Source organism: Dokdonia sp. Asnod3-C12 (genome assembly GCF_045063975.1).
In the GTDB taxonomy this organism is placed as follows: Bacteria; Bacteroidota; Bacteroidia; order Flavobacteriales; family Flavobacteriaceae; genus Dokdonia.
The window spans coordinates 1,977,600-2,092,942 of the sequence record NZ_JBEFNY010000003.1; the positions used below are offsets into that span (position 1 = coordinate 1,977,600).

A 115,343-nucleotide genomic window follows, 5' to 3' on the forward strand; every position below is an offset into this window, starting at 1 on the left:
ATTACAAACTTCTTCTACAATGTTATCTTCAAGACCTAAAACGGCCGCCATAGTAGAAGGTTGTAATTCACATGCCTTTTGCATAGCCTGAGCACGCTTACTTACAAGTTTAAGACCGTCTTCAAAATCCAGCGCACCACTTGCAACGAGTGCAGAGAATTCTCCAAGAGAGTGACCAGCAACCATAGATGGTTTAAAATCTGTCATCACGGTTTTAAGAGCTATAGAATGAATGAATATGGCAGGTTGAGTAACTTGAGTTTGCTTCAAATCCTCTGCAGATCCTTCAAACATTACATCTGTAATATTAAAACCTAATACATCATTTGCCTTTAAAAAAAGACTTTGTGCAAGAGGGTACTTTTCAAAAATATCAAGGCCCATTCCTGAGAATTGAGCTCCTTGTCCTGGAAATATATATGCTTTCATGGGTAATCCTATTTGAGTGCGCTTTCGCGAAAGCGTACTAGATGAAATTTAAAAGGTCAAAAATACAATAACTATTGTATTGATATAAGCAGGGTATTATAGAATCTCTAAAAGACTAGCGGTGTCAATGACTGTAGTAAATTCTTCATGTAAGCTCGCTAGTGCCGTCTGGTGGATAAGCTCAGAAGGATATATTGTGCCATCTATTCCTTTTCTATCAAAGGTTGCTGTAGCGTCAGAAACTAGGTAGGTTTCAAACCCATAATTACCAGCCATACGTGTTGTGGTAGAGATACAGTGATTTGTGGTAAGACCTACAATTACTAGTTGTTTGATTTGCTGGGCGTCTAGTTGTGCTTTGAGATCTGTATCTATAAATGCACTATTTACGTGCTTTATAATGAGAGGTTCATTAGGTTGAGGTACGAGATCATCTAGCATTTGAAAACCAGGTTGTGATTCATGAAGTGGTGATAGTGGATCTCGAGAGCTATGAATGCTATGATATATAGGGAGACCTAATGAGCGCCACATTGTAAGTAATTCTAATGCTTTTTCTTCTGCATTGGGATTGTTACGATTGCCTCCCCAGTGAGATTCTTCAGAAAATCCTTTCTGTAAATCTATTAATAGTAAGGCAGTCTTTTTGTCTCGAAGTTTCATGATGTACTATTTAATGAGGATTACAGCTTTTTCCAGCTTTCGAAAGTAAATCCATTTTTATGTCTATCATCTACGTCGTGAAAAACACTGCTTACTAACTCCCATTGATTTGTATTAATCTCTGGGAAAAAAGCATCTGCTTCAAATTCATTATGAACGCGTGTGAGTTCTATGTGTGTTGCATAGTCCATCCCTAATTTATAAATCTCACCACCTCCTATAATATAAGTATGAGCTTCATCCTTACTGTAAGCCAGTGCATCTTCAAGAGAATGGACTACAACAGCATTTTCTGCCTTGTAACTATGATCGCGTGTTATTACCACATGCGTGCGATTAGGTAGCGGTTTAGGGAAAGTTTCCCACGTCTTACGCCCCATTATGATGTGGTGACCAGTAGTTAATTGTTTGAAGTGTTTGAAATCATCTGGTAAATGCCAGGGGATGTTACCATCCTTTCCTAAGGCATTATTTTCTGCAGCGGCAGCGATCATTGTAATCATAGGAGCGTATTCTGATCTTCTAGTGGTAAGGAAGGATTCCTCATTACTGGACTTTTTTTTTCTGGTAATGGATGTGATAAAGCTACATCTTCTTCAAGTTCTGCGATACGCACTTTCTGTTTTGCAACAAGTCTATCAAGGTGCTTTTGTTCCCACTCCTTATTCATAAACTTGCTCATGAGCAGTACGTTTATAAGATGAATGAGGAAAAAGAATGTCCATATAAGTATTGCCCACACAAACCAAGGTTTCTGAAATGGCTTAAATTCTTCACCTACATGAAGTACTTGGTTAATAACAATAAGTAAGATTGCCCCAGCAAGAAAAGTAACAAAGTGTCTATAGAGATTCTTCTTTTGACGCACGCGTGCTTGCGCGTTTTCAATAAGTTCTTTTTGAACAGGGTCAATAGAAGTAGTAGTTTTCTTTGAAAATAGTGACATAAAATGCGACCTTTAGATGGTTATATAAAATTAGCCTTTTTGAGCGTCAATCGTAAATAGCTTATGAAAAATTTTGCAAAACTCTTTCCTATTTTAAAACAGTACACCTATCTCAATACTGCAGCATCGGGCTTATTATCACTGCCTGTGATGGAGTGGCGTCAGGAGCATGATCTCGATTTTCTTATACAGGGTAGTATTCTTAAAGAAAATCAAGCAAAAGTACTCACTAGCGTACGAGAAAAGGTAGGTAAGCTTTTCTCTTGTAAAGCAAACAGAGTAGCACTTGTACCTAATTTTTCTTATGGATTCAATACGCTTATAGAGGGGATTACTACACATAAAAAAGCACTCCTTTTAGAAGGAGATTATCCTTCGGTAAATTGGCCTTTTGAGAGTCGTGACTTTGACGTGAGTTATATAAAAATTACGGGAACTATTGAGGAGGAGATAGCAACCGCTTTCGCGAAAGCGCAACCAGATATTTTTGCCTTTTCCATGGTACAGTGGTTATCGGGTATAAAAATCAATCATGAATTCCTTAGAGAGTTAAAGTCAAAATATCCCAACACCTTATTTTTTGCTGATGCTACGCAATATCTAGGCACCGAAGTATTTGATTTTGACAATTCTGCCTTTGATGTGATAGGAGGTAGCACGTATAAGTGGATGAATGCTGGATACGGCAATGCGCTATTTTTATTTAAAGAATCTGTAGCAGAACGAGTAGCTCCTAGAACCTCAGGTTTCAATTCTATACAAGGGAAATATAAACCTCAAGAAGGTAGTTTTTTAGGAAGGTTTGAGCCTGGTCATCAAGACACGCTCAATTATGGAAGTTTAGGTGTTGCCATTGATGTAATACGACAGCTAGGTATGACAACCATAGATGAAAAAGTAAAAGTCATCAACAGTAAAGCAAAAGCAGCATTTGCTGAGAAAGGACTTATCTCAAAAGAAATTATAGATCGAGTAGATCATGGATCGTTTTTTAATATTAAAGGAGATGACCAGCTTGTAGCTCGATTAAGGGATGAAGGAATAATAACTATTGCACGAGGTGAAGGTGTGCGAGTAGGGTTTCACTATTTTAATACAGAAGAAGATCTCAATAAATTGCTGGCTCTTGTGTAGCATTAAGCAATGATTGGTTGTAAAATTTATGATTAATACAGCATTAATTTTGTGATGTGCAATAAGCAGTTATGATATTTTTAGGAAGTGCAAACGTTTTCGCTTTGTGGCTTTTTAATTTTAAAGCTCCCAATATTGTTATATCGTAAAAATAAGGTTAAACTATTGATTTAGTGTTTTTTAAGTAAATATCCTGCTATATTTGGGTGTATTTTTAAACCTCTTATTATGGCAGTCACAAAGAAATTTTTAAAAACAAAACCTGTTTGTAAAGTTACATTTGCAATACCTGCAGCACACGCAAGTACTGTAGCTGTTGCTGGTGATTTTAATAACTGGGACACATCTACATCTCTCAAGAAATTAAAGAATGGAACTTTTAAAGGAACTTTTGATATTCCTACAGAGAGCTCTTACGAGTTTCGTTATGTAGTAGATGGTGAGTGGGTAAATGAAGCAGAAGCAGATCGTTTTCAGTATAATGCTTATGCCGCTACAGAAAATAGTGTTCTTGAATTATAATATATAGAAAAAGCCATTTCTTATTAAGAAATGGCTTTTTGTGTATTGTTTCGACAAGTCGTTTTAATCAACTACTTGTATCCCTCGCCAGAAAGCAACGTGGTTTTTAATTCCTTTTGCTAGTTCGCTCACTTCTGGATAAAACCAAGCGGCGTCTTTATTTTCTTTTCCATCTACAGTAACGGTGTAATAAGAAGCGACACCTTTCCATGGGCAGGTGCTCTGCAGTTCACTTGATGTAAAAAATTCTTTCTTTATAGCGTCATGAGGGAAGTAGTGATTGTTTTCAATTACAACGGTATCATTACTTTCTGCTATCACTTGATTATTCCAAATTGCTTTCATAATAATTTTTTTTATAAATGTGAGAAGTTACTTCTGCGCTTATAACATTGTTATTTTTTCTTAAATAAATAGTTTTTATAATAGGCTTTGCTGTCTGAGAATTCATTGATTATCTCAAGTCCAGACTCACTTGCTAGCCACTCTACAATGTTGTCATCATATTTCTGACTAATCTCTGTATGTATGGTTTCCCATGCAGTAAAATCTACCTTAAGGTCGAGTGATTTTATAGTAACAGACTGGTCTTTTGTACTTACAAGATAACTTTTGGCAGTACCAGTTTCTGGGTCGTAAACTTCCCAGTGTTTAAAATTATCAGGATTAAAATCTGCATCCATTTCATTATTAATACGGTGCAGTAAGTTTTTATTAAACGCCTCGGTAACCCCTTCTGGGTCATTATAAGCGTCAAGAATAGTCTGCGGATTTTTCTTTTGATCAAACCCCATATAAAGCAAATCTCCTGGGGTCATTGCTTTCTGGATATTTGTAAGGAAATCTATAGCCTGTGGGTGAAGTAGATTCCCTATGTTTGAACCTAGTACCATGATTACTTTCTTACGTTCATTGTATCCTGCAACATCTTCAAGGACTTCAAAATAAGTTCCCTGCTGAGGTTTTATGATAATGTCTGGTATTTCTTTTTCTACACTTTCTTTAAGTCCATCCAGCACATTCTGGCTAATGTCAATAGGTAAATATGCAAAGGTGTCTCCTCTTTCTATTAAGTGCTTTAAAAGGACTTTAGTTTTCTTGCCATCTCCAGCGCCCAGTTCTATAAGGTCAAAACCTTTGCTATCTGTAAAAGCTTTTGAAATCGCTTCCTTATGCGTTTCAAAAATTTCAAACTCACAGTCCGTGAGGTAATAGGTAGGCATTGCCATAATATCTTGAAAAAGCTTATCGCCTTTTTTATCATAGATATATTTTGAGGAAAGAAACTTTGGGAAGGAGGTGAGTCCTTCTGTTACTTCTTGACTAAATGCAGATGTGATGGTAGTAGTTTTGGTCGTCATAGACGTTTATGTCGTGTGTTTTTATAAATACTTTCAATATTATTTGGCGAGGCGTAAGCCTGTAAATTGCCAGCGTAATCCGGTCTGAAAGAAATTGCGATATGTATGTCTTGTATGTTTAGATGGCGTGGCTACAGAGCCACCTCTCAAGACTTTTTGATTAACCATGAACTTCCCGTTATATTCCCCTAGGGCTCCTTCTTCCTTGGTGTAACCAGGGTAAGGTAAGTATGAACTTTCTGTCCATTCCCAGCGACCACCCCAGTCTAGTTGAGAGCTGGCGACTTCCCACTCAAATTCTGTAGGTAATCTCATTCCTTTCCATTGTGCAAAAGCAAAAGCTTCATAATAGGAGATATGTACAAGGGTCTCATCTGGATTAATTTTTTGTAATCCTTTATCGAGAGTGTATTGATACCATTCGTCACCTACTAGATGCCAGTACATGGGAGCAGTTATCTCATGAGTGTTTACCCAGTCCCAGCCTTCGGCGTGCCATAAGAGTGTTTCTTGATAACCTCCAGCCTCAATAAATGCTATCCACTCGCCATTGGTTACTAGTTTGTTTGATATTTGATAATCGTGCAAGTAGACTTTATGATGACCTAATTCATTATCGTAGCAAAACTCTTCTCCAGTGTGGCCTATCTCATAAACTCCTTCTTTAATGGCGATAAAGCTTGGTTGTGTTCCTTTTTCGCTTTCGCGAAAGCGTAATTCTCCTCCGTAAATAGGCGTGAGGGGATTGTTACCTAGGATATATTTAATATCTGTAACAAGTAATTCTTGATGCTGTTTCTCGTGGTGTATGCCAATAGTAAGCAGCTTTTTTACTGTAGGTGTAATTTCTTCTTCAAGAAGCTCTTGGAGTGCTTGAGTCACGTATTTACGATATGCATACACTTGGTCTACGGTTGGTCTTGATAGGTTGCCGCGATCTGTGCGCACGACTCTTTTTCCTACGCTCTCATAGTAGCTATTAAATACGAATGCAAAGTCTTCACTAAAAAGGGTGTATCCTTTTTTATGATGCTTAAGAATGAATTCTTCAAAAAACCAAGTAGTATGGCCTAGGTGCCATTTTGGGGGAGAGACGTCTGCAATGGGTTGCACAACGTAATCTTCAATTTCTAGTGGTTTACAGATATTCTCTGTGTGTGCTCGAGTTTCAATAAAGAATTCGACAAGGTTTTCTATAGCAATCATACATATGACTTTTATGAGTCATATAAATTTACGGGTTTTTACCATGCCGTGCTTGTGAGAAGCCCGTGACAGAAGGAATAACGTAATAAATGTTTGTTAAATGAGCAAGAAGAGCTACTCAAACAGATAAAACAGGGTCAAATCCTTATTATATATAAGGGTGTAAGAAATTTAATTCTTATCGTCTTCCGTAGCTATGATACCTTCATTTACAACTACAGTAAATGCTGTAGCAAATAAAGCATTTCCTGGTTTGTCTTTGTGGATAGCTCCCTCAAACCGTGGTAGATTTGATAGCGCCTTAATAGCTTCTTTTTCTATAGAAGTATACGGTGTACGCACAGATAACTGGTCGTAAGTACCGTTGTCTAAAATCCTGAATTGCACAAAAACTCTGTGCTTACCTTTAGGAAGAAGCGCCTCAAATTGTTTAAAATCAAAATTATCTGTAATAAGGGCTTCTACTTTGTTGCGAAAACATTCTTTGAGAAAGTTGGCATTTGCACCTTTACACCCTGGATATCTAGGCGGAGTATCTACTATTGTAAATGAGATGTCCTTTTGAATTTGTGCATGCACATTCTGCGAGAGAAATGTACATGCGCAAACTAAGCTTAATAAGAGGTAACGCATATTAAAATTTGAAAGGAAGTTTGAGTTTACTCTCTTTAGGAGTTCCACCTATATTTCCAGGTTTTAATTGTGGTATAGTCATGATAGCTGTTTTTACAGCCTTTTGCATTCCAGGCGTACCGCCAGTTACATTATTTACTACCGGCTTTCCTTCTTTATTGATAACCATATCAACTACAACGCGAGCTCCTTTTTGATAATCACTAGGAAATTTCATATTGCGCACGACATGCGTAGCGAGTTTCTGTCTCAGGCAGTTGTTTTTCTCGCTAATAGATCCTGTGCATCCTGGCCAGGTAGGAGGAACTTCATCTAACCTAAGTGTGGTAGATTTTTTCATGTAAACTCCTTCTTGAGCGTTTATCGTTGTGATTCCGGCTACAAGTGCGAGTACAAATAATAATTTTTTCATTAGATAGGTAGGTTAATTTTGGGGGTTAAATTGCCACTGCTCCTTTAATATGTGGATGCGGATTATAGTTTTCTAATGTAAAGTCATCAAAAGTGAAGCCAAAGATATCTTTTACATCAGGATTAATTTTTAATGTAGGCAAAGTACGGAATTCTCTTGAGAGTTGAAGTTCAACTTGTTCCATGTGGTTTGAGTAAATATGAGCATCTCCAAAGGTGTGTATAAACTCTCCAGCTTCGTAACCACACACTTGTGCCATCATCATTGTAAAAAGTGCATAGCTACCTATATTGAAAGGAACACCTAAGAAGATATCTGCACTGCGCTGGTATAGCTGGCAACTCAACTTTCCATCTGCAACATAAAACTGAAAGAAAGCGTGACATGGTGGAAGCGCGGCTTTACCATTTGCAACATTCTCTGAGAAAGATGCCGAGGTATCTGGCATCACAGAGGGATTCCATGCGCTCACGAGCATTCTACGACTGTTAGGATTAGTTTTAAGAGTTTCTACAATATCTTTTATTTGGTCAATCTCATCACCATTCCAGTTGCGCCATTGGTATCCGTAAACTGGACCAAGATCACCATTCTCATCTGCCCATTCATTCCAAATACGTACACCATTTTCTTGTAAATATTTGATGTTTGTATCTCCTTGTAAGAACCATAACAGTTCGTAAACAATAGATTTGAGATGTAATTTCTTAGTTGTCACCATTGGGAATCCTTCAGAGAGATCAAATCTCATTTGATACCCAAAAACGCTCTTTGTTCCTGTACCTGTGCGGTCACCTTTTTGATTTCCGTTTTCTAGTACATGTTTGATGAGGTCGTGATATTGTTTCATAGATGCAGCTGTAATTTTTCGTAAAAGAGTTGGTGTAATTGAGGTAGGTGCTATGTCCCATAAACGAATTAAGTCTTACTCTCTTATAGAGTATAAAAGTAAATACACCTTGCTAGTTGTACAACGCAAGGTGTATATTCTTATTATGAGTTATTAACGAGGTTTTATTTACCTCCTAGAGAAGCGCGATAATTATCATCTTTTTCTAGGTTTCGTTTTATCTTTTTTATGGCTGCTTCAATAGATCTTTCGGGTTCAATCACATTATATTCTCCCCAAAATTCTGGATCGCCAAATCCTAGATTTTCATCTGCCATGATGATTGATGGTGATATCTCTCCATCTTTACTAAATGCATCGGCAGTAGTAACTTTCCAGTCTGTTATTGCCATCTCACAAGAGAGTGTATAAATTGATTTAAAAAGTCGTCGTCGCTTCTTTACTTCAAAAGACAAGTTTGCTTTTCCATAGCCGTAATACCATTTTCCATTTTTCTCGCGATAATCTACTTCATAAGAGATCTCTCTAGCTTTTACTCGAACGCCATTGGGTTTGCTTTTTACAAACATTTTATTGACTTCAATTTCATTTGTAAGATCTAGTGTAAATGTTGCTTTTTGCAATGCTAGTGATGTAGCACTTACATAGAGTTGGCCGGCATATAAAGGTCCTACAATGTTAGGTTTTGGCTCAAAGCCCACTACTAGTACATCTTTACCGTTGAGCTCTGTAGGGGTTTCAAAACTAAAATTATAAGCTTCCATGGTTTCTGGTGTAAAGATGTATTCTGGATACTTCATCACATCTACGTACAAAGTGCTAAAAGGGCCTCCTTGCAGTTTTAAAGCAATAGTGTCTAGCTTAGCGTAATCTGTGCTTTTTCTTGATTTAAGTAAGCGTATTTGGTCTTCCTTGTTGCTTATGTATCCTTCCTTTTGGATAGAGACAACAGCCTCGGCTAGTGATGCATTTTTGTTTCTTTTCTTGATAGTCTCTCGATAGAATGCTGTCATCTTAAGCGGTTCACCTATGTAGTTTTCTCTCTTTTTATTAAAGACTTTTTTTACAAGCTCTTTAGCAGATTTATATCCCACAACTTGCACCTCGCTTAGGTCTAGGCTCTTTGGAGATAGGCGTATGTCAATATCACTATCAATATCTGTAATATCTTGTATGCTGTTTTTATATCCTAAGGCTTCAATAAGTAGGGAAGGACTAGTTGTGGCTTCCATTATTTTTAAAGCAAAATTCCCTTCGGTATTTGAGATGGTACTTATGTTTGTGCCTACTAGCGTGATGGTTGCTCCGCTTATAGCTTGTTTAGTTTCGCGGTCATTTATAGATCCGGTAATGGTCGTGGTGGCAGTTTGAGCCATTATTAATAATGGGAAGAGTAGTAGTATGCTCGCCCAAGTTAATTTGGTAACGTTGTAAATAGTTTTCATAGCAATGAGTTTAAGTGAATTCTCAAGAAGTCTTTTTAACACTATAAGTTAGTATATTTTCATGGCATATTTAAAATCCCGCTGTTAATTTATTAAAACTAAGAGGCTAAGATTTTAAGAATAAGGCACAATGAATGGGTACGCTTTCGCGAAAGCGGACTTATATAGTCGAAAAGAAAATGAATTATTTACAATGATGGATGTGGTTTCTTAACCAATAATCATCCCTGCAATAGTAGCCGAAATTAAGGAAGCAATAGAACCTCCGATAAGAGCCTTTAGTCCAAAACGAGACAGCTGCGTGCGCTGTCCAGGAGCTAGAGATCCAATACCACCTATCTGAATACCGATAGAAGCAAAGTTTGCAAAGCCACAAAGCATATAAGTCGCCATAATGATAGACTTTTCATTGTTGAGGTGAATTGCATTTGCAGTATTCTTAAGTTCTGCGAGCTGGATATAACCTACAAACTCGCTGGCTGCTAGTTTGATTCCAAGTAGTTGTCCCATCATTGTGGTGTCTTCACTAGCAACACCTATAAGCCACATTAACGGTGCAAAGATGGTTCCTAAGATAGCCTCCAGTGAAAGCTTAGGGTATGTAGAGTTTGCTGCAACCCAATCGTTTATTGTAGTTACTTCTCCTATCCAGCCTAATATGCCGTTTGCCATTGCTATAAAAGCTACAAATACTAGAAGCATCGCGCCTACGTTTACGGCAAGTCTAAGACCTTCTGTAGTACCATTTGCAATAGCGTCAAGAACGTTTGCTCCTATCTTGTCATTAGATACACTCACGTCTGTGTTTACCTCTTCAGTTTGAGGATATAGTATTTTTGATATTACAATTGCGCCAGGTGCAGCCATTACAGAGGCCGCAAGTAGGTGCTTTGCAAATATGAGACGCAAAGCCTCGTCCTCACCGCCTAGAAATCCTATATATGCCGCAAGAACAGCTCCTGCTACTGTTGCCATACCACCTATCATAACAAGCAGAATCTCTGACTTGTTCATTTTTTCTAGGTATGCTTTTATTAAAAGTGGCGCCTCAGTTTGTCCTAAGAATATATTGCCAGCAACACTCAAGCTCTCTGCTCCAGAGATTCCTAATAATTTAGATAATAACCATCCAAAGGCCTTAACCACCTTTTGAATAATCCCGAAATAGTACATTACAGAAGTAAGTGCAGAGAAAAATATGATGGTAGGTAGTACTTGAAAAGCAAATATGTACCCAAAGGTAGAGGTGTCACTTACCAGTCCTTGAAAAAGGAAGTCACTACCCGCGAGTGTAAAGTTGAGTATGGCTACAAATATTCCTCCAATGAAGTCAAAAATCTTTTCTATAAAAGCAACTTTGAGAACTCCAACAGCAATTACAAGCTGGAAGGCGAGGCCTACGGCTACCGTTTTCCAGTTTATCGCTTTGCGATTACTACTAAATAAAAAGGCAATTAATATAAGAGAAAACATCCCTAGTACACCACGTCCAAAGCTCTCAAGAGAAAACCCTTGAGAAGGAACCACATCCATAATGGCTTGAGGTGCTTCTTGCGCAAATGCGGTAAATGAACTTAATAATACCAATAGGGTAAGTAGTAATTTGCGCATATAATAAGTAAGTTAGTTGCGTTTTGAGATTTCATCTCTTAACTGGGCAGCAGTTTCATAGTCTTCACTATTTACTGCTTGATCAAGTTTATCGTGTAAGTCTTGAAGCGACATTTTGTTATAGTCACTATCGCTAGAAGATGTCTCGTCTTCTAATAAGATTTCGTCCATTAGGATTTCGTCATCTTCTGTAAACTCTTCAGGATTTGTATTTCCTTTTAAGAAAATCCCTGCTTTGTCTAAAATGTTTTTGTACGTAAAAATAGGCGCTTGGAAACGTAAGGCTAGCGATATGGCATCACTAGTACGGGCATCTACTATTTCTTCAATGTTATCACGCTCGCAAATAATGCTAGAGTAAAAAACGCCATCTACAAGTTTATGTATAATCACTTGTTTGATAACCACATCGAAGCGATCTGCAAAATTTTTAAATAGGTCGTGAGTAAGAGGGCGAGGTGGTTTAATTTCTTTTTCTAAAGCAATTGCAATAGATTGTGCCTCAAAGGCTCCTATAACTATAGGTAATTTACGATCTCCTCCTTGCTCCGTTAGAATCAAAGCATATGCTCCATTCTGAGTCTGGCTGTAGGAGATTCCTTTTATATTTAAACGCACTAAGCTCATAGGCTGCAAAAATAGGAAAAGTTACTTTAGTTTATAAGTTTAATATAAATGCATTCATTAAAGTCATCGTCCTTTAAATTAAGTAGTTCATTTGAAGGTAGGTTATTTGTGGTTTAACTTTCTGTTTGTGAGTTGTTTGTTTCGATTGATTGCTGCTTTGTCGTTATAAGATAAGCCTTTTTTTAGACAATAAATCGATGGTTTTCTTGATTAATTAGTCGTGTTTTACTTCATAAATACCCGCTTTCTTATTGAAGATACTGCTAGCATTGTCATTAGCACTTTGTTCGTCACGGTCGAGATGCTTACAAATGGCAATTTCTGCTCATTTATGATGGAGGGTGGTACCGCTTTCGCGAAAGCGTAAAAAACTACTATTACCAGCAGAGCTTTTTTAAGAGATTACAACTATATGTTGTTATGCTATTTGCTGAATTGAAATAGTTATTTAAACATTTTAATAGGTAATGATGTTACTGGTTTAGGTTCTGCTTCCAGTTGTAAGCTGCTGAATAGTTTTCTTTAGAAATTTAGATGAGTTTAAGCTTTAATTAGCGTGCTTCATGTCAAGTTGTTGGTTCAAAATTAGGATTCACCAAACGATACGTTTTTAACATCGCAGGTCGTACAGATTATTTTATAGGTCGGAAGTTTAGAAAATAGCGGCAAAAATGCGATTAAGAGTTGTAAATATTCGATAAGGTGCATATTGGTAATCTAATTAGTTTGATGCAATATTGACCCCTTAAAATTTTGTTAAATTGCCTCGCTTAACCTTGTTCTAAATAACATCAAACATTGAAGTACGTATTATCTCTATTATTCATTATACTATTTAGTGGTGTTTACGGTCAAACTGTTGTCTGTGAGGGATCTCCTTGTACATCAAATGACTTTACACTAGATGATTTTTATTTAGCAGGTGAGGATGGAATTCCTTTTGGACCTGGGTATTGTGAACCAGGTAATCCTGTTAATGCAAACCTATGGATCAATTTTACGGCAAATACTGCTGCATCGAGATACTCCATGTACGTTCACTTCAATTTATACATAGATGGTCTTTTTGTAGATACTATTGACCAATGTTATTTTGAAAATACTCCAATACCGGTAAATGTAAGTTTGAATACTTATCAATTTTCTTGGACATGTGGTTCAGAAATTACCATGGAAGATTTTTACGTGTCATGGCAGCCTAATGGAAGTCGGGATTGTGATTGCACAAATGCGAGTTGTTATAATGAAGAGGTTATAACGGTTCTTGCGCCACTTATAGCAAACTATGATTTTTCTGTAAACTGTTCAGGAGATTATACAATAGATTTTGAGTCAACAACTTCGGGAGGATTGCCGCCTTATACATATTTATGGGATTTTGGAGATGGAACCACAAGTGCTGAAGAAACTCCTACTCATGTATTCCCAAATTCTGGTCCATTTACTGTTTCATTAGCAGTTTTTGATGCAGAAAACACAGATTCCTTTGAGCAGACAATTGTGAATTTTCCGGAATTAATAGACGTCTCTATAGACGATTTTACAAATGAGTCATGTCCAGGAGCAAGTGATGGAACTGCTACTGCTACTGTTTCAGGTGGCGAAATGCCCTATATTTATTCTTGGGATACGGTGCCTGTACAGACCACGCAAACAGCCACAGGCCTATCAAGTGGTGTTTATACTGTAACCGTTACTGATACAAATGGGTGTGTTTCCAGTGATAATGTCATTATAGGGGTTGATGATACTGCACCGCCAATTATTACTGCTCCACCAAATATAGTTATTGAAGGTTGTGCGACTGATGATGTTACAGGAGCCTTTCCATATGCAGTATCTAGCACCATACTAGCCGAAGCTCAATTTATTCTTGGGGGAGGAGCTGTAAGTGATGATGTTTCTATAGTTCAGATAGATTATATAGATACGCTATCTGGTACTTGTCCTCTTGTGATTTCTAGATTGTTTACTGTTACAGATGGTTGTGGGGCTACCGCAAGCGATACGCAGTTGATTACGATACAGGATACGACCTTACCTACTGCTTCAAATCTTCCGGATATTATGGTTTCATGTACAGCAGATGTCCCTATGCCTGATATTGCTGTCGTAACAGATGCCGCAGATAATTGTAGTGATGTAACGGTGACTTATGTTAATGATGTTTCTGACAATGCTACTTGTGCAGAAGTAATTACGAGAACTTATGTGGTAACGGATGCTTGTGGTAATACCTTTGACATTACTCAACAAATAATTATTAATGACGAGATTAATCCTACGGCCTCAAACCCTGCCTCTATTGAGGTTTTGTGTATTGAGGATGTTCCTTTGCCAGATGTTGCTGTTGTAACAGATGCTGCAGATAATTGTAGCGTTCCTACGGTGAATCACGAAGGGGATGTCTCTGATGGTAATACTTGTGGAGAGACCATTACACGAACTTACAGTGTGACCGACGCTTGTAATAATTCTATTGAAGTTATCCAGCTTATTGTTGTAAATGATACAGTTGATCCTACAGCGTCAAATCCTGCTCCTATTGAGGTTTCATGTGTTGAAGATATACCTACGCCTAATATCGCTGTTGTAATAGACGAGGCTGATAACTGTAGTGTTCCCGTTGTAGCTTTTGTTGAAGATGTTTCTGATGGAAATACTTGTGGAGAAACTATAACACGAACTTACAGTGTAACCGATGCTTGTGATAATTCAATAGTTGTTACTCAGCAAATTATTATAAACGATACAATTGACCCTACGGCATCAAATCCTGCGCCCATCGAGGTATCTTGTATTGCAGATGTTCCTGTACCTAATATTGCTGTTGTAATAGATGAGGATGATAATTGTAGTGTTCCCGTTGTGGAATTTGTTGAAGACATTTCTGATGGTAAGACTTGTGGAGAGACTATAACTCGAACTTACAGTGTAACCGATGCTTGTGATAATTCAATAATTGTTACTCAGCAAATTATTATAAACGATACAATAGATCCTACAGCTTCAAATCCTGCTCCTATTGAGGTTTCATGTGTTGGGGATGTTCCTTTGCCTGATGTTGCTGTTGTAACAGATGCTACAGATAATTGTAGTGTTCCTGTGGTAGAATTTATTGAAGATGTTTCTGATGGAAATACTTGTGGAGAGACGATAATTCGAACTTATAGTGTAACTGATGCTTGTGATAATTCAATAATTGTTATTCAGCAAATTATTATAAACGATACAATTAATCCTACAGCCTCAAATCCTGCTCCTATTGAAGTGTCGTGTGCTGCAGATATTCCTATGCCTGATGTTACTGTCGTAACAGATGCTGCAGATAATTGTACCACTCCTGTAGTAGCTTTTGTAGAAGATAATTCTGATAATGCTAATTGTGCGGAGGTAATTATACGAACTTATAGTGTGACGGATGCTTGTGATAACACCATAATTGTTACTCAACAAATTACTATCAACGACGAGGTTAATCCTACGGCATCAAATCCAGCTCCTATTGAGGTTTCATGTATAGAAGATGTTCCTTTGCCTGATGTTACTGTCGTATCAGATGCTGCAGATAATTGTAGTTCTCCTACGGTAAATTTTGAGAGTGATGTCTCAGATGGTAATACTTGTGGAGAGATCATAACGAGAACTTATAGTGTAACCGACGCTTGTAATAACTCAATTGAAGTAACTCAGCTTATTGTTATAAATGATACAATTGATCCTACAGCCTCAAATCCTGCGCCTATTATTGTTTCTTGTGATGCGGGAATTCCATCTCCAAATGGTACTGTAGTTATAGATGCCTTAGATAATTGTGGTACTCCTACAGTTTCTTTTGTGTCTGATTTTTCCAATGGTACCTGCCCTCAGGTAATAACAAGAACGTATCGTGTGACTGATTTCTGTGGAAATTATGTAGACGTGGAACAGGAGCTGATTTTTGATGATACGGAAGCTCCATTATTAAATACACCATTTGATGAAACTCTTACAGTAAACTGTAATAGTATCCCTGAAGTACCAACCTTGGATTTTATTGATAATTGTTCTGTTGACTTGATGATTTCTTTTAATGAGGAAGATACAAATGTTAATGGTATAGATGATTATGAAATAACTCGAACATGGACAGTTGCAGATAACTGTGGAAATCAAAGTGTTTTTACTCAGGTGATAAGCGTTTTAAATGCAGATTGTTCTGTTACTAATTGTGCATTTGCTTGTGGAGGTTCAGATACAATTTTACCCACGGCTTCAAACCCATCTACTACTATTGTTGGTTGTAACGATGATATTCCCCCTGTTGATATATCGGTAGTGACTGATGCAAATGACAATTGCAGTAGTCCTGTTGTCGCTTTTGTTTCAGAAGTTATTAGTATTGATTGTTTTGAAACTGTGGTTAGAACCTATAGCATAACTGATGGATGTGGTAATTTTATTACTGTTGAACATACAATCTCTGTTGTGGATAACGATTTGCCTACTGCTTCAAATCCCCCTAATATCGAGGTTTCATGTATTGCAGATGTACCTCTAATAGATGTAAATGTAGTAGTCGATGAGGCCGATAATTGTGGGGTGCCTACAGTGACCTTTGTGTCAGAAGTGTCGAATAATGATTGTACTCAGAATGTAGTAAGAACCTACCGTGTTACCGATAGATGTGGAAACTTTATCGACGTCACTCAGAACATTGTTGTAAATGATGATGTTGATCCTACAGCATCAAATCCAGCTACTATTGAGGTTTCTTGTATTGAAGATGTTCCTACACCTAATATTGCTGTTGTTATTGATGAAGCTGATAACTGCAGTGTTCCCTTTGTAGCGTTTGTTAAAGATGAATCTGATGGAAATACTTGTGGAGAGACTATAACACGTACGTACAGTGTAACCGACGCTTGTAATAATTCTATTGAAGTGACTCAGCTTATTGTTGTAAATGATGATGTTGATCCTACAGCATCAAATCCAGCTCCTATTGAGGTTTCTTGTATTGCAGATGTTCCGACTCCTAATATTGCTGTTGTAATAGATGAGGCTGATAACTGTAGTGTTCCTGTGGTAGCTTTTGTTGAAGATGTTTCTGATGGAAATACTTGTGGAGAGACTATAACGCGAACTTACAGTGTAACCGATGCTTGTGATAATTCAATAATTGTTACTCAGCAAATTATTATAAACGATATAATAGACCCTACAGCATCAAATCCTGCACCCATCGAGGTTTCTTGTGTTGCAGATGTTCCTGTACCTAATATTGCTGTTGTAATAGATGCCTTAGATAATTGTAGTGTTCCCGTGGTGGAGTTTGTTGAAGATGTTTCTGATGGCAATACTTGTGGAGAGACTATAACGCGAACTTACAGCGTCACCGATGCTTGTGATAATTCAATAATTGTTACTCAGCAAATTATTATAAACGATATAATTAATCCTACAGCCTCAAATCCAGCTCCTATTCAGGTTTCATGTATAGAAGATATTCCTGTGCCTGATGCTACTGTCGTAACAGATGCTGCAGATAATTGTAGCACTCCCGTAGTAGCTTTTGTAGAAGATAATTCTGATAATGCTAATTGTGCGGAGGTAATTACGCGAACCTATAGTGTAACCGATGCTTGTGATAATACCATAATTGTTACTCAACAAATTACGATCAACGACGAGGTTGATCCTACAGCCTCAAATCCAGCTCCTATTCAGGTTGCCTGTATAGAAGATATTCCTATGCCTGATGTTACTGTCGTAACAGATGCTGCGGATAATTGTAGTGCTCCCACTGTAAATTTCGAGGGTGATGTCTCAGATGGAAATAATTGTGGAGAGACCATAACGAGAACTTATAGTGTAACCGATGCTTGTGATAATTCAATTGAAGTAACTCAGCTTATTATTATAAATGATGAGATTAACCCTACGGCATCAAATCCAGCTCCTATTGAGGTATCTTGTATTGCAGATGTTCCGACTCCTAATATTGCTGTTGTAATAGATGAGGCTGATAACTGTAGTGTTCCTGTGGTAGCTTTTGTTGAAGATGTTTCTGATGGTAATATTTGTGGAGAGACTATAACGCGAACTTACAGTGTAACCGATGCTTGTGATAATTCAATAATTGTTACTCAGCAAATTATTATAAACGATACAATTGCTCCTACGGCATCAAATCCTGCACCCATCGAGGTTTCTTGTATTACAGATGTTCCTGTACCTAATATTGCTGTTGTAATAGATGAGGCTGATAATTGTAGTGTTCCCGTGGTGGAGTTTGTTGAAGATGTTTCTGATGGCAATACTTGTGCAGAGACCATTTCTCGAACTTATAGCGTCACCGATGCTTGTGATAATTCAATAATTGTTACTCAGCAAATTATTATAAACGACACAATTAACCCAACAGCTTCAGATCCTGCTTCTGCTGAAGTTTCATGTGCTGCAGATGTTCCTATGCCTGATATTAGTGTGGTGACAGATGCTGCCGATAATTGTAGCGCTCCTACAGTTTCTTTTATTGAAGATGTTTCTAATGGAAATACCTGTGGAGAGACAATTGAGCGTACTTATCTTGTATCGGACGATTGTGATAATTCAATAATTGTTACTCAGCAAATTATTATAAACGACACAATTAACCCAACAGCTTCAGATCCTTCTCCTATTGAAGTTTCATGTGCTGCAGATATTCCTATGCCTGATATTAGTGTGGTGGCAGATGCTGCCGATAATTGTAGCGCTCCTACAGTTTCTTTTATTGAAGATGTTTCTAATGGAAATACCTGTGGAGAGACAATTGAGCGTACTTATCTTGTATCGGACGATTGTGATAATTCTATAGTTGTCACTCAGTTTATTATTATTAATGATACGATAGCACCTACAGCCTCAAATCCAGTTCCTATTGAAGTTTCATGTGTTGCAGATATTCCTATGCCAGATATTAGTGTGGTGACGGATGCTGCCGATAATTGCAGTGCTCCTACAGTTTCTTTTATTGAAGATGTTTCTAATGGAAACACCTGTGGAGAGACAATTGAGCGTACTTATCTTGTGACTGACGCTTGTAATAATTATCTAGTTGTCACTCAGCGTATTATTATTAATGATACAGTAGCACCTACAGCTTCAGATCCAGCTCTTATTGAAGTTTCTTGTGCTTCAGATGTTCCTATGCCTGATATTAGTGTGGTGACGGATGCTGCCGATAATTGCAGTACTCCTACCGTTTCTTTTATTGAAGATGTTTCTGATGGTAATTCTTGTGGCGAGACTATCGAGCGTACTTATCTTGTATCTGACGCTTGTAATAATTCTCTAGTTGTCACTCAGCGTATCATTATTAATGATACAATAGCGCCTACAGCCTCAGACCCAGCTTTTATTGAAGTTTCCTGTGCAGCAGAAGTTCCTATGCCCGATATTAGTGTGGTGATAGATGCAGCGGATAATTGTAGTGCTCCTACGGTTTCTTTTATTGAAGATGTCTTTGATGGAAATTCTTGTGGAGGGGCAATTAGGAGGATTTACAGTGTAACTGACACTTGTGATAATTCTATAGTTGTCACTCAGCTTATCACCATTAATGATACGATTGCGCCTACAGCCTCAGATCCAGCTCCGATGGAATTCTCATGTATTGAAGAAGTTCCTATGCCCGATATTAGTGTGGTGACAGATGCAGCGGATAATTGTAGTGCTCCTACGGTTTCTTTTATTGAAGATGTCTTTGATGGCAATTCTTGTGGAGGGGCAATTAGGAGGACTTACAGTGTAACTGACATTTGTGATAATTCTATGGTTGTCACTCAGCTTATCACTATTAACGATACGATTGCGCCTACAGCCTCAGATCCAGCTCCTATGGGATTCTCATGTGTTGCAGATGTTCCTATGCCAGATATTAGTGTGGTAACGGATGCTGCCGATAATTGCAGTGCTCCTACAGTTTCTTTTATTGAAGATGTTTCTAATGGAGATACCTGTGGCGAGACTATTGAGCGTACTTATCTTGTGACTGACGCTTGTAATAATTCTATAGTTGTCACTCAGCGTATTATTATTAATGATACAGTAGCACCTACAGCTTCAGATCCAGCTCTTATTGAAGTTTCTTGTGCTTCAGATGTTCCTATGCCTGATATTAGTGTGGTGACGGATGCTGCCGATAATTGCAGTACTCCTACCGTTTCTTTTATTGAAGATGTTTCTGATGGTAATTCTTGTGGCGAGACTATCGAGCGTACTTATCTTGTATCGGACGCTTGTAATAATTCTAAAGTTGTCACTCAGCGTATCATTATTAATGATACAATAGCGCCTACAGCCTCAGATCCGGATTCTATGGAATTCTCATGTATTGAAGAAGTTCCTATGCCCGATATTAGTGTGGTGACAGATGCTGCCGATAATTGTAGTACTCCTACAGTTACATTTGAGGGTGATGTTTCTGATGGGAATACTTGTGGAGAGACTATCGAGCGTACTTATCTTGTGACTGACGCTTGTGGTAATTTTTTGGAGGTTGTTCAGCTCATTTTTGTTAACGATGAAATAGCACCAGTACTAATTTCTGATTATGAACCTATTGTTGATGTGCTTTGTGGTGATATACCAAGTGTTCCGGAATTAATTTTTGAAGATAACTGTGGTGGGAAAGTGAATGTTAATTATAGTGAGACATCAGATCAGTCTGCAAACCCGGATAATTATACCATAATAAGAACATGGGAGGTCGAAGATTTGTGTGGAAATGGACTAGTAACCACTCAATTGATTAATGTGTCTAATGAAGATGAAATCGAGTTTTCAAACTTATCATATTGTATTGAAGATACTGGTATTCTTTTAGATTCCTTGATTTCTAATACAAATGGAACTTGGACGATTCCTGAAGAATTTATTATTGAGAATGGAGCAATACAACCTTCTCAAACTCCTTTAGGTGAATACTCTCTTGTTTATGAGATTATAAGTGGAGATTGTAGCTTGACTCAAATCTTTAATGTGTCAATTAATGATGGCTGTATAGTCCCTCCTGATTGTAGCAGTAAAGAAAATGTAAAAATCTCTAAAGTCGTTACTCCTAATTTTGATGGCAATAATGATTTCTTTGAAGTAGCTCTAATATATCAAGGCGATTGTAATTTTTCGATTGACGTACAAATTTTTAATAGATGGGGTAATCTGGTGTATGAAGCACAAAATTATGAGAATAACTGGAGCGGAGAGTCGCCAAATGCGTCATTTGGAAATGCAAATAGGCTTCCTTCTGGGACATATTACTATATCGTTTCTTTAAATAATAGTGACTTGTCACCTATACAAGGCTACATTTATTTAGGATCAGAATAATATAAAAGAAAATGAAACTCAATTTAAAGCTTATAATGATTAGTTTTCTACTCCTTTTAGGGTTAGGAAAGTCATATGGGCAACAACTTCCGCAGTTTAGCCAGTATATGTACAACACAATAGTTGTTAATCCTGCTTATGCAGGAACTAAGGAGACTATTAATATAATGGCTTTACATAGGAGTCAGTGGGTTGGTGTAAAAGGTGCTCCTGTTACTCAGTTTGCATCCATACACGCACCTATCTCAGAAAAAAACTTAGGAGGAGGTATCTCATTCGTTAATGATAAGCTGGGATACGAAAACTCTGCACACATTTATGCAGATCTTTCATATACTATTAGAACCTCGTATACTACATTATTATCATTTGGTTTAAAAGCAGGAACAAGCCATTATAATATAGATCAAGATCTACTTAGTGATCCTGAAATTATTCAAGATGTCTTTTTTAATGATAAATTAAATAGTTGGAATTTTAACGTAGGAGCAGGTGTATTTCTTGATGGAGAATCATGGTATTTGGGTTTTGCTATACCTCGCCTTAAAAATCACGATAGAAATAAAAGTCCTTTTTATAGTTCATTAGAAAGAGTAAACTATTTTGTAAATGGAGGTATTGTACACGAAGTTAGTCCGTGGTTGACTTTAAAGCCTACTTTTATGGTTAAAATGACAAATGGTGCTCCAGTATCTGTAGATGTGACGCTTAATGCGCTCTTAGAGGATAGATTTTGGCTTGGTGCCACCTATAGACATAAAGATGCATTAGGAGCTATAGGATCGTTTAATATAACAGATGAGTTTAGTATCGGTTATGCTTATGAGTACAATACTTCGGCCTTGTCTAGTTACTCTTTTGGATCTCATGAATTACTACTTACTTATAATCTAAAGTTTAGAGATAACTGTAGATGTGCAGATCTATATTAGGACAAAACATCAAATAAAAAAAAGCGCCTTTTGCATAAAAGGCGCTTTTTCTTTATTCGTTAATACGGAAATTTTTTCTTAAGAATTTGCAGCTTTAAATGCTCTTAATTTCTCATTAAGTTCTGGAACAACTTCAAAAGCATCTCCTACGATTCCATAATCTGCAGCCTTAAAGAAAGGAGCTTCTGGATCGTTGTTGATTACTACTTTTACTTTAGAAGAGTTAATCCCTGCAAGGTGCTGTATAGCTCCAGAGATACCTATAGCGATATACAAGTTAGACGCTACTGGCTTACCAGTTTGTCCTACGTGCTCACCATGAGGTCTCCATCCTAGATCTGACACAGGCTTAGAACAAGCTGTTGCTGCTCCAAGAATATCTGCCATTTCTTCTATCATTCCCCAGTTTTCTGGTCCTTTAAGACCACGACCTGCCGATACTACAACCTCTGCATCTGCAATAGATACTTTATCTGTTGCTTTATCTACAGACTGTACTTCTACACCAAAATCTCCAAGCTCTGGAGAAAAGTCTTCTGTTGCTGCTGCTCCAGAAGCTTCTTTAAGACCATAAGCGTTTTGCCCAAGTCCTACAATTTTTATTGTTGTAGTTATTTCTGTGTGGCTAAAAGCCTTGTTTGTAAAAGCTGTACGCTTTACTGTAAATGGAGAAGCACTTTCTGGGAGTGATACTACATTTGATGCATATCCTGCCTCTAGCGCTACCGCTAGAAGAGGTGCAAGATACTTAGCATTTGCACTCTGTGTAAGTACTACTACTTGAGCACCTTCTGCCTTTGCAGCGGCTGCGATTCCTTTTGCGTAAGCTGCAGCATTAAATGCATCTAGCTTCGCGTCTTTTATGTTAAGAACTTTATCTACTCCGTAAGTTCCTAATGGTGCAGTATCTCCACCATTTACGGCAACTGCAGTTACAGATGTTCCCATCATATCTGCAATTCCTTTTGCATAAGAAGCAACTTCTAAAGAAGCTTTCTTAAACACTCCGTTTTCTGATTCTGTATATACTAAAACTGACATATTTATAAGAATTTCCAAAGAGGCGAACACGTGGTTCAACTATTCGGTATTATTATTATTAGATTAAAAAGTTACCTACGTAAATTAGATAGCTTTTGCTTCGTTGTGTAACAGGTCGATTAACTCGTCTACTGTTTCTACAAGTTTAACAGCTCCTTTAGGTGCAGGCTTTTCAAAAGAAACAGCATTTGTTTCGGTTTCAGCGCCAGAAGGTTCTACTACGTTTAAAGGCTTTTTACGTGCCATCATGATTCCTCTCATGTTAGGAATACGTAGGTCGCTTTCTTCTACAAGACCTTTTTGACCTCCTATTACAAGAGGAAGCGAAGTCTTTACAGTTTCTTTTCCGCCATCTATTTCTCTAGTAGCAGTAGCAGTTGTCCCGTCTACATCTAGTGAGATACATGTATTTACAAAGTTTGCTCCTGTAAGTCCAGCAAGCATTCCAGGTACCATACCGCCGTTGTAATCAATAGATTCACGACCTGCAATTACTAGGTCATACCCTCCATCTTGAACAACTTTTGCAAGTTCCTTTGCTACTTGAAAACCATCTTTTGCTTCCACATTCACACGGATTGCAGTATCTGCTCCTATTGCAAGTGCTTTACGCAATGTAGGTTCTGTTTCTGGTCCTCCTACGTTAATCACGTCTACAGAGGCTCCTTGTTTTTCTTTAAACCACATAGCACGTGTCAATCCAAACTCATCGTTTGGGTTGATTACAAATTGAACACCGTTAGTATCAAATTTTGTATCTCCGTCTGTGAAGTTAATTTTTGATGTCGTATCAGGTACGTGACTGATGCACACTAATATTTTCATAGAATTTATATTTTATATAAAGGTACGCTTTCGCGAAAGCGTAATCCTAAACTATTTCGTTTTCGTAACAAAAATAACATAAAAAAGTATAATTTACTGTGCGTGCATAGTAAAATTTTACAAAAATGTAATTTATTGAGGTTTTGGAATTGCTTATTTTTGTGATTGTTAAAAGAAGACAATATTAATAAGGTAATTTTCAGTGTTAGGAGAAGCCTTGATTAAATTTCCGCCAGAGCGGTTTATATACTATGAGAACAATCCAGTTTAGAGAAGCCATTTGTGAGGCAATGAGCGAAGAAATGCGCCGTGATGAATCTGTTTATTTAATGGGTGAAGAGGTAGCAGAATATAATGGAGCTTATAAAGCCTCAAAAGGAATGCTAGACGAGTTTGGAGCAGATAGAGTTATTGATACTCCTATTGCAGAGCTTGGTTTTGGAGGAATAGGTGTAGGTAGCACAATGACAGGATTACGACCTATTATTGAGTACATGACCTTCAACTTCTCATTAGTAGGTATTGATCAAATTATAAACAACGCTGCCAAAATCAGACAAATGTCTGGTGGTCAGTTTCCTTGTCCTATAGTTTTCCGTGGTCCTACAGGATCTGCAGGGCAACTAGGAGCAACACACTCTCAAGCTTTTGAAAACTGGTTTGCAAATACGCCAGGTCTTAAAGTAGTAGTGCCATCTAATCCTTATGATGCAAAAGGACTTTTAAAAGCAGCAATACGTGATAACGATCCTGTGATTTTCATGGAGTCTGAGCAGATGTATGGTGATAAAGGAGAAGTGCCTGATGGAGAATATGTATTACCTATAGGTGTTGCAGATATTAAACGTGAAGGGAAAGATGTAACTATCGTTTCTTTTGGAAAGATTATTAAGGAAGCCTACAAAGCGGCAGATCAACTTGCAGAGGAAGGGATTTCTTGTGAGATTATTGATTTACGTACGGTAAGACCTTTAGATAAAGAAGCTATTTTTGAGTCTGTAAGAAAAACAAACAGACTTGTGATTCTTGAAGAGGCTTGGCCTTTTGGGAATGTTTCAACAGAAATTACATATCAAGTACAAGCGCATTGTTTTGATCATTTAGATGCTCCTATACAACGTATAAATACAGCAGATACACCTGCGCCTTACTCACCAGTATTACTTAAAGAGTGGTTGCCTAACAGCGACGACGTGGTAAATGCGGTTAGAAAGGTGATGTATAAATAATATTTTCGCGAAAGCGGAATAAGATTTAATCCCTTTCATAACCGGAAGGGATTTTTTAATTTATTACATCCTTGAGTAAGGTTGTGGTAGATGTACTGTCAAAGAATCGATATTACACAATTATAAACCGATGGTGTCCCCAATTTTTAGGCTATCCTCACAGATTATTTAGTATGAAATATAATTTTTTTCTCATTATTGCTAGCGTGTTTTGTGTAGCAAGTTTATTTGGTCAAACCAAAGTGAGTGGTGAGATTTTTGACGCAGATGGTAACGGTCTACCTTTTGTAAATGTCATATTTGTAGGGTCTAACGAGGGTACGATAACTAATGAAGATGGACGTTTTTATCTAGAGTCTGACCAGACCTGGGATCAAGTGCGATTTTCTTTTATAGGATTTTCAAATAAGGTAGTTGACCTAAGTGAGAAGGTGAATTATGAGATGAAAGTAACGCTAGAAGAGGAGGCAGGAGCACTAGACGAGGTAGTCATATTTACAGGAAAAACAGATAAGAAAAATAACCCAGCGGTAGATATACTACGTAAAATATGGGCAAACAAGCGTCAGAACGGATTGAGACAGTACAAGCAGTATGCTTATGATAAGTATGAAAAGCTAGAGTTTGATCTTAACACTATTGATAGCTCGCTTATCAATAGCCGCATCTTTAGAGGGATGGAGTTTATCTTCGAGCAGACAGACACAAGCCGTATTACTGGAAAAACTTACCTACCTATTTTTGTAAACGAAGCATTTTCAAAAGTATATGGGGATAATGAGATTAATAAGGAAAAGGAGATTCTAGAGGGGAACAAGAATAGTGGTTTTAGTGAGAATCAAACTATCATAGGTTTTGTAAAAAGTTTATACAGTGATTATGATATCTATGATAACTACCTACAGTTTTTTGACAAGAGTTTTACAAGTCCAATTTCTCGTACAGGTATCCAAACCTATAACTATGTACTTGCAGATAGTGCTTACATCAATAATAAGTGGTGTTATAACATTATCTACTACCCTAGACGTAAAAACGAACTGACCTTTAAAGGAGATTTCTGGGTTAATGACTCTACATGGGCTATTAAGGAAATCAATATGCAGCTTTCTAAAAGTGCAAATGTAAACTGGGTAAAAGAGATTTACATGGAGCAAGAATTTGATATCGTAAATGATAGCACCTTCTTACTTTCAAGAGATTACTTTTTATCTGATTTCGCTTTGCGCGAAAAAGAGGAGTCCAGAGGTATGTACGGTAAGCGTACTACGTTATATGATAATCACAGCTTTGACAACAAGCTAGAAAAGGACTTTTACGACAGACAGGTGTATAACTATGATAAAGATGTTTTTAATCGTAGTGATGAGTTCTGGCAAGAAAATAGAAAAGAGGCACTTAGTAAAGATGAGCTAGGAGTTTATAAGATGCTTGACACCTTAAAAACGGTAAAGAAATTTAAAAATCTTTACAACCTAGGTTCTATTCTTGCATCTGGATACTATGAAATCCCAAGTTTAAACTTTGATTACGGTCCTATATTCTCAACCTTTGGATTTAATGAGGTAGAGGGATTACGTGTGCGCACGGGAGGCAGAACTTATTTCTCACAGAATGATCCATGGAGATTAGAAGGATTTCTAGCCTACGGATTTAAGGACAAAAAAGGAAAATTTGGAATCTCAGGAAAATGGCTACTAGACAAGAAAAGTAGGTTTATTGTCTCTGGTGGATATAGACAAGATGTGGAGCAAATAGGAGCGAGTCTTACTACGTCTCGAGATGTGTTAGGGAGAAATCTTGCATCATCTTCACTAGTAAATACTGCGACAAATGATAAGCTTACCTCAATCAAGCTAGCAAATATTGCAGCAGAAGTAGAGATCGTGCGTAACCTCCAAGTAAGAGCAGACTTTTCTGTGAGAACTTTAGAGTCGGCTTCAGAAACCTTTAGCCTAGATTATTTTACAGATAACACGCAAACTACCACTACAGGAGAGTTGAAACAAGCAGAAGTGGTCCTTACCACTATCTGGGAGCCAGGAAAGAAAACTTCAGGATTTGGAGTAGAGCGTAGGGTGACTAATGAGTGGTTCCCTAGTTTTTATGCGAGCTATACACGTGGACTAGAAGGGACACTTGATAGCGACTTTGCTTATGATAAAGTACAGTTTTCTGCAAGAAAGGCAATACGTATAGGGGGTCTAGGTACTTTAACAGCATCGACAGAAATAGGTAAAACATTTGATGAGGTGCCGTTAGCGTTATTAAGTCCAGTACCGGGTAACCAGTCGCTGTTTTCAATCTTCAATACCTTTAGCCAGCTTAATTTTTATGAGTTTACAACAGATGAGTATGCCTCATTACAGCTAGAACATAACTTTGGAGGGCGTATTTTTAATCGTATTCCATTGCTTAAAAATTTGAATCTACGTGAGATTGTAAGCGTGCGTGGTGTGATAGGAAATATCTCTCAAGGGAATATAGACTTAAACCGTCCAGCGTTTGAGAGTTTACTATTTGAAGAAGGACAACCTATTACAGCAATAACTCCGAGCATGGTAGCTCCATCTGTAGAGCCATATTATGAGTATAGTGTAGGAGTGGGTAACATTTTTAAGGTGTTCCGTATTGACCTTAACTTTAGAGGAAATTATAATTCTGTTCCAGATGCGAGGAAGATAGGAGTGACAGGGAGTTTTGGGTTTTATTTTTAACGGGATACTTCTTGTGGGATAGCTTGTTAGCATTTTTAAAAGCATGTCTTTTTTGAAGCCATAACCTAATCTTAACGCATCATAATTTGGCTAAATCGCTATTTCAGCGTATTTTTGCACGCCTTAAGAAATATGTTTTAAAGTAAATGGTTGTTATGCAGTTGTTTAATAAAGTGTAAGCTTAGGAAATTGTGAACTAATTGACACATTTCTCATGTATTTAAATACGAGAGATTTGAAATATAATATATTATGACAGCAGATAAAGTAACAACATTTGACGTATTAGTAGAGATTCCTAAGGGAAGCCGTAACAAGTATGAGTACGATTTTAAATTAAAGAGAATGCGTTACGATCGTATGATTTTCTCTTCCATGATGTACCCAGCAGATTATGGTTTTATTCCAGAAACTCTTGCGCTAGATGGTGATCCTCTTGATGTATTAGTATTAGTTACAGAGCCTACTTTTCCAGGTTGTGTGATTGAAGTAAAGCCTATCGGAGTATTCCACATGGCAGATGAAAAAGGACCAGATGAAAAAGTAATCTGTGTCCCAGTAAGTGATCCTTCTGCTAGTAAGCTTACAGATCTTTCTGACTGTAACCCACACTTAATAAAAGAGATTGAGCACTTCTTTCAAGTATATAAAGATCTTGAAGATAAGAAAGTAGACGTAGGTGGATGGGGAGATGTTCATGAAGCGAAAGCAATTATTCAAAAATGTATCGAACGTTACGAAGAATCTGATGTTCCTGTAGAAGAAGTTACTATCAAATAGATACTTTTTCATAATAAAGAATTAGTCAAAAAAAGCAGCCTAAAGGCTGCTTTTTTTGTTCTATCTTATTTCCTACATTAGTAGTTGTTAAATATTTTAAGGATTTATTTAAGAATCCCTTGTAAAAACACCTAATAATATATGGAATCAATAATGATTTATGTGCCTATCGCACTAGCATTACTCGGGTTGATCTACATGCTCGTAAAAAAATCTTGGGTAATGAAACAAGACGCCGGAGACGGTAAGATGAAAGAGATTTCTGATCACATCTACGAAGGTGCGCTTGCCTTTCTTAATGCAGAATACAAGCTCCTCACCATTTTTGTAATTATTGTAAGTGTCTTACTTGCAATTGTATCATTTGTAGTTCCCACTACACACTGGCTCATTGTAATCGCATTTATATGTGGTGCTGTTTTTTCTGCTTTTGCAGGAAATATAGGGATGAAAATAGCCACAAAAACAAACGTGCGTACTACGCAGGCTGCAAGAACTAGTTTACCTAATGCACTTAAAATCTCCTTTGGTGGAGGTACTGTGATGGGACTAGGAGTTGCAGGATTGGCAGTATTGGGTCTTACGGCTTTCTTTATCTTTTTCTTTCACTTCTTCATGGGTGGCGTGTGGACTAACACGACAGATATGACGGTAGTTCTTGAAACGTTAGCAGGCTTCTCACTGGGAGCTGAGTCTATCGCTTTATTTGCGCGTGTAGGTGGAGGTATTTATACCAAAGCGGCAGATGTAGGTGCAGATCTTGTAGGTAAAGTCGAAGCAGGTATACCAGAAGATGACCCACGTAATCCAGCGACTATAGCAGATAATGTGGGAGATAACGTAGGAGATGTTGCCGGTATGGGAGCAGATTTATTTGGTTCTTATGTTGCTACAGTGCTTGCGGCAATGGTTCTTGGTAATTATGTGATAAAAGATATGGGCGGAAGCATTACAGATGCCTTCGGAGGAATAGGTCCTATTTTATTACCTATGGCAATTGCAGGTGTAGGAATCATCATTTCTATTATAGGTACCATGCTGGTGAAAATTAAAAGTAACGATGCAAAGGAGTCTGAGGTCATGGGTGCGCTCAACATAGGTAACTGGACTTCTATAGTGCTCGTTGCTATTGCGTGTTTTGCACTTTGTAAGTGGATGCTACCTGAAACTATGCAAATGGAATTTTTTGGAGAAGGAATTCAAGAGATCTCATCTATGCGTGTCTTTTATGCAACAATCGTAGGATTAGTTGTAGGAGCGGTGATATCATCTGTGACGGAGTATTACACAGGGTTAGGTAAGTCACCTATCCTTAAGATAGTGCAACAATCAAGCACTGGGGCAGGTACAAATATCATTGCAGGTCTTGCAACAGGAATGATTTCTACGTTTCCTTCCGTACTGCTATTTGCAGCTGCCATCTGGGCGTCATATGCATTTGCAGGATTTTATGGAGTAGCACTAGCAGCTTCTGCCATGATGGCAACGACGGCAATGCAACTAGCAATAGATGCCTTTGGACCTATATCTGATAACGCCGGAGGGATTGCAGAGATGAGTGAGCAAGAGCCTATTGTACGTGAGCGAACAGATGTTTTAGATTCTGTGGGTAATACAACGGCGGCTACAGGTAAAGGGTTTGCAATAGCATCTGCAGCATTAACTTCACTAGCGCTTTTTGCGGCCTATGTAACTTTTACAGATATAGATGGTATTAATATTTTTAAAGCACCTGTTCTTGCAATGTTATTTGTGGGTGGTATGGTACCCGTAGTATTCTCTGCCCTTGCCATGAATGCGGTGGGTAAAGCAGCCATGGAAATGGTGGAGGAAGTACGCAGACAGTTTAGAGAGATTCCGGGTATCATGGAAGGTACTGGAAAACCTGAGTATGATAAATGTGTGGCTATTTCTACAAAAGCGTCACTCAAGGAAATGATGCTTCCTGGAGTACTTACTATAGGTTTTCCATTAGTAATAGCTTTTTTACCTATGTTATTTGGGATGGAGCATAAAGCGATTGCAGAGATGCTAGGAGGATATATGGCGGGAGTAACCGTAAGTGGCGTGTTATGGGCAATATTCCAAAACAATGCTGGAGGCGCATGGGATAACGCAAAAAAATCATTTGAAGCAGGAGTAGAAATAAATGGTGAGATAACTTTTAAAGGCTCAGATGCACATAAGGCTGCGGTAACTGGTGATACGGTAGGAGATCCTTTCAAAGATACATCTGGACCTTCTATGAATATATTAATAAAACTTACATGTTTAATAGGTTTAGTGATTGCTCCCATATTAGGTAGTCATGGTGACGAAGGACTCGCAATCACTGCTCCGGATGGTGCCGTTATTGAGATTACTCAAGATGGTCGGATAAAAGAATCTAGGGAAGTAAAAAAAGAAGTTCGCTTCTCCATGGCAGAACAAAATGGACAATTTGTAGGAACGGTCACCATTATTACGGATGATAATGGGGAGGTGAGTACGACCAAAAAGGAATTTATGGGTACAGAAGCTCAGGTTAAACAGCAAATGGATGATTATGAAAAGGAAATAATAAACTAACATTCAAGTAATTCAAAACTAAAGCGAGCCAATTAGGCTCGCTTTTTTTATAACTAATTGGTATGGAGGTATAATGGTGTGTGTAATGTGATTTCTTAACAAACCTTTATTGTCATATTAATATACTTTAACCTTCATCTCGGGTATTTTTATAAAAAACAAGATTATGATACTACCTAAAACTAAAGTGCCTTCGCTAGAAGTGCCTTTAATAAATGATACTAATTGGAAATTGAGTGAGCAAAATTCAGAAAATTTTACGCTCATTATTTTTTATAGAGGCTTGCATTGCCCTGTATGTAAAGCACAGCTTGAGGATCTAGCGTCACAACTAGATAAATTTACAGAGCGAGGAATTAATGTAGTTGCGATAAGTGGAGATACAGAAAAGCGTGCAAAAATAGCAGGAGAAGATTGGGACGTTCCATCACTTCCTATTGGTTATAACTTATCATTAGAAAAAGCTAGAGAGTACGGGCTGTATATTTCTAAAGCAATTTCAGATAAGGAGCCAGACTACTTTACAGAGCCTGGACTGTTTTTAATAAAGCCAGATGGTACACTTTTCTTCTCATCAGTGCAATCTATGCCGTTTGCAAGACCACAGTTTGACGATCTTTTAGGAGGAATTGATTTTATTATGAAAAAGGATTATCCTGCAAGAGGAGAGGTAAAAGATATTACATCACTATAGTACATACTAAGCCACATTTTATAAAAGGCGTACCATCTTATGCGTACGCCTTTTTTATGAGCTGTTTAATTTACGCTTTCAGTGTGCTGAAGTTTATACTGAGCCTGTCGAAGTACGAAAGCGTAATTTTAATAAAAACCACCAAACTATGTTTTTTTCATCAAAGTCTGATCCTATACAAATAGATGGCTACCAGTCGTACGGATCATCAAATCATTTATATTTAATAGGCAGAGCCCTCGAGCACGAGGGAGTAGATCTCAAGAAAACCAGCTTTCTTTCTGCACTAAAAAATGCGTACAAGCAATTTGCTAGTGATGAGTTAAGACACACAAAATTAAAGGTAACACTGCCAGATAATAGATCATTTTACACCACGACAGATGCCGAAGGATATTTTAAAATTGATGAAAAGGTTGATGGACTAGGGGCACTGGCAAATGATGAAGGTTGGCTACAAATGGTGATTAGTTTTGACGATGTGCAAAAGGGAATTACCGTGTTAGGAGAAAATAGATTTCCTATTGAGATGCTCATTCCAGCAGAGACAGCTTCTTATGGGGTGATAAGTGATATAGATGATACCATTTTACACACCGGTGTCGCCTCATTGCTTAAGTGGAGAGTGATTATAAATACATTCTTTAAAAATGTGGGGAAGCGCACTTCGCTGGAGGGAGCGCCACAACTCTATAGAAAATTACACGGAGGGAAGTCTGGACAAGATGCAAATCCTATGTTTTACGTGAGTAACAGTCCATGGAATTTATATAGTTACCTCGAGTCTTTTGTAAGGAATCAAAAGTTTCCTAAAGGGCCTATATTATTGAGAGATTTACGCGGTCCTTTTGAAAAAACACCAAAACCAGAAAAACCTCATAAGCAGCATGAGATTAGAAATATACTAAATGCTTATCCTAAGCTTAAGTTTGTACTTATAGGTGATAGTGGAGAGCATGATGTAGATATTTATCTAGAAGTGGCTAAGGAATACCCAGAGCAAATAATAGCTGTGTATTTACGTAGTGTAAAGCACAAGAAAAAGGTGCTTAGAGTAAAAAGTGTTTTGAGTCAGTATGAGACTACTCCTGCTGTACTAGTAGAAAAAAGCTCCTTTGCAGAGGAGCACGCAAGATCAATAGGACTTATATCGTAAAAGCATAAAAAAACGGCTACTTGAATCAAGTAGCCGTTTTTGTGTATTATTAAGTTGCTTTGTGACTACTGTCTTTCAAAACGAAATTCTTGATTTGTTGTAGATGTTCTATCTGTACTTACGTCTACATCCATAAATTCTATTCTCAATTGGCTATTGTTAAATAAAGTCACATCTCCTGTGTTACCACCGTCAAAAGTTATTGTTTGATCTGTATCGTTTACAGTATAACTACCTGTATCAGAATCGACAATAATTTCAGTTTCTTCTACTGGGTCGTTGTTTTCTAATTGAGTAGTTGTTGTTAAACGGTATTGGAAGCTAGTAGTGTAAGTTCCGTTTGCGTTAAAAACGATGTTTGATGATCCAAAGGTGTCACCTACCTCAGTGATAGTTGTCGTAGCCGTCCCTCCTGTTACTTGCTGTTCTATTACCTCCTCACTTTCAAAAAATGTGAAGTTATATGTTCCTTCAAGAAGTGCTGGAGTAAGCGTAGGTCCTGCTGGTGTACCGTCATCATCATTACCACAAGAAATAGCCATTACAGAAATAGCAAGGACTAAAATAAATTTAAGATTTTTCATAATATTTGTTAGTTTTTCAAGGCGCAAAACTAGAGTATTTTATTCAATTAGAAAAGCTTTTTACAGATGTAAAGAAATACATTTCTATGTGTAAATAGCTGAAATTAAGTAAGTAGTAATGTTGTTTTAACTCTAGAAAAGACCGTTTAACTCAGCATCTATTCTATTAATAATATCCCCTAAGTCTTCTGGATTATCTACAAAGTTAATATCATCTACATCGATAATGAGAAGCTTTCCTTTTTTATAACCATGTATCCAAGCTTCATAACGCTCATTAAGTCGACTTAAATAGTCGATAGAGATAGAATTTTCATAATCTCTCCCTCTCTTATGTATTTGTGATACTAGGTTAGGAATAGAGCTACGTAAATAAATCATCAAGTCTGGTGCATCTACTACACTTTCCATCAAGTCAAAAAGAGACTTGTAGTTATTGTAATCACGATTAGTAAGAAGACCCATCGCATGAAGGTTAGGAGCAAAGATGAATGCATCTTCATAAATAGTACGATCTTGAATAATCGTTTTGTCGCTATCTTTTATATCTAGTAGTTGTCTAAAACGACTGTTTAAAAAGTAAATCTGAAGATTGAAAGACCAGCGTTCCATCTCATTATAAAAATCATCTAGATATGGATTATCTACAACATCTTCATATTGTGGAGTCCAGTTAAAGTGTTTAGATAAAAGTTTAGTTAAGGTAGTTTTACCTGCTCCGATGTTACCGGCAATTGCAATGTGCATGTTAAGGTTTTTTAGGAAGTTTTAGTCGGAAAGCAGCTAACTTTTGACCGGTGTAAAGATACAGGATTTCGCCATTCAACGAAAGTTGTTTGATGGTAAAATCTGGAGTATTTAATGCAATAAAATCGTTGGATTCTTTTGGTTTGTAGTGTAATTTGCCCTGTGATAGCAAGATAACAGCGCCTTTGCTTTGAGAAATGAGCGTGATATCTTGTAAGGCTGTTTTACTTAAAAAGCTACCGTAGTTATTGTAATGAAACAACCCTATTTCATTTACTACCCACGCAAAATTAAAATTAGTTGATAGTGTCGTAGCATTGACTGGCATAGGTGGGAATTGTGTGGTTATTTGATCTGTATTCCAGTCAAAAATCTCAAGTTGTTGTAGGTCTGTATTAAATACCCATAAACGTCTATCACCATTTGTCGCAACATGACTTATGTTTCTAAAATCATCTATGGCAGAAAAATTAATGCGGGTAATCTCACTCAATGTATTGTCTAGTATTACTGCGGTATTTGTAGCTTCATAAAACACACTTATTTTAAGAGGATTAAGAATATCAACCGAAGTGATGGCACCTAGCTGTAGTGCAGTGAATTGATAACCGTCATTAATATCGTCTTTATATAAAACATCATCTTTAATATGATACAAAGTATTAAAAGTATCAACTCCTATAAAAGTATCTGCCTCGAGTGTCACCTCATTAACCTTTTCTAAAGTGTAATTTTGGCTAGTTACCGTGATGGTGGCAAGCAATAGTAATATGTAAATCAGTTTGTGCATTAATGAGCAAAGTACAAAAATCTAGCCGTTATAGTTAATACCTTTGTAAGGTGAAAAAAGAGATTGAAAATAGAGAAGATGTATATACACTTGTAACCACTTTTTATGGTCGCATACGTGGTGATGTTTATTTGGGGCCTATTTTTAATAAACAGATTACAGACTGGCCACATCACTTTGAGCATCTCACAGACTTTTGGGAAGGCAATTTGTTCTTTAAAAAGATCTTTACGGGAAGACCTTTACAAACGCACAAACGTGTAGATAGAGATGAAGACTACACTATAAATGAGCAACACTTTGGTGTGTGGCTCAATCATTGGGTACAAACGGTAGATGAGTTATATGAAGGCGAACTTGCAGAGATGGCAAAGTTTAGAGCACGTAAGATTGGAACTTTCTTTCTAGTAAATATGTTTCAAGCAAAGCCTTCACATTAGCAGATGAGCTTATAGCCAAATCCTCTTACGTTTACGATTTCTATAGTACTGTCCTCTTTCAGCTTTTTTCTAAGTTTTGATATAAAGACGTCCATACTTCTCGCAGAAAAGAAGTCATCATCACCCCATAATTTTTTAAGAATTAGTGATCGGTCTAGAACGGCATTACGATTTTTATGAAGATGAAATAGTAAATGAGCCTCCCTGTGGGTTAACTTTTGTACGCCTTCGCGAAAGCGTAATTCTTGCCTTGTAAAATCAAAATGATAATTACCGATGGTAATAGCTTCTGCCTTTTGCTGTAATGTTTTTCGTTGCAGTAAATTTTGAATCCTCACAATAAGTTCTTCTACACTGAAAGGTTTTTTGAGATAATCATTACCACCTATACTAAATCCCTCAACCACATCTGCAGTTTGTGACTTTGCGGTGAGGAAGATTATAGGAATCTCATCATCTTGTTCACGAACCTCTTTTGCCACGGTAAACCCATCTTTTTTTGGCATCATGACATCAAGAACTAATATGTCTGGTTTTTTAATTTGGTATTGATTCATGGCTTGCACACCATCTATACAGAGTGTCACATTAAAGCCACGACTCTCCAGACTTTCCTTTACAATGAGTCCAAGTGCTGGCTCATCCTCTACGAGCAAAATATAAGGTTTAGTCATTGCCATCTGGGATTGTAATTTTAAATGAGGTTTGAGGAGTAGTGAGAACTTCAATAGCGCCTCCGTGTTTTTCAATAATAGTTTTGGTGTAGTAAAGTCCTATCCCAAAACCTTTTACATCATGGGTGTTTCCCTTAGGAACACGGTAAAACTTCTCAAATAATTGAGCCGCCTGATCCTTAGTAAGTGATGTGCCAGCATCTGTAATTGACAGATGGATAGTGTTATTGCTGTTTGTTATAGCTATTACTATTGGTGGTTTACCATATTTAGTAGCATTATCTACAAGATTATCTATGGCATTTTCTAGATGAAAAATATCTACAGTAGCCCATATGGAAGACGTTGTACTCTTAAGTGTTATAGGAATCTCAGGTGCAATTTCTTTATATTTTTTAATCAGATGTTCAAGCACTTCCACTAGGTTACAACGCTCTTTTTGTAACGATAAATCATTCTTATCGAGTGTAGCGGTGTCTAGTATGCGCTCTACCATAGTATTGAGCTTGCCTAACTGTGTGGTAGACATGGCGAGGTATTTTTCTGTTTTTTCCTTGTCGTTTTCTTTGTTAAAATGCTGTATCCCCTCAATTGCTGCACTTATGGTGGCTATGGGTGTTTTAAACTCGTGCGTGATATTACTTATAAAATCATTTTTAATTTCGGCGAGTTGTTTTTGTTCTCGTATAATTTTGAGAAGGTAGAGAAGGCTAGCAATTACAGCTGCAATTAGTATAAATGAAAGTAATATACCTGCTAGGTTACGTTTTAAGATAATGGTGGTAATATCATTAAAACCTAGAGAGAGTATACTTTCTGCAGGGAGCAATTTTGAATTTGCAACCACATTAAAATCATAGGTTGGGCTGAGTTGTGTGGAAACCCCTGGAATGGGGCGTGAGATGGTGTCTCCTTTTGGGCTATATGTGAGACTGTGTGCTGTGCGATCTATTCCTAATGTCAGTAATTGCTCTTTTACAAGTGTATCTAATTTTTTTATATCAATGGTATCATCGTTAAATGATATAACGATTTTTGATGAAAGTGTTTCTAGAGCGTTTTTTCTATCGCGCAACCTCAATTCTCCAGAAGCAAGTGTGTCATATTTAGCGATACTATCTGTTTTAAGGCGTTGCTTTGCAAAGAATCGCTGCAACCTATTACTGTTGTTTTTTAATGTGTCTTTATTTGAGCCTCCATTGATGACAAGCGTAGAGGTGTTGGCATTATTTTTTTCAAAGTGCTTGGTGAGTGCTTGTTGTTGCTGGCTCTGTATTATAGAATCTATTTTTTCTGGATGAGCACCTTCTATCGTTAGAAAACCTAAGCTGTCCAGATTGTTTTCTATCTGTATATGTTCAATGCTTATAACACTGCTATCCGTTTTCTTTCTAAGAAAATCTTTAAACCCATCTGTGTCGAGGTAATCCCCTGTACCTTTTTCATACTTTGAGAAAATACCTATGGTATTTTGTGCAGCTAGCTCCTCATAATATTGGTCTACTGCTAGATCAAGACCTATTTGCACATCACGCACAAGCTGCACTTTTCCAGCCTCATAGTTTTTGTAGTTCCAATATAATTGGATTGCTAGCGTCAGTGTAATCACGGTAACGATAAAGTATATAATATAAGTGTATCTCTTGTCTTCCATAATTCAAAGATGCTTTATAAGGAGCTCTTAAGCAAATTGGTTAACACTCGTTAACGGTAGTTAACGTTAGTATCTTGTTTATTTTCAGATATTTGAATCATCAATAAATCATGTCAATCAAAAAGCAATCAATTATGAAATCACTTATTATTACCATGCTAGTTACAGTTTTTGCTTTCGCGAAAGCGTACTCACAACAACTCTCAGGAGTAGCAACCTATCAATCGCAACGATCTTTTGACTTTAAAATGGACGATGATAAGAACAATGGAATGACCGCCGAAATACAAAAGCAACTACAAGCTCAGATGAAAAAACAGTTTCAGCAAGAGTATACACTTGCTTTTGTGGGTGCAGAATCTACCTACCAACAAGAAGAAAGCCTCGCTGCTCCTGCGCCATCTACTAATGGGATTACAGTCTCAGTTTCTGGAACCAAAGGCATAACGTATCACAATACAACAGAGCAAAAACTAATAAAGGAAAGCGAGATTATGGGGAAGGAGTTTTTAGTGAACGACTCACTGCCTAAACTAAAATGGATACTAGAAAAGGAAATTAAGAACATAGGAGTATACACTTGTTTTAAAGCTACCATCTCAGAAGAATATGAGCAGCCATCTTTTAATGAAGAGACCGGAGAGGAGGAAGAATCTGTTACAAAGACGAGAACAATCACCGCATGGTACACGCTAGATATACCTGTAAATCATGGTCCAGATGAGTACTGGGGATTACCAGGCTTAATACTAGAAGTGAGTGATGGTAAATTCTCACTTATGTGTACAAAAGTAGTATTGAACCCAAAAAAGGAAGTGCAAATAGCTTTACCAGAAAAAGGTAAAGTGGTTGCTCAAGATGAGTTTAATAAGATTCAAGAAGAAAAAATGGACGAAATGATGGAGCGTCACGGAGGTAAAAGAGGGAAAAATGGAAGTCGTGTGTTTACAACCACAGAGATCATACGGAACTAGAGTTCTTAAAATTTTCTTAAAATTTGAATACCCGTCAAACTATGCGGTACTTTAAAAGTCTAAAGTATAAATAATTAGAAATATGACTCTTAAAACATCCCAGTGGTTGTGCATTGCATTTGTGACACTTACAGTAGGTACAGCTGTTCAAGCACAGAAAATAGAAGGTGTTGCAACTTACCAAACTAAAACTACGATAGATATGTCGCGCTTTAATCGTGGTGGACAGCAACTGACGGAAGCTCGTAAAAAGCAGATTGCAGAGCGCATGAAAAATTTCTTAGAAAAGGAATATACACTGAGCTTTAATAAAGACGAGTCCTACTATAAGGAAGAAGAACAACTTCAAGCGCCTGGACAAGGTGGAGGTGGACGTGGTTTTGGAGGAGGTTTTACACAAGGAGGTATCTACTCTAACCGTGCAACAAATGACTATGCTCGTGAAAATGATATGATGGGTAAGATTTTCTTAGTAAAAGACACCCTAAATAATTTAAACTGGGAGCTCGTAAAAGAGAGCAAGGTAATAGGGCAATATCCAGTTTTTAAAGCGGTAGCGACTAGAAATATCGAGCAGAATATGTGGAGCCGCATGGGAAGAGGAGCGAGACAAGGGCAGAGAGGTCGTGAGAAAAAAGAAGATAGTACAGCTACTGCTAGTACATCAAGCGACATTGAAATAGCAGAAGAGGAGCCTAAGACAGAAACTATAGTTGCCTGGTATACACCTATGATCCCTGCGAGTCACGGACCAGATGAGTTTGGTGGTTTACCGGGACTCATTTTAGAGTTAAGCACAAACAATACGACCATCCTTTGTACTAAAGTGGTGCTTAATCCTCAGGAGCCTATTGCTATCGAGCCGCCTGTAAAAGGTAAAGAAGTGAGTAGAGAGGAATACCAAGCCATCGTTGAGGAAAAGGCAAAAGAAATGGCAGAACGTTTTGGTGGAGGTAATAGAAGAGGGCAGCAAGGAGGAAGACGTTTTTAATAAACTAAGTAAGCTTCCAGTTTGTTGAAGTTTATATAAAGCTTATCTAAAAATGAAACCGAGCAAACAATAACATCAATCAATATAATAATCATACCTGATATCTCTTGATAACAGGTGTGACTAATCCAACCAACCCAAATGATACTAAAAAAAATTACATTGGTAATGCTTCTAGCATTACCCTTGACGCTCTTTGCTCAGTCTATAACGCTTAGAGGTGTTGTAAAAGACTCTATAGGGTCGCCACTTGAACTAGCAAACATTATCGCTACAAATAAAGCCGAAGGTACATTAGAATCTTATGGTATTACCGATGCATCAGGACGCTACCGCCTTGACCTTACTACAGGAATTACCTATGATATTAAAGTGAGTTACTTGGGATTGCAATCTGTAAATGAAGAAATAAACGTTGCTCAAGATGCCCAAGATATTACTAAAGACTTTACGTTAAAGGAAGATCCTAATCAGCTAGATAATGTGGAGTTGGTATATGAGATGCCTGTTACCATTAAAGGTGATACCATTGTTTATAACACGGATAGTTTTACAAATGGAAATGAGAAAAAACTAGGTGACGTTCTCAAAAAGCTCCCTGGGATAGAGGTTAATGATGATGGTGAGATAGAGGTAGAAGGAAAGGTTGTTTCTAAGGTGATGATTGAGGGGAAAGATTTTTTTGATGGAGACTCTAAACTTGCTACAAAAAACATCCCTGCAGATGCACTTAAAAAGGTTGAGGTTCTTAAAAACTATAATGAGGTCTCTCAAATGCGAGGTCTAGGTAATGATCAAGATAACGTCGCGATTAATATACGTCTTAAGGAAGGTAAAACAAATTTCTGGTTTGGAGATCTTACAGCAGGTGCTGGTGATGGAGAGAAGTTTAGATATTTAGGTAAAGCAAAACTATTTTACTATAGCCCTAAAGGGAGTATTAATATTATCACAGATTTCAATAATACGGGAGAGGTGCCATTTACCTTTAGAGACTACTTTAATTTTACTGGGGGTTTTAGAAACTTTAATCAGCGAGGTGGGACTTCTTTTAATGTAAGTGATGGTGGTCTAGGTTTTCTTACCACTCAAAATAATCGCGCAAACGAGATTGAAACGGGTTTTGCAGCGGCCAACTTTACATATACTATTAACCCGAAATGGGATATAAGTGGTCTTGCGTTACTTTCAGATAACAAGACAAACTTTGTGAATAACTCTTTAAATACATTTATCAATCAGGGATTTACACAAGGTTTCAATGAGAGTACAGATCAGCGCAATCAGTTAGGTATGGCAAAACTGAGTTCTGTATATAAGCCTAACGCAAACTTGCAGTTTGATTATGATGTGCTCGTAAAAAAGTCCAAGCAAACAGAATTTTCAGACGGTACTAGTATCGTAACAAGAGATGGAGCCGTACAAGAAGATGTGGTAGATCAAGATAAGGAGAACGAGCCGTTTTCTATCAATCAGAATGTAAATCTGTACTACACACTTGATGAGAACAACATATTCTCAGGGACTATCCAGCATTTGTATCAAGATGAAGATCCGTTTTATAATGCTACGCTTTCTCAAAAGCCATTTACAGCGCCTGACCCAGCAGATATGACAAATGAAATAAGCTCTATTGATTTTATGCCTGGTGCAAATGGTCTTTTTGATATCAATCAAAACAAAAATATCAAAACCAATAAGCTAGATGCAAAATTAGATTACTATTACATCCTTAATAAAAAGAGTAACATTAATATTACTGCAGGAACAACCTTAAGTCGCCAAGACTTTAATTCTAATCTATTTCAAATTTTAGAAACAGGAACGGTAGATGATCTTACCGAGACACTAGATGGTACTATTATAGGTAATGATGTTGCATTTAACTTTAGTGATGTGTTTGTAGGACTTCACTATAAACTTAAAACGGGAATTTTTACAATCACTCCAGGATTAACATTACATAATTATACTACAAAGAGTGAGCAACTAGGCACAACAACAGAAGATAGTGATGTGAGACTACTGCCAGACTTATTTACGGTATTAGATTTCTCTCAGGGGAAAAGTTTACGAGCAAACTACCAGATGACAGCGCAGTATACAGACGTAAATAATTTTGCCGAAGGCTTATTATTTAATAACTACAATAGTTTATATCGTGGTAACAGAGAGATAGAAAATGCTATCTATCACAATGCAAGTATCAATTACTTTAGCTTTAGCATGTTCAACTTTACGAGTCTCTTTGGAGGAGTAAATTATTCTCGCAGAGTAGATCCTATAAAGACTTCTGGGTCATTTGTAGGGATAAACCAAGTAGCTAGTCCAGTAAACAACACAAACTTTGCAGATGAGACCTTAAGTGCTAACGCACGTTTCTCAAAACGTTTTAAGAAGTGGAAACTTAACGTGAGTGCAAATGGAAGCTATAGTGATCTTAATAACATTATCAACGGTGAAGATAGAAACACAAAAAACCTAACACAGAATTATAGAGCAAGTGCAGAGACAAATTTTAAAGAAGCGCCAAATTTTGAAATAGGTTACAACTTTACAAGTACAAACTCAGATAATGGCGTGACAGATAGAACCTTCTTTACAAACAGACCTTTTGCAAACGCAGAGTGGAATTTCGGTAAAGGTTTTACATTAGGTGCAGACTGGAGTCTTTATAATTATGATGATAATGATGATAGTACAGAGATTGATAATATGTATTCTTTTCTAGAAGCAAACTTGTATTACCAGAAGCCAGATAGTCAGTGGGAGTTCCGTATACAGGCTACAAACCTCTTAAATGTGGATACCATTTCAAGTAACAATGTGAATGATTTTCAAATTTCAAATACAGAGTATTTTGTACAACCTAGAATAGCGATGTTTACAGTAAAATATAATCTATAATGAGCTAATTGCTAAGTAGATATTGCATAACGACCTCTGTAAAAAGAGGTCGTTTTTATTTTTTATTATTATTTTAGGATGATGATTAAAGAAACATATGATAAGTCAAGAGTAATCAATTTCTCAGACGCTGTATTTTCTATAGTAATGACGCTGCTCATTCTAGAGGTGGGTGTTCCTACTATAAGTGAGATTAATACACAACCCTTCCGTAGTGTTCTGTCGGCTAGAATACCTGATTTTATAGGGCTTTTTGTGAGTTTTATGGTTAGTGCACTCTACTGGATGGGTCACATAAAATTAATGCGTTATGTAAGTGTGATTTCTGGTAGATTACTTTGGATAAATATCTTTTTTCTACTTGCTATCGTAATTTTACCATTCTCAACAGCGATGTATATAAATGGCTTTGACCAAGCTGGCCCTTTCATATTTTACTGTATTAACCTTAGTGTGATAGGGTTTTTTAATATAGTGATGTTGCGTTATGTCTTTCACTCAGAAAAGCAACTCTCAGGTTTTACAAGGTTACGTTACCGCTGGTACAGAGCTAGAGGTCTTAATGTGATGATTGTTTGGGTTATTGCAGGTGTTGTAGCGATCTCCATGCCTAGTCTTTCTCGTTTTATATTTTTACTTCTTTTTGTGGTTCAATTTGTTATTGATCGTCGTTTTAAGAAAAAATTGTCAGTAGCGAGTTAGTGTTAAAAATGTGGTAAGTATAAGGTTCACGCTTTCGCGAAAGCGTAACTTTAAAGAAAAAAGCTATGAAATATCTCTTAGCCTTACTGATCACAACTACTATGAACACGACACCGCTCTCTTTTGATTTTGGAACTTCTTGCAACACCTGTGATGACTGGTTTGTCGTCTTGGATGGTGTTATGGGAGGATTATCTACAGGTAGCATTGAGCAAACTAGCGAAAGTATCATCTTTCGCGGAAGCGTAAGTCTCGAGAATAATGGAGGTTTTGCCTCGCTGCGCACTCCTTATCAATCTTATGATTTGTCAAGTTATACAACCGTGACTGTGCGATATAAATCTATAGGACAAGACTTTGGGCTTACGCTCAATAAGTATAAAAGATTCTGGAGACCCAATTATAAAATCAATTTACCGATAACAGAAGGCGAGTGGAAAACTGTCACTTACAATCTTTCAGATTTTGGAACATATAGACTTGGTGAACCTTTGGAAGGTCATCCAGGTAAAGAAGATCTTGCAGATATTATACGTCTAGGACTTATCTCAAACACAAAAGCTGCTACAGATTTTGAAATTGAAGTAGATAAAATCGTATTTGAGTAACAACACTTCTGTCATTTCGAGCCTGCCGAGAAATCACATAACAGTGAGCGCATAGGAGTAATCATAAAGCTGTCGCAATGATAATGTATAAACCAAAAAAAAGGGAGCCATTAGGCTCCCTTTTTAATACGTATATAAGTGAATTATATATTGAAAGCTTCTTTTACTTTCTCTACATAATCAAGTTTTTCCCAAGTAAATAATTCTACTTCGATATTCTTTTCTTTGCCGTCAAAGCTCTTGAAGGTTTTTGTAACTACTTCATTTGTACGCCCCATGTGTCCGTAGGCAGCAGTCTCGCTGTACATAGGAGAACGTAGTTTTAATCTACTTTCAATAGCAGCTGGTCTCATGTCAAATAGTGCAGTAACTTTCTTTGCAATCTCACCATCAGATAAGTTTACTTTAGAAGTACCGTACGTGTCTACAAAGATTCCCATAGGCTCTACAACACCAATAGCATAAGAAACCTGCACAAGAATCTCGTCTGCAACGCCTGCAGCAACAAGGTTTTTTGCAATGTGACGTGTAGCATAAGCAGCAGAGCGATCTACTTTTGATGGATCTTTTCCAGAAAAAGCTCCACCTCCGTGAGCTCCTTTACCACCATAAGTATCTACAATAATCTTACGACCTGTAAGACCTGTATCTCCGTGAGGTCCACCTATTACAAACTTTCCTGTTGGGTTAATGTGATACTTAATATCATCATTAAAAAGATTTGCAATATTTTCTGGTAATAAACCTACTACGCGAGGTATTAAAATATCTTGAATATCTCCACGTATGCGACCTAGCATAGCTTCGTCCTCATCAAAATCATCATGCTGTGTAGAAACTACAATAGCATCGATACGTTGAGGTACGTTTTCATCACTATATTCTATAGTCACCTGCGCTTTTGCGTCTGGACGTAAATAAGTAATCTCGTCGTCTTCACGACGTAGGTTACCTAGTTCAATAAGTAATTTATGAGAAAGCTCAAGTGCCAGTGGCATAAAGTTTTCTGTCTCCTTTGTAGCATAACCAAACATCATTCCTTGATCTCCTGCTCCTTGCTCTTCTTTTGAGTCGCGATCTACACCACGGTTAATATCGTCGGACTGCTCGTGTATGGCAGATAATACACCACAAGAGTTACCGTCAAACATATATTCACCTTTAGTGTAACCTATTTTATTAATGGTTTCACGAGCGATTTTTTGAACATCTAAGTAAGCACTAGATCGTACTTCACCAGCAAGTACTACTTGTCCAGTGGTAACTAGGGTCTCGCAAGCAACTTTAGATTGCGGATCAAAAGCGAGAAAATTATCAATAAGCGCATCAGAAATCTGATCTGCAACTTTATCTGGGTGTCCTTCAGAAACAGATTCTGAGGTAAATAAGTAAGCCATTTTTTAATTTTTTGTCAAGAAGTAGATTTGACGTATGCTGGGTAGAAACATAACATAAGAAACGTTAAAGTCTTATGTTTGATTTTAGCCATTTTTTATTGAGGTTGCAAGCAGTCAAATCTGTCCTCGTAATTATGGCACAAAGGTAAAGAAACTTTAATAATATAAACAATCCATTATCCTACCAATTTAGTAGGGTTATGTTATTGTTTTGTGAAAATTTAAAGAGTAAATTTCAACGTCTCATTATCTTAATTAGAATATTATACTGTAAAAATAATTTGAGCGGAATATTTTACTGAAATAGTGATTTTAATAAAACTTTTTAGAAAAATATTCTAAAAAGTTTGTTTTTGTAGATTTGTTTTTACAATATTTGTGCTCACAAAGTTCAATGACAGTTCAGATTTTCGCGAAAGCGCAATAATGAACAGAATAAATGTTATCAAGAAAGGCTGAGGGAATGACCCTATGAAGCCTTAGCAACCCTTTCACTTAGAAAGAAGGTGCTACATTCTACCCAAGAATCGCTCATTACCGAAACTTGAGGATAGATAACATCGAGCAAGTACCTCACGGGTATGCGCTTATGTTTTTTCTTATAATATTTTTCTTTAAACATTTCCTCGACCTTGAGATAAGGATTCGCATTGGAAATATTTGGCTTTTGTTTTTAATCCGTTCACACGAAGTGAATGGCTAAAATTAATCCTAGTAGTACTGGGACAAAAAAGAGAAAAATGAGTACACAAAAATTGGCAACCAAAGCGTTGCACGCAGGACACGATTATGCAGCAAATGGAGGGACTCGAGCGGTGCCTATCTACCAGAGCACGGCTTATGTTTTTAAAGATGCAGACCATGCAGCAAACCTATTTAACCTGTCTGAGCCAGGTTTTATTTACACACGTCTCAATAACCCTACAAATGACGTGCTGGAAAAACGCCTTACAGACATAGAGGGCGGACTAGCAGCTGTCGTGACTGCCTCAGGAACTGCGGCCATTAACACGACTTTACTTACGTTACTAAAGCAGGGAGATCACATTGTAGCTTCTAGTAGTCTTTACGGAGGCACATGGAATCTTTTGAGCGTGACATTACCACGTTTTGGGATTACAACCACATTTGTAGATCCTTCAGATCCTGAAAATTTTGAGAAGGCAGCACAAGAAAATACGAGAGCTTTCTTTGTAGAGTCATTAGGTAATCCTAAGCTTGACGTGTTAGATTTAAAAGGTATTTCCGCTTTCGCGAAAGCGCACAAAGTCCCTTTCATTGTAGATAACACCGTAGCAACACCAGCATTACTCAACCCAATCGAGCACGGTGCAGATATCGTGATTCACTCACTTACAAAATACATAAATGGTAATGGAACCGCATTAGGTGGAGTTATTATAGATGCTGGAAAATTTGACTGGAGTAATGGTAAGTTTCCAGAATTTACGGAGCCATCTGCTGGATATCATGGCTTAGTTTATTGGGATGTAATTAAGGAAGCATCGTTTATTGCTAAGGTGCGTATAGAAGGATTGCGTGATCATGGCGCTGCCTTAAGTCCGTTTAATGCATTCCAAATCTTACAAGGTCTAGAAACACTAGAACTTAGGTTGCAGAAGCACTCAAAAAATGCGCTTGAACTTGCAGAGTGGTTACAAACTCGTGATGAGGTGGCATGGGTAAACTATCCAGGTCTTGCTTCTAGTAAGTACAACGACCTTGCAAAACAATACCTGCCTAAAGGACAGAGCGGGATTGTGACCTTTGGTGTAAAAGGAGGTTTTGAGAGTGCAAAGACAATCTCAAATGAAACTAAACTTTTCTCACTGCTAGCAAATATAGGAGATAGTAAATCGCTTATAATTCACCCTGCAAGTACAACACATCAACAGCTTAGTGATGATGATCAAGTAAGCACAGGCGTGACTAAAGATTTAATACGTCTTTCTGTAGGTCTTGAGGATATAGCAGATTTAAAAGAAGATCTCGTAGCAGCATTTGCGCGAGTAGATAAAAACGTCTTAGTGTAATTAATCTTAGTTAATTAATTAGTGCGGGAGTCCCCTGTTCATAGGGACTCCCTTTTTTAACTTATAGATAGGCTATGCTTTTACACATTGATTTACAAGATTTTAAAACACACTCGGGATACACGTGTCATTTACATGTCACGTATCAATTATTTGGTGAGCCATTAGGTACAGCGCCTGTCGTGCTAGTAAATCATGCACTTACGGGAAACTCTTCTGTAACTGGAGAAAACGGTTGGTGGAGTGATTTGATTGGTGTAGATAAAGCAATTGATACAAGTTGCTATACCATACTTGCGATGGATATTCCTGGGAATGGTTATGATAATAATCAAAATCATCTAGTGCTTAATTATAGGGCATTTACTAATAGTGATATTGCAAAGGTCCAAATTGCCTTACTTGATAATTTAGATATTAAAAAAATCTTTGCCATTATAGGAGGTTCGCTTGGTGGTCAGATTGCTTGGGAACTTGCAACACAAAGACCTAACCTCGCAGAGCATCTTATCCCAATAGCAACCGACTGGAAAGCGACAGACTGGGTGATTGCACAATGCCATATTCAAGATAGTTTATTGAATCACTCTCAGAAACCTATCTATGATGCACGCATTCATGCGATGACTTTTTATCGCACGCCTGCCTCTTTTAAAGAAAAATTTAAGCGCACTAAAAAAGAAGCTTCTTTATATAATATTCAAAGTTGGCTAGATCATCACGGTAAGCGATTATCAGAGCGATTTTCTATTGCTTCTTATAAATTAATGAATCAATTATTGCTTACGGCAGATATCACAAAGGGTAAGCAAAGCTTTAATGAAGTAGTGAACCAACTTACAGCAAAGGTGCATCTTGTCGCAATAGATACCGACGGACTTTTTCTAGCAGATGAGATATATGACACACACCTTGCGCTACAAGAAACTGGAATTACGTCTAGCTATCATGAAATAAATTCCATCCACGGTCACGATGCCTTTTTAATTGAATACGAGCAGCTCGCTGCTATCGTACAACCTATTTTTCAAAAACAGTTATGTCACAAATAAATATAGTCATCTTTGGGATCGGTAATGTGGGGAGCACCCTCATCACGCAGATCACAGATTTTAATAAAAAAACTACAAATAGAAAGCTCAACATTTTTTGTATTGCAAACTCTAAGTTGGCGCTATTTAAAGATAACGTCACCTCTGGTTGGAGTTCTAATTTTGAGACCGCAGCGCAGCCTTATACGCTAGATGATATTTACGCTTTCGCGAAAACAATAAAAGAACAAAACGATAATGAGCACACGCAGGAGCAAGAATTTGTAGCCGTAGATGTGACAGCTAGCGCAACCTTTGCAAATAATTACATAGACCTCGTGGAGCATGGTTTTCATATTGTAACAGCAAACAAAGTTGCTAACACACTGTCCTATGATTTCTATAAAAAGTTGAGAGCATCTCTAGCGCTTAATAATAAGAAATTTGGTTACGAAACAAATGTAGGAGCTGGGTTGCCAATTATAGAAACTATTAAAAACCTCTATGAAAGTGGAGAAGAGATCCATAAGATAAGAGGAGTCTTTTCTGGATCATTGAGTTACTTGTTCAATAATTTTTCTAAAGAAGATAAAGACTTTTCAGACATATTATTAGAAGCAGACGCGCTTGGACTTACCGAGCCAGACGCAAGAGAAGACCTTTCAGGGAAAGATGTTGCTCGCAAGCTATTAATTTTAAGTAGAGAGATAGGCCTTGCAAAGGAGTTTGGAGATGTAAAAATCCAATCTCTAGTTCCTAAGGAATTAAATGGTAAAACTACCTTAACACAGTTTCGCGAAAGCGTAAAAACACTTGATACCATTTTTACAGAAAGTAAAAGTAAACTCTCAAGACATGAAGTGCTACGTCACGTGGGAGAACTCAATGTCAAAACACAAGAACTGGAGGTAAAACTAGTCCAAGAGTCTAAGTTTACCGCACTAGGTCAGACACAAGGAGCAGATGCTGTTTTTGAGATTTATACCGCTTCATATGGAGATCAGCCGCTTGTGATTCAAGGTGCGGGAGCTGGTAAAGCAGTAACGGCAAGAGGTGTTTTAAGTGATATAATTAAGATAACGCAAAGCCTTAATTAATGAGCAAGCACCACCCAGAAACACTTGCCATACGCACGCAGCTTGAGCGCTCTGTGCATCAAGAGCATGCCGCGCCGGTTTATCTCACTTCGAGTTTTGTATTTGACAGCGCCGAAGAAATGAGAGCCTCCTTTGCCGAAGAAAAAAAGCGTAACATCTACAGCCGTTACACAAACCCTAACTGTGCAGAGCTGGTGGAAAAAATCTGTTTGCTAGAGGGAGCAGAGCAAGGCGTGACTTTTGCCACTGGCATGAGTGCTATTTTTAGCACGTTTGCTGCCTTACTTGATAGTGGTGATCATGTGCTTTCGGCGAGAGCGATTTTTGGGAATACGCACACATTATTTACAAAACATCTACCTAAATGGGGAATTACTCATACCTATTTTGATATTACTGAGCTAAACGAGATCTCCTCAAAAGTACAGCCTAACACAAAAATCATATACGTAGAGTCTCCCACAAATCCTGCTACAGAAATTGCAGATTTAGAGCGTCTAGGAGCGCTTGCGCAAAAGCATAATCTCATATTTATAGTAGATAATTGTTTTGCAACACCTTATTTACAGCAGCCTATACACTATGGAGCAGACCTTGTAATACATTCTGCTACAAAATTACTGGATGGGCAGGGGCGCACCATGGGAGGAATCACCGTGGGAAGGGCGCAATTAATAGATACGATATATCGATTTGCAAGAGTGACGGGACCTGCATTATCTCCATTTAACGCGTGGACAATTTCAAAAAGTCTTGAAACGCTAGCGGTGCGCGTGGAGCGTCATTGTAAAAACGCGCACGAGCTTGCTATATCGCTAGAATCTCACCCTAAAGTGAAGCAGGTGCGCTACCCATTTTTACCATCGCATCCACAGTATGAACTTGCTCAAAAGCAAATGAAAGCTGGTGGAAATATTGTGACTATTGAGATACACGGAGGTTTAAAAAAAGGGCGTGACTTTCTAGATGCTATCACAATGTGCTCCCTCACTGCAAATCTGGGAGATACTAGAACAATCGTAAGTCATCCCGCAAGTACAACCCATGGAAAATTGTCAAAAGATGAGCGTGAAGCCGTGGGAATCACTGATGGGTTAATCCGTATTTCTGTGGGTCTAGAACATATTGAAGATATTAAAAGTGACATTTTTCAAGCTCTTAATCAATTATGAAAAGCCAACTCACACGCGCATTAGAAGAAAGAATCCTGGTTCTTGATGGGGCTATGGGAACCATGCTTCAAGCATATAACTTCTCTGAAGAAGACTTTAGAGGAGAGCGCTTTAAGGATTTTCACCTCTCTTTAAAAGGGAATAACGACATGCTATCACTCACGCAGCCTGCTGCGATTGCAGATGTGCATCGCAAGTATTTTGAAGCCGGAGCAGATATTGTGGAGACTAACACCTTCTCAAGTACCACCATCGCAATGGCAGATTATGAGATGGAGGAGTACGTGTATGATTTAAATTACGCTTCCGCGAAAATTGCTAAGGAAGTTGCTCAATCTTTTACAGAAAAAGAACCGCACAAACCACGATTTATAGCAGGAAGTATAGGGCCTACAAACAAAACAGCAAGCATGTCTCCAGATGTAAATGATCCGGGATTTCGTGCAGTGAGCTTTGAAGAGCTCAGAGTTGCTTATAAACAACAAGTAGAAGCCTTGCTAGATGGAGGTGTGGATATGTTACTTGTGGAAACCGTGTTTGATACCCTTAATGCAAAAGCTTGTCTTTTTGCAATAGAGGAAGTAAAGGAAGAACGCAACTCAGATATACCAATTATGGTGAGCGGTACGATTACCGATGCCTCGGGACGCACGCTTTCTGGGCAAACAGCAGAAGCTTTTTTGATTTCTATCTCTCACATTCCACTACTTAGTGTTGGCTTTAATTGTGCGCTAGGTGCTTCTCAATTACAACCACATCTAGAGGCTATTGCAAATGTCACTAACTACGGGATTTCTGCTCACCCCAATGCTGGCTTGCCTAATGCCTTTGGTGAATATGATGAAACACCAGAACAAATGGCGGCGCAGATTAAAAAATATATCGATAAAAACCTCGTGAACATAGTGGGTGGTTGTTGTGGCACTACACCTGCTCATATTAAAGCTATTGCTCAACTTGTAAAAGGAGTAACTCCACGATCAATAACCTTATAATGAATACTACACCCAGATATATGCGTCTTTCAGGCTTAGAGCCACTAATAATTACTCCAGAGAGTAATTTTATAAATGTGGGTGAACGTACAAATGTAGCGGGTTCAAAGAAATTTTTGCGGCTTATAAAAGAACAGAAATTTGACGAGGCACTATCTGTAGCTAGAGATCAAGTAGAAAATGGTGCGCAGATCATAGATATCAATATGGACGACGGCCTTATTGATGGAAAGGAGGCGATGGTTAAGTTTTTAAACCTCGTCATTGCAGAGCCAGACATCTCTCGTGTTCCTATAATGATAGACAGTTCAAAATGGGAAATTATAGAGGCTGGTCTTCAAGTCGTACAAGGGAAGTGCGTAGTAAATTCTATAAGTCTTAAAGAGGGTGAGACGCAATTTATAGAGCAAGCAAAAAAAATAAAACGATACGGCGCTGCCGTAGTCGTCATGGCTTTTGATGAGGTGGGACAGGCAGATAATTATAATCGTCGTATCGAGATTTCAAAACGTAGTTACGAGATTTTGGTTAATGAAGTCAATTTTCCACCAGAAGACATCATTTTTGATCTTAATATTTTTCCTGTGGCGACAGGAATGGATGAGCATAAACGCAATGCGATAGATTTTATAGAAGGCACGCGATGGGTAAGAGAAAATCTACCTCATTGTTCTGTAAGTGGTGGGGTAAGTAATGTGTCTTTTAGTTTTAGAGGTAATAACGCAGTGCGTGAGGCCATGCACTCCGTGTTTCTATATCACGCTATCAAGGCTGGAATGAATATAGGTATTGTAAACCCTGCTATGCTGGAGATTTATGATAACATTCCAGAAGATTTGCTAGTGCGTGTAGAAGATGTAATTCTCAATAGAAGAGATGATGCCACAGAACGATTATTAACATTTGCAGAAACCGTAGGCCAAAAAGAAATTACAGAAAAGGAGGCAGAAGCCTGGAGAACAGAAGATATCCAAAGTCGTATTACCAGAGCACTTGTAAAAGGAATAGATGCCTATATTCTAGAAGATGTAGAAGAAGCTCGCTTATCTGTCGATGTTCCTATTAAAGTGATAGAAGGTCACTTGATGACGGGGATGAATGTAGTGGGAGACTTGTTTGGAAGTGGGAAGATGTTTCTGCCACAGGTGGTTAAATCTGCTAGAGTAATGAAGAAAGCCGTTGCCTATCTCTTACCTTTTATAGAAGAAGAAAAACTTAAGAATGGAACCTCTGGTCAAAGTCAGAGTGCTGGAAAAGTACTCATGGCAACCGTAAAAGGAGATGTACATGACATAGGTAAGAATATTGTTTCTGTAGTACTTGCTTGCAATAATTATGAGATTATTGATCTTGGCGTGATGGTCTCACCCGAAAAAATCATCCAGACAGCGATTTCCGAAAATGTAGACGTTATAGGCTTAAGTGGTTTGATTACGCCTAGTCTTGATGAGATGGTATATCTAGCTAAGGAGTTGCAACGTCAAGATATTAAGATACCGGTGTTAATAGGTGGTGCAACCACGAGTAAGGCACACACCGCTGTAAAAATTGACACTCATTATAACAATGCGGTGGTACACGTAAATGATGCCAGTAGAGCAGTAACTATTGTAGGTGATTTATTAAAGAAAGACTCAAGTATCCTTTTTAAAGATCAATTAAAAGATGAGTATGCACGCTTTCGCGAAAATTTTAATTCAAGACAACGTATCAAAGAATACATAACGATTGAGCAAGCAAGGGAAAATAAATATAAAATAGATTTTAAAGCCGAAGATATTGTAGCTCCAAAACAATTAGGTGTACAAGTAATGGAACATTTAGATCTCAATAAACTTGTGCCTTTTATAGATTGGAGTCCATTTTTTAGAAGTTGGGATTTACACGGTAAGTACCCAGAGATTTTGACAGACGAAGTAGTGGGAACACAAGCCAGTGAACTTTTTGCAGACGCACAACAAATGCTCCAGCAAATCATTGCCGAAAAATGGCTTACTGCCAAGGCGACTTTTGGACTATTTAAAGCAAATGCAAATAACCAAGATGATATTGTAATAAGTCAGGAGCAGAGTGAAGATTCGGTAACATTTAGAACGCTACGCCAACAATCCAAAAAGGCAGCAGGAAAGCCAAATATCGCGCTGTCAGATTTTATTGCACCACTTGAAAGTGGTTTACAAGATTATATGGGTGCCTTTTGTGTCACGACAGGATTTGGAACAGCCGAAAAGGCAAAAGAGTTTGAAGATGCATTGGATGACTATAGCGCCATCATGATTAAAGCACTTGCAGACAGACTTGCCGAAGCCTTTGCCGAATATTTACACAAGGAAGTACGCACAAAGCACTGGGGATATGCCACCAGAGAAGCACTAGCAAATACAGATTTAATTAAAGAAAAATACCAAGGAATACGTCCAGCGCCAGGTTATCCGGCTTGTCCAGATCATTTGGAGAAAGAGACTATCTGGAAGTTGCTTGGTGTGGAAGAGTCAATAGGTGTTTCACTTACAGAGAGTTTGGCAATGTGGCCTGCGGCAAGTGTAAGTGGTTATTATTTTGGGCACCCTGAGGCGAGGTATTTCGGACTAGGAAAAATAAAAGAAGATCAAATAAAGGACTATGCGAGCCGCAAAAATATTGCTTTCGCGAAAGCGGAAAAATGGCTCACCCCAAATATAGCAGAGTAGATTATGACAAAAGTAAGAGATCACATAGCAAAAGCAATAGCAGCAAAGAGAACCGACTTTTCATTTGAAATCTTGCCACCTCTCAAAGGGCAAAATATCAACACCATTTTTGATAATATAGATCCGCTTATGGAATTTAAGCCACCCTTTATAGATGTAACTTATCACCGTGAGGAATACATTTATAAGGAGCGAGAAGATGGGTTGCTAGAGAAAAAGGTGGTACGCAAGCGACCTGGTACTGTGGGTATTTGTGCTGCAATACAAAACCGCTATCAAGTAGATGCAGTGCCGCACGTGTTGTGTGGTGGTTTTTCAAAAGAAGATACAGAGAATTTTTTGATAGATATGGATTTTCTAGGTATTGAGAATGTGATGGCTTTGCGTGGTGATGCGGTCAAGAGTGAGACTTACTACAAGCCTAATAAAAATGGAAATATCTATGCGCAGGACCTCGTAGAGCAAATTATTGATTTAAATAATGGCACCTACCTAGATGAAGATTTACAGAATAGCGCCAAAACAGATTTTTGCATAGGTGTGGCGGGTTATCCAGAAAAGCACCTAGAAGCACCAAGTCTAGAAAGTGATATTCATTTTTTAAAGAAAAAGCTAGAAGCTGGAGCTTGTTATGTGGTGACCCAAATGTTTTTTGATAATCAGAAATACTTCGACTTTGTAGATAAGTGCAGAGCCGCAGGTATTACAAAACCCATTATACCAGGACTCAAGCCGCTAGCGACAAAGAAGCAACTCAATTTAATTCCGCAACGTTTTAGTGTAGATGTTCCAGATGCATTAGTCATGGAAGTTGTAAACGCAAAAGATGCTGCAGCCATTCGGCAAGTAGGGATAGAGTGGTGTATCCAGCAAAGTAAGGAGCTCAAGGCCGCAGGTGTGCCCGTACTTCATTACTACTCTATGGGGAAGAGTGATAATATTAGACAGATAGCAGAGGCTGTTTTTTAAGATATGGTATTAAGAGTTGCCATTAGTTTACAACAATAGTGGCAGTACACGTGTTTGGATTTCCATCTAGAGTGATGGTGAAAACATCTGTTTGGTTTGTTGTAGGAGTTCCAGAGGCAGTGAGTGTAATCGTATTTATTCCTAAATTAGGAAAGATGCCTGTAGTACTAAAGCTATAGCCATTAGTAGTATTTGTACTTATTGTGTAGGGAGCAATGACTTTAACGAGCACATCAATAGTGATGGTATTGCTTGTGTTTAGAGTAGTCCCGCTTATATAGGTCCCATTTATTGCTGTTGACGTACAATCTAAATTATTCTCACCACGTTCGGCAAGGCATGTAGACCACGCAGTTCCTTTATAATACTGAAAACAATGATCGTCACTATTATATATAAAGAGTCCAGCTGTAGGTGAGGGTATTGCATCGCGTTCTTGGGTGGTTAATGCCGGGAGTAGGACTCCTTTGTCTTTAGATACTATATCTAGCGCAGCAGATGGATGTGGAGAGGTGGTGTTGATACCTATTTGAGCTAGGCTCACAGAAAACCAAAACAATGATAATAGTAATGAAAACTGTGTTTTAGACATTTCTTTACGTTTAAAAACTATTATCTAATATATAGTTGAACAGCATTTGAAGCAGTAGCATTTGCAGGAATACCTCCTCCCCAGGGATTTACACTTCCAATAGAATAAAACCAATTACCAAATCCTACAGAGCCGTCTAGATAAGTAGATCCTCCTGATGTTTCTAAGCCTCCCCAACCGCTTTGAGTCATATCAATACTAATGGGTACGTAACCAGCTACGGGGCTAGTGCCAGGTCCGCTTCTTGGATCAAAATCTTGTTTCCAGTGGTTTCTTAAATTAGATGTAGGATAGTAGATCCTAAACTCATAAGCGCTATCACTTTTAATGTCATCTAGTCTACTCAAAATAGAATATTTAAGTGTTGTGAGTCCTGGTAATAAAACATTGAACTCACTGGCTTGGGTGTCATTTAGCCAATATCCTCCTGCAATGTTATGATTAAAGACAAGGGTCCAACCCCCACCGTCATTTGTCATATCACAGTAACAGTCGTATGGTGCCAGCGGCCCAGTGCCATCTGTGTCAATAGTATATATGCCATCTGTTGTAGATCCGCTATTTCGATATTCTAGGCAGTTGCGTAGTATGGAATCTGTAGTGACGTCTACAGTACATAAGTTGGAATTTCCAGCGAGGGATATTGTAAAAGTATCTGTTTGAGTAATAAGCGGTATGCCAACACCAGTTAGTGTAACACTTGTTAAACCTGCATTTGTAAATACTCCTGCTCCTGTAAAACTATAACCATTTACGGTGTTTGTTGTAATCAAATAAGGGCCTACTACATTTACTAAGACATCTATGGTGATAGTGCTATTACCAGCAAGAGGAAACCCTGTAGCAAAAGTTCCATTTGCTACTGGAGAAGTACAATCTAAGGAAGTGGTAGGGGCTTCGGCAAGGCAATCAGACCATCCAGTTGCTTTATAAAATTGAAAGCAAGTACTATCTGTGTTATAAATAAATAATCCTTCTGCAGGTGAAACAATAGCATCCCTCTCTACGGCTGTCATTCTAGGTAGTAATAATCCACGATTAGAAGATGATATATCAAGAGCCGATGATGGATCTGGATTTGTAGTATTTATACCAACTTGCGCATTAGAATAAGAGATAGATAATGCAAAAAGGAATAAAAAAAAGAAATTTTTAAACATTTAATGAAGTTGAGGGATTTTTCTTTTATCAAAAATAAAGGTTCTTTATGTACTTGTAATAAATAAGTTAGGGGAATTTTGCAGAAATTTTCGGTGTGAATAGTCTATGATTTTTCGGTGTCGTTAAACATTTTAAAGCTCATGATGAGATGGAATTATTTTAGAATTAATATTCAATACGTGTATGCCAGTATTTTTTAATTATAAATTATCCTTATTTCTAAGTAGAGTTTTTTAGTACTTTCGTTTTAGATATGCTTTCGCGAAAAACTAAATACGGCATTAAAGCCTTAACGTACATTGCCCGTGAACAACGGGAAGATGCTTTGGTGCAAATAGGCACCATTGCTGAAAGTGAAAATATCTCTCAAAAATTCCTTGAAAGCATTATGCTTACGCTTAAAAAAGCGGGTTTCGTATCCAGCCGAAAAGGTAAAGGCGGCGGTTATCAACTGCGACGCGAGCCTAAGGATATCAAAATGGTTGAGGTCATGAGAGTACTTGAAGGACCCGTTGCCATGCTACCATGTGTATCTCTCAATTATTATGAACGTTGTGCAGATTGTAAAGACGAGGATGCATGTTCTGTTCATAGTTTAATGATTCAAATAAGAGACAACACACTACTCGTGTTAGAAAAGAACACGCTTGCAGACCTTGTAGCGGCTGCTAGTTTGTAGTTCTATTTATTAGCTTTTTCCTTTAAAATAGCAATTATTCTTGTTAACCTAAGTTAATAATTTTACATTTGCCGATTAACCCTAGTAATCCGATAGGAATAAATAATTCTGAAATGATTATCGATTCGCTTGTTTTAAAACAATCAAAAAATACTTCTAAAGAGAAAACTCCTGCTTCGGCAGAAAAACCTATGCGCAGTATTGTGAAGTCCATAAGCTGGAGAGCAATAGGGACACTCGATACAATCGCTATTTCGTGGTTTGTAACTGGTACGCTAGCCTTAGCGTTGAGTATAGGGGCAGTAGAATTAGTATCAAAAATGGCGCTCTATTTTTTTCATGAGCGTGTTTGGAATTTAATAAAATGGGGAAAATAATGAAGTTTACTCAAGAGCAAATAACACAATTTAATAGTGATTTAAAATCACAAAGCCCGTCAGATATTGTAAAATGGGCATTAGAACATGCTGAAAAACCTGTGATAACAACAAATTTCAGACCTTATGAGGCAGCCATCTTACACGTGGTTTCTCAGGAGTTTGATAAAATTAATGTAGTATGGTGTGATACAGGTTACAATACTCCAGAAACCTATAAACATGCAGAAGAGGTTATTAATCAACTAGCACTTTCTATTGACTTATATGTTCCACAACAAACCCGTGCTCATCGTGATGTAGTTATGGGTAATCCATCTGTCACAGATGAAAGTCATAAAGAGTTTACAGAGCAGGTAAAATTAGAGCCTTTCCGTAGAGCTATGGAAGTCCATAAGCCAGATGTGTGGTTTACTAATTTAAGGCAGGGGCAAACGGCACATAGAGATAATCTAGATATTTTAAGTTTAAGTAAAGATGGCGTTCTTAAAGTAAGTCCTTTTTATTATTGGTCAGATAGTGAGTTAGACAAGTACTTAGTAGATCATAAGTTGCCTAATGAACACAATTATAATGATCCAACAAAAGTTTTAGAACATAGAGAATGTGGTTTACATCTCTAAGCAGAGAGACATATGAAAGAGATATTAAAGACTAATGCACTCGAGAGTGAGTCCATTTATATATTTAGAGAGGTAGTTGCTCAGTTTGAAAATCCAGTATTGTTATTTTCAGGAGGGAAAGATAGTATCACCTTGGTGAGACTTGCTCAAAAAGCATTTTATCCAGCTGCCATCCCATTTCCATTACTACATGTAGATACTGGTCACAACTTCCCAGAGACCATCAAATTCAGAGATGATTTAGTAAAGGAACTTGGGCTCAATTTAATTGTACGTAATGTGCAAGATGCAATTGACCAGGGGAAAGTGACAGAAGAAACTGGAAAGTATGCCAGTAGAAATAGTCTTCAGACTACCACACTTCTGGATGCTATTGAAGAGTTTAAGTTTGATGCTTGTATAGGTGGCGCTCGTCGCGATGAGGAAAAAGCACGTGCAAAAGAGCGTATCTTCTCCGTACGAGATGATTTTGGACAGTGGGATGAAAAAAACCAGCGACCAGAATTATTCGATTTGCTTAACGGTAATATAGAATTAGGACAAAACGTACGCGTTTTTCCTATCTCAAACTGGACAGAGCTTGATGTGTGGAGCTACATACAACAAGAACAAATTGAAATTCCAAGTATTTACTTTTCACACACAAGAAAAACATTTGAGCGTGATGGAATGATATGGAGTGCTTCAGATTGTGTGTATAGAGATGATAATGAAGAGGTAGAAGATCGTGTGGTACGTTTTAGAACCGTAGGTGATATGACATGTACTGCAGCTGTAGCTTCTGAGGCAGTTACTATACAGCAGATAGTAAACGAAATTAAAGTAAGCCGTATTTCCGAACGTGGTGCCCGTATAGATGATAAACGTAGCGAGGCAGCAATGGAAAAGCGTAAACAACAAGGTTATTTTTAGATTATGGAAGTATTGAAACTGGCAACTGCTGGAAGTGTAGATGATGGAAAGAGTACTTTAATAGGTAGGTTGTTATACGACACGCAATCACTTACTGATGATAAACTTGAGGCTATAGAAAAAAGCAGTAAAAAGTTAGGGTATGATTACCTAGACTTTTCACTTGCGACAGATGGATTAGTGGCAGAACGTGAACAAGGAATCACGATTGATGTAGCTCACATTTATTTCTCGACACCTACTAAAAGTTATATTATAGCAGACAGCCCTGGGCATGTAGAATACACCCGTAATATGATTACAGGAGCGTCAAATGCTTCTGTGTCTATTATTCTCATAGATGCTAGAAAAGGCGTTATCGAGCAAACATTTAGGCATTTCTTTATCAATGCGCTTTTACAAGTTAAGCACGTGGTAATTGCAGTAAATAAAATGGACTTGGTAGATTATGATCAGTCTGTTTTTGATAGCATTAAAAATGACATTGATGCACTTCGAGCAAAGAGTGGTTATAAAGATCAAGAGATAACATTTATTCCTATAAGTGCCCTTACAGGGGATAACGTGGCTTCCGCTTCCGCGAAAATGGGCTGGTATGAAGGACCATCTATTTTAGAATATTTAGAAAACGTAACACCAGAAGCAGCGAGCGATACGCCTATGCGTTTTCCAGTACAATCGGTAATACGACCAAAAACCAATGCCTTTCATGATTTTAGAGGGTATGCAGGTAAGGTATATGGAAGTTCAATAGCGGTAGGAGACGAGATAACGGTACTGCCTAGTTTAAAGTCATCAAAAGTTCAAGACATATTCAGCTACAAAGATTCTTATAAAGAGGCCCAAGCGGGTAATTCTATAACACTCACGCTAGAAGACGATATTAATGTCACTAGAGGTGATGTTATTGTAAAGTCTACCGAAGTGCCTCAGCAAACCAAAGAGCTTACGGCAACCGTATGCTGGATGGATGACATGGTGCTTACGGCAGGTAAAAAGTACGAGCTGCAGCACACGACGCAGCGCATACTTGCAAAGGTGTCTCAAATACAAGAAATTATCCCAACAGATTTTTCTACACCAGAAACTGGCGCTAGTGAAGTGGCAATTAATGAAATTGCTACGGTACATTTTAAACTTGCCAAATCACTTTTTTATGATCGTTATACAGATCATAAGCAAGGAGGTTCATTTATCATTATTGACCCTATTACAAATACGACAGCTGGTGTTGGGTTTATACAGTAAGCCAATCATCACACTGTATAGAAAAACAAAGCCCATTCTTTAAAAAGAATGGGCTTTATCATTTATAGTTGTCTTAGTGTATTACTTCTTTGCTAAGAAAGGGTATCTGTAATCTGTAGGCGTTACAAATGTTTCCTTAATCATACGTGGGCTTACCCAGCGTAATAAGTTAAGCATAGAACCAGCCTTATCATTAGTTCCAGATGCACGAGCTCCACCAAAAGGTTGTTGCCCTACAACTGCTCCTGTAGGCTTGTCATTAATATAGAAGTTACCTGCAGCGTTTTTTAGAGCTTTAGTAGCCTCTTGTACAGCATAACGATCTGTAGAAAGTATAGCTCCCGTAAGTGCATACTCACTAGTCTCATCTACTAGAGTAAGCATGTCACTCCAATCTTTATCTTCATATACGTAGATAGTCATCACTGGGCCAAAAAGCTCTGTGTACATCGTTGTGTACTTAGGATCTGTAGTTACAATAACAGTAGGCTCAATAAAGTAACCTTTCTTCTTGTCGTGTCCACCACCTACGATGATCTCTGCATTTGCATCTTCTTTTGCTTGGTCAATGTATTTTGCAAGCTTGTCAAAAGATCCTTCGTGTATTACAGCAGTAATAAAGTTAGTCATATCCTCTGGAGAACCCATTTTAAAAGACTTCACATCTTCTATAACGTACTCTTTTACTTCTTCCCAGATAGAAGCAGGAATGTAACCGCGACTTGCTGCACTACATTTCTGTCCTTGGAATTCAAAAGCACCACGCGAGATTGCTGTTGCAACTTGCTTAGCAGGAGCACTAGGGTGAGCAACGATAAAATCTTTACCACCAGTTTCACCTACGATACGTGGGTATGTTTTGTAATTGTGAATGTTCTCACCTATTTTTTTCCAGATATCCTTAAATACATGCGTAGATCCTGTAAAGTGTAATCCAGAAAAATCTGGGCTTGCAAGTACTGTATCTGTAATCATGATAGGATCTCCGTGTACAACTTGGATTACACCATCTGGCACACCAGCCTCACGGAAGATGTCAAGAATAATCTTAGCCGAAAGCATCTGGCTATCAGAAGGCTTCCATACTACTACATTCCCCATAAGTGCACAAGCAGCAGGAAGGTTTGCAGCAATCGCTGTAAAGTTAAAAGGAGTAATCGCATAGATAAATCCTTCTAGTGGACGATATTCTAATCTATTCCAAGCTCCAGAAGTAGATTCTGGCTGCTCGTTATAGATGTCTGTCATAAACTGCACATTAAAACGTAAGAAGTCTATAAGCTCACAAGCAGCATCAATTTCTGCTTGATATATAGTCTTAGACTGATTAATCATCGTTGCAGCGTTAATCTTTGCGCGGTATGGTCCTGCAATAAGCTCTGCAGCTTTAAGAAAGATACCTGCACGTTGCTCCCATGGAAGCTCTGCCCACTCTGTACGAGCTTCTAGTGCTCCAGTAATTGCTTGGTCAATATGTGTTTTTTCTGCAAGATGATACTCACCTACCACTTTTTTGTGATCGTGTGGTGGAGTGATCGTGCGTGTATTTTTTGTGCGCACTTCTTTACCATTGATGTACATCGGTACTTCTGTGTGTGCATTAAATAATTCTTTATAAGCTGCTGCTACGGCCTCGCGTTCTGGAGAGCCTGGAGCATACGATTTTACCTCTTCGTTTACAGCAACTGGAACTTGAAAAAATCCTTTTCCCATGATGTTTTTTTTGTTTTGTTTTTTACGAGTTGTAAAGTTACAAATTTAAGATAGGATGATACAGGTCTTTGGGAAGAGTGTAACAGATGAGTTTTTTACGCTTTCGCGAAAGCGTAACTTAGAAACAAACCTTAGGAAACCTTACTATTCTTTTTTTCGTAATTTCACCCATTAAACTGCGACTTATCCCTCAATGTGTACTGTAACCTATATTCCTAAAGAAAATAATACGTTCATTCTTACGTCTAATCGTGATGAAGCGGTGGGTAGAACCACCCTCGCTCCAGACTTTTATGATGTGGATGGAACAAAGATGCTATTCCCAAAAGACGTTGTCGCTGGCGGTACGTGGATAGGCATTTCTGAAAAAAATAGGATGATATGCTTGCTTAACGGAGGTTTTGAAATTCATGTGAGAAAGGAAAGCTATGCAATGAGTCGTGGCATCGTTGTAAAAGAACTTCTTAAGGCAGCCGATTTGTCTGAGGCTATCGATACGTTCAATTATGAGGGTATTGAGCCTTTTACGATTGTAGCTATAGACTGGAGTAATACACTCAAGGCTACAGAACTAGTTTGGGATGGTGAGAAAGCGCATGTAACAGTCTTAGGTAAAGAGCCGAAAATATGGTCTTCATCTACCTTATATGATGCCACCATGAAGGATAAACGCCGTACTTGGTTTGCTGCTTTTAAAGAAACAACAAATTGGAGTAAAGAGAGTTTATTTGATTTTCATACCAAAGCAGGAGAAGGTGATGCACATGTAGACCTGCAAATTAATCGCGGCCTGTTAAAAACAGTAAGCGTTACTCAGGTAGAAAAAATAGATGACACTTGTGAGATGACGTATAATGATCTTCAAAAGGAAGAAGTTCACACCGCTCAATTTGAAATGATACCTGCGTGATATATAATGGAAAGATTATAGTGCTCGCTTTTCCAGATACGTTTGTAAAAATGTCTGATGAGCTCATGTGTAAAATTTTACCTCTCATGGGACTTGGTACGCGCACGCACATCAAGGCGGGTCATGCTGCATTAGTCCTTATAGAAAATGAGACTGGTAAAGCAAAATATTTTGATTTTGGCAGATATATTACTCCCAAAGGAAAAGGTCGTGTGCGAGGTGCAAACACAGATATTGAGCTGGAAGTTCCCGTGAAAGCTATTGTGAGAGAAGGAAATCTTGAAAATCTAGATGAGCTATTATTATGGCTAGACGCGCATCCAGAAAAAACGCATGGATCAGGCAGGCTTGTGGCCTCACTTTGTTCTTCAATTAATTATGAGAAGGCAATAGACTACATACATTCACTGCAAAGTCAAGGAAGCGTTCCTTATAAAGCTTTTGGGAAAATAGGAAGTAATTGCGCTCGTTTTGTTACAGAAACGATACTCGCTAGTACTGAGGAAAAGGCAATTATTAAATACTTAAAGCGTAATAAAAAATTTACGCCAAGTACCATTGGTAATGTAGAGAAAAGCGCATCACAAGAGGGGGTTTATCAGATTTTTAATGGTGTGATTACACCTTATAATTCTACTGCGCTACGCGAGAATCTCACAAATTACTTTGATAGAAGAGTTCCCGCTGCATACACTGTTGAAGATGAGGTTGTGTTGCCAGAAAACGTTCACTTTCTAGAGGGCACAGGTAGTAGTGCTTATTTTCATCTTGAGATTCTCTCTGAGATAAAAGGTATTGTAAGAAGGTTTACTGAGTTTGGCGAGCAGGATTTTGAAGGTGTCGCAGCATTTCCAGACGGTTTCTCTGCCGTGAGTGATTACTCTTTTGTGTATGATAGTAACTGTGCATATTGCACGCTTGAGCAGGGAGATTCACTTTTTCGCCTTGAGCTTACTTCTCAAAAGTTCTCGGCTATTAGTTTAAAGCAAACGGTGCACTCAGCTTAAATACTGGGATTTTTACTCTAAAATTACGTGTAGTAGTAAAGTTTACCATTTGGTAAAAACCTTGCATTGCCCCAAAGGCAGAGTTGAGCAAGCATCCAGAACTGTAGGTGTGGCTTTCGCCAGGTTTAAGAACAGGTTTTTTACCTATGACACCTTCTCCGGCAACGGTCTCTGGTGCGCTAAGGGCATCTGTTATTCTCCAGTGACGAGCCATGAGCTGCACGCTATCTTTACTCTGGTTTGCAATCGTTATTTTGTAGCCAAAGGCATAGCGCATTTTATGATTTTTATAAAATGTGCCCTCAAAGGTAGTCTCTACAGAAATTTTAATTCCTCTTGTAACTTGTTGTACCATTCTTAAAATAAAAGTGCAGTAATCGTAAAGAATATAAGTGCAAAAAATATGGAACTTATAAAAAATACGATATTTAAAAATACGAATTTTATTAGTGTCCAGCGCCTCTTCTGTTTGTAAAAATTGCGTAGTGCTTTGTAAAAGTAGAACGGTCCTACTAGAATTAATAGTATGGCGGCTAGAATATTATCTCCTGGAAGTAATAGATCTGGAAGTAAACAGATAATTAATACCACAAATATCCAACTGAATATATGGAAGATAAAAACCAAGTGCTCCATGTAGTTAAATTTCTTCTTTGAATAAATGAGCCAAAAGAAAAGGGCTACAAAAGGTGCCATGAAAAACAGAAAGAACGGAGTTTTAGAAAGTAGATATTTTGAGAATTTCACTGGATTTTCTTGGACACGCTGGAAGTCGTTTGTTTTGGTGTATAAGAATATGTTGGTCTTTGTTTTAGGGTACCTTAAGCTGTCTAGCGCTGTTGCTGGATTTGATATATCTGTATGTTTATTAAACTTGTAGAAGTATTCTGCTTTGTGTGCTAGAATATTTAAATAACTGCCTGATCCTTTGTAGGCAGCGGTGAGTGAGTCTTCTGTAATAAATGTAAACTCCTTTTCTTCTTCTTTCTTGCGTTGCGCTTTTTTGGTAGTGATAGACACAATACCAGCGTTAATTTTTTCTTCAATCTCGTTGCTTAATGAGTCGGCTTGTTCTTGGTTGTAATTCTGCACATTGCTAAAATCCATTTCCTCTATGGATTTTTGAACATTTACAATATCCTCTTTGCCATCATTTACTACGAAAGCACCCTTACTCAAATCTACTTCTTTAGGCTCTTGAAAAAGTCCCACTATTGCAAGTAGAATAAAATAAAAGATAGAAGCACTTAAAAAGAATCGAAAAGGGTTTGCATACTTAAGCCTCTTCCCGTCTACGTAGTTGCGGGTGATGGTGCCGGGTTTGAAGAGTAAATCTTTTATAGTGAACCTAAATTTAGAGTCGTAGGTGAAAACACTTAGAACAAATTCGCCTATAAAATCTTTGAGCGTAAGTCTTTTGGTGGTGTTTATTTGACCGCAGTATGCGCAAAAGCGGTCAGAGAGTTCTAAAGGGTGCTTGCAGTTTAAGCATTCTACCCCTCTATATCGCATCGCCTTTCGGCTAGTTGGTTTGATTTCTGTTTCCTTCACGATATAAATATAGGATTTTTAGAAGGATACGCTTTCGCGAAAGCGTAAAGAAATAATGCTAACTACATATGTTGTAATTAGTTTGTAATCTGGCTAGAGTTTGTGGTGCCATATCCTAATAACTCATCAAAGCGCCCGCCGGGCTTACGGTAGTATACTAGTATCTGGTAATCATTTTCTGTCTGCCAGAAATTACCGTCTATATTATCTTTCTCTTCAATACTTCCATCTGCGTTTACTAGTACGTAGCGATAATTGTAAAATCCTTGTTTAAGCAAATAGGGTAATTCATAGCGGCGTGAGTCACCATTATAGGTAAGAGCAGTGTTTTTATCGATTACATAATTATTAAAGTTTCCGTAGACATGGATAGATTGTCCGGCGTTAACTTCTGGATATTGTAAAGAGAAGTGAATCCACACATACTCTGCTTCTGTAAGTGGTGTGCGACCTTGCAAAGTGTTAATTAAGAAATTACCGTTAATATCTGGGTTGTACGTGTATGGCTCATCATAACGAGCAGGGTTTGTGTAGAGGTAGTTGTGGTAAAGACTTTTAAGCTCTATGCTGCGTATGGCAAAAGTAGAAGATCGCACATCCTTATTTTCAAAGTTGAAAAATTCATTACCACCCCAAAAAGCTGTTTCTTGATCATAACGATACTCAAGCTTACTCCCTATATTGTATTGAGGATCTATGCCTGTAATAGCCGTTTTTAAGTTATTATTTTGGATGAGAACGGTGTGTAAATTAGTTTTTGGGTTGATGATGAGGTCGTCTCCAGAGTCTACAAAAAAGCGCAACACTTGTTTGCTGTCTATATATCTCAAGTCGCGAGACCTCTTAACCTCTGCTCCCACACTATATTGAGGATTAAAAATCATAAACTTACGAGAGAAAACAAGATTGTCATCCTCATCATAAATACTCAAGAGGTAATTACCTGTTTTAGTAAGTCTCTTAGTCATCTGGTTAGGGATGCTCAGGTCGTAATGAGTGTAAAGTTGTAGGGTGGCAACCGAGTTTTCAAACCCGAGAATACGCACATTGTCCATGCCATCCATAAACTCAGAACGTACGAGATTACTAGGTGTCCAGTCTGCATTATGATGTGTTATCTTGTAAAAATAATCACGCTCATCTCCTATAATATCGTCAAAAGAAAGTCGCAAACTGCTCCCCAGTTTTATAATAGGCAGCGAGGTGCCGGTAGTACTGTTTTCATTAAACTGTACAGTTTTTATAAATGCAGGTTCTGGAACTTCTTGCACTGCTTGAGCAGCAGCAGACAACGAAATTACAATCAATAAAATGGTGAAATATGGTCTCATAAAATATGGATGGATACCAAATATAAACAATTTTGATGCCGAGATATTGCGTTAATCAATATGGTGTGGCAAATGATGATGTTTGATAATTACGCTTACGCGAAAATGTGATAAAGGGAATTGAATCTAAAAATGCAGCATAATGTAAGATTGCAAGCATTTTACATTCCTTATTGAGAATTGTGCGCCTCAATTTGATGTTATTTTAAAATTAATTTTGCAGTGTCTGAGTCAAATAGGCTTAACAAGAATCTTAAAAAGAGATATTTTTTACAGTGAAAACGTTTGAAATATAGTGTTTTGAGAAGCTTTGTTTAATGAGTCGTGTAAAACATTATTTAGAAATATTATAAATAATACTTTCACTTAGTGACACTCGGAAATACGGACGGTATTATGTAAATTTGCAAACCTCAATTTAAGAGGATTTTAGATAACATAAATCTACTGACATATGTCAAAAGACATCAGAATCAAAAAAGGTCTTGATATCCGATTAGTAGGCGAAGCAGAAAAAACAATTTCTGAGGCGCCTAGATCGCGTACCATTACTATTAGGCCTTCAGATTTTCATCTCATTACTCCTAAAATGGTCGTAAAAGAAGGAGCGAACCTACAGGCAGGAGATGTAATATTTTACTCAAAGTCTCAAGAAGAAATCAAATTTGTATCTCCCGTAGCTGGAACAATTACAGAAATCAAGCGTGGCGCACGCCGTGTGATTACTGATATTGTAATTGAAGCAGATTATGCTGGTGCTACTCGTGATCTAGGAGCTTTAGGTGCATCTGCAAGTGCAGAGGCGGTAAAAGCGAGATTACTTGAAGGAGGGGTTTGGCCATTTATCAAGCAACGTCCTTATGATGTTGTTGCAAACCCAACAGTAACTCCAAAGGCGATTTTTATCTCTGGGATAAATACAGGGCCACTCGCTGCAGACCTTGATTTTGTTCTTGCAGGTAAGGAAGCGCACTTACAAGCAGCAGTTTCTGCGCTTGCAACGCTTACTTCTGGAGGTGTTCATGTTTCTATAGGAGCAAGCTCTTCTATATTTTCTGGACTTAAAGATGTTGTAACTCATACAGTAAAAGGACCGCACCCAGCTGGGAACGTTGGAACTTTAATAAATAAAACAAGCCCAATCAATAAAGGAGAAACTGCGTGGACGATTGCTGCACAGGATCTAGCTATTATTGGAGAGTTGTTACTTACTGGAAAATTTAATGCACAGCGTGTAATATCTGTATCTGGTTCATCTATCAAAGCACCTAAGTATTATAAGACAATGATAGGGGCAGAGGTTTCTACATTTGCTTATGCTGCAGGAGTAGAGGGTGATAACAACCGTTTTATCTCAGGTAACGTACTTACTGGCGATAAAATTAGTCCAGATGGAGCTTTAGGTTTTTATGCAACTGAGTTTGTTGCAATTCCAGAAGGTGATGATTATGAATTCTTTGGGTGGAATAAGCCAGTTTTTGATAAGATATCTCCATCTAGAGCACTTACGTTCTCATGGATGCAACCTAATAAAAAGTATGATCTTGATACTAATACAAATGGTGAGCACCGTGCGTTTGTAGTAACAGGAAACTATGAAGAGGTTTTTCCTTTAGATATTTACCCTATGCAAATCCTTAAGGCTTGTATGGTAGAAGATCTAGATGAGATGGAAGCGCTTGGTATGTATGAAGTAGCTCCAGAAGATTTTGCACTTACTGAATTCATGTGTGTGTCTAAACAGCCACATCAAGAAATTATCAGAAAGGGATTAGATGTTATGTATAAAGAAATAGGGTAAGTTATGGGAATGAAAGAAAGTTTACATAAGCTTAAAATGAAGTATGAAGGGAAGAAGATGGCTCCGGCTTTCAACGCACTTCACACTTTTTTATACGCTCCTAATGAGACGACACATAGTGGTGGTCACATTAGAGCGGTAGATGATTTAAAGCGAACAATGAACACGGTAATCATCGCATTGATTCCTTGTTTGTTATTTGGAATATTTAATGCTGGATACCAGCATTACTATGCAGTTGCAGAAGTAGCTGGAACAGCAGCAGAGTATAAGGCTGTAGGTTTCTTTGATGGAAATTTCTGGAACTGGGATAACTTTGCAATGGGAGCTTGGACAGTATTGCCACTTGTGGTGGTTTCTTACGGTGTAGGTCTTTTAGTAGAATTTATTTTTGCAGTTATAAAAGGACACGAGGTAGAAGAAGGTTACCTAGTAACTGGAATGCTTGTGCCACTTATTGTTCCTATTGATATTCCATTATGGATGCTTGCTGTAGCAGTAATCTTTGGTGTGGTAATAGGTAAAGAAGTATTTGGAGGAACAGGGATGAACATCCTTAACCCTGCACTTACTATCCGTGCTTTCTTATTCTTTGCATATCCTACTTGGATGTCTGGAGATAAAGTATGGGTACACCAAGCAGTTGATATGGCTGGACAGCCAGATGCAATCTCTGGAGAAACTATCTTAGGTAGTTATGCACAGAATAGTACTGTTGCATATGACTATTGGGACATGTTTGCTGGTTTTATTCCAGGTTCTGTAGGAGAGACATCAAAACTTTTAATCATTTTTGGAGCTGCATTTTTGATCTTTTCAAAAATAGCAAGTTGGAGAATCATACTTTCTGCTGTAGCAGGAGCGCTAGTAATGGGGCTTATCTTTAATGGTGTAGTTGACGCAGGATGGATTGATAGTTCAAGTAAGTTCTACGGTTTAATGAGTGTTCCTTTCTGGCAACACCTTATTATAGGTAGTATCTTGTTTGGTGCTGTATTTATGGCAACAGATCCAGTTACAGGATCGCAAACTAACAAAGGGAAATACATCTACGGATTCTTAATAGGATTTATCTCTATCATGATTCGTGTATTTAACCCAGCATACCCAGAAGGAGTTTTCCTTGCGATCTTATTAATGAACGTATTTGCTCCTACTATTGATCACTACGTGGTTCAAGGGAATGTGAAGAAGAGAATGAAACGTCTTAAACTTAAAACAGCATAACAATGGCAAAGACAGACGGAAACGGATATACGATTCTATTTGCAACTATTATGGTAGTTGTAGTAGGAGGAGTGCTTGCAGGACTTGCAACAGGTCTTAAGCCAGCAATTAAGGAAAATGAGCGCTTTGAAAAGCAACAGAACATTCTGTATGCAATGGGTGTGAATGAAAATATTGAAGGTGAAGGTGGTGTTAACTTTATCCCTACTGATAAGGTAGAGGCAGAGTATGACAAATACATCAAAGAAGCTTACATTATACAGAGTGGTAAAATCACACAAAGTGATGAGGCATTTACTGTAGATATGAAGAAGCAAAGTAAATTACCTAAAAATGAGCGTAAGATGCCTCTGTTTGTAGGTGAGAAAGATGGTCAGAAGTTTTATGTTGTACCTATGTACGGTAAAGGACTTTGGGATGCTATCTGGGGTTATGTAGCTTTAGACGATAACTTGATTGTACAAGGTGTGTATTTTGATCACAAAGGAGAAACGCCTGGACTTGGTGCAAATATCAAGGAACGTTATTTTATGGATGACTTTACAGGAGAGCAGATAATGTCTAAGACACAATATTCTGGAATCACTGTAGCAAAGGGTAATAACGATCCAAAAAACGAACGTAAAGAAGATAATAAAGTAGATGCTCTTGCAGGAGCTACTATCACAGGTGATGGTGTAAGTGCAATGATTAAGAGTACACTTAAGAATTACGTTCCATTTATTCAAGATTTTAAAACCAAAGCATAATGGCGATACTATCAAAAAAAGATCAAAGACTTATACTTGATCCGCTTGCAGATGATAACCCAATTACTATTCAAGTATTAGGTATCTGTTCTGCACTTGCAATTACAGCGCAACTAAAAGCATCTATTGTAATGGCAATTTCTGTACTCTTTGTACTCGGGATTGGTAACGTAGTAATATCGCTTTTACGTAATGTGATTCCTTCAAAAATCCGAATCATTGTACAACTTATCGTTGTAGCAACGTTGGTAATTGTGGTAGATCAAACGCTTAAGGCATTTGCTTATGAGTTGAGTAAAGAGCTATCTGTCTTTGTAGGACTGATTATTACAAACTGTATTATCATGGGGCGTTTTGAAGCATTTGCTTTAGGAAACGGACCTTACAGATCATTCTTAGACGGAATAGGTAATGCACTTGGTTATGGTGTGATACTTATTATGGTAGGTTTTTTTAGAGAGCTTTTAGGTTCAGGAACACTTCTTGGATTTAAAGTGCTTGGAGATCCTATTGAAAAAACAGGACTATACAGTATAGGATATGAGAACAACGGATTCATGTTGCTATCACCTATGGCACTTATTGTGGTAGGTTTGATTATCTGGGTACAGAGATCAAGAAATCCTGCGTTAGTAGAAGAGAACTAAGAATTAATTTTCACGCTTTCGCGAAAGCGTAAACCTATAAAATCAAAGATATGTTAGAGCATATTGAATTATTTTTTAAATCCATTTTCATCGATAACATGGTATTTGCAACGTTCTTAGGAATGTGTTCTTACCTAGCGGTGTCAAAAAAAGTTACTACTGCCGTAGGACTTGGAGCTGCAGTAATATTCGTACTTGCGGTAACAGTGCCTATTAACTGGTTACTTGATCAGTACATATTACGTGACGGTGCTTTAGCATGGTTAGGCCCAGAATATGCAGACTATGACTTAAGTTTCTTATCGTTTATATTATTTATTGCAACTATTGCAACAATGGTACAACTGGTAGAAATTGTAGTAGAGAAATTCTCGCCATCACTGTATAACTCACTTGGTATTTTCTTGCCACTTATCGCGGTAAACTGTGCCATCTTAGGAGGGTCATTGTTTATGCAATCTAGAGATATCCAAACGTTAGGTCTTGCCTTCAACTACGGTATATCTTCTGGTATAGGTTGGTTCTTAGCAATTCTTGCAATTGCAGCCATTCGTGAGAAAATACGTTACTCAAATGTTCCTGCACCTTTAAGAGGATTGGGAATTACTTTTATCATCACAGGGTTGATGGCAATAGGATTTATGAGTTTTGGAGGAATGCTTACTGGAGGTGATGAAGAAGAAGCTCCAGCAGTAGAAGCTGCACAGATAGAAGTAAAAGAAGAAGGTCAACCGGTAGCTATGATCGCTGTTGACAAAATTGCTAACGAAAAAGAAAACTAATTATGATACTAGCCGCATCAATGTCCGGCGTTGTCATCGCGACAATCGCTGCCTTTTTAGTACTTACGTTACTGCTCGTGGGATTATTGCTTTTCACAAAGCAAAAGCTATCTCCATCGGGACCTGTAACAATTACAATTAACGGAGAGAAACAAGTAGAGGTTGCCTCTGGAAGTACATTACTTTCTACACTAGGTAACAACAAAATATTCTTACCATCTGCCTGTGGAGGTGGAGGTACTTGTATACAGTGTGAGTGTCACGTTCTTGAAGGAGGTGGAGAAGCATTACCTACAGAAACGCCACACTTTTCTCGTAAGGAACTTGCTCATGGAGCGCGTCTTGCTTGTCAGGTAAAAGTGAAGCAAGATATGAATATCACTATCCCAGAAGAAGTATTTGGGATTAAGAAGTGGGATGCAACAGTAGTACGTAACTACAACGTAGCATCATTCATCAAGGAATTTGTAGTAGAGATTCCTGAAGATATGGGGTACAAAGCTGGTGGTTATATTCAGATTGAAATTCCTGAATGTACAATCAACTATAAAGATATTGATATTACTGCTCACCCAGAAGAGCATGAAACTCCAGATAAGTTTCAAGCAGAATGGGATAAGTTTGGTCTATGGCCACTTACTATGAAAAATAACGAGACTGTAGAGCGTGCATACTCAATGGCTTCCTTCCCTGCCGAAGGTCGTGAGATTATGTTGAACGTACGTATTGCTACGCCGCCATGGGATAAAGCAAAAAACCAATGGATGGATGTTAACCCTGGGGTTGCTTCATCATACATATTTGCACAGAAGCCTGGTGATAAAGTAGTGATCTCTGGTCCTTATGGAGAGTTCTTCATAAACGAGTCTGAGTCTGAGATGCTTTACGTAGGTGGTGGAGCAGGAATGGCGCCTATGCGTTCACACCTGTATCACCTTTTCAAAACCCTTAAAACAGGACGTACGGTTACTTATTGGTATGGAGGACGTTCTAAACGTGAGTTATTTTACCTAGAGCACTTCCGCGAGTTAGAAAGAGAATTTCCTAACTTCAAGTTTTACCTAGCGCTTTCTGAGCCTATGGAAGAAGATAACTGGAAAGTAAAAGATTCTACAGATGGAGAAGGAGACGGTTTTGTTGGTTTCATTCACCAAGTAGTAATTGATCAGTATTTAAGTAAACATGAAGCTCCAGAAGATATCGAGCTTTACTTCTGTGGTCCTCCACTTATGAACAACGCTGTTCAGAAAATGGGAGAAGATTATGGAATTCCAGATGAGAACATCCGTTTTGATGACTTTGGAGGATAGTATATAGTTTCGCTTTCGCGAAAACCTAAAAACCCGATACAGCAATGTGTCGGGTTTTGTGTTTCTAGCCTCCTCGATGCTTTCAAAAGTAGCGGGTGGTTAGGTATAATTGCACGTGAATATTATCTTTGTACAATGGCAGAACTTCTTACAGAACAAGAGCTTCATAACCTCGCGATGAATATCGTGGGTGATGATCTTACTAGTCAAGGTTACGAATTTATGGCAGTAAATTCTAAGCTCAAAAAGGACCCGCAATTTGTGGCTCTCAAGGATAAAAAACTACATTTTGTTATCGTAAGAGCTCGTACGTTTCCAGAAGATGCAAATGTGTATGACGAAGCGCAGATGATTAGAATGCGAAATCATGCCCTCAAATTTGAAGCGCGTACTTTTTATGCTGGAGTAGGATTAGGACACGGTGATAACTATCAGCTACCTGTTGAAAAGGATAAGCCATACCGAGAGATTTATAACGGACTTCAAGAAATAATGTAATGAGAATACTTTTACTATGTTTAGTTATCACGGTATTTTCTTGCAAACAAGAAAATACCGTTGATGAGATTATCATTCAAGGAGATGCGTTTGGAACTACGTATGCTGTAAAATATTTTGGCGCAGAGCAAGAGGCAATTAAAGTGAAAAGAGGTATTGATTCAGTTATTAATGTGGTCAATACATCAATGAGTACTTATTTGCCAAATAGTGACATATCTAAAATTAATAGTGGCGATAGTACTATTGTCGTAGATAGTATGTTTAAGGATGTATATACGCTTTCGCGAAAGCTAAATAAAGCCACCTCAGGCTATTTTGACCCAACTGTGGGAACACTGCGCAATGCATATGGATTTGGAGATACTGAAGCGCTTAAAGTAATTGATAGTACAGCTCTTGATTCATTAATGCAGTATGTGGGTTGGGATAAGGTAACTCTTACTGAAGATGATAAAATCCAAAAAACCTATCCAGAGATATATTTTGATTTTAATGCCGTGGCAAAAGGTTATGGTGTAGATCGAGTTGCAATTTTCATGAATGAAGAGGGATATCGTAATTTTCTTGTAGATATAGGTGGGGAAATAGTAGCTTCTGGGTTTAACGAAAGGAAGCAGGAGTCATGGGTAGTTGGAATAGAAAATCTTGACTCGCCCTTAGAGAAACGAACGCATAGCGCATTGGTCAGTCTAAAAGATAAAGCCATGGCTGGGTCTGGTAATTATAGAAAAAACCGAATTGATGAAGCTACTGGTAAGCAATATGTACATACTATAAATCCGCTTACGGGTTCTGCAGAGCGTAGTGATGTGCTCAGTGCAACCATTATCGCAGTAGATTGCGCTACGGCAGATGCTTGGGCAACTTCATGTATGGCGATGGGCCTTGATCGTGCTAAGGAAGCTTTAAAAGGTCAAGACGTAGAGGCTTACTTAGTTTATGACGGCGGGGTCTATATGACGGAGGGATTTAATAAGTATATACAGGATTAACGTTTTAATAGAAAATGTCCAGCAACGTCTTCTCGGTTATTAAATTTTAATAAAAACCAATAGTCACTAGAAGGAAGTAATTTTCCTCTGTATATTCCATTCCATCCACTAGATTGAGGTGATAGCTGCTTTAGTAATTTACCATATCGATCAAATATGTAAATGGATGCTATATCTTCTATATCGCCAATACCAATGATTTTCCACTCATCATGATATCCATCACCATTAGGTGTGAAGTAGCGAGGGTAATCTAAAATGAGTTGTCTTTTAGTAACAGTGCCACATCCATTTTTATCTCTTACATAAAAATCATAATAATCGTTAGTCAGTCCTGTAAAAGTATTGCTATCCTGAAAGTTGCTTGCTGTATCAATAGCATATTCATACTCGCCTAGACCTTCCGTATTTACTATTGCAGTGTTATTGTTTTCCTCAAAACTTGTGACAGAAATTTCTGTGATATTTGCAGTTGAACTCGCTGTTACTATTGTATTGGAAGTAGCTCTACAGCCGTTATTGTCAGTCACAATTACACTGTAGTCTCCAGGTTCATTAATGGTTATTTGATTAAGTTCTGCTCCAGATTCTCCATTGCTCCATTCATAAAAGGCATAATTTGACTCTGTGGTGAGCAAAGCAGATTGAGATTGATTTGTGCAGACTTGTAAATTCTCAGGTAAAGTAATACTAAATGGTGTTGACACAGTGATGTCAAATGAGCCAATATTGAAGCACCCCGAGATGTTGTTTTCCACACGATAATACAAAGTTTGTGGATTTGTAACGTTCATGTAATTTAAATCCAAAGGTTCGGTTCCCGTACTTACATTGTCAAGAGATTCATGAAATGTTACAGCTATATTATTTTGATTATTTATTGACGGAATAAGTGTAGCTAAATCAAAAATTGTTCTCTCGTCTACAGGGCCGTCCAAGTCACATAATTCTTGATCTGGAGTTGGGTTTATAGTTGGAGTTTCTGGTAGTTGCGCAGTTCCAGTTGTAATGATGTCAAAGCTTTCATTACCTATTGCACGATTGATAAATACATAATAAGTTTGTCCAGCGAATACGTCTATAGCACTTAAGAAGCCATCTCCATCGGCTCCTGGGCCTTCCGATACGTCGCCATTTGGTTCTGCTGTAGATAAGCCAGTTGCAGCTGGAACTCCTGCGGCCTGTGGATTTGTAGTAGAGCATCTTATGGCATCGCCTAGTAAGCTACAGTCGTCTGTGGGGCCATAAACAGCAAAATCGTAGTCATCGATATTATTAGTGGGGTTTAAGCTAAAACCAAAAGTGCCATCGGATACAAATGTAAAACGTAACCAAATTGTATCAGAAAGGCCAAAAAAACATGACGGACGTGTATTATTAGGTAATGAAAATTCGTCAAATCCAATGCCAGCGGGTTCTATGCCTAATTGTAAACTGCCACATACTTGTATGGAATTTAAGCAGTCATTTGAAGTTTGTCCAAATAAAACGTAAGAGCTAAAAAGGAGAAACAAACAAATCGTTTTAGCTGGATGTCCCATTGGATTAGATTAATTAACAATGCATGAAAATACGATTATTTATAACAAATAGGTAATATCTCACCTTGAGCTAGTCTATATCTATCTACTTCTTCTTGAGATAGGGTGTTTGTGTAATCAACTTCATCTACTTTAAACCCTACGCTTCTTAGTTTGTCAAAATAGTCGCGACCGTAGACACGAACGTGATCATATTGTCCAAAAATCTTAGCTCTTTCGTCACGATCTGTGATGGTGTCATCTTCAAATGTTATGGCTCTATCAAGTTCTTGAGGAATTTGTAAAATTGCCATCCCACCTGGTTTTAAGACGCGATACAATTCTTGCATCGCCTTAGTGTCATCAGGGATATGCTCTAATACATGATTACAGAATATGAGATCATAACTGTTTTCGCCGAAAGGCAAATCACATATATCTGCTTTCACATCTGCTAGCGGAGAGTTTAAATCTGTGGTGGTGTAATCAAGGTGTTCGCTTTCGCGAAAGCGTTTATAAAAAGCTTGCTCTGGAGCAAAATGCAACACTTTTCTAGGTGATTTAAAGAAATCTGTTTCCCGTTGTAACCAAAGCCATAAGAGTCTGTGACGTTCAAGTGAGAGCGTAGATGGAGACAGTACATTCTCTCTTGGAGTACCATAACCGTACGGTAAAAATTTCTTAAATGTTTTTCCGTCTATAGGATCCTCGTAACGTTCACCTTTTAAAAAGGTAGCCATAATAGGTCTCACCACATAACTAGCCCTTATTAATAAAGGTCGCGGAATGGCGTTTAAGAAAAATTTGAAAAGCTTTTTCACTAGTTACAGCACTAAAGCTTGCTGACGAAAAGGAGTTTCCTCATCGCTCTCAATTCCTAATGCTTTATAGATGTACGCAAAAGTGGATAGTAGCTCCGGCTTGCCATCAAGTATGGCTACATCATGTTCAAAATGAGCACTTGGTTTATTATCGCGTGTAGTTATCGTCCAGCCGTCATTGTGCTGTGTGATATTGCGAGTTCCCATATTAGTCATAGGTTCGATGGCTACTACCATCCCTTCTATAAACTTCTTACCACGTCCACGTTTACCGTAGTTAGGCATTTCTGGATCTTCATGCATTGTCGTTCCTAAACCGTGACCTACAAGTTCGCGTACTACACCATAACCATGATCTTCTGTAAATTTTTGAATGGCGTAGCCTACATCACCTGTGCGGTTACCTATTTTGAGTTGTTCTATTCCCACGTAAAGAGATTGCTTAGTAACTTCAAGTAATTTCTTTACTTCTGGTGCTACTTCACCTACTTCAAATGTGTAGGCGTGATCGCCATAGAAGCCATTTTTAATAGCTCCGCAATCTATAGAGATAATATCTCCTTCTACAAGAGGTTTGTTGTTAGGAATTCCATGAACAACTTGGTCATTAGGACTCATGCAAAGTGTGTTTGGAAAATCGTATAACCCCAAGAAACCTGGAATCGCATCTTGTGAACGTATATAGTCTTCTGCTATCTTATCGAGATATAGTGTGGTTACTCCCGGTTTTACCTCTCCAGCAAGTATGCCTAAGGTGCGAGATACTACTAGCGCACTCTCACGCATTAATTCTATCTCTTCTCTTGTTTTCTGTATAATTGCCATTATGCGTTTTCGTCTTTAAAAAGCTCCTCTATGCGAGACATAAAGCTCTTTTTCGTTTTTTTTCTAACAGGTTTACTGCGTTTCTGTTTAAGCGTGGGTGATGTCTCGGCACTGCTACCTAATATTTGGTAGATTTCACCCCAGCCCATCATACCACGTACATCGCGATCATCAATAAAAATATCTGCATTGATTTTGCGGCTTATCTCTTCGCTTAAAGCTTCCTCGGGATAACTTTTATTTATGGCATAAAATGTAATGCCATTATCCTTACAAAACTGAACCGCTTCATCTAAGCGAGCACCACTTCTATAGGTCCATAGAATAAGGCGGTTTCCTTCTTGTTGTAATTTTTTAAGGGTATCAAAAGCAAATAACATAGGCTTACCAATTCCAGGATACGCATTTTCTACAATGGTACCGTCAAAATCTACAGCTATGGTTTTTGTTGTTTCGATTGCTTTAAAGTTTATGCAAAATTACAAAAAGATCAACGGTTAGTTATGCATAATAGCAAAGGGCTTCTAATGATTTATTAGAAGCCCTTTGTTATAAATTAAATAGTTGTTATTGTATCAAGTCACCTTTTGGGTCTGGGCCATATTGATTAGGGCCGTGAGTTCCTTCTGTAGCCATAAGTATCAATAACCAAATACCGCCTATAAACGGGACAAAGCCTATAAAGTACCAAGTGCCGCTTTTACCTTGGTCATGAAGCCTGCGCACTACTACCGCAATACTAGGTATGAATAGAGCGACTATGTACAGAAAAAGTAATAGACCTCCTATCATCATTAGTTCTTCGCTCTCCATAACTGCTCCAGCAATAAATGGTATGTAAGAAAGAACTACAAAAATTACATTAAATAAGGCAAACATCCAATATTCTTCCCTACGTGCTCTTCCTTCAAAGTTTGCATAATTGTCTCTCACTACTTTTAAATACCATTTCATAAATTGATTGTGTTTTTGATTAATGTTAAAGACGCTAAACTAATAAAATTAATATCTCCTTTGAAAATTATGTCAAAAATAAAACCCTCATGAAGATGAGGGTTTTAAGATTAAATATTGATTCTCTACTTACTCGGCATAAGCATGCTTATAATCTGCGCCAGATAGAATCTTTGCCATATCTTTCTCTAAGCTTTCTAGAGGATACTCTACAATGCGACCTAGTTCTTGACCATCTTTCATGAAAATGAATGTAGGTACGTTTGTTATATCTTTTCCTTTTACTAGTTCTTCTGGAGCTGTTTTATCTTGTGAAACAGTGATAAGTTTTACAGTTTCACTTTCGTAATCTACTTCGTCAAGGATTTTGAAAAAAGCAGGTACCTCACGCTGGCTGTCCTCACACCATGTTCCCATGAAAATGGTAATTCTTACATCTTTAAGGCCTTCCTTGATAGCCGTAAGAGACTCCACGTCTATCGTGTGATTCTTATAGCTATTCATAAACCATTCGTTATATGGTTCAGACTCTAGGGTTTCTCGTTCTTGTGCGCCTAAAAGGATGGCAATCCCATTGTCGTCCACATTTTCATCAATTACTTCTACCTCTTCTACCACCACAACTTCTTCGGTAGTGGTTTTTTCTTTACAAGAGAAAGTGAGTGCTATAATAGCTACTAAGGCAATAATATTAGTTTTCATAAGAGTGTTTATAAGGTTCTCCATTTAAAATTTTAAGCATGTCTTCTTCAAGACTTTCTACTGGACGCTCCACAATACGACCTATTTCTTTACCGTCTTTTTTAAAGATAAAAGTAGGTACACGTATGATGTTATTCCCGTCAGTATATATTGTAGGTTTCTTTTTGGTACGATCTACTGTAATAAGCTCTAAGTCTTGATTTTTAAAAGAAGCATCATCTAGTATTTTAAACATTCTTGGTGTTTCACGTTTACTATCTCCACACCATGTTCCCATAAAAGTGGTGATGGTAACGCCTTCTAGCCCTTTTTCTATATCATTTATGTAATCTGTATTTACTACATATTTTGCATAGTTAGGATTGAACCAACTATCAAAAGGAGCTTGCTTTAGTGCATTTCTATCTTCTTTACCTACTAACATTGTTTTAACTTTAGGAGCAGGTTTTACCACTACTGCTGGGAGTGCAGGTTTAACAGGTGTTTTCGGTTCTACGGTTTCTGCAACTTGAGGTGTAGGAGTAGCTTCTACTGCTTTTTTTGAGCTATCACAACTTGACATAAGAGCAAGAAGTGCGAGTGTTATATAAAATTTTTTCATTGTCTATGTAGTTTATATTAGTGGTGTACAATCCATAACTGGTGGTTGGTCTACGCCTAGTAGTTTTAAAACTGTAGGTGCAACATCAGATAGAATACCATTGTTGATTTTTTTGATATCCTTATCAACTAGAATTACGGGTACTGGGTTTGTTGTGTGAGCCGTATTTGGAGAGCCATCAGGGTTAATCATTACCTCTGCATTTCCATGGTCGGCAATGATGATTACAGTGTAATCATTTTCTTCGGCGGTGGTAACGATATCTTTAACGCAAGTATCTACAGTCTCACAAGCTTTAATTGCTGCCTCCATAACACCCGTATGACCTACCATATCCGGATTTGCAAAGTTGAGACATACAAAGTCTACGTCTCCTTTGTTTATTTCTGGAACAATTTTATCACGTATTTCAAAGGCGCTCATTTCTGGCTGTAAGTCGTAGGTGGCAACCTTAGGCGAGGGTGCTAGCAATCTAGACTCTCCATCAAAGGGTTCTTCACGGCCTCCAGAAAAGAAAAATGTTACGTGTGGGTACTTCTCAGTCTCAGCGATGCGTATTTGCTTTTTTCCAGCATTTGCAAGTACCTCTCCTAAGGTATTTACTAAGTTATCTTTATCATAGATGACTTTCATACCTGTGAACGTGTCATCATAATTTGTCATGGTAACGTAGTACAAGTCTAGCTTTTGAGTGTCTTGCTCAGGAAAGTCTTTTTGAGACAACATTTCTGTTAGTTCGCGACCACGATCTGTTCTAAAGTTAAAGAAGATCACCACATCACCTTCTTGAACGGTAGATATACTCTCATTATCTTGGGTTGTAAAAAGCGGATCTATAAACTCATCCGTCTTACCAGCATCGTAGCTATCTTGAATAGACTGTACAACATCTTTAGTAGGTGTTCCAGCACCTTTGGTAACTAGATTATATGCAAGAGCAACACGTTCCCATCGTTTGTCTCTATCCATCGCATAGTAGCGACCTATTACAGATGCTAGTTGTGCGTTGTGCGCTTTCGCGAAAGCAGAAATATCTCCTATAAGTTCTTTTCCAGATTTTGGATCTACATCACGACCATCTGTAAATGCGTGGATGTAAGATTGAGGAACTCCTGCATTTTCGGCAGCGAGAATAAGACCTTTAAGGTGGTTGATGTGTGAGTGTACACCTCCATCAGAAACAAGACCTAGAAAGTGAACAGATTTATTGTTTTCTTTCGCGAAAGCGAAAGCATCTTTCAATACTTGCTCATCTTTAAGCGTATCATCTTTGAGTGCTTTATTGATTTTAGCAAAATCTTGATATACAATACGACCAGCACCTAGGTTCATGTGGCCTACCTCACTATTGCCCATTTGCCCTTCTGGAAGGCCTACATTCTCACCGTGGGTGAGTAGCTGTGCGTGTGGGTACTTATTATAAAGGCTATCTATAAATGGCGTTTGCGCTTGGTCTACGGCAGATACTTTCTTGTCTGGAGCCATGCCCCATCCATCAAGTATCATTAGGATTGTTTTCTTGTTCATGATCTTAAGTTGAATAGTAAAGATAAAAACAAAACCTCGCGAGAGCGAGGTTTTGGGTGTGTTTTGACGAAAACGGTTGCGCTACATTGTAGCTGGACCCGTGTAACCATATTTCTGGATACTCTCCTTTATTTGTTCAATACGATTCTCTGGATCTGGGTGTGTGCTAGAGAATTCTGGTTGGCTACTGCCACCACTTGCTGCCTTAAGTATTTTCATCACGCCAATCATCTGATACGGATCATACCCAGCGCGTATCATAAAACGTACACCTAGGTCATCACTTTCTAACTCGTCATCACGACCATTACCTAACAATACACTCTGACCTATAGAACCTGCAGCACCGCCCATGCCGCCGCCTACCTCTGCCCCCATAGAGATGGTAGACCACATACTAGAGTTTTCGGCACGTTCTGCGCTATGTTTTCCAAGGACGTGACCTATCTCATGGCCTAATACGCCAGCCACTTGATCTTCATTTTCAAGTTTTGAGAGTAGGGCATAGGTGATAAAAATTTGTCCTCCAGGAAGTGCAAATGCATTTACTGTTTGTTCATCTCGTAATAAGTGAAAGTCGTATCTATAAGGAGTCTCGCGAGCCATGCTTTCTTGTACGAGCTTATTTCCTACTTGATCTACAAAGGCTTGAAGTTGCTGGTCTGGGTGTAAACCGCCATGCTGCTCTGCCATTTGAGGTGCATATTGTATTCCCATCGCGATCTCCTCATCTGGAGACATATTTATCGCCTGTACTTTTCCTGTATATGGGTTCTCCTCGCGGTTACTGCAATTCTTAAAAAGTGCAAATGCAACGATGGCAACTCCAATAAGTAATCTGATCTTAAGACCGCTACCTCTTTTCATATTATAAGATGGTTATTTTAGTTATGATTACAAGGTAATAAAAACTCATAAGTCTTGCAGTATTATGGGTGTTATAGAAAACAAAAAAATCCAAGCAACTTGCGTCACTTGGATTGTATATGTAGAATAATCGTTTCTTATTTTACAGCGACTCTCCAGCCATATTTATCTTCTGTGCGGTTGTACTGTATGTCGTTTAGGTCTTTTTTAAACTTCATACCGTAGCTATTTTCTGGTGCGTTGAGTTTGTGATCTTCACCTTTATAAGCAAAGCTCTTAAAAGGAACAACGACTGCTGCAGTACCTACTCCAAAAATTTCCTTAAGCTCACCAGCTTGTGCAGCTGCTACAATTTCTTTTACAGACACTGGTCTTACTTCTACAGTAATTCCTGCTGCTTCTGCAAGTTGGATAACACTTTTACGAGTAATACCGTTAAGAATTGTATCATTAGTAGGAGCTGTAAGAAGTGCATCTCCCACACGGAAGAATACATTCATCGTACCAGCTTCTTCTAGGTATTCATGTGTATTTGCATCTGTCCAGATTACTTGCTGGTACCCTTCTTCTTTTGCAAGATTAGTAGGGTAAAACTGAGCAGCATAGTTACCTGCAGCTTTTGCATAACCTACACCACCACTAGCGGCACGGCTATACTTTTCGGCAAATACTACGCTCACTTCTCCAGAGTAATAAGACTGTGCAGGAGCAAGGATAATCATAAACTTGTACCTATCTGCAGGTGATGCAGATACTCCAGGTTGCGTTGCAATGTGAAACGGGCGAATGTAAAGTGAGTTACCGTCACCAGCTTTGATCCATGCTTCGTCAAGTTTAAGAAGCTCCGTAAGACCTTCCATAAAAACATCTTTAGGAAGTTCTGGCATTGCAAGACGAGCAGATGATGTATTAATACGTTCCCAGTTATCTTCTGGACGAAATAAGAAGATATCACCGTTATCATCCTTAAAAGCTTTCATTCCTTCAAAAACAGCCTGTCCATAGTGAAAAACTTTTGCACTAGGATCCATAGAGATAGGGCCATAAGGAACTATTTCTGGTTGTTGCCACTTGCCATCTGCATACTCAACAGAAAACATGTGGTCTGTAAATACGCTACCAAAAGCAAGGTTACTAAAATCAACATTAGCAATTTTACTGTTGTCACGTTTTGTAATACGAAGTGTAGAGGTTGTTTCCATAGCAACAAATTTAATGATTTGTCATCCTTGTCGAGTGATTTTTGCATAATTTTACGATGTTCAACTAAAAACCAACCTATTATGAAAATATATGCAACGATATTCTTAATTTTCTTGACATTACTAAGTTGTAAAGAGGTTAGCAATGAGAGTGATAACGCTTTCGCGAAAGCGGAAACTGAAAATAAAGAAGCTCAAGAGATCTACGCAAGCTATGGAGAAAAGATATCTGCAGCAGGTGCAATGACCAAAATCGAGATCTCAGAAAAATATGCAGCTCTTGCCGAAGGCGATACGGCTGTAGTAAAATTTGAAGCACCAATTAATGATGTTTGCGCCTCAAAAGGTTGCTGGATGCGCTTAGATATAGCAGATGAGGAACAAGTTTTTGTAAAGTTTAAAGATTACGGATTCTTTGTGCCTACAGATACTAAAGATGGAAATGCTGTAGTAGAAGGAAAAGCTTACTTAGAGGAAGTATCTGTAGATGAACTGCGTCACATGGCAGAAGATGCTGGAAAATCTAAAAAAGAGATAGCTGCGATTACTAAACCGGAGCGCGAGTTACGCTTTATGGCAGATGGTGTGTTAATTAAAGCAGACTAAGCCACACTTTATAAAATCATTAAAAAAGGGTAGGCGTATGCTTACCCTTTTTTACTAGTATTACCTAACAGAAATGAAGAGAGAAATTATAACTACAGGAGACGGCTCAAAGACGATACATATTGCAGAGTGGGATGAGCAGTATCATTCTAAACATGGAGCGATACAAGAAGCACGTCATGTGTTTTTAATGACCGGAGTAGAACACTATGTTACACAACATCGAGATCAAAAAAAAATTGCAATACTAGAAATGGGTTTTGGTACAGGACTCAATGCGTTGCTAACCTATTTTGAGGCACAAAAGCATCAAGTCTCTTTTAACTACGTGGGAGCAGAAGCCTATCCCGTTACATCAGAGGAAGCTGCAGCAATGGATTATGCTAGTCAGCTAGAGGAAGAGGATGCAACAAGCATTTATAATAAGTTACACGATGCTACGTGGGAAGAGGAGTCAAAAATCAGTGATGATTTTAAGCTTACAAAGCGTAAGCAGCGTTTTGAAGATATTAATGATACTGAGGTTTTTGATTTGATTTATTTTGATGCTTTTGGTCCAAGAGTTCAGCCAACATTATGGACAGAAGAGATTTTTACAAAAATGTTTAATGCATTAAAACCTAACGGTGTGTTGACAACATATTGCGCTCAAGGAGCCGCAAGGAGAGCAATGCAAGCTGTAGGCTTTCAAGTAGAGCGGTTACCTGGACCTCCAGGAAAACGCGAGATGTTGAGAGCGACTAAGCTTGGTCTCTAAGTTTTTCGACAATTATAATAAAGAGATATCCGCCTACATAAGCGAGCATATCCCACCACGAGAATGAGGTGCCTAGAATAATGCGCGCGAGTTCATTATCTGCTAGGCCTGTGTAGTTTATAAAGGAAATTGCTTGTAGGCCTTCTACTATAAAAGCAAATAGTAATACCGCCAGCGCCGTAATGTTTTTGCTTTTAAAACTTCTCGGAATATTAAACAACCCCATTATAAGCACATAGATTAACACTACAACGATACTATCGCCTAAGTAAGGTCTTATGAAATCGTCATGTACGTAAATGGCAATAAATATTTCCGTTGCTAGTAGGACTAAGAATGCGATGATGTATTTAATTGATAAGCGCATTAGTTTTTGTGTTTTGAATGAGTGAATTGTAGTCCAAAAAAGGATAGAATCATGATAGCTGCATAACCAAATGTGACCATCCAAGTTTTACTATTTATAAATGGATGCCTAATTTGATTCCATATGTCGTTAGTAAGACCTGAGGGGTTTTGAATAATATCCCAGCTATTCCATCTTAAAAATCTACCTAGATAAATACCAAAGCCACAAAGGATAAATATGCCTATGGTAACATAAGGAATATATCGAGATCTCAATTTTAAAATGAGTAGATTTTGCATGTCACTTACCGTTAAGTACATTATAAATAGCGCGTACCAAACAAAGGCTGTCAGCATTAAGATGTCGTACCAAATAACATCTAGAGTACTATGCTGTAAGTGCTGTAGGTCACTTATTAAATAAGGTGTATTTGGTAAAAACAGTAACCATATCATTGCTATAGGAATCCACTTCCAGTTAGCTTGCATCCATTGTTCTTTTGATACTAGAAGTAGTGAGCAAGCATAGGGTATAAATGCAAGAAACAGGTTCCACACTAAAAAGAGAAAGAAAAATGACCCAGTCATCTTAATGCGTATTGCAAGTAAAATGAAGCATAATAAAAGACCTCCTATGAGAATATAGAATTCTCTAAGTTTTGAGATGATAATTTTTTCCATGACTATAAAAAATTAAGAACAATTGCTCCACATGCAAAAGCTAGCGGAATATTTAATAGCATAATGACTAGTGTCAAAAAATGCTCTGGAAGCTCATTGCGATGTATTGCAGCATTAAAGAATACCCATATAAAAACCACAAGATGTACGATTACTGTTGGGATTAGGTGTAAATAACCTGCCATAGCAACTTCAATATCTTTTGTAATCATATATACAAATACAAATAAGATCCCAAGACAGGCACTAAATGCTGCTAGCTTTATCGCAAATCGATTAATTGCGTGCTGCGGTGTCGGTAATTTCATAAGTTGAGGTGTTTGGGTTTAGTAGGCCTAGAAGTGTTTTGGATTGCCAGGTTTCTTCAGATAAAGAAGTTTGCCATTGCTCATATCTATGTTGAATACTTGTACGATTCATAGGTTTTTCGGGGTGCGCTTTCGCGAAAGCGTGTAAAATATCTCCATTGCTACTCCCCATAGAGAGGAGATAATTGACATCTGGAGAGGCTACTTCATGCAGATTATATGTAGTAATCACACGATCCCAACTAAAACTTGAAATCATGATAACAAGCACAAAAGCAGTACGGGTATTTGCTTTGAGCATAAATAATAGATTGAGTTTACGAGCAATTTTTACATAAGTGGTAATCATACCAGCAATACATAGTGCGAGGTAGATAAAGACACCTATTCTTTTGTAAGTAAGCCCGAAACCACTGCTGTACATATAGTTTTTGTAAGCCGTGAATAGGATGATAATTATGTTAAGCGCAATCCAGATATAGGTAAAACGTCTTAGTGTCTCACTTTTTTTGTAAAAATTAAGATTACCGCGAAAGAGAATTAATATCGTAGTAATCGCAATAATAATAGAAGTGATAAGCGCACTCACGCCATCGTGTACCGTGGTAGAAAGTGTAGCTGCATCCGCAAGCGGATCATGAAGTATATACCAAATATCTGTAGTGATAAATATTATAATGAGCGCATTAAGTGCTCCTAATAGAATGGTGCCCAGTAGTTGTTCTCTATTAAGGGTAGTAGCTTTAATGTCAGATATAGGTTGTTCAGATAGAGTAGTGGAAGCATTGCGATCTATTGTGGTAAGAACATCAAGCTCTGCTTTTGAGGTTAGATTTATAATTAAATAGTACCCCATAGCTGTAGTGAGTATCCAATTAAAGTTTATAAAATCAAGATTAATAGCCGCAATCCATTCACCTAGTATAGGGTTTGCTTTACCATAAAGCATCGCAAAAACCACTACCAGCGTAGTGACAATAGCTGTGGTAAGGATGATAAATTTATAATTGTGATTACTTTTTACCTTAGGGATGTCTTTATTAGGATTCATCGTACTATGTAAAGCACCTAGCAAAGATTGATACAGTCCGTTGAGCCACTGGACATATACTGCGTTTTTAATTCCCGAGATACTACCTGCAAATACAATAAAAGCCAAAATACAAGTGGTCATCGCTAGCAAACTATTTACTGTAAATACAAATACGGTACTCAATAGATAGAGCCCTGCAGCAAGGAGAAATGATTTGTTGGACTTGGTTTCCGGACGAATGATAAGAACCGCTACTACTGCAATTATTGAAAATAATAGCATATTGAGGCCAAGGCTTTGACCGTAAAATAGAAGACTAAAAAGTATAGCGCCTAGACATCTGATTATTGAATTTTTCATGAAAGTTTGATTTTTAAAGTATGTTGTAAATCTGCGAGTGGTTCTGTGAGAAGCTCTAAGTAATTGAGGTTATAAAATCGATTTGCCTTTTTTCCTCTCTTGAAAGCTTTTATAAATGACTTAAAATGATCTATAAATAATGTTGAACCTACGGTGAGTGCAATAAAGAAGTATAGAGATCGCTTTCCATTCCCAAAGAGTAGCCATTGCATGGCGATTTCGTCAGGCACAGTAATACTAGTAGCAGTAAGTACGTGAAAGACGTCGTGATCTTCTAGTTGAGGTTCTGAAGTGAAGTGATGAGTAAGTAAAAAGCAGCCTAGATGATAACCTAGCGTTTCTGGTGAGTACTCTAGTAATTCTTTAAGAGAAATTCCCCAAGCAGCTTCTTTTTTAAAAAGCAATCTATAGGGGATTTTACTCCATTCATATAGGCGTTCTAGTAATAAATAACGAAGTGTTTCCATAATCATAAAGTACTTTGCATTTCAAAGTAAAATGATAAAAAAATATATATTTAGTTGTTGCCTAATAACTTTTCAAGCGCTTCAATGTGTTTTTTAAATGCATTTTTACCCTTTGTTGTGACACTATAACTCGTGTTAGGCTTGCGGCCAATGAATGCTTTTTGGACAATGATGTAGGCTTCTTTTTCTAATGCTTTTGCATGACTTGCAAGGTTACCATCCGTGGCTCCTAGAAGCTCTTTTAATTCTTTAAAATCTGCCTTTTCATTCACCATAAGCACGCTCATAATCCCTAGGCGGATACGATGATCAAAAGCTTTGTTTATGTTGTTTATGATGGACATTATTGTGTTTTTGTAGCGTCTCTATGATGTATGGTGTGGTGTACGCTTTCGCGAAAATATTAGTTCCTTCTATCATATTTATTATACATGATTGCTCCATAAATAATATGAAATACACCGAATCCCAATGCCCAAAAATACAATCCATATCCTATAAATTGAGTAGCAAAGAGACCAATAATCACATTTGCAAGTCCTAGGAATTTGATATCTCCTAGTGTGTATTTACTCGCGTTTACTAAGGCTAGGCCATAGAAGATAAGTGTTGCTGGAGCAATAAGACCAACAATACCATATTGAATTAGTACGATAGAGAAAATACCTCCTGCAATTAATGGAATGGCAAAATTTGCAATAAGGCGTTTTGACGAACTGTCCCAGATGGATTCTTTGTTTCTAGCTGCTTTCTTATAAGTTAAAATAATACCAGTTCCTATTGCAAGAAGTAATGTAACGAGAAATAATATGATTAAGTTTCCTGCAAGCTCTGCTGTTGCAAAAATGCGTAAAATGAGATTTAAAAAATCTTCTCTACTTGAAGCAAATAATTGAATATGTCCTTGTATTAAATAATGTGCAATAATGGCAGCTATAAGAGCATACACTCCAGCAAGTATACCAGAAAGGCCACTCAATGACATAAAACGTGAAGATTTACTCATCATTGTTTTGATGCTGGCAATGTCTTCTAGATATTTTGATGACTCCATATTAAAGTACTTTGAAATTCAAAGTTAAACTTTAATTTTGAATTTCATATCACATTACAAATTATTTTTTTCTAAGTGTTTGTGAGATATGTGCTTAATGGTAATCTAGGTAGGTGATGGGTGAAGATTGCATTTTAAAAAGAAATCATGATTGGTGATACTGCGATACATAAGTACCTTCTTTAAGAAACAACTGCATGACTCCATAGCCCCGATTGCAATAAAAATCCCGCAATGGAGCGCTAGCGTAATGAGGAATTGTAATGTAAAGCGGGTGGTACCTCGCAAAATAAACAATGTCCCTTCTGCTCAAAAAAGGAATGTAAAAAAGGGTAGGGAATTCTTAAAACACCGTATCCTGAGTCTCGTCTGTAAAGTACTCTAGGAATTTCATGCCACGGTAAGAGTTACCGTGTTTATTGAGTTTAGGGCTCCACACAGCAATAGAAAATGCGTTAGGCAAAATGGCAACCATGCCACCACCCACGCCACTCTTGCCTGGAAGACCCACACGGAAGGCAAACTCACCAGCCTCATCATAAAAGCCGCAGGTTTGCATAATGGCATTTATGCGTTTTGCCTGAGCGGGTTTTACTACTTTCATATCTGTTTTGATCTGCTTGCCTTGATTTGCAAGAAACCCAAAAGTATAAGCCAGTTGCTCGCACGTCATCTCTATGGAGCAAAGGTGAAAGTATAAATCTGTTACTTGATTACATGTGTTGTGAATGTTCTTAAAGGACTTTATGAAATTTGCTAGTGCATAATTTCGATAGCCCGTTGCCTGCTCTGAGGCGGCGATATCAGTTGCGTATTGTAAATCCTTAATTCCCGATACTTCTCGCACGTAATCTAATAATGCGGTTTTAGGATCATCAAAGAGGTCGCAAATAATATCACACATTACAATCGCCCCAGCATTAATAAGAGGATTTCTTGGGATTCCGTTCTCACTCTCCAGTTGTACCAGCGAATTAAAAGCAGTTCCAGAAGGTTCAAAATCCATGCGTTCCCAGAGTTTATCGCCTATTTTTGAAAGCACAAGGCTTAAGGATAAAACCTTAGCAATACTTTGTATAGAAAACTTTACCGTGGCATCACCGCAAGTGAACTGTTCTCCGTTTTTTGTAATGAGACAAACGCCAAATTGATCTGGATTTACGGTCGATAGCTCAGGGATATAGCTAGCCACATCACCTACATGCTCCATTTTCAACACTTTCTGGTATGTGTTATCTAGTATGTTTTGGCAATCTATCATTCTCTAATTATTCTGCAATGTTAGTGTCTCAACGAGTCGTACGCCAGTTGCTGTTTTTTCAAATAAAAATGAGGTACTTCCTCCTTGATAAAATGTAGGATACTTTGCGGTACGTTTACGCTTTCGCGAAAGCATTTCTATCACAAACATACTATTCTCGGTCTCAGAAACATAAAGCTGATAGCGTGATCTTCTTTTATCTCGTACTTTTTTAAAAGCAGGAATCTCAATAGGTTGATATAAATCACCAAAGAAGTTCTCAAAATCTTTGTCTGCAAAACGAGTGTCCATACCATCTAGCCAAAAAGCATAGGCTTGATTTGTAAAACTTACGGTCTCTGCCGATGCTGCAATTGCAGTGGCTCCCGTCTGTTTAAATTCTGGCGTTTTTTTGATTAAAGCGACAGCCTTTTGATATGTCTCCGTAGTTTCTTGCGCTTGTAGTCCTAAGCTCAAACACAAAATGGTGATAAATATTGATAGTCTCATTATAGTACTTTTCCTTTTATTTTTTTCCAGACAGTGAGTAGTAATCCTCCAGATACAACGCAAATGCTCAATCCAATAAGTGCATTAGTAAGTTGGCCATAAATGAAGTAACCCGTAGTAAATAGAGCCCCATAAATTAATACACATCCTAGCAACATTGCGACAATACCCATAGGTACACTCCACTTTTCTGTAGTTTTTATGATGTTTACTTGTTCTTGGTCTGCTTGAAGTATAATTTTCTTCCACCCTGGGCCTCCAGGTTGTGTTTTTTTATAGAACGCATAAAGTGTTTCTTTAGTTTCTGGTTTTGTGAGATAGGTGACAACAACCCAAATAAGCGTCGAGCTAAATACCACAAAAGGAAATTTTGCATACGCCGGCAACATGCCGCTAGCTCCAAAAAGCATTTCACCCAGTGAAGTAAACTCTATGAGGATAGAAATCACACCAGAGGCAAGCATAGCGCTTATCTCTGTCCACGCATTAATACGCCACCAGAACCATCTCAAAATAAAAATGAGTCCTGTACCTGCACCAAACATCAGTATGATATTGAAGAGTTGTAGTGCATTTGTAAGAGCAAGCGCGATGAGTGCGCTTATCACCATTAGAATTACCGTGGTAATACGACCTACAGCAACGAGTTCTTTTTCTGTTGCATCAGGTTTAATTTGTTGTGCATACACATCATTAACTACGTAAGATGCTCCCCAGTTGAGGTGCGTACTTATGGTACTCATATATGCGGCAGAGAGTGATGCGAGCACGAGACCTAACAATCCGCTAGGTAGCATCGTGAGCATTGCAGAGTACGCTAGATCTTGTCCTAGTTTATCTTCAGATATATTTGGGAAAGCCTCTTGAATACTTGCGAGGTCTGGAAAGATAATAAGAGAAGCAAGTGCAACTAAAATCCACGGCCATGGGCGTAATGCGTAGTGCATAATATTATAGAAAAAGGTTGCTCCTATGGCGTGGTTTTCATCCTTGGCAGCAAGCATACGCTGCGCCACATAACCACCACCGCCAGGCTCAGACCCAGGATACCAAGAACTCCACCATTGTACTGCTAGCGGGATGATGAGCAACGTGATAAGCATTTCTGTATCGTTAAAATCTGGAAGGAGATTGATTTTATCTTTTACATTTTCATGCGAAATTAGAGCTTCTAGTCCGCCTATTTCTGGCATACCTACGATGTAATATGCAGCGCCAAATGCTCCTGCCATCGCCACAAAGAATAATATAAAATCTGTATACACCACTCCTTTAAATCCTCCTATGGCACTAAAGACAACGGTAATCACTCCAGCAACAACCACTGTTGTGACAGGATCTAGACCCAGCATTACTTCGCCTATTTTTATTGCGGCAAGAGTTACACCAGCCATAGCGAGTACGTTAAATACAATCCCAAGATAGATAGCTCTGAAGCCTCTTAAAAAACGAGCAGGAGCGCCACCGTAGCGAAGCTCGTAAAACTCGATATCTGTTTTTACCTCAGACTTACGCCATAGTTTTGCATACACAAAAACCGTAAGTAATCCAGTAACGAGAAATGCCCACCATACCCAGTTACCTGAGACACCATTAGTACGCACAATATCTGTAACCAGATTAGGAGTATCTGTAGAGAATGTTGTTGCTACCATAGAAAGCCCTAAAAGCCACCACGGCATATTACGACCCGATAAAAAGTATTGTGTAGTGTTTTTTCCTGCGCTTTTGCCTACGTAAAAACCTATGCCTAAAATAATTACAAAAAGAGCAATAATAATGGCAATATCTAAGCCAGATAAGTCAATCATAAAAAAAGAAGAATGTATGGTGAATCAGAGTAGGAAGATAATGATTTAAAATAGCATCTATATTTATTGAGATGCCCTTTCTAATTTAAAATTTACAATTGCTTTGTTATCAGTAAAGAGTGTAAGAAAAGGTTGGCTGGGATTTTTGACTTTAACTTTTGCTACCAATTTGTTGTTTTTTCTGTGGATAAAAAGCTTTTTAGCAAATTTAAATGATGCATTTTGGTAATAAATTTCCTTTCCTTTTGGGAGCTTATCAAAATAAATTAGATAAGTGTCATTTTTATATTCTGTTAAAATACCTTCGTGATCATCAGCTAGATGAATATCTGATGAGCTGTAGTAGGTGTAAAATACTGGTTTTGAGAAAAATGTTTTTTTTGATATTGGTTTTTCAAGTAATTGCCAAGTTGGATTTCCAGGGTAGTGGTGCTGAATAAAAACCTCTGGAGGAGCTTTATAAAATTTATTTGAAAAATGAAATTCCCATTTCGTTTTATACTCAACTTCATAACCGGCTCCCCACGTAGTATCTACCAAGTGCCACTCCTCATTCAAGTATACAGCGTTCCATACATGATCTTTCATGCCAGGATCTGCCCCAATAAAATTGGGGTTTAGTTTTGTATAACCACGGATTTTTTTTGCGGGAATTTCTAATTTTTCGCAAAGGGCGACAAATAAAGATGCATAATCATCGCAAATTCCCTTTCTGTTTTTTAAAGCTTGAGTGATTCTTTGCTCCTCTAAGTTTCTTAATTGTCTAGCTTGTTCTTTTGATGAACGATAGATCATCAATGGAGGAGATCTAAAGCTGTAATATCTGCTTAAATCGTAGGCAATATTTTTACTAATCCAAGTGTAGACAGCTCTTGCCTGTAGTTCTTTAGAGTTGAAGTCATTGTGAATTCTATAAGCAATGTCTTCAATGGTATTTAGTGTTTTTGGATAGGTATTTACCTGTAGCTCCAGTTCTTCAATTGTCTGACCGTTTGCAAACAGTGAGAAAAAGAGAAATATAATTGCTAAATGTTTTATTTTCAAGATCTTTAGTTTTAAAAATTAAAGATAAAACAAAACAATGAACCCAGCCGAAGAATACATCCTCGCTAAACCAGAGCCTTGGTGCTCTATGCTTATGGAGTTGCAAGCAGTAATTAAGCGTACCGTTCCTGAGGTAGAAGAGGGTTATAAATGGCATTTACCATTTTATAGCTTAAAGGGTAAAATGTTCTGCTTTTTAAATTTCAGAAAGGCCTTTGTAGATGTCGGATTTCCTAAGGGGATACTTATACAGGGATTTGATGATGTATTAATAGCCGGAGAAGGCCGCAAGCAATTACGCTCGCTTAGATATCATGCTCCAGAGGAGATTGATGTGCGTAGGCTAGAGGAAGTACTCAAAGCAGTGGCTAGATTAACTTAACCTATATTTTTACCTTATTAGGGTCTAAATAGCCCATTTTTAAGGGCATAAATCACCAAGCCTGTCCTGTTTTTTAAGTTGAGTTTTGAGAATACGCTATCACGATATCCTTGCACAGTTTTTGGACTCAAAAACATAACATCTGCAATCTCATTATAAGTCATCTCTGTACAGGCATGTTTTATAAATTCGATCTCTCGATCTCGCAATGCATCTTTGTTGTTGCCATTTAGGCTTTTTACAAGTAGCTGACTTACCGTATTTGTATGATAATAACCATTTAAAGCAAGTTCGTTGAGAGCATTTTCAAGTGTCTTTTTTTCGGTGTCTTTAAGTAAATATCCTTTTGCGCCAGCGCGTATCATTTGTAAGATAGTGTGATCATCCTCTTCTACAGAGAGTGCGAGTATGAGAATAGTAGGGTAGAGCTCCTTTACCTGTGCGGTAGCTTCTATACCATCCATAATAGGCATGTTTACATCCATCAAGATGATGTCTGGGCGCTTATTTTCAAAACGAAGGTTGTCAAGAAGTTCTTGCCCATTTTTACAAGTGTAAAGGACTTCAAAATTGTCGAAAGAATTTACTAGGCCGCTTATAGCTTGGCTTAATAAGGTATGGTCATCTACAATAACGATAGTTTTCATAGTGGTTGTGGTTTGTAAGTAAGCGATAGCGTTGTGCCCTCGCCTACGTTTGATTTGTAGTCTACTGTAGCTCCTATAAGCTTTGTACGGGTCTCAATATTAGTGAGTCCTATGCCGTTTTTTGCTCTTGCTTGATGGTAGTCAAAGCCTACGCCATTGTCTTTTACAGTGACATGTAATGTATCAGATTTATAGAGTAGGTTTACGTCAAGATTAGTTGCTTTGGAGTGCTTGATGGTGTTTGTAAAAAACTCTTGTAAGATTCTAAAGATGATGGTCTCAATCTTTTTATCTATAGTAATAGGGGTTCCTGTAATTTTGAGAGATGGTTTTAGATACGCCATTCTGTTAAAGCGTTCTAACTCTAAGTTTAAGGCTTCCGGTAGTGACATATTTTTGAGAGCCTCTGGATTTATGAGCTTAGAGAGCGCTCTTATTTCTGTAAGTCCTTTGCCTATAGTAGCTGCTGCCTCGTCAAGATCTTGCTGGCTGCCACCACAATTTTGGGTTTGGATTTTGGCAAGGGTAAGTAACTGTCCTATGTTATCATGGAGCTCCCAGCTTATATTGCGTAGCGTTTCTTCTCGTATTTCTATCTGCGTCTCTGCAATTTCTTTTTCAAACTTTTTCTTTGTGTGCTCTTGTTCTAATAGTAAGGTGTTCTTACGTTTCATAAATACAGAGAAAAGTACCACTACAACAACGAGGAGTAGCAGTAATATGGTTATAGCCACTAAGACTATAAACAGGGTGCCATTATCTTGATTTTGGATAAGAAGCATAGATTGGATTGGAGTAATTATAATGAATGTTGAAGGTACTTATTTTGATATTGATTACCCATAGGGCATTTACCCCAAAGTCAATGTGTGATGGTTTTTAAAACACGCTTTCGCGAAAGCGTACTATAAACACCTACATTTCGTAAGCACTTAATTTTTTAGGGTCTGTCCATATAAACCCAAACACTAAAATGATATTAGTTACTACGAGAGAAAATGTCTGGATTGCTCGTAAGGTGTTCAATAATTCTTTTGAATACTGAAAATCCATCTGGCCTACCATAAATGGAGCTAATGGTATAAAGGTGATACCAAATAATAAGTATCCAGCAAAAACAAAAAGTTCGAGTTGGTTTTTAAGTCTAAGCGGTGCATCGCTCTTAAGACGGTCTATGGCATAATACATAAGTAAAACGACCAATAAAATCATGGCAATATTATAGATAATACTCATATAGTGCGTGACCACAGGCACTGTAAAAGCTCTAATAATAATGGCTATGATCATCGCTGTAGATAACCATGTTACAATACGTTTTCTAGTCGTATTTTCTATATGATCATACACCATCTTATAAAACAAGATGTAGAATAAGAATGCATAAAGGTTATATGCCCAGTGATTATTGTGGTAGTAGTGTGAGTATATTTTAGCCATACTTTCTGTGATGACCGCTATCCAGAGAATATACAGTATGGTTTTTATAGGTAGATGTTTGTACTTAGAAAAGAAGATAGTTGCCACAAGTGCCACTATAATTTCTGAGATATACATTAGAGTACTCAAGTAGGGGTTTCTTTAAGTTAGTGCTGAAAGGTAATAAATTATAAAGATGGATTTTGTAAGATTTTTACTCGTGGAGCGCTGTATTACGCTTTCGCGAAAGCGTACTCAACACTAAAATTTCATATCAAAATAAGAAAAACTGTATTTACGGCAATCGCGGCTTATTATCAAACCGATAATATAACGCAATCGCACAAAATAGGGTAGCTACTAAAAACAGTAGAAACAAAATAGTCACGCAGACCAGCCATATGACAAGAACTTCTTCCTTAATCATCTTTTTTTAATAAGTGAGTATTGGAATGAGGTATCTTATTTGACCAATAGAATGCAAAAGCAATGAATAGATAAGAAGTGATAATTACAAAGAGATGAATTTTGTATAGATTGATTCTCAATTCATTATTACCATTAATAAGGTATTGTTCGGCTAATACTATGACTGGGTAGGCAATGTGAAAAGTTAAAAAACCAAAAGAAACCCATAAAAAGAGGTTTTTTTTGAGCATAAGAACATTGTCACTTTGAAGTTCCTCCACAAAATAACGAAGTAGCATTATTACAATGAGTATAGAAGAAAAAGTAAGCGAGTGATTAAGAAACTCTGTAGTCACTGACGTAAATGTCAGATCTAAAACTACACCTAAAGCGAAGAGAGCAATTACAACAACAGCAAAATATTTTGAATTTTTAACTTTTAACTGAGAACTAATAATAAGCAATAGAGATAGCGGTACGATTATCCTGTATATATTATAAAGAATATATCCGGTCGAAGAAGGACCAAAAACTTTTTGGCATAAAATCTCATTTATAGGTATATACCATAGTAATGGTAATAGCCACAAGAGCTCCGTGTGTTTGTACTTATAGAAGAAAATCGTTGCCGAGATTGCAGCTATAAATTCGGAAATGAATCCTATGTTATATAGTGTGTCCAAACTGGGCAACGGTTTTATGATGAATTTTATTGATAATCAGAATCATTTGGTGGTGGTGGTGGTGGCCTCCAAGGCATACCATTTATCGCTAGACTCTGTATTGTATTCTGTACTGGTAACGTGAGATTTGCCATATTTGAGCTGGCTTTAGGAGCTTTTATAATATCACCTACAGCTACAGCAATACTTTTGCCATTTCCTTTTTTAATTGCAAAAGAAAGGTCGTCTCTTATGTCTCCTTTTTTTCCAGCCTCCATAATTGGGTTGATAAAAACTGTTGCGCGACTATCATTTTTACCATTAGGGTATTGCGAGAAATAAATACGCAATCCTGAAATGTCTGTTTTTGCTTCACCTGCTTCTTGTTCTATAAATGCCAGGTACTGTTTGAGTTCCTTATAGTCCATAGATAATGAGCGAGTTGCTTGTACATATCGATCATCTTCTGGTTTAATTGGGTTGCCATCTTTATCTATATTCACAGAGGTTTCTATAAGTGGTACTCGTTGGTTACCGTACCTGTGGTACATATCTTCTGCTTCTTGTACGGTTATTATGGTGCTGGGAGCAGCCAAAGGTTCTTCACTCTGGTCATCTGTGTGAGGTGTGCCCTTGGGGTCACCGCCGCAGCTTAGCATTAAGAATCCGCCCAATAAAAGGATGGTTAGAAATTTACATGTTTTCATGTGTATTAGAATTTTGGTTAGTATTAATGTAAATAAAACGTTAACCAAGCTAGGGAAATACAAGTATACTATCCTTACTACTCATGGGGTAGGGGTAAATGTCCCTTTATGGGAAATCAGTGCTAACGCTATAATTAGTAGAGCATGTTGTAGCATAAATAAAGCAAGCAATCTAGTTCTCTTTTAACACAGATCAGATGCTTTTTTAGAATAGATAAAGCCAAAGGAGAAGATGGTGTACATTAAAAAAACTATGAACCCCATTATGTATGAAAAATTAATACTCATCTCTATATTATTTGCATACATATTTCTTGCTAATAATATTACGGGTGATGCTATTAAAAACAAGGTAAAACCTAATAAAAAATATGTAAACAATTCCCGAAAGGGGTTGTGTAAGCTATTTGTCTTAAAGAGTCCTATTATATAAAGAAATAAACTTATTAGAGCTATTAGGTAGCCCGTAGTTTTAGAGACAAAAAGAACTTCCTTGAAGCCTTTAAATATTAGTTCTGCAAGAAAAATTAATAGTGCTATACCAGAAAGTATCAGAGTTGTATTCTTGAATTTTTTAATCTTAATATATTTGTAACTCATCCATAATACAAAAAATGTAGTGATGAATCCATAGAGGTTAGTGAGTTGAAATCTTATAATACCTTCTCTAAGTAAGAAATATGCTGCAGCTTCGTGCAATACTACATACCATAAGTACACACAAAAATATTTGAGAGGTGTTGATTTATATTTCCAAAGAGTAAATAATGAACACAATGCCGCTACTAGCTCTATTGTATGAATCAATATGCGTATCGTGTTCATTATTTTAATACATTTTTATTAATGATAATCGTTAGGATCATTTTGTCTCGGCGGTGGTGGATATTCCCAGTCATCACCAGCGAGACTTTGGATACCACCATTAAGTGATTTTGTGTCAGAAGGCTTAGGTATTTTTCCATCTATCACATCACCTACCGTGATTACTTGTTTGTTACCATCTAAGTCAGTATGAATCGCATAAGATATATTACCATCAACTCCTTTAAAGGCAGCGACTGGATTTATAAAAACAGTTTCTCTGCCAGGTTTTCCTTTAGTAGGTTTTGTTGCCCCAAAATAGATGCGAAGCCCTTTTGGAGTTACCCCAGCTTCTTTGGATTCTTTCTCAATAAAAGCCATATATGCTTTCATCTTTTCATAATCTGCAGTCACAAATCTTGTCGCTTCATAAGGCTTGTCAAGATCCTCATATAGTTTATTTACTCCACCCTCTATAAAAGGTGCTCTGTTTTGACCATAAGTCCTGTAAAGGCTATCTGCCTCTTCAACAGAGATAATGTTATCTGGTATGTCTTCCATTGTTTAATTTGGTTGGTGCATTCTTTCCTAATAGTTTTAAGCTTGTTTATCACAATCTAATGTGAAGCAATATTTGAAAAAGAAAGAACACGCGTTAATAATTTGATTCCAGAAATAGTTTGGATTGTTATTTCACTACCAAAATACAACTTATGATTGTAATTGATACAATACCAAATATTTAAAGATGAATATGCCCTTTTTAAGTTGAACTTGAACTTGAACTTGAACTTGAACTTGAACTTGAACTTGAACTTGAACTTGAACCTGAACTTGAACCTGAACTTGAACCTGAACTTGAAGTCGAAGTTCAAGTCGAACCTTATGCTGAAATTGAAATCATTGTCATTTCGACCTTGTGGAGAAATCACATAACGCTGAGCACACTCAAGTAATAACTACTAGTAAGCAACTTCCCTAAGCCAAATAATGAGATCTCTCCTTCCGTCGAGATGACAATAGTTGAACTTGAACTCAAGTCCCCTCCTTCGAAGGAGGGCTAGGGAGGATGTTCCGTGCGAGTAAGCACACTCGAGTGAGAACAGTTGGATTTGAGAATTTAAGTCCCCTCCTTCGAAGGAGGGCTAGGGAGGATGTTTCACAAGAGTAAGCGCACCCGAGTAAGAACCCCAACATAGCAACTTCCCAAAGCTAGATAATGAGATCTCTCCTAACGTCGAGATGACAAAAGCTGAAATGGATCATGTATTTAAGTACCCTCCTTCGAAGGAGGGCTAGGGAGGATGTTTCACAAGAGTAACCGGGCAAGAGTAAGCACACATAATTGAGGATGTTCCACAAAAAAAATCCAACATACCTAAGTACATTGGATTTATAATAGTTGATATATTCAAATTTCCGCGAAAGCGAAAACAAGTATTTTCTAAAACTCAGCGTGACCAGGAAAACGTGGGTAAGGTATTACATCACGTATGTTTGTCATTCCCGTTACAAATAGCACAAGGCGCTCAAAACCAAGACCAAAACCACTGTGCGTACATGTTCCAAACTTACGAGTATCTAGGTACCAGGAAAGCTCCTCCTCAGAGATGTCTAGTGCTTTCATTTTTTCTTTAAGAACATCTAGACGCTCCTCACGCTGTGATCCTCCTACCATCTCACCTATTCCAGGGAAAAGTACATCCATCGCACGTACGGTCTTACCATCTTCGTTAAGACGCATGTAAAATGCCTTGATGTTTGCTGGGTAATCAAATAAGATTACTGGGCAGTTAAAGTGCTTTTCTACAAGGTAGCGCTCATGCTCAGACTGTAAATCTGCTCCCCATTCATTGATCGGGTATTTGAACTTTTTCTTCTTGTTAGGCTTACTATTACGCAAGATGTCAATTGCCTCCGTATAGCTTACACGCTTAAAGTTGTTATCTACTATAAAGCTCAGCTTCTCGCGCAGTGGCATAGGTGCACGATCTGCTTCTGGCTTGCTCTTGTCTTCTTGAATTAGTCTGTTTTCTAGAAACTCAAGATCATCTTGGCAGTTTTCTAGCGCGTAGTTAATTACATATTTGATAAAATCTTCGGCAAGATCCATGTTGCCGTCTAGATCACAAAAAGCCATCTCTGGTTCTACCATCCAGAACTCTGCAAGGTGACGAGAAGTGTTACTATTTTCTGCTCTAAAAGTTGGCCCAAATGTATAAATCTTCCCAAGTCCTAATGCATACGTCTCTCCTTCTAGCTGTCCAGAAACCGTAAGGTTCGTTTCTTTACCAAAGAAGTCTTTGCTGTAATCAATCTTTCCATCTTCTGTGCGCGGCGGATTTTCTGGGTCAAGCGCGCTTACGCGAAACATCTCACCAGCTCCCTCTGCATCACTACCGGTAATGATAGGCGTATGTGCATGGAAGTAGCCATTTTTATTAAAATACTCGTGTATGGCAAACGATAACTTTGAGCGTAAACGCATTACAGCGCCAAAGGTGTTAGTGCGAACTCTTAAGTGTGCCTGCTCACGTAGTTTTTCTAGTGTGTGACGCTTAGGAGAGAGTATCGTGTTTTTTAATTCTTGAGGATCTGCATCTCCCTCAATCTGGATATCTTTTACTTTTATTTCTATACGTTGCCCTCCACCTTGACTTTCTTCTAAGGTTCCTTTGATGGCAACGGCAGCACCTGTAGTGATACGCTTTAAAAGTGCTTCGTCTGTATTTTCAAAATCGACTACACACTGAAGGTTATTAATAGTAGAACCATCATTAAGTGCGATAAACTGGTTTCCGCGGAAGGATCTTACCCATCCTTTTACCGTAAATTCTTGATGAATTTTGTCACTTTCGAGTAGCGCTTTAATAGGCGTATGTGTCATTGTATCTTATTTAAATGAATTCTCTAGATAGAGGGCAAATATAAAAGATTTTTGTGGTAGGGTAAGGGGTAAATGGACTGAAATATACGCTAAGGCGCATTACTCTTTATTGAGATTTGCAGCAGTGCTCAAGTTGAGGTGTAAAAAAGGTTTTCACGCTTTCGCGAAAGCGTACCCTTATGGGTTTAAAAACTGCCCTTTCCATGTTCCATCTTCAAGTGTAAAACTCGCTCTAATATGGTTAGGTCTCTTAAGCTGAAGAAACTCTAAATGCGTAGGTGCAATCTCAATAATGGTAAAGTAGTGCGTGTTTTCAAGATAATCTACCGCATCTGGGTTTGAAATCTCTGCGCCAGGAGCATCAGTAGTAGTATAATCTTTTTTTGATGAAGGCTGCACGCCGCTGTAATAGCGTTGCAGCTCTACGGGATCTGTAATGATAGACGCGTTTCCTGTAACTTTAATCTGCAGCAATTTTTTAGGATGGTAGAAGAGTAAGCTAGTAACATCATTCTGTAGTAACTGAGCTACTTTATTGGATCTACTGTCAGTATAAATTCTCAGTTTAAAATCGTCTGTAACTTGTCTTAGTACAACTGTTCTAAGCGCAGGAACTCCAGAAGTATCTACCGTTCCCATAGTGGTGTACCTAAACGGGTGTCCCTTTTTGTTGACGCCAAGTTGTAACTCGTCTTGTGCTTCCTTAAAATACTGATCTGTCATACCTTTTTGTATAAAGATACAAAGGGAATGCCTAGTTAATCAAGCTCTTTATCAGCAGTTTCTTCATCACCCTCACGTTCTACAATTTGTAGTGCAGGTTCTTTAAAGGTGTCCTTGTTTGCAATCTCTTTTTCTAGGGATAACAACAGTGACGGTAATAGTAAAAGGTTAGCTAGCATTGCAAATAATAGAGTTGCGCTTACAAGACCACCTAGTGCTACAGTTCCTCCAAAACTACTAATCATGAACACAGAGAAGCCAAAGAATAATACAATTGAGGTGTAAAACATACTTACGCCCGTCTCACGGAGCGAACCGTAAACAGATTTTTTAATCTTCCATTTATTAGCTTTTAGCTCCTGACGGTATTTGGCTAGAAAGTGAATCGTATCATCTACAGAAATACCAAAGGCAATACTAAATACAAGTATTGTAGATGGCTTGATAGGGATGCCTATAAAGCCCATCATACCCGCCGTAACTAGCAGTGGTAATAAGTTGGGAATGAGAGACACTATAATCATACGTAGCGACTTGAACATCCACGCCATAAATAATGCGATGAGTAAGATGGCAAGGGATAAACTTATCACAAGATTCATTACAAGGTAATCTGTTCCTTTTTGAAAAACGAGTGCAGTACCCGTCATGGTAACCTCATAGCGTTCTTCAGGGAAGAGCTTGTCTATTTTTAATTGAATGTTTTCCTCGGCACGTTCCATCTTGTCAGTACCTACATCTTTCATGAAGGTAGTGATTCTGGCATATTGACCCGTACTATCTACGTAGGCTCCCATGAGGTTTTGGTCATTGTCAAAACTCTTTGCATACGGCAGTATAAAATTACGCTCGTTGCTAGTAGGTAGTTGGTAGTATTTAGGATTTCCATTAAAGTAAGCTTGCTTTGCATACTTTACAAGATTTACAATAGATATAGGAGCAGAGAGTTCCGGTTGCTCCTCTATGGTAGCGCTTAGCTCCTCCATGCGTTTAAGCGTGGCAAGCTTCATGACTCCTTGTTTTTTCTTAGTGTCAATCAGAATCTCAAGTGGCATTATACCATCAAATTCTTCCTCAAAAAACTTTATGTCTTTATAGAAGTCGGCTTTTTTAGGCATGTCTTCTATAAGTGAACCAGAAATACGTATTTGATATATACCTACAATACTCAGTGCAAGTAGTAATACACTTGATCCATAAATTGCAGTACGTCTAGTACGTACCATGCGCTCCATCCAGTTTACAAACCCTTCTATCCAAGTTTTACCTAGGTGTTTAAGGTGCTTCTCCTTAGGAGGAGACATGTAACTGTAAATGATAGGAATGATAAGTAAGCTAAGTAAAAATATAGCAATGATATTGATACTTGCGACAACACCAAACTCGCTTAGTAGGGAACTCTCAGTAAGAATAAAAGTTGCAAACCCAGAAGCTGTGGTGATGTTAGTCATCAAGGTCGCATTACCTACTTTGGTAATAACACGCTGTAATGCTTTTACTTGGTTACCGTGATTTTTATATTCTTGCTGGTATTTATTAATCAAGAAAATACAGTTAGGAATCCCAATCACAATAATTAGCGGAGGGATAATAGCTGTAAGTACTGTGATCTCATATCCTAGTAATCCTAGAAATCCAAAAGCCCACATCACACCTATGATTACCGTAATCATGGAAATAAAGGTGGCTCTGTATGATCTAAAGAAAAAGAAGAATATAAAAGAAGTAACTAGTAACGCAGCGCCTACAAAAATGCCAATCTCATCAATAATATTTTGAGCATTGAGGGTTCGTATGTATGGCATCCCACTGGTGCGTACATCGATATCGTAGTCTTTTTCAAACCTCGCGATAGCCGGCATAAGATCATTTACTACAAAATCTAAACGCGCAGGAGTGTTGATTAAATCTTTCTTAAGATACACTGCAGAGCGCACGGTACCTGTTTCTTTATTGTAAATCAGATTTTCATAAAAAGGTAAATCGTCAAAGAGTAGTTTTCTATAACTAGCAGCACTTTCGGCAGTGAGCGTGCTATCTGTCATGAAGGGAACAAGATCAAATCGCTGCGGATTTTCTTGTTTATCTAATATCTTGAGATCTTTAAGAGAAAGGGATAATGCAACAGCATCTGCCTTTGCAATCTTGGCAGATAGGTCATTCCAAGCGGTGAGCACTTCAGGTGTAAAGAGACGTTCATCTTGTATTCCTAACACGATGAGGTTTCCCTCTTCACCAAACTTATCTTTAAAATTCTGGTATTCTAGATTTACTTCATGGTCATCAGGAAGTAAGTTTGCCTCTGTATAGGTAAAGCGCATATTGCGCCATTGAAAACCTAAGAAAATGGTGAAACCCACAATAAGAATGAGAATCAAAGGACGATTGCGTAGTATTAAACTCGCTACAGACTCCCAAAAACCTTTACTCAGAAATTTTGCCATTGACTTGTTTTAGCACCGCAAAGATATTCTTTTGGATGCAGATATGCGGGCAAATTGAAAAAGGCTTGTAGGTGGTAGGGGTTACGCTTTCGCGAAAGCGTAAAAAATTAACCTAGGTTCAGTAAACTGAATGAGGTTACGATGGGTTTACTACAGTTTGAGATTGAATGTAAACTTAAACGCAATGTTATCTCCCCAGTTAGGTAAATGGTAAGCTCCGTAACGGTAGGTGAGACTCGTTCCAAAACCAAAAAGCAGCTTGTTAAGTTCAAAACCAGTTTCTGTATATCCTTTACTAAGCGAGCCAAATTCTCCAATGTCGAGATGATCTTCTGGGTTACTTATATCTCCTATGGCAAAACGGCTTATAAAAACCAATTCTGGTTTAAAGCTCTTAGAGATATTAAATGGCGCCAGTCTATGTTTTACCTGAGCAGTAAGCAGCTTGTCTGAAAAGAATTCACCAAAAAACATAGTTTCAAAACTATTAACCCCAGCCACCGAAAAACGCTGAAGTATAGTCTCCTTAGTAGGTGCATTAGGAAATGCGTGGAATAGGTGGGTGATAGGTAAATCTCCAAAACCAACATTTCCTTCTACCAGAAACTCCGTAGCAGATTTGTTGAGTCTGTCTACTCTGTAAAATACCTTAGCGGCAAGTTTTGTAAATGCAAGGTCTCCTCCTAGACCATCAATAGCTTGAGATACCTGACCAGAAATTATAGGGTAGCCCTCATAAACAGGGACAATATCATTCTCTGTTTTTAAATATTTATTAGATGGACTCCAGCGGAAAGAGGCTGTTGCTTCAGAAATATCATAATTGCGAATGATATTCCCATCGTTATTATAGCGGTAAGGCGTTGTCTGATCTAGTCTCCTATGAGCAATTTGTAACTCAGAAAGTAATTGTGGTGTAAGTCTATACTCAAGATTTAAACGAGTAGTACGATGTTTGTAAAACTGCGTGATGTTTACAAGGCGTGGTTCAAATAGTGAATACACGCGGCGATCTGTTAAGTATGCATAATTACCTACTTCTTCTAGGTCACTGTTGTACGTTCCAGAAATCCATGCTCCCTTGTCTGGATCGAGAAGGTAACCAGCACCTATACCATACTTGATATCTTGGTCTTTAAATCCATAAGCGGCATAGCCTTCTATGCGGAAACGCTTAGAGAAAGATTCATTAGTCACGCCACCAAGGCCAAGTCTCAAACCCTCATAATTATTGAATTTTACAGGATAGGTAAGGTCAAAATCGAAGGCATCAAAACTAAAATAACCAATACTAAAATTATTAGTAGTCCCTAGTCTACGTTCTATGTTTTCGGCATTTACGATGCGCTCTAGTTCTGAGAAACTGCGTTCATCTTTGCTAGATAGCGGGGTTGTACGATAGTTTTGCCAGAACGATTCTGGTTGCTCGCTTGCACCTTCTTTAAAAGTAATCGCATACTTAGAATCTGGAATGGTAACCTCCTTGTTCACATTGTAATTACTCATTCTTGTAGTAGCTACAAGAAACTTACGAGTAACCATATCTTCCAGCACTTCGTTTTCTATAGTACCTATAGAGATACGCCCTTTAAAGAAAGAAAGCTTGCGATCTTCACTTCCTTTATCTAGAAATAATTCTCGCTGCTGCGGTAAATAAATGTTTGCGTCTTCTATGTAGGTGTACTCTTGATTAAGAATAATGTTAAGCTTATCTGTAATACGCACTTGCACGCCTTTTATAGCGAGTGTGTTTTTATCTAAGGTCATTGTCCCAGTAAGCCCAGGAATTTTCTTAGGTTTTTTAGGGCTAAAACTTACTTGGTAATCACCATTTACAGCGCTAGAAGTAACACTGTAATTATAATTGCGCATTCCTCTTTTAGATAGAATTCCCGCATAGCGATTATTAAAAATCACAAAATCATCATCATAGAATGAGCGTGATTGCACATTTACAGCAAAAACCTCATATCGCGGATTTTTAAAACCAGCAAGCTGATATCCAATAATATTCTCCGAAAACTGGTGATGCTCTGTAAATTGTAGTTGGCTTACTTTCTCAGAAAAGAAGTTGTGCGTACTTCCATTAAGGCTGTCTGTAATAACCGTTTTCTCGTAAACGTCATATGTGTATGAAGCGAGTACCTCTCGCGGGTCGTTCTTTGCCTTATTGTCAATTGCTTGATTAATAATGCCCTGCACGTCTGGCTCATTCTGAGCTACCGCAGTAAAACTTATGAATAAGAGATAGACAATTATGAACTGACGCATAGAGTAGGTTGAAGGGTAAATGTATCAAAAAAGCGACCATGAGGTCGCTTTTTTATAATTGTTTAACGTCTGTAGTATTATACAGTCATGATCTCAGCTTCTTTCTTGCTAAGAACCTCTTCTATTTTCTTGATGTGAATGTCAGTAAGCTTTTGGATATCTACCTCTGCATTTGCCTTTTCATCTTCAGAAGCATCCTCTGCTTTCTTGATGTCATTATTGGCATTCTTACGATCATTACGTACTCCTATTTTTGCATCTTCTGCTTCTCCACGAGCTTGCTTTACAAGGTCTTTACGACGTTCCTCAGTAAGTGGCGGCACGTTGATGATGATATTTTCCCCATTATTCATTGGGTTAAAACCTAGGTTTGCATTTATAATAGCTTTTTCAATCTCTTGCATAAGACTTTTCTCCCATGGTTGTACAGTAATAGTACGACCATCTGGAGTATTCACATTTGCCACTTGGCTCAAAGGAGTAGGGTTGCCATAGTAGTTTACCATTAACCCTTGTAGCATTGCTGGGCTCGCTTTTCCAGCGCGTATAGTAACTAATCTCTTTGCTAAGTGATTAATAGCATCATCCATTGATTCCTTAGCAGAATCTATTATAAATTTTAAATCTTCGTTCATGGTAATATAATTATGATAGCAAGTTTACAAAAATTGAGCCAATTCTCTTTTCCTAATTTACAGTGGTACCTATAGCGTCACCTGAGACCACTTTCATCAAGTTGCCACGAGTATTCATATCAAAAACTATAATAGGCAACTCATTTTCTTGACTTAATGTAAAAGCGGTAGTATCCATCACTTTTAATCCTTTGCGTAGCACATCGTCAAAAGAGATATGATCATACTTAATAGCATCTGTATTTTTCTCAGGATCTGAGTTGTAAATACCATCTACTCTCGTTCCTTTTAAAATTACATCTGCTTCTATCTCGATTGCTCTCAATACCGCAGCAGAGTCTGTAGTGAAGTAAGGGTTACCCGTTCCTCCACCAAAGATAACAACACGTCCTTTATTAAGGTGTGCCATTGCTTTACGGCGTATAAAAGGCTCAGCTACTTCATTAATTTTAATAGCTGTTTGTAATCTCGTTTTTACGTTTGCTTGTTCAAGTGCGTCTTGTAGAGCTAGGCCATTTATTACAGTTGCCAGCATTCCCATGTGATCACTTTGTACGCGATCCATTCCTTTACTAGCTCCCGCTACACCTCTAAAGATATTTCCGCCACCTATAACAATAGCCACTTCAATACCTTTTTCTGTTACTGCTTTAATGTCCTCTGCATATTCTGCAAGACGGTTAGGATCTATCCCATACTGGCGATCTCCCATTAAGGCCTCACCAGAAAGTTTAAGTAATATTCTTTTATATTTCATAGTCTGTGTAGTTATGCAAATATACTATTTAAACAGAATGATTTAAAAATGTGTGGCAATGGTTTTTTGCGCTTTCGCGAAAGCGGGCTTTTGTAAAACAGATATCTTCTCAAGTTCAATTAACTTGATAGTGATTGAAGATTCATTTTGTTTAGGAAGGTGCGACAGGGTTTTAATCTATTGATTTAAAGTATTTTGATGCTATGTTTTAAGGGTGAAGTGATATTGATTTGTGTCAAACTCATTATAATTTTGGGGTAATAATCACAAAAACAACATACAATGGCAAAACTACAAGCTACATCATTAAAGGTTATTGGTAAAGCATCAAGCGGTATTGATATAGAAATTAAAACAAATATTGTCTTTAGTAAGCTCGATAAGCAACTGGATGTTATCTATTACATACAAGGATTTGTTTACGACGTAGATGGAGAGGAAGATATTATGATGCCGCTCATTAATGAGCTGCATTGTCAACTAGACGTTGAGCAAGTAAAAGACTCTTACTCTAACGAGGATGATATGATTTATAACAAGCTTGGCAAGAGTTATAAGGCAAGTAATGGTAATGTTACCGCCCGATTTAAGTTCCAATTACAAAAAGACCCAGGCTCTTTAGCTCCAGGTAATTTACTTGTAAGTAATAAGGTTCTTGAAGCCATGCGAGATGAAAAAGATGGCTATGCTCTTGAACTCAAAGCAATGTTTGTACTCACTAATGAACTTAATGGAATCGCCATAAGTAGAAGTAAAGAAGTGTCTGTATCGATAATGGATCAGTATATTTCGTAGGCCTCTGTAAAGAACTAAACAAAAAACGCCTCCATCTGGAGGCGTTTTTAATATCAATAAAGTTTGTAAAGCGATTAGGCTAGAGAAACTCTTTTAAAAGCTACTACAGATGCATCACCTTTTGAAGCAACAAATTCTGCTACGTTCTGGCTTTCATCCATAATAAAACGTTGGTCAAGTAACGCTTGCTCGTGATCAAGAGTCGTGTTGTCTGCAACAAAACGAGCTACTTTACCAGGTACAATGTTATCCCAGATTTTCTCTGGCTTACCTTCTGCTTTTAATTGTTCTTTAATATCTGCCTCTGCTTGTGCCATTACTTCTTCAGTAAGTTGTGACATAGAGATGTAAGAAGGAACGTTCTTAAGAGTCTTCCCAAGACGGCCTAGCTCGATATTGTCCTTTTCGATAGCAGCAATACGTGCCTCAGTTTCTGATGCTACAAATGCAGCGTCAAAATCTTTGTAAGAAAGCGTATTTGCTCCCATAGATGCTACTTGCATAGATACACTCTTTGCAACGTCCTCAGCATTATCTGTAGCAGTGCTAAGACCTACTAGGGCACCTATTTTGTTGCCATGTACATAAGAACCTACAAAAGGAGCTTCTAATGTCTCATAACCTCCTATTTCGATTTTCTCACCTATGACACCAGTTTGCTCAATAAGCTTTTCTGTAACCGTCATTCCGTCAAAATCTGCAGCAAGCATTTCTTCTTTAGAGTTTACGCTTAATGCGATATCTCCCATTTTGTTTGCTAGCTCAATAAAAGAATCATTCTTTGTTACAAAGTCAGTCTCACAGTTAAGTGATACAACAACTCCGCGTGTGTTATCTGCATTAATTTTTGCAATAACTACACCTTCAGAAGAATCTCTATCTGCTCTCTTTTCTGCAACTTTCTGTCCTTTTTTGCGAAGTACAGTGATTGCATCATCAAAGTTACCTTCTGCTTCAACAAGGGCTTTTTTACAGTCCATCATTCCAGCTCCAGTAGCTTCTCTTAATTTCTTTACGTCTGCGGCGGTAATGTTTGCCATGATATATAAGGTTTTAAAATTGAAAAAAGTCGTCTATTCGTTTTCAACAAAGAAAAGAAGTAGACGACTTTTAAGTATTATCAAATAGTTATTATTCTTCTTCTTCGCTAGCCGCTACAGGTGCTTTTGCAGCCTCAGCTTTAGGAGCTTTTGCTTCTGCCTTTGGAGCGTCTGCTTTTTTAGCTTTCTTTTCAGCTTTTGGAGAATCATCACCTTCTTTTTCTGCGTCTTTACCAGCTTTGCGATCTGCAAGTCCAGCACTAACAGCTTCAGAAACAAAACCTACGATTTTATCGATAGATTTAGAAGCATCATCATTTGCAGGTATAAGATAATCAACTTGACGTGGGTCAGAGTTAGTATCCACCATTGCAAAAATTGGAATGTTTAATTTTTGAGCTTCTTTAATCGCGATATGCTCACGCTTGATATCTACTACAAATAGTGCTCCTGGAAGACGTGTCATATCTGCAATAGAACCTAAGTTCTTATCAAGTTTTGCACGTAAACGGTCTGTTTGTAATTTTTCTTTCTTTGAAAGTGTATCAAAACGACCATCTTTTTTCATCTGGTCGATCGTTTGCATTTTCTTAATCGCTTTACGGATTGTAACAAAGTTCGTAAGCATTCCACCAGGCCATCTTTCTGTGATGTAAGGCATGTTTGCGTTACGAGCTTTTTCAGCTACGATATCTTTAGCTTGTTTTTTGGTAGCTACAAAAAGTATTTTTCTACCAGAAGCAGCAATCTTTTGAAGAGCCTCGCAAGTCTCTTCTATCTTTGCTGCAGTTTTATAAAGATTGATGATGTGTATCCCATTGCGCTCCATATAGATATACGGTGCCATGTTAGGATCCCATCTTCTTGTGAGGTGTCCAAAGTGTACACCTGCATCAAGCAATTCTTTTATTTCGATGTTGTTTGCCATTTTTGTAATAGTTTACGTTCCGTTGGACATTAAAATTAGCAACTTCGAGTTCACGAAGTTTAGATGCTAAACTAACCTTACTAAGATTTTGCTTGGGCAAAAACATAATAAGCAACGACAACATTTCAATTAATTTTTAAATTTTGATAGTAATCAGTTTCAATTCATACTCGTAAAAAGCCAAAAGGCATTGCGAGTATAGCGATATATTAACGCTTAGAGAATTGGAATTTCTTACGTGCTTTCTTCTGACCAAATTTCTTACGTTCCACCATTCTTGGGTCACGAGTAAGAAGTCCTTCTGGCTTAAGGATAAGACGATTTTCTGCGTCTAGTTCACACATTGCTCTAGAAAGAGCAAGTCTGATAGCCTCAGCTTGACCAGTAATACCACCACCGTAAACGTTTACTTTAATATCAAAGTTACCTTCATTGTTAGTCATAACAAGTGGTTGGTTTACTTTGTACTGAAGTGTTCCTGTAGGGAAGTAGTTGTTCAGTTCTTTTTTGTTAATAGTGATGTTTCCTGTTCCGTCAGAAAGGTAAACACGAGCTACTGCGGTCTTACGACGACCGATTTTGTGTAAAGTCTCCATTTACTTAATTTCGTTTAGGTTAATGGCACGAGGCTTCTGCGCTTCCTGATCGTGTTCTGCACCTGCATACACTTTAAGGTTACGGAAGATAGCACTCCCCAATTTGTTTTTTGGTAACATCCCTTTCACGGCAGCTTCTACTACACGTGTAGGATCTTTATCGTAAAGCTCTCTCGCTGTAAGACTACGTTGCCCACCTGGATAACCTGTGTGACGGATATATGATTTTTCCGTCCACTTGTTTCCTGATAATTGCACCTTTGCAGCGTTTATGATAACAACGTTATCTCCACAATCTACGTGAGGTGTAAAACTTGGCTTGTACTTACCGCGTAAAAACTTAGCTACGATAGAAGACATACGACCTAGCGTTTGTCCGTCTGCATCTATCAAAACCCACTCCTTGTTTACGGTAGCTTTGTTTGCAGATACTGTTTTGTAACTTAATGCGTCCACACTAATTAATTTTAATTAAACATTCCATTTCCCGCCTAAAAACGGGTTTGCAAAAGTACATAAATTTATTTATCACACAAACGTCTGTCTGACTATATTTTATATTGATCTTTTTATAAGCCTTATATGTCCTATTATAAAGGTGTAGATGAGTACTACTAATTGTGATTTTCACGCTTTCGCGAAAGCGTAACCCGATACATTGTGTTAATAAAACCTTAAAAGAAGGAAGTTGTTGTCACATATTGAGATGATTGAAGTCTTTCTAGTAAATCAATCAAAACCAAACCAATGTTACCTAAAATCAATCAACTCAGAGCAGTAATCGCGCTCCTTTTTCTAAGTTCCCTTAATGTAGTTGCCCAAACAGAAGCAACTGAAACTGCCATACCTAGGAAGGTGTACAACACAATTGCCATTAATGGTGAAGCTCCAAATATAGATGGAGACCTCTCTGATGCTGCATGGAATAATGTGGAGTGGTCTACAGATTACTTACAGTTTGAGCCAGATGTGGGTACACCTCCTACTAAGCAGACTAAAATGAAAATCACTTATGATGATAAAAATCTTTATGTGGCTTTTCATTGTCTTGAAAGTGATAAATCTAAAATAGAGAGAAGGCTAGGACGTCGAGACGATTTTCCGGGTGATTGGGTAGAGATTAATATAGATAGTTATAACGACGACCGTACGGCATTTTCTTTTACGGCCTCTGCTTCTGGAGTAAAAGGCGATGAGTTTGTGTCAAACAATGGCAACTTTGATAGCAGCTGGAATCCTATTTGGTATTTAGCCACGGGAGAAGATGAACAGGGCTGGACGGCAGAAATGCGTATACCTCTGAGTCAGCTACGCTTTAGTGCAGAAGATGTGCAAACTTGGGGTATACAATCTACAAGACGTTACTTTGCAAATGAAGAGCGTTCTACCTGGCAACCGCTACCTGCAAATCCTCCGGGATGGGTAAGTGAGTTCGGAGAACTGCGAGGAATTAAAGGAATCAAGCCGCAGAAACAATTAGAAATACAGCCATTTGTATTAGGTCAGTACGATACATTTGAGGAAGAGGCGGGTAATCCCTTTAGAGATGGAGATGATTTTGGCGGAAATGTAGGGCTTGATGCAAAAATTGGAATAACTAATGACTTGACACTTGACCTTACGGTTAATCCAGATTTTGGACAAGTAGATGCAGACCCAGGTGCTATTGCATTAGACGGATTTGAAATATTTTTTGAAGAACGTCGTCCTTTCTTTGTGGAAAATAAGAGTGTCTTTGATTTTAGAGTAGGCGGTGGAGCAGATAATGTATTTTTTCCAAGACGTATAGGGCGCACTCCACAAGGAGGAACCACGTTTGATGCTTCAAAAGGAGAGTATGAAGATTTTCCTACCAACACTACCATATTAGGAGCAGCAAAGTTTAGTGGTAAAACAAAGGATGGCTGGACTATAGGCGTGCTAGAAAGTGTGACAGGAAAAGAATTTGCCGAGATTGAACTAGATGATCGGGAAGAGATTACATCGCCTCTCGATCTAGATGGACTTCTAGGGGAGAAGCGTAAAGAGCTGGTAGAGCCACTCACTAATTATTTTGTAGGTCGCGTTCAAAAAGATTTTAATGACCGTAACTCTTTTGTAGGTGGAATATTTACCACAACTCACAGAGATATGGAACGCAGTCTAGATTTTCTCCACACGCAAGCTTATACTGGAGGAATTGATTTTAGACATAACTGGAAAGACCGTAAATATTATATAGAAGGTCGTGGTATTATAAGTCGTGTAAATGGAGCTTCTCAAGCTATTTTAAATACGCAGACGTCGCTTACACATCT

At 37.9% G+C, this 115,343-nt stretch carries 107 protein-coding genes and 1 riboswitch (2 of these 108 cut by a window edge); of the genes, 43 read left to right on the forward strand and 64 right to left on the reverse strand.

The features are described 5' to 3' along the window. The 4 genes from fabD to ACJJVW_RS09020 form a co-directional block, all read right to left on the reverse strand. Nucleotides 1-429, reverse strand: partial view of an ACP S-malonyltransferase gene (gene fabD, locus ACJJVW_RS09005; protein ID WP_405251390.1) — the beginning only. The gene continues 456 nt to the left of window position 1, outside the view; the window shows 429 of its 885 coding nt (coding positions 1-429); it begins with the start codon at nucleotides 427-429; the stop codon falls past the left edge of the window. A gap of 96 nt (nucleotides 430-525) precedes the next feature. Next, entirely contained in the window at nucleotides 526-1,092 is a 567-nt protein-coding gene (locus ACJJVW_RS09010) for a cysteine hydrolase family protein (RefSeq protein ID WP_405251391.1), read from the reverse strand. A 20-nt stretch (nucleotides 1,093-1,112) separates the two neighbouring features. Beyond that, nucleotides 1,113-1,595, reverse strand: coding sequence for a dihydrofolate reductase (locus ACJJVW_RS09015; protein ID WP_405251392.1), 483 nt, complete (start codon nucleotides 1,593-1,595; stop codon nucleotides 1,113-1,115). Next, nucleotides 1,592-2,038: a 2TM domain-containing protein gene (locus tag ACJJVW_RS09020; RefSeq protein ID WP_405251393.1), complete on the reverse strand. Its 447-nt coding sequence runs from the start codon at nucleotides 2,036-2,038 to the stop codon at nucleotides 1,592-1,594. The genes ACJJVW_RS09015 and ACJJVW_RS09020 overlap by 4 nt, the downstream gene beginning before the upstream one ends. Before the next feature lie 63 nt (nucleotides 2,039-2,101). Here ACJJVW_RS09020 and ACJJVW_RS09025 point away from each other — a divergent pair, with 63 nt between their 5' ends. Continuing rightward, a complete protein-coding gene (locus ACJJVW_RS09025) occupies nucleotides 2,102-3,172 on the forward strand; it encodes an aminotransferase class V-fold PLP-dependent enzyme (protein ID WP_405251394.1) in 1,071 nt (356 codons plus the stop codon). A 228-nt stretch (nucleotides 3,173-3,400) separates the two neighbouring features. Beyond that, a complete protein-coding gene (locus ACJJVW_RS09030) occupies nucleotides 3,401-3,694 on the forward strand; it encodes an isoamylase early set domain-containing protein (protein WP_108877813.1) in 294 nt (97 codons plus the stop codon). A gap of 63 nt (nucleotides 3,695-3,757) precedes the next feature. On the opposite strand, the gene ACJJVW_RS09035 is transcribed toward ACJJVW_RS09030, so the two are convergent. From ACJJVW_RS09035 to ACJJVW_RS09075, 9 genes are all read right to left on the reverse strand, one after another. Next, entirely contained in the window at nucleotides 3,758-4,039 is a 282-nt protein-coding gene (locus ACJJVW_RS09035) for a DUF427 domain-containing protein (RefSeq protein ID WP_298330305.1), read from the reverse strand. Nucleotides 4,040-4,089: 50 nt separating this feature from the next. Continuing rightward, a complete protein-coding gene (locus tag ACJJVW_RS09040; protein ID WP_298330302.1) occupies nucleotides 4,090-5,055 on the reverse strand; it encodes an L-histidine N(alpha)-methyltransferase in 966 nt (321 codons plus the stop codon). Nucleotides 5,056-5,094: 39 nt separating this feature from the next. Further along, nucleotides 5,095-6,261 carry an ergothioneine biosynthesis protein EgtB gene (gene egtB, locus ACJJVW_RS09045; RefSeq protein WP_298330299.1) on the reverse strand — a complete coding sequence of 389 codons (1,167 nt, stop codon included), beginning with the start codon at nucleotides 6,259-6,261 and terminating at the stop codon, nucleotides 5,095-5,097. A 171-nt stretch (nucleotides 6,262-6,432) separates the two neighbouring features. Then, entirely contained in the window at nucleotides 6,433-6,894 is a 462-nt protein-coding gene (locus ACJJVW_RS09050) for a hypothetical protein (RefSeq protein WP_298330296.1), read from the reverse strand. A gap of 1 nt (nucleotide 6,895) precedes the next feature. Further along, on the reverse strand, nucleotides 6,896-7,306 hold the full coding sequence (locus ACJJVW_RS09055) for an energy transducer TonB (protein ID WP_298330293.1): 411 nt from the start codon (nucleotides 7,304-7,306) through the stop codon (nucleotides 6,896-6,898). Between the two features lie 25 nt (nucleotides 7,307-7,331). Next, nucleotides 7,332-8,156, reverse strand: a complete 825-nt coding sequence (locus tag ACJJVW_RS09060) for a thymidylate synthase (protein WP_298330290.1) — start codon at nucleotides 8,154-8,156, stop codon at nucleotides 7,332-7,334. A 164-nt stretch (nucleotides 8,157-8,320) separates the two neighbouring features. Continuing rightward, complete coding sequence (locus tag ACJJVW_RS09065; protein WP_298330287.1) at nucleotides 8,321-9,601, reverse strand: carboxypeptidase-like regulatory domain-containing protein; 1,281 nt, start codon at nucleotides 9,599-9,601, stop codon at nucleotides 8,321-8,323. A 210-nt stretch (nucleotides 9,602-9,811) separates the two neighbouring features. Next, nucleotides 9,812-11,212, reverse strand: a complete 1,401-nt coding sequence (locus ACJJVW_RS09070; protein ID WP_298330284.1) for a NupC/NupG family nucleoside CNT transporter — start codon at nucleotides 11,210-11,212, stop codon at nucleotides 9,812-9,814. A gap of 12 nt (nucleotides 11,213-11,224) precedes the next feature. Continuing rightward, the gene (locus tag ACJJVW_RS09075) at nucleotides 11,225-11,839 is read right to left on the reverse strand and encodes a bifunctional nuclease family protein (protein WP_298330282.1); all 615 of its coding nucleotides are present in this window, start codon (nucleotides 11,837-11,839) and stop codon (nucleotides 11,225-11,227) included. A gap of 798 nt (nucleotides 11,840-12,637) precedes the next feature. On the opposite strand from ACJJVW_RS09075, the gene ACJJVW_RS09080 reads away from it, so the two are divergent. Both ACJJVW_RS09080 and ACJJVW_RS09085 read left to right on the forward strand, forming a co-directional pair. Further along, entirely contained in the window at nucleotides 12,638-21,193 is an 8,556-nt protein-coding gene (locus ACJJVW_RS09080; RefSeq protein ID WP_405251396.1) for a gliding motility-associated C-terminal domain-containing protein, read from the forward strand. Nucleotides 21,194-21,204: 11 nt separating this feature from the next. Continuing rightward, nucleotides 21,205-22,125 carry a type IX secretion system membrane protein PorP/SprF gene (locus ACJJVW_RS09085; protein WP_379952921.1) on the forward strand — a complete coding sequence of 307 codons (921 nt, stop codon included), beginning with the start codon at nucleotides 21,205-21,207 and terminating at the stop codon, nucleotides 22,123-22,125. A 78-nt stretch (nucleotides 22,126-22,203) separates the two neighbouring features. Here the strand turns inward: ACJJVW_RS09085 and ACJJVW_RS09090 are convergent, their stop codons facing one another. Together ACJJVW_RS09090 and ACJJVW_RS09095 are read right to left on the reverse strand one after the other, a co-directional pair. Next, nucleotides 22,204-23,166: an electron transfer flavoprotein subunit alpha/FixB family protein gene (locus tag ACJJVW_RS09090; RefSeq protein ID WP_405251397.1), complete on the reverse strand. Its 963-nt coding sequence runs from the start codon at nucleotides 23,164-23,166 to the stop codon at nucleotides 22,204-22,206. Nucleotides 23,167-23,250: 84 nt separating this feature from the next. Continuing rightward, nucleotides 23,251-23,991 carry an electron transfer flavoprotein subunit beta/FixA family protein gene (locus ACJJVW_RS09095; protein ID WP_339849175.1) on the reverse strand — a complete coding sequence of 247 codons (741 nt, stop codon included), beginning with the start codon at nucleotides 23,989-23,991 and terminating at the stop codon, nucleotides 23,251-23,253. Between the two features lie 251 nt (nucleotides 23,992-24,242). On the opposite strand from ACJJVW_RS09095, the gene ACJJVW_RS09100 reads away from it, so the two are divergent. The 6 genes from ACJJVW_RS09100 (at nucleotide 24,243) to ACJJVW_RS09125 (ending at nucleotide 33,135) form a co-directional block, all read left to right on the forward strand. Beyond that, nucleotides 24,243-25,220, forward strand: a complete 978-nt coding sequence (locus ACJJVW_RS09100; protein WP_339849177.1) for a pyruvate dehydrogenase complex E1 component subunit beta — start codon at nucleotides 24,243-24,245, stop codon at nucleotides 25,218-25,220. A gap of 173 nt (nucleotides 25,221-25,393) precedes the next feature. Beyond that, nucleotides 25,394-27,937, forward strand: a complete 2,544-nt coding sequence (locus tag ACJJVW_RS09105; protein ID WP_405251398.1) for a DUF5686 family protein — start codon at nucleotides 25,394-25,396, stop codon at nucleotides 27,935-27,937. Nucleotides 27,938-28,189: 252 nt separating this feature from the next. Further along, entirely contained in the window at nucleotides 28,190-28,717 is a 528-nt protein-coding gene (locus ACJJVW_RS09110; RefSeq protein ID WP_298330261.1) for an inorganic diphosphatase, read from the forward strand. A 141-nt stretch (nucleotides 28,718-28,858) separates the two neighbouring features. Continuing rightward, nucleotides 28,859-31,285: a sodium-translocating pyrophosphatase gene (locus tag ACJJVW_RS09115; RefSeq protein WP_405251399.1), complete on the forward strand. Its 2,427-nt coding sequence runs from the start codon at nucleotides 28,859-28,861 to the stop codon at nucleotides 31,283-31,285. 166 nt (nucleotides 31,286-31,451) lie between these two features. Then, nucleotides 31,452-31,979: a peroxiredoxin-like family protein gene (locus ACJJVW_RS09120; protein WP_298330255.1), complete on the forward strand. Its 528-nt coding sequence runs from the start codon at nucleotides 31,452-31,454 to the stop codon at nucleotides 31,977-31,979. A 148-nt stretch (nucleotides 31,980-32,127) separates the two neighbouring features. Then, the gene (locus tag ACJJVW_RS09125; RefSeq protein WP_405251400.1) at nucleotides 32,128-33,135 is read left to right on the forward strand and encodes an App1 family protein; all 1,008 of its coding nucleotides are present in this window, start codon (nucleotides 32,128-32,130) and stop codon (nucleotides 33,133-33,135) included. 65 nt (nucleotides 33,136-33,200) lie between these two features. On the opposite strand, the gene ACJJVW_RS09130 is transcribed toward ACJJVW_RS09125, so the two are convergent. The 3 genes from ACJJVW_RS09130 to ACJJVW_RS09140 form a co-directional block, all read right to left on the reverse strand. Further along, on the reverse strand, nucleotides 33,201-33,719 hold the full coding sequence (locus tag ACJJVW_RS09130; protein WP_035334657.1) for a hypothetical protein: 519 nt from the start codon (nucleotides 33,717-33,719) through the stop codon (nucleotides 33,201-33,203). 132 nt (nucleotides 33,720-33,851) lie between these two features. After that, nucleotides 33,852-34,466 carry a deoxynucleoside kinase gene (locus tag ACJJVW_RS09135; protein WP_339849193.1) on the reverse strand — a complete coding sequence of 205 codons (615 nt, stop codon included), beginning with the start codon at nucleotides 34,464-34,466 and terminating at the stop codon, nucleotides 33,852-33,854. Nucleotide 34,467: 1 nt separating this feature from the next. Next, the gene (locus ACJJVW_RS09140) at nucleotides 34,468-35,256 is read right to left on the reverse strand and encodes a hypothetical protein (RefSeq protein ID WP_405251401.1); all 789 of its coding nucleotides are present in this window, start codon (nucleotides 35,254-35,256) and stop codon (nucleotides 34,468-34,470) included. 50 nt (nucleotides 35,257-35,306) lie between these two features. Here ACJJVW_RS09140 and ACJJVW_RS09145 point away from each other — a divergent pair, with 50 nt between their 5' ends. Further along, nucleotides 35,307-35,696 carry a group III truncated hemoglobin gene (locus tag ACJJVW_RS09145; RefSeq protein WP_405251402.1) on the forward strand — a complete coding sequence of 130 codons (390 nt, stop codon included), beginning with the start codon at nucleotides 35,307-35,309 and terminating at the stop codon, nucleotides 35,694-35,696. Here ACJJVW_RS09145 and ACJJVW_RS09150 read toward each other — a convergent pair. Beyond that, complete coding sequence (locus ACJJVW_RS09150) at nucleotides 35,693-36,370, reverse strand: response regulator transcription factor (RefSeq protein ID WP_405253088.1); 678 nt, start codon at nucleotides 36,368-36,370, stop codon at nucleotides 35,693-35,695. The two genes, ACJJVW_RS09145 and ACJJVW_RS09150, sit on opposite strands and share 4 nt — an antisense overlap. Then, nucleotides 36,363-38,024 (reverse strand): sensor histidine kinase, encoded by a 1,662-nt coding sequence (locus ACJJVW_RS09155; RefSeq protein WP_405251403.1) that lies wholly within the window; start codon nucleotides 38,022-38,024, stop codon nucleotides 36,363-36,365. The genes ACJJVW_RS09150 and ACJJVW_RS09155 overlap by 8 nt, the downstream gene beginning before the upstream one ends. A gap of 134 nt (nucleotides 38,025-38,158) precedes the next feature. Between ACJJVW_RS09155 and ACJJVW_RS09160 the strand changes: the two genes are divergently transcribed. The 5 genes from ACJJVW_RS09160 to ACJJVW_RS09180 all read left to right on the forward strand — a co-directional run bounded on the left by ACJJVW_RS09160 (nucleotide 38,159) and on the right by ACJJVW_RS09180 (nucleotide 44,206). Further along, nucleotides 38,159-38,998 carry a GLPGLI family protein gene (locus tag ACJJVW_RS09160; protein ID WP_405251404.1) on the forward strand — a complete coding sequence of 280 codons (840 nt, stop codon included), beginning with the start codon at nucleotides 38,159-38,161 and terminating at the stop codon, nucleotides 38,996-38,998. A gap of 82 nt (nucleotides 38,999-39,080) precedes the next feature. Further along, the gene (locus ACJJVW_RS09165) at nucleotides 39,081-39,989 is read left to right on the forward strand and encodes a GLPGLI family protein (RefSeq protein WP_405251405.1); all 909 of its coding nucleotides are present in this window, start codon (nucleotides 39,081-39,083) and stop codon (nucleotides 39,987-39,989) included. A gap of 141 nt (nucleotides 39,990-40,130) precedes the next feature. Continuing rightward, nucleotides 40,131-42,896, forward strand: a complete 2,766-nt coding sequence (locus tag ACJJVW_RS09170; protein WP_405251406.1) for a carboxypeptidase regulatory-like domain-containing protein — start codon at nucleotides 40,131-40,133, stop codon at nucleotides 42,894-42,896. Nucleotides 42,897-42,974: 78 nt separating this feature from the next. Further along, entirely contained in the window at nucleotides 42,975-43,598 is a 624-nt protein-coding gene (locus tag ACJJVW_RS09175) for a TMEM175 family protein (RefSeq protein ID WP_339849210.1), read from the forward strand. Nucleotides 43,599-43,663: 65 nt separating this feature from the next. Next, nucleotides 43,664-44,206 carry a CIA30 family protein gene (locus ACJJVW_RS09180; RefSeq protein WP_405251407.1) on the forward strand — a complete coding sequence of 181 codons (543 nt, stop codon included), beginning with the start codon at nucleotides 43,664-43,666 and terminating at the stop codon, nucleotides 44,204-44,206. A 143-nt stretch (nucleotides 44,207-44,349) separates the two neighbouring features. On the opposite strand, the gene metK is transcribed toward ACJJVW_RS09180, so the two are convergent. After that, complete coding sequence (gene metK, locus ACJJVW_RS09185) at nucleotides 44,350-45,603, reverse strand: methionine adenosyltransferase (RefSeq protein WP_339849216.1); 1,254 nt, start codon at nucleotides 45,601-45,603, stop codon at nucleotides 44,350-44,352. 439 nt (nucleotides 45,604-46,042) lie between these two features. Continuing rightward, nucleotides 46,043-46,164: riboswitch (SAM riboswitch) on the forward strand. A 179-nt stretch (nucleotides 46,165-46,343) separates the two neighbouring features. On the opposite strand from metK, the gene ACJJVW_RS09190 reads away from it, so the two are divergent. The 7 genes from ACJJVW_RS09190 to metF all read left to right on the forward strand — a co-directional run bounded on the left by ACJJVW_RS09190 (nucleotide 46,344) and on the right by metF (nucleotide 55,590). Further along, the gene (locus ACJJVW_RS09190; protein WP_405251409.1) at nucleotides 46,344-47,636 is read left to right on the forward strand and encodes an O-acetylhomoserine aminocarboxypropyltransferase/cysteine synthase family protein; all 1,293 of its coding nucleotides are present in this window, start codon (nucleotides 46,344-46,346) and stop codon (nucleotides 47,634-47,636) included. Between the two features lie 74 nt (nucleotides 47,637-47,710). Beyond that, entirely contained in the window at nucleotides 47,711-48,688 is a 978-nt protein-coding gene (locus ACJJVW_RS09195; RefSeq protein WP_405251411.1) for an alpha/beta fold hydrolase, read from the forward strand. Continuing rightward, nucleotides 48,676-49,764, forward strand: coding sequence for an aspartate kinase (locus ACJJVW_RS09200; RefSeq protein ID WP_405251413.1), 1,089 nt, complete (start codon nucleotides 48,676-48,678; stop codon nucleotides 49,762-49,764). The genes ACJJVW_RS09195 and ACJJVW_RS09200 overlap by 13 nt, the downstream gene beginning before the upstream one ends. Continuing rightward, the gene (locus ACJJVW_RS09205; RefSeq protein ID WP_405251415.1) at nucleotides 49,764-50,936 is read left to right on the forward strand and encodes a trans-sulfuration enzyme family protein; all 1,173 of its coding nucleotides are present in this window, start codon (nucleotides 49,764-49,766) and stop codon (nucleotides 50,934-50,936) included. The genes ACJJVW_RS09200 and ACJJVW_RS09205 overlap by 1 nt, the downstream gene beginning before the upstream one ends. Next, the gene (locus ACJJVW_RS09210) at nucleotides 50,933-51,931 is read left to right on the forward strand and encodes a homocysteine S-methyltransferase family protein (RefSeq protein WP_405251417.1); all 999 of its coding nucleotides are present in this window, start codon (nucleotides 50,933-50,935) and stop codon (nucleotides 51,929-51,931) included. The genes ACJJVW_RS09205 and ACJJVW_RS09210 overlap by 4 nt, the downstream gene beginning before the upstream one ends. Beyond that, nucleotides 51,931-54,621, forward strand: a complete 2,691-nt coding sequence (gene metH, locus ACJJVW_RS09215; protein WP_405251419.1) for a methionine synthase — start codon at nucleotides 51,931-51,933, stop codon at nucleotides 54,619-54,621. The genes ACJJVW_RS09210 and metH overlap by 1 nt, the downstream gene beginning before the upstream one ends. A 3-nt stretch (nucleotides 54,622-54,624) precedes the next feature. Continuing rightward, nucleotides 54,625-55,590 carry a methylenetetrahydrofolate reductase [NAD(P)H] gene (gene metF, locus ACJJVW_RS09220; protein ID WP_405251421.1) on the forward strand — a complete coding sequence of 322 codons (966 nt, stop codon included), beginning with the start codon at nucleotides 54,625-54,627 and terminating at the stop codon, nucleotides 55,588-55,590. Nucleotides 55,591-55,612: 22 nt separating this feature from the next. On the opposite strand, the gene ACJJVW_RS09225 is transcribed toward metF, so the two are convergent. Next, a complete protein-coding gene (locus ACJJVW_RS09225; protein WP_298330197.1) occupies nucleotides 55,613-56,182 on the reverse strand; it encodes a hypothetical protein in 570 nt (189 codons plus the stop codon). Between the two features lie 20 nt (nucleotides 56,183-56,202). Further along, on the reverse strand, nucleotides 56,203-57,342 hold the full coding sequence (locus ACJJVW_RS09230) for a fibrinogen-like YCDxxxxGGGW domain-containing protein (protein WP_405251423.1): 1,140 nt from the start codon (nucleotides 57,340-57,342) through the stop codon (nucleotides 56,203-56,205). A 254-nt stretch (nucleotides 57,343-57,596) separates the two neighbouring features. Between ACJJVW_RS09230 and ACJJVW_RS09235 the strand changes: the two genes are divergently transcribed. The 5 genes from ACJJVW_RS09235 (at nucleotide 57,597) to ACJJVW_RS09255 (ending at nucleotide 61,182) form a co-directional block, all read left to right on the forward strand. Next, nucleotides 57,597-58,022 (forward strand): RrF2 family transcriptional regulator, encoded by a 426-nt coding sequence (locus ACJJVW_RS09235; RefSeq protein WP_405251425.1) that lies wholly within the window; start codon nucleotides 57,597-57,599, stop codon nucleotides 58,020-58,022. Nucleotides 58,023-58,135: 113 nt separating this feature from the next. Then, the gene (locus tag ACJJVW_RS09240) at nucleotides 58,136-58,399 is read left to right on the forward strand and encodes a DUF2061 domain-containing protein (protein ID WP_204161766.1); all 264 of its coding nucleotides are present in this window, start codon (nucleotides 58,136-58,138) and stop codon (nucleotides 58,397-58,399) included. Then, nucleotides 58,399-59,022 (forward strand): phosphoadenosine phosphosulfate reductase family protein, encoded by a 624-nt coding sequence (locus ACJJVW_RS09245; protein ID WP_339849240.1) that lies wholly within the window; start codon nucleotides 58,399-58,401, stop codon nucleotides 59,020-59,022. Before ACJJVW_RS09240 ends, ACJJVW_RS09245 begins: the two co-directional genes overlap by 1 nt. A gap of 12 nt (nucleotides 59,023-59,034) precedes the next feature. Further along, nucleotides 59,035-59,934 (forward strand): sulfate adenylyltransferase subunit CysD, encoded by a 900-nt coding sequence (gene cysD, locus ACJJVW_RS09250; RefSeq protein ID WP_298330183.1) that lies wholly within the window; start codon nucleotides 59,035-59,037, stop codon nucleotides 59,932-59,934. A gap of 3 nt (nucleotides 59,935-59,937) precedes the next feature. After that, complete coding sequence (locus tag ACJJVW_RS09255) at nucleotides 59,938-61,182, forward strand: sulfate adenylyltransferase subunit 1 (RefSeq protein ID WP_298330181.1); 1,245 nt, start codon at nucleotides 59,938-59,940, stop codon at nucleotides 61,180-61,182. Between the two features lie 81 nt (nucleotides 61,183-61,263). Here ACJJVW_RS09255 and pruA read toward each other — a convergent pair whose 3' ends face one another. Then, a complete protein-coding gene (pruA, locus tag ACJJVW_RS09260) occupies nucleotides 61,264-62,895 on the reverse strand; it encodes an L-glutamate gamma-semialdehyde dehydrogenase (RefSeq protein ID WP_405251428.1) in 1,632 nt (543 codons plus the stop codon). Between the two features lie 193 nt (nucleotides 62,896-63,088). Here pruA and ACJJVW_RS09265 point away from each other — a divergent pair, with 193 nt between their 5' ends. Both ACJJVW_RS09265 and ACJJVW_RS09270 read left to right on the forward strand, forming a co-directional pair. Beyond that, entirely contained in the window at nucleotides 63,089-63,805 is a 717-nt protein-coding gene (locus ACJJVW_RS09265) for an NRDE family protein (protein WP_379952936.1), read from the forward strand. Next, complete coding sequence (locus ACJJVW_RS09270; RefSeq protein WP_405251430.1) at nucleotides 63,802-64,812, forward strand: DUF6695 family protein; 1,011 nt, start codon at nucleotides 63,802-63,804, stop codon at nucleotides 64,810-64,812. The genes ACJJVW_RS09265 and ACJJVW_RS09270 overlap by 4 nt, the downstream gene beginning before the upstream one ends. Here ACJJVW_RS09270 and apaG read toward each other — a convergent pair. The 3 genes from apaG to ACJJVW_RS09285 all read right to left on the reverse strand — a co-directional run bounded on the left by apaG (nucleotide 64,781) and on the right by ACJJVW_RS09285 (nucleotide 67,694). Beyond that, a complete protein-coding gene (gene apaG / locus ACJJVW_RS09275; protein ID WP_013750231.1) occupies nucleotides 64,781-65,167 on the reverse strand; it encodes a Co2+/Mg2+ efflux protein ApaG in 387 nt (128 codons plus the stop codon). The genes ACJJVW_RS09270 and apaG overlap by 32 nt on opposite strands. A 2-nt stretch (nucleotides 65,168-65,169) precedes the next feature. Then, a complete protein-coding gene (locus ACJJVW_RS09280) occupies nucleotides 65,170-66,363 on the reverse strand; it encodes a DUF3667 domain-containing protein (RefSeq protein ID WP_405251432.1) in 1,194 nt (397 codons plus the stop codon). Nucleotides 66,364-66,440: 77 nt separating this feature from the next. Beyond that, entirely contained in the window at nucleotides 66,441-67,694 is a 1,254-nt protein-coding gene (locus tag ACJJVW_RS09285) for a type IX secretion system plug protein domain-containing protein (RefSeq protein WP_405251434.1), read from the reverse strand. A gap of 454 nt (nucleotides 67,695-68,148) precedes the next feature. Here ACJJVW_RS09285 and ACJJVW_RS09290 point away from each other — a divergent pair, with 454 nt between their 5' ends. From ACJJVW_RS09290 to ACJJVW_RS09325, 8 genes are all read left to right on the forward strand, one after another. Continuing rightward, nucleotides 68,149-69,495 carry a Na(+)-translocating NADH-quinone reductase subunit A gene (locus ACJJVW_RS09290; protein ID WP_405251436.1) on the forward strand — a complete coding sequence of 449 codons (1,347 nt, stop codon included), beginning with the start codon at nucleotides 68,149-68,151 and terminating at the stop codon, nucleotides 69,493-69,495. A 3-nt stretch (nucleotides 69,496-69,498) separates the two neighbouring features. Continuing rightward, entirely contained in the window at nucleotides 69,499-70,722 is a 1,224-nt protein-coding gene (locus tag ACJJVW_RS09295) for an NADH:ubiquinone reductase (Na(+)-transporting) subunit B (RefSeq protein ID WP_405251438.1), read from the forward strand. A gap of 2 nt (nucleotides 70,723-70,724) precedes the next feature. Continuing rightward, entirely contained in the window at nucleotides 70,725-71,471 is a 747-nt protein-coding gene (locus tag ACJJVW_RS09300) for a Na(+)-translocating NADH-quinone reductase subunit C (RefSeq protein ID WP_298330155.1), read from the forward strand. Further along, a complete protein-coding gene (locus ACJJVW_RS09305) occupies nucleotides 71,471-72,118 on the forward strand; it encodes an NADH:ubiquinone reductase (Na(+)-transporting) subunit D (protein ID WP_013750225.1) in 648 nt (215 codons plus the stop codon). Before ACJJVW_RS09300 ends, ACJJVW_RS09305 begins: the two co-directional genes overlap by 1 nt. Before the next feature lie 50 nt (nucleotides 72,119-72,168). Further along, entirely contained in the window at nucleotides 72,169-72,900 is a 732-nt protein-coding gene (gene nqrE / locus ACJJVW_RS09310; protein ID WP_013750224.1) for an NADH:ubiquinone reductase (Na(+)-transporting) subunit E, read from the forward strand. Nucleotides 72,901-72,902: 2 nt separating this feature from the next. Continuing rightward, complete coding sequence (gene nqrF / locus ACJJVW_RS09315; protein WP_405251440.1) at nucleotides 72,903-74,210, forward strand: NADH:ubiquinone reductase (Na(+)-transporting) subunit F; 1,308 nt, start codon at nucleotides 72,903-72,905, stop codon at nucleotides 74,208-74,210. 135 nt (nucleotides 74,211-74,345) lie between these two features. Next, complete coding sequence (locus ACJJVW_RS09320) at nucleotides 74,346-74,708, forward strand: Na(+)-translocating NADH-quinone reductase subunit F (RefSeq protein WP_405251443.1); 363 nt, start codon at nucleotides 74,346-74,348, stop codon at nucleotides 74,706-74,708. Then, the gene (locus ACJJVW_RS09325; protein WP_405251444.1) at nucleotides 74,708-75,703 is read left to right on the forward strand and encodes an FAD:protein FMN transferase; all 996 of its coding nucleotides are present in this window, start codon (nucleotides 74,708-74,710) and stop codon (nucleotides 75,701-75,703) included. Before ACJJVW_RS09320 ends, ACJJVW_RS09325 begins: the two co-directional genes overlap by 1 nt. Here ACJJVW_RS09325 and ACJJVW_RS09330 read toward each other — a convergent pair. The 10 genes from ACJJVW_RS09330 to ACJJVW_RS09375 form a co-directional block, all read right to left on the reverse strand. After that, a complete protein-coding gene (locus tag ACJJVW_RS09330) occupies nucleotides 75,700-77,244 on the reverse strand; it encodes a T9SS type B sorting domain-containing protein (protein ID WP_405251446.1) in 1,545 nt (514 codons plus the stop codon). The two genes, ACJJVW_RS09325 and ACJJVW_RS09330, sit on opposite strands and share 4 nt — an antisense overlap. A 35-nt stretch (nucleotides 77,245-77,279) precedes the next feature. Continuing rightward, the gene (locus ACJJVW_RS09335; RefSeq protein WP_405251448.1) at nucleotides 77,280-78,044 is read right to left on the reverse strand and encodes a class I SAM-dependent methyltransferase; all 765 of its coding nucleotides are present in this window, start codon (nucleotides 78,042-78,044) and stop codon (nucleotides 77,280-77,282) included. A 3-nt stretch (nucleotides 78,045-78,047) separates the two neighbouring features. Further along, complete coding sequence (gene map / locus ACJJVW_RS09340; RefSeq protein WP_298330141.1) at nucleotides 78,048-78,869, reverse strand: type I methionyl aminopeptidase; 822 nt, start codon at nucleotides 78,867-78,869, stop codon at nucleotides 78,048-78,050. Continuing rightward, nucleotides 78,869-79,327, reverse strand: a complete 459-nt coding sequence (locus tag ACJJVW_RS09345; protein ID WP_405253090.1) for a BT0820 family HAD-type phosphatase — start codon at nucleotides 79,325-79,327, stop codon at nucleotides 78,869-78,871. Before ACJJVW_RS09345 ends, map begins: the two co-directional genes overlap by 1 nt. Nucleotides 79,328-79,436: 109 nt before the next feature. After that, complete coding sequence (locus ACJJVW_RS09350; RefSeq protein WP_405251450.1) at nucleotides 79,437-79,823, reverse strand: DUF805 domain-containing protein; 387 nt, start codon at nucleotides 79,821-79,823, stop codon at nucleotides 79,437-79,439. A 129-nt stretch (nucleotides 79,824-79,952) separates the two neighbouring features. Continuing rightward, on the reverse strand, nucleotides 79,953-80,525 hold the full coding sequence (locus ACJJVW_RS09355; protein ID WP_339849284.1) for a thioredoxin family protein: 573 nt from the start codon (nucleotides 80,523-80,525) through the stop codon (nucleotides 79,953-79,955). Further along, nucleotides 80,515-81,126 carry a thioredoxin family protein gene (locus tag ACJJVW_RS09360; protein WP_405251452.1) on the reverse strand — a complete coding sequence of 204 codons (612 nt, stop codon included), beginning with the start codon at nucleotides 81,124-81,126 and terminating at the stop codon, nucleotides 80,515-80,517. Before ACJJVW_RS09360 ends, ACJJVW_RS09355 begins: the two co-directional genes overlap by 11 nt. A gap of 12 nt (nucleotides 81,127-81,138) precedes the next feature. Then, nucleotides 81,139-82,653: a 2,3-bisphosphoglycerate-independent phosphoglycerate mutase gene (gene gpmI / locus ACJJVW_RS09365; RefSeq protein ID WP_405251454.1), complete on the reverse strand. Its 1,515-nt coding sequence runs from the start codon at nucleotides 82,651-82,653 to the stop codon at nucleotides 81,139-81,141. An 81-nt stretch (nucleotides 82,654-82,734) separates the two neighbouring features. After that, on the reverse strand, nucleotides 82,735-83,520 hold the full coding sequence (locus ACJJVW_RS09370; protein WP_405251456.1) for a M48 family metalloprotease: 786 nt from the start codon (nucleotides 83,518-83,520) through the stop codon (nucleotides 82,735-82,737). Between the two features lie 137 nt (nucleotides 83,521-83,657). Then, a complete protein-coding gene (locus ACJJVW_RS09375) occupies nucleotides 83,658-84,722 on the reverse strand; it encodes a branched-chain amino acid aminotransferase (protein WP_405251458.1) in 1,065 nt (354 codons plus the stop codon). Nucleotides 84,723-84,803: 81 nt separating this feature from the next. Between ACJJVW_RS09375 and ACJJVW_RS09380 the strand changes: the two genes are divergently transcribed. Next, nucleotides 84,804-85,328: a DUF4920 domain-containing protein gene (locus ACJJVW_RS09380; protein WP_379952943.1), complete on the forward strand. Its 525-nt coding sequence runs from the start codon at nucleotides 84,804-84,806 to the stop codon at nucleotides 85,326-85,328. A 73-nt stretch (nucleotides 85,329-85,401) separates the two neighbouring features. Continuing rightward, a complete protein-coding gene (gene mnmD / locus ACJJVW_RS09385; RefSeq protein ID WP_379952944.1) occupies nucleotides 85,402-86,085 on the forward strand; it encodes a tRNA (5-methylaminomethyl-2-thiouridine)(34)-methyltransferase MnmD in 684 nt (227 codons plus the stop codon). On the opposite strand, the gene ACJJVW_RS09390 is transcribed toward mnmD, so the two are convergent. The 11 genes from ACJJVW_RS09390 to ACJJVW_RS09440 form a co-directional block, all read right to left on the reverse strand. Further along, complete coding sequence (locus ACJJVW_RS09390; protein WP_379952945.1) at nucleotides 86,069-86,452, reverse strand: DUF2809 domain-containing protein; 384 nt, start codon at nucleotides 86,450-86,452, stop codon at nucleotides 86,069-86,071. The two genes, mnmD and ACJJVW_RS09390, sit on opposite strands and share 17 nt — an antisense overlap. After that, the gene (locus tag ACJJVW_RS09395; RefSeq protein WP_298330123.1) at nucleotides 86,452-87,114 is read right to left on the reverse strand and encodes a DUF1361 domain-containing protein; all 663 of its coding nucleotides are present in this window, start codon (nucleotides 87,112-87,114) and stop codon (nucleotides 86,452-86,454) included. Before ACJJVW_RS09395 ends, ACJJVW_RS09390 begins: the two co-directional genes overlap by 1 nt. A 2-nt stretch (nucleotides 87,115-87,116) precedes the next feature. Continuing rightward, complete coding sequence (locus ACJJVW_RS09400) at nucleotides 87,117-87,422, reverse strand: hypothetical protein (protein WP_298330121.1); 306 nt, start codon at nucleotides 87,420-87,422, stop codon at nucleotides 87,117-87,119. Further along, nucleotides 87,391-88,815 carry a DUF4153 domain-containing protein gene (locus ACJJVW_RS09405; protein ID WP_298330119.1) on the reverse strand — a complete coding sequence of 475 codons (1,425 nt, stop codon included), beginning with the start codon at nucleotides 88,813-88,815 and terminating at the stop codon, nucleotides 87,391-87,393. Before ACJJVW_RS09405 ends, ACJJVW_RS09400 begins: the two co-directional genes overlap by 32 nt. Next, a complete protein-coding gene (locus ACJJVW_RS09410; RefSeq protein WP_405251462.1) occupies nucleotides 88,812-89,282 on the reverse strand; it encodes a Coq4 family protein in 471 nt (156 codons plus the stop codon). The genes ACJJVW_RS09405 and ACJJVW_RS09410 overlap by 4 nt, the downstream gene beginning before the upstream one ends. Before the next feature lie 50 nt (nucleotides 89,283-89,332). Continuing rightward, nucleotides 89,333-89,626 carry a winged helix-turn-helix domain-containing protein gene (locus ACJJVW_RS09415; RefSeq protein WP_405227196.1) on the reverse strand — a complete coding sequence of 98 codons (294 nt, stop codon included), beginning with the start codon at nucleotides 89,624-89,626 and terminating at the stop codon, nucleotides 89,333-89,335. 59 nt (nucleotides 89,627-89,685) lie between these two features. Beyond that, complete coding sequence (locus ACJJVW_RS09420) at nucleotides 89,686-90,336, reverse strand: hypothetical protein (protein ID WP_405251464.1); 651 nt, start codon at nucleotides 90,334-90,336, stop codon at nucleotides 89,686-89,688. A gap of 343 nt (nucleotides 90,337-90,679) precedes the next feature. Then, nucleotides 90,680-91,597, reverse strand: a complete 918-nt coding sequence (locus tag ACJJVW_RS09425) for a glutaminase (RefSeq protein WP_405251466.1) — start codon at nucleotides 91,595-91,597, stop codon at nucleotides 90,680-90,682. Between the two features lie 3 nt (nucleotides 91,598-91,600). Then, the gene (locus ACJJVW_RS09430; protein WP_405251468.1) at nucleotides 91,601-92,086 is read right to left on the reverse strand and encodes a hypothetical protein; all 486 of its coding nucleotides are present in this window, start codon (nucleotides 92,084-92,086) and stop codon (nucleotides 91,601-91,603) included. Beyond that, nucleotides 92,086-93,897 (reverse strand): sodium:solute symporter family protein, encoded by a 1,812-nt coding sequence (locus ACJJVW_RS09435; protein WP_405251470.1) that lies wholly within the window; start codon nucleotides 93,895-93,897, stop codon nucleotides 92,086-92,088. Before ACJJVW_RS09435 ends, ACJJVW_RS09430 begins: the two co-directional genes overlap by 1 nt. A gap of 63 nt (nucleotides 93,898-93,960) precedes the next feature. Then, entirely contained in the window at nucleotides 93,961-94,941 is a 981-nt protein-coding gene (locus ACJJVW_RS09440) for a transglutaminase domain-containing protein (protein WP_405251473.1), read from the reverse strand. Between the two features lie 37 nt (nucleotides 94,942-94,978). Here ACJJVW_RS09440 and ACJJVW_RS09445 point away from each other — a divergent pair, with 37 nt between their 5' ends. After that, complete coding sequence (locus tag ACJJVW_RS09445; RefSeq protein ID WP_405251475.1) at nucleotides 94,979-95,323, forward strand: DUF1801 domain-containing protein; 345 nt, start codon at nucleotides 94,979-94,981, stop codon at nucleotides 95,321-95,323. A gap of 17 nt (nucleotides 95,324-95,340) precedes the next feature. On the opposite strand, the gene ACJJVW_RS09450 is transcribed toward ACJJVW_RS09445, so the two are convergent. The 12 genes from ACJJVW_RS09450 to pyrH all read right to left on the reverse strand — a co-directional run bounded on the left by ACJJVW_RS09450 (nucleotide 95,341) and on the right by pyrH (nucleotide 109,687). Then, nucleotides 95,341-95,970 carry a response regulator transcription factor gene (locus tag ACJJVW_RS09450; protein WP_013750197.1) on the reverse strand — a complete coding sequence of 210 codons (630 nt, stop codon included), beginning with the start codon at nucleotides 95,968-95,970 and terminating at the stop codon, nucleotides 95,341-95,343. Then, a complete protein-coding gene (locus ACJJVW_RS09455) occupies nucleotides 95,967-96,752 on the reverse strand; it encodes an ATP-binding protein (RefSeq protein WP_339849321.1) in 786 nt (261 codons plus the stop codon). The genes ACJJVW_RS09450 and ACJJVW_RS09455 overlap by 4 nt, the downstream gene beginning before the upstream one ends. Nucleotides 96,753-96,885: 133 nt before the next feature. Further along, nucleotides 96,886-97,539: a hypothetical protein gene (locus tag ACJJVW_RS09460; RefSeq protein ID WP_405251477.1), complete on the reverse strand. Its 654-nt coding sequence runs from the start codon at nucleotides 97,537-97,539 to the stop codon at nucleotides 96,886-96,888. A 269-nt stretch (nucleotides 97,540-97,808) separates the two neighbouring features. Continuing rightward, on the reverse strand, nucleotides 97,809-98,480 hold the full coding sequence (locus ACJJVW_RS09465) for a hypothetical protein (RefSeq protein ID WP_405251479.1): 672 nt from the start codon (nucleotides 98,478-98,480) through the stop codon (nucleotides 97,809-97,811). Nucleotides 98,481-98,506: 26 nt separating this feature from the next. Continuing rightward, complete coding sequence (locus ACJJVW_RS09470; RefSeq protein WP_405251481.1) at nucleotides 98,507-99,166, reverse strand: hypothetical protein; 660 nt, start codon at nucleotides 99,164-99,166, stop codon at nucleotides 98,507-98,509. 843 nt (nucleotides 99,167-100,009) lie between these two features. Continuing rightward, nucleotides 100,010-100,531: a hypothetical protein gene (locus tag ACJJVW_RS09475; RefSeq protein WP_405251483.1), complete on the reverse strand. Its 522-nt coding sequence runs from the start codon at nucleotides 100,529-100,531 to the stop codon at nucleotides 100,010-100,012. Between the two features lie 883 nt (nucleotides 100,532-101,414). Next, nucleotides 101,415-102,857, reverse strand: coding sequence for an asparagine--tRNA ligase (gene asnS, locus ACJJVW_RS09480; protein ID WP_405251485.1), 1,443 nt, complete (start codon nucleotides 102,855-102,857; stop codon nucleotides 101,415-101,417). A gap of 177 nt (nucleotides 102,858-103,034) precedes the next feature. Beyond that, nucleotides 103,035-103,580, reverse strand: coding sequence for a pyridoxamine 5'-phosphate oxidase family protein (locus ACJJVW_RS09485; protein WP_405251487.1), 546 nt, complete (start codon nucleotides 103,578-103,580; stop codon nucleotides 103,035-103,037). Between the two features lie 35 nt (nucleotides 103,581-103,615). Further along, the gene (locus tag ACJJVW_RS09490; protein ID WP_405251489.1) at nucleotides 103,616-106,024 is read right to left on the reverse strand and encodes an RND family transporter; all 2,409 of its coding nucleotides are present in this window, start codon (nucleotides 106,022-106,024) and stop codon (nucleotides 103,616-103,618) included. 150 nt (nucleotides 106,025-106,174) lie between these two features. After that, nucleotides 106,175-108,295, reverse strand: coding sequence for a DUF5686 family protein (locus tag ACJJVW_RS09495; protein ID WP_298330094.1), 2,121 nt, complete (start codon nucleotides 108,293-108,295; stop codon nucleotides 106,175-106,177). A 77-nt stretch (nucleotides 108,296-108,372) separates the two neighbouring features. Next, entirely contained in the window at nucleotides 108,373-108,930 is a 558-nt protein-coding gene (gene frr / locus ACJJVW_RS09500) for a ribosome recycling factor (RefSeq protein WP_298330092.1), read from the reverse strand. 52 nt (nucleotides 108,931-108,982) lie between these two features. Continuing rightward, entirely contained in the window at nucleotides 108,983-109,687 is a 705-nt protein-coding gene (gene pyrH, locus ACJJVW_RS09505; RefSeq protein WP_108877897.1) for a UMP kinase, read from the reverse strand. Between the two features lie 282 nt (nucleotides 109,688-109,969). On the opposite strand from pyrH, the gene ACJJVW_RS09510 reads away from it, so the two are divergent. Beyond that, complete coding sequence (locus tag ACJJVW_RS09510) at nucleotides 109,970-110,482, forward strand: hypothetical protein (protein WP_405251492.1); 513 nt, start codon at nucleotides 109,970-109,972, stop codon at nucleotides 110,480-110,482. A gap of 74 nt (nucleotides 110,483-110,556) precedes the next feature. Here the strand turns inward: ACJJVW_RS09510 and tsf are convergent, their stop codons facing one another. The 4 genes from tsf to rplM form a co-directional block, all read right to left on the reverse strand. Continuing rightward, the gene (gene tsf / locus ACJJVW_RS09515; RefSeq protein ID WP_405251494.1) at nucleotides 110,557-111,522 is read right to left on the reverse strand and encodes a translation elongation factor Ts; all 966 of its coding nucleotides are present in this window, start codon (nucleotides 111,520-111,522) and stop codon (nucleotides 110,557-110,559) included. A gap of 91 nt (nucleotides 111,523-111,613) precedes the next feature. After that, the gene (gene rpsB / locus ACJJVW_RS09520) at nucleotides 111,614-112,450 is read right to left on the reverse strand and encodes a 30S ribosomal protein S2 (RefSeq protein WP_298330086.1); all 837 of its coding nucleotides are present in this window, start codon (nucleotides 112,448-112,450) and stop codon (nucleotides 111,614-111,616) included. Between the two features lie 209 nt (nucleotides 112,451-112,659). Next, entirely contained in the window at nucleotides 112,660-113,046 is a 387-nt protein-coding gene (gene rpsI / locus ACJJVW_RS09525; RefSeq protein ID WP_298330084.1) for a 30S ribosomal protein S9, read from the reverse strand. Then, the gene (rplM, locus tag ACJJVW_RS09530) at nucleotides 113,047-113,502 is read right to left on the reverse strand and encodes a 50S ribosomal protein L13 (protein ID WP_013750176.1); all 456 of its coding nucleotides are present in this window, start codon (nucleotides 113,500-113,502) and stop codon (nucleotides 113,047-113,049) included. It lies immediately after the preceding gene. A 291-nt stretch (nucleotides 113,503-113,793) separates the two neighbouring features. Here rplM and ACJJVW_RS09535 point away from each other — a divergent pair, with 291 nt between their 5' ends. Then, on the forward strand, nucleotides 113,794-115,343 hold the 5' portion of the coding sequence (locus ACJJVW_RS09535) for a DUF5916 domain-containing protein (protein ID WP_405251496.1). 1,144 nt of this gene lie beyond the right edge of the window; only the first 1,550 of its 2,694 coding nucleotides appear in the window; the start codon lies at nucleotides 113,794-113,796; its stop codon lies off the right edge, out of view.

What these genes read in the sequence shown, in the direction of transcription:
- ACJJVW_RS09225 (WP_298330197.1), bottom strand. Translation starts at nt 56,182, where the DNA reads ATGTCTAAAACACAGTTTTCATTACTATTATCATTGTTTTGGTTTTCT.
- ACJJVW_RS09210 (WP_405251417.1), top strand. Translation starts at nt 50,933, where the DNA reads ATGAAAAGCCAACTCACACGCGCATTAGAAGAAAGAATCCTGGTTCTT.
- ACJJVW_RS09195 (WP_405251411.1), top strand. Translation starts at nt 47,711, where the DNA reads ATGCTTTTACACATTGATTTACAAGATTTTAAAACACACTCGGGATAC.
- ACJJVW_RS09430 (WP_405251468.1), bottom strand. Translation starts at nt 92,086, where the DNA reads ATGAGACTATCAATATTTATCACCATTTTGTGTTTGAGCTTAGGACTA.
- ACJJVW_RS09415 (WP_405227196.1), bottom strand. Translation starts at nt 89,626, where the DNA reads ATGTCCATCATAAACAACATAAACAAAGCTTTTGATCATCGTATCCGC.
- metF (WP_405251421.1), top strand. Translation starts at nt 54,625, where the DNA reads ATGACAAAAGTAAGAGATCACATAGCAAAAGCAATAGCAGCAAAGAGA.
- egtB (WP_298330299.1), bottom strand. Translation starts at nt 6,261, where the DNA reads ATGATTGCTATAGAAAACCTTGTCGAATTCTTTATTGAAACTCGAGCA.
- ACJJVW_RS09090 (WP_405251397.1), bottom strand. Translation starts at nt 23,166, where the DNA reads ATGTCAGTTTTAGTATATACAGAATCAGAAAACGGAGTGTTTAAGAAA.
- gpmI (WP_405251454.1), bottom strand. Translation starts at nt 82,653, where the DNA reads ATGAACAAGAAAACAATCCTAATGATACTTGATGGATGGGGCATGGCT.
- ACJJVW_RS09490 (WP_405251489.1), bottom strand. Translation starts at nt 106,024, where the DNA reads ATGGCAAAATTTCTGAGTAAAGGTTTTTGGGAGTCTGTAGCGAGTTTA.
- ACJJVW_RS09025 (WP_405251394.1), top strand. Translation starts at nt 2,102, where the DNA reads ATGAAAAATTTTGCAAAACTCTTTCCTATTTTAAAACAGTACACCTAT.
- ACJJVW_RS09495 (WP_298330094.1), bottom strand. Translation starts at nt 108,295, where the DNA reads ATGCGTCAGTTCATAATTGTCTATCTCTTATTCATAAGTTTTACTGCG.
- ACJJVW_RS09175 (WP_339849210.1), top strand. Translation starts at nt 42,975, where the DNA reads ATGATGATTAAAGAAACATATGATAAGTCAAGAGTAATCAATTTCTCA.
- ACJJVW_RS09485 (WP_405251487.1), bottom strand. Translation starts at nt 103,580, where the DNA reads ATGACAGATCAGTATTTTAAGGAAGCACAAGACGAGTTACAACTTGGC.
- ACJJVW_RS09205 (WP_405251415.1), top strand. Translation starts at nt 49,764, where the DNA reads ATGAGCAAGCACCACCCAGAAACACTTGCCATACGCACGCAGCTTGAG.
- ACJJVW_RS09140 (WP_405251401.1), bottom strand. Translation starts at nt 35,256, where the DNA reads ATGCACAAACTGATTTACATATTACTATTGCTTGCCACCATCACGGTA.
- ACJJVW_RS09105 (WP_405251398.1), top strand. Translation starts at nt 25,394, where the DNA reads ATGAAATATAATTTTTTTCTCATTATTGCTAGCGTGTTTTGTGTAGCA.
- ACJJVW_RS09390 (WP_379952945.1), bottom strand. Translation starts at nt 86,452, where the DNA reads ATGCGCTTATCAATTAAATACATCATCGCATTCTTAGTCCTACTAGCA.
- ACJJVW_RS09455 (WP_339849321.1), bottom strand. Translation starts at nt 96,752, where the DNA reads ATGCTTCTTATCCAAAATCAAGATAATGGCACCCTGTTTATAGTCTTA.
- ACJJVW_RS09325 (WP_405251444.1), top strand. Translation starts at nt 74,708, where the DNA reads ATGAGAATACTTTTACTATGTTTAGTTATCACGGTATTTTCTTGCAAA.
- ACJJVW_RS09265 (WP_379952936.1), top strand. Translation starts at nt 63,089, where the DNA reads ATGTGTACTGTAACCTATATTCCTAAAGAAAATAATACGTTCATTCTT.
- ACJJVW_RS09410 (WP_405251462.1), bottom strand. Translation starts at nt 89,282, where the DNA reads ATGGAAACACTTCGTTATTTATTACTAGAACGCCTATATGAATGGAGT.
- map (WP_298330141.1), bottom strand. Translation starts at nt 78,869, where the DNA reads ATGGCAATTATACAGAAAACAAGAGAAGAGATAGAATTAATGCGTGAG.
- metK (WP_339849216.1), bottom strand. Translation starts at nt 45,603, where the DNA reads ATGGCTTACTTATTTACCTCAGAATCTGTTTCTGAAGGACACCCAGAT.
- ACJJVW_RS09075 (WP_298330282.1), bottom strand. Translation starts at nt 11,839, where the DNA reads ATGAGCTTAGTGCGTTTAAATATAAAAGGAATCTCCTACAGCCAGACT.
- nqrF (WP_405251440.1), top strand. Translation starts at nt 72,903, where the DNA reads ATGATACTAGCCGCATCAATGTCCGGCGTTGTCATCGCGACAATCGCT.
- ACJJVW_RS09400 (WP_298330121.1), bottom strand. Translation starts at nt 87,422, where the DNA reads ATGAAATTACCGACACCGCAGCACGCAATTAATCGATTTGCGATAAAG.
- ACJJVW_RS09295 (WP_405251438.1), top strand. Translation starts at nt 69,499, where the DNA reads ATGGGAATGAAAGAAAGTTTACATAAGCTTAAAATGAAGTATGAAGGG.
- ACJJVW_RS09150 (WP_405253088.1), bottom strand. Translation starts at nt 36,370, where the DNA reads ATGACTAAACCTTATATTTTGCTCGTAGAGGATGAGCCAGCACTTGGA.
- ACJJVW_RS09380 (WP_379952943.1), top strand. Translation starts at nt 84,804, where the DNA reads ATGAAAATATATGCAACGATATTCTTAATTTTCTTGACATTACTAAGT.
- ACJJVW_RS09450 (WP_013750197.1), bottom strand. Translation starts at nt 95,970, where the DNA reads ATGAAAACTATCGTTATTGTAGATGACCATACCTTATTAAGCCAAGCT.
- ACJJVW_RS09135 (WP_339849193.1), bottom strand. Translation starts at nt 34,466, where the DNA reads ATGCACATTGCAATTGCCGGTAACATCGGAGCAGGTAAAACTACCTTA.
- ACJJVW_RS09285 (WP_405251434.1), bottom strand. Translation starts at nt 67,694, where the DNA reads ATGAGACCATATTTCACCATTTTATTGATTGTAATTTCGTTGTCTGCT.
- ACJJVW_RS09445 (WP_405251475.1), top strand. Translation starts at nt 94,979, where the DNA reads ATGAACCCAGCCGAAGAATACATCCTCGCTAAACCAGAGCCTTGGTGC.
- ACJJVW_RS09510 (WP_405251492.1), top strand. Translation starts at nt 109,970, where the DNA reads ATGGCAAAACTACAAGCTACATCATTAAAGGTTATTGGTAAAGCATCA.
- ACJJVW_RS09050 (WP_298330296.1), bottom strand. Translation starts at nt 6,894, where the DNA reads ATGCGTTACCTCTTATTAAGCTTAGTTTGCGCATGTACATTTCTCTCG.
- cysD (WP_298330183.1), top strand. Translation starts at nt 59,035, where the DNA reads ATGAAAGAGATATTAAAGACTAATGCACTCGAGAGTGAGTCCATTTAT.
- ACJJVW_RS09165 (WP_405251405.1), top strand. Translation starts at nt 39,081, where the DNA reads ATGACTCTTAAAACATCCCAGTGGTTGTGCATTGCATTTGTGACACTT.
- rpsB (WP_298330086.1), bottom strand. Translation starts at nt 112,450, where the DNA reads ATGGCAAACAACATCGAAATAAAAGAATTGCTTGATGCAGGTGTACAC.
- tsf (WP_405251494.1), bottom strand. Translation starts at nt 111,522, where the DNA reads ATGGCAAACATTACCGCCGCAGACGTAAAGAAATTAAGAGAAGCTACT.
- ACJJVW_RS09240 (WP_204161766.1), top strand. Translation starts at nt 58,136, where the DNA reads ATGATTATCGATTCGCTTGTTTTAAAACAATCAAAAAATACTTCTAAA.
- ACJJVW_RS09040 (WP_298330302.1), bottom strand. Translation starts at nt 5,055, where the DNA reads ATGACGACCAAAACTACTACCATCACATCTGCATTTAGTCAAGAAGTA.
- ACJJVW_RS09245 (WP_339849240.1), top strand. Translation starts at nt 58,399, where the DNA reads ATGAAGTTTACTCAAGAGCAAATAACACAATTTAATAGTGATTTAAAA.
- ACJJVW_RS09125 (WP_405251400.1), top strand. Translation starts at nt 32,128, where the DNA reads ATGTTTTTTTCATCAAAGTCTGATCCTATACAAATAGATGGCTACCAG.
- ACJJVW_RS09085 (WP_379952921.1), top strand. Translation starts at nt 21,205, where the DNA reads ATGAAACTCAATTTAAAGCTTATAATGATTAGTTTTCTACTCCTTTTA.
- ACJJVW_RS09230 (WP_405251423.1), bottom strand. Translation starts at nt 57,342, where the DNA reads ATGTTTAAAAATTTCTTTTTTTTATTCCTTTTTGCATTATCTATCTCT.
- ACJJVW_RS09010 (WP_405251391.1), bottom strand. Translation starts at nt 1,092, where the DNA reads ATGAAACTTCGAGACAAAAAGACTGCCTTACTATTAATAGATTTACAG.
- ACJJVW_RS09160 (WP_405251404.1), top strand. Translation starts at nt 38,159, where the DNA reads ATGAAATCACTTATTATTACCATGCTAGTTACAGTTTTTGCTTTCGCG.
- ACJJVW_RS09420 (WP_405251464.1), bottom strand. Translation starts at nt 90,336, where the DNA reads ATGGAGTCATCAAAATATCTAGAAGACATTGCCAGCATCAAAACAATG.
- ACJJVW_RS09065 (WP_298330287.1), bottom strand. Translation starts at nt 9,601, where the DNA reads ATGAAAACTATTTACAACGTTACCAAATTAACTTGGGCGAGCATACTA.
- ACJJVW_RS09015 (WP_405251392.1), bottom strand. Translation starts at nt 1,595, where the DNA reads ATGATTACAATGATCGCTGCCGCTGCAGAAAATAATGCCTTAGGAAAG.
- ACJJVW_RS09320 (WP_405251443.1), top strand. Translation starts at nt 74,346, where the DNA reads ATGGCAGAACTTCTTACAGAACAAGAGCTTCATAACCTCGCGATGAAT.
- ACJJVW_RS09060 (WP_298330290.1), bottom strand. Translation starts at nt 8,156, where the DNA reads ATGAAACAATATCACGACCTCATCAAACATGTACTAGAAAACGGAAAT.
- ACJJVW_RS09130 (WP_035334657.1), bottom strand. Translation starts at nt 33,719, where the DNA reads ATGAAAAATCTTAAATTTATTTTAGTCCTTGCTATTTCTGTAATGGCT.
- ACJJVW_RS09155 (WP_405251403.1), bottom strand. Translation starts at nt 38,024, where the DNA reads ATGGAAGACAAGAGATACACTTATATTATATACTTTATCGTTACCGTG.
- nqrE (WP_013750224.1), top strand. Translation starts at nt 72,169, where the DNA reads ATGTTAGAGCATATTGAATTATTTTTTAAATCCATTTTCATCGATAAC.
- ACJJVW_RS09405 (WP_298330119.1), bottom strand. Translation starts at nt 88,815, where the DNA reads ATGAAAAATTCAATAATCAGATGTCTAGGCGCTATACTTTTTAGTCTT.
- ACJJVW_RS09425 (WP_405251466.1), bottom strand. Translation starts at nt 91,597, where the DNA reads ATGATAGATTGCCAAAACATACTAGATAACACATACCAGAAAGTGTTG.
- ACJJVW_RS09360 (WP_405251452.1), bottom strand. Translation starts at nt 81,126, where the DNA reads ATGAAAAAATTTTATATAACACTCGCACTTCTTGCTCTTATGTCAAGT.
- ACJJVW_RS09235 (WP_405251425.1), top strand. Translation starts at nt 57,597, where the DNA reads ATGCTTTCGCGAAAAACTAAATACGGCATTAAAGCCTTAACGTACATT.
- metH (WP_405251419.1), top strand. Translation starts at nt 51,931, where the DNA reads ATGAATACTACACCCAGATATATGCGTCTTTCAGGCTTAGAGCCACTA.
- ACJJVW_RS09020 (WP_405251393.1), bottom strand. Translation starts at nt 2,038, where the DNA reads ATGTCACTATTTTCAAAGAAAACTACTACTTCTATTGACCCTGTTCAA.
- pruA (WP_405251428.1), bottom strand. Translation starts at nt 62,895, where the DNA reads ATGGGAAAAGGATTTTTTCAAGTTCCAGTTGCTGTAAACGAAGAGGTA.
- ACJJVW_RS09370 (WP_405251456.1), bottom strand. Translation starts at nt 83,520, where the DNA reads ATGAAAAGAGGTAGCGGTCTTAAGATCAGATTACTTATTGGAGTTGCC.
- mnmD (WP_379952944.1), top strand. Translation starts at nt 85,402, where the DNA reads ATGAAGAGAGAAATTATAACTACAGGAGACGGCTCAAAGACGATACAT.
- ACJJVW_RS09475 (WP_405251483.1), bottom strand. Translation starts at nt 100,531, where the DNA reads ATGGAAGACATACCAGATAACATTATCTCTGTTGAAGAGGCAGATAGC.
- ACJJVW_RS09095 (WP_339849175.1), bottom strand. Translation starts at nt 23,991, where the DNA reads ATGAAAATATTAGTGTGCATCAGTCACGTACCTGATACGACATCAAAA.
- ACJJVW_RS09355 (WP_339849284.1), bottom strand. Translation starts at nt 80,525, where the DNA reads ATGAAAACTAATATTATTGCCTTAGTAGCTATTATAGCACTCACTTTC.
- ACJJVW_RS09255 (WP_298330181.1), top strand. Translation starts at nt 59,938, where the DNA reads ATGGAAGTATTGAAACTGGCAACTGCTGGAAGTGTAGATGATGGAAAG.
- ACJJVW_RS09180 (WP_405251407.1), top strand. Translation starts at nt 43,664, where the DNA reads ATGAAATATCTCTTAGCCTTACTGATCACAACTACTATGAACACGACA.
- ACJJVW_RS09330 (WP_405251446.1), bottom strand. Translation starts at nt 77,244, where the DNA reads ATGGGACATCCAGCTAAAACGATTTGTTTGTTTCTCCTTTTTAGCTCT.
- ACJJVW_RS09290 (WP_405251436.1), top strand. Translation starts at nt 68,149, where the DNA reads ATGTCAAAAGACATCAGAATCAAAAAAGGTCTTGATATCCGATTAGTA.
- rpsI (WP_298330084.1), bottom strand. Translation starts at nt 113,046, where the DNA reads ATGGAGACTTTACACAAAATCGGTCGTCGTAAGACCGCAGTAGCTCGT.
- apaG (WP_013750231.1), bottom strand. Translation starts at nt 65,167, where the DNA reads ATGGTACAACAAGTTACAAGAGGAATTAAAATTTCTGTAGAGACTACC.
- ACJJVW_RS09055 (WP_298330293.1), bottom strand. Translation starts at nt 7,306, where the DNA reads ATGAAAAAATTATTATTTGTACTCGCACTTGTAGCCGGAATCACAACG.
- asnS (WP_405251485.1), bottom strand. Translation starts at nt 102,857, where the DNA reads ATGACACATACGCCTATTAAAGCGCTACTCGAAAGTGACAAAATTCAT.
- ACJJVW_RS09190 (WP_405251409.1), top strand. Translation starts at nt 46,344, where the DNA reads ATGAGTACACAAAAATTGGCAACCAAAGCGTTGCACGCAGGACACGAT.
- ACJJVW_RS09350 (WP_405251450.1), bottom strand. Translation starts at nt 79,823, where the DNA reads ATGAAATGGTATTTAAAAGTAGTGAGAGACAATTATGCAAACTTTGAA.
- ACJJVW_RS09170 (WP_405251406.1), top strand. Translation starts at nt 40,131, where the DNA reads ATGATACTAAAAAAAATTACATTGGTAATGCTTCTAGCATTACCCTTG.
- pyrH (WP_108877897.1), bottom strand. Translation starts at nt 109,687, where the DNA reads ATGAAATATAAAAGAATATTACTTAAACTTTCTGGTGAGGCCTTAATG.
- ACJJVW_RS09375 (WP_405251458.1), bottom strand. Translation starts at nt 84,722, where the DNA reads ATGGAAACAACCTCTACACTTCGTATTACAAAACGTGACAACAGTAAA.
- ACJJVW_RS09305 (WP_013750225.1), top strand. Translation starts at nt 71,471, where the DNA reads ATGGCGATACTATCAAAAAAAGATCAAAGACTTATACTTGATCCGCTT.
- ACJJVW_RS09030 (WP_108877813.1), top strand. Translation starts at nt 3,401, where the DNA reads ATGGCAGTCACAAAGAAATTTTTAAAAACAAAACCTGTTTGTAAAGTT.
- ACJJVW_RS09070 (WP_298330284.1), bottom strand. Translation starts at nt 11,212, where the DNA reads ATGCGCAAATTACTACTTACCCTATTGGTATTATTAAGTTCATTTACC.
- frr (WP_298330092.1), bottom strand. Translation starts at nt 108,930, where the DNA reads ATGAACGAAGATTTAAAATTTATAATAGATTCTGCTAAGGAATCAATG.
- ACJJVW_RS09200 (WP_405251413.1), top strand. Translation starts at nt 48,676, where the DNA reads ATGTCACAAATAAATATAGTCATCTTTGGGATCGGTAATGTGGGGAGC.
- ACJJVW_RS09115 (WP_405251399.1), top strand. Translation starts at nt 28,859, where the DNA reads ATGGAATCAATAATGATTTATGTGCCTATCGCACTAGCATTACTCGGG.
- ACJJVW_RS09110 (WP_298330261.1), top strand. Translation starts at nt 28,190, where the DNA reads ATGACAGCAGATAAAGTAACAACATTTGACGTATTAGTAGAGATTCCT.
- ACJJVW_RS09395 (WP_298330123.1), bottom strand. Translation starts at nt 87,114, where the DNA reads ATGGAAAAAATTATCATCTCAAAACTTAGAGAATTCTATATTCTCATA.
- ACJJVW_RS09470 (WP_405251481.1), bottom strand. Translation starts at nt 99,166, where the DNA reads ATGAAAACATGTAAATTTCTAACCATCCTTTTATTGGGCGGATTCTTA.
- ACJJVW_RS09435 (WP_405251470.1), bottom strand. Translation starts at nt 93,897, where the DNA reads ATGATTGACTTATCTGGCTTAGATATTGCCATTATTATTGCTCTTTTT.
- ACJJVW_RS09035 (WP_298330305.1), bottom strand. Translation starts at nt 4,039, where the DNA reads ATGAAAGCAATTTGGAATAATCAAGTGATAGCAGAAAGTAATGATACC.
- ACJJVW_RS09120 (WP_298330255.1), top strand. Translation starts at nt 31,452, where the DNA reads ATGATACTACCTAAAACTAAAGTGCCTTCGCTAGAAGTGCCTTTAATA.
- ACJJVW_RS09300 (WP_298330155.1), top strand. Translation starts at nt 70,725, where the DNA reads ATGGCAAAGACAGACGGAAACGGATATACGATTCTATTTGCAACTATT.
- ACJJVW_RS09100 (WP_339849177.1), top strand. Translation starts at nt 24,243, where the DNA reads ATGAGAACAATCCAGTTTAGAGAAGCCATTTGTGAGGCAATGAGCGAA.